This window comes from Desulfosporosinus sp. FKB, from assembly GCF_002196705.1.
In the GTDB taxonomy this organism is placed as follows: Bacteria; Bacillota; Desulfitobacteriia; order Desulfitobacteriales; family Desulfitobacteriaceae; genus Desulfosporosinus.
On record NZ_NADJ01000032.1, the window covers coordinates 1 to 115,343 of the forward strand.

The 115,343-nt window shown below is 43.0% G+C and carries 126 protein-coding genes and 3 riboswitches (1 of these 129 running past the window's edge); of the genes, 114 read left to right on the top strand and 12 right to left on the bottom strand.

The annotated features are described in order from the left end of the window. The first annotated feature begins 130 nt into the window (after positions 1–130). The 7 genes from B5Y67_RS10295 (at position 131) to B5Y67_RS10320 (ending at position 5,525) form a co-directional block, all read left to right on the top strand. On the top strand, positions 131–985 hold the full coding sequence (locus tag B5Y67_RS10295) for an ABC transporter ATP-binding protein (RefSeq protein WP_088226354.1): 855 nt from the start codon (positions 131–133) through the stop codon (positions 983–985). Positions 986–1,041: 56 nt separating this feature from the next. Then, positions 1,042–1,260: riboswitch (cobalamin riboswitch) on the top strand. Positions 1,261–1,307: 47 nt separating this feature from the next. Further along, the gene (locus B5Y67_RS10300; protein ID WP_088226355.1) at positions 1,308–1,838 is read left to right on the top strand and encodes a cob(I)yrinic acid a,c-diamide adenosyltransferase; all 531 of its coding nucleotides are present in this window, start codon (positions 1,308–1,310) and stop codon (positions 1,836–1,838) included. A 321-nt stretch (positions 1,839–2,159) separates the two neighbouring features. Further along, complete coding sequence (locus tag B5Y67_RS26205; RefSeq protein ID WP_282432771.1) at positions 2,160–2,288, top strand: hypothetical protein; 129 nt, start codon at positions 2,160–2,162, stop codon at positions 2,286–2,288. Positions 2,289–2,622: 334 nt separating this feature from the next. Further along, complete coding sequence (locus B5Y67_RS10305; RefSeq protein ID WP_088226356.1) at positions 2,623–2,886, top strand: FeoA family protein; 264 nt, start codon at positions 2,623–2,625, stop codon at positions 2,884–2,886. A gap of 29 nt (positions 2,887–2,915) precedes the next feature. Then, on the top strand, positions 2,916–3,137 hold the full coding sequence (locus B5Y67_RS10310) for a FeoA family protein (RefSeq protein ID WP_088226357.1): 222 nt from the start codon (positions 2,916–2,918) through the stop codon (positions 3,135–3,137). Between the two features lie 55 nt (positions 3,138–3,192). Then, positions 3,193–5,343: a ferrous iron transport protein B gene (gene feoB / locus B5Y67_RS10315; protein ID WP_088226358.1), complete on the top strand. Its 2,151-nt coding sequence runs from the start codon at positions 3,193–3,195 to the stop codon at positions 5,341–5,343. Positions 5,344–5,390: 47 nt separating this feature from the next. Then, positions 5,391–5,525, top strand: coding sequence for a FeoB-associated Cys-rich membrane protein (locus B5Y67_RS10320; protein WP_088226359.1), 135 nt, complete (start codon positions 5,391–5,393; stop codon positions 5,523–5,525). 93 nt (positions 5,526–5,618) lie between these two features. Here B5Y67_RS10320 and B5Y67_RS10325 read toward each other — a convergent pair whose 3' ends face one another. The 4 genes from B5Y67_RS10325 to B5Y67_RS10340 form a co-directional block, all read right to left on the bottom strand. Further along, positions 5,619–6,377 (bottom strand): ABC transporter permease subunit, encoded by a 759-nt coding sequence (locus B5Y67_RS10325; RefSeq protein ID WP_088226360.1) that lies wholly within the window; start codon positions 6,375–6,377, stop codon positions 5,619–5,621. Continuing rightward, positions 6,374–7,069 (bottom strand): ABC transporter ATP-binding protein, encoded by a 696-nt coding sequence (locus tag B5Y67_RS10330; protein ID WP_088226361.1) that lies wholly within the window; start codon positions 7,067–7,069, stop codon positions 6,374–6,376. The genes B5Y67_RS10325 and B5Y67_RS10330 overlap by 4 nt, the downstream gene beginning before the upstream one ends. After that, on the bottom strand, positions 7,062–7,451 hold the full coding sequence (locus tag B5Y67_RS10335; RefSeq protein WP_088226362.1) for a GntR family transcriptional regulator: 390 nt from the start codon (positions 7,449–7,451) through the stop codon (positions 7,062–7,064). The genes B5Y67_RS10330 and B5Y67_RS10335 overlap by 8 nt, the downstream gene beginning before the upstream one ends. 343 nt (positions 7,452–7,794) lie before the next feature. Then, positions 7,795–9,243: an MFS transporter gene (locus B5Y67_RS10340; RefSeq protein WP_088226363.1), complete on the bottom strand. Its 1,449-nt coding sequence runs from the start codon at positions 9,241–9,243 to the stop codon at positions 7,795–7,797. A 669-nt stretch (positions 9,244–9,912) separates the two neighbouring features. Between B5Y67_RS10340 and B5Y67_RS10345 the strand changes: the two genes are divergently transcribed. The 4 genes from B5Y67_RS10345 (at position 9,913) to B5Y67_RS10360 (ending at position 15,804) form a co-directional block, all read left to right on the top strand. Further along, positions 9,913–10,482, top strand: coding sequence for a TetR/AcrR family transcriptional regulator (locus B5Y67_RS10345; protein WP_088226364.1), 570 nt, complete (start codon positions 9,913–9,915; stop codon positions 10,480–10,482). Between the two features lie 191 nt (positions 10,483–10,673). Further along, a complete protein-coding gene (locus B5Y67_RS10350; RefSeq protein ID WP_088226365.1) occupies positions 10,674–13,766 on the top strand; it encodes an efflux RND transporter permease subunit in 3,093 nt (1,030 codons plus the stop codon). After that, entirely contained in the window at positions 13,756–14,985 is a 1,230-nt protein-coding gene (locus tag B5Y67_RS10355) for an efflux RND transporter periplasmic adaptor subunit (protein WP_170932657.1), read from the top strand. Before B5Y67_RS10350 ends, B5Y67_RS10355 begins: the two co-directional genes overlap by 11 nt. Positions 14,986–15,555: 570 nt before the next feature. Beyond that, the gene (locus B5Y67_RS10360) at positions 15,556–15,804 is read left to right on the top strand and encodes a hypothetical protein (protein WP_088226367.1); all 249 of its coding nucleotides are present in this window, start codon (positions 15,556–15,558) and stop codon (positions 15,802–15,804) included. 65 nt (positions 15,805–15,869) lie between these two features. Here B5Y67_RS10360 and B5Y67_RS10365 read toward each other — a convergent pair whose 3' ends face one another. Continuing rightward, positions 15,870–16,250, bottom strand: a complete 381-nt coding sequence (locus tag B5Y67_RS10365) for a response regulator (RefSeq protein WP_088226368.1) — start codon at positions 16,248–16,250, stop codon at positions 15,870–15,872. Positions 16,251–16,383: 133 nt separating this feature from the next. Further along, positions 16,384–16,471, bottom strand: a riboswitch (cyclic di-GMP riboswitch). Between the two features lie 902 nt (positions 16,472–17,373). On the opposite strand from B5Y67_RS10365, the gene B5Y67_RS10370 reads away from it, so the two are divergent. The 70 genes from B5Y67_RS10370 (at position 17,374) to B5Y67_RS10720 (ending at position 81,330) form a co-directional block, all read left to right on the top strand. Further along, positions 17,374–17,904 carry a YqeG family HAD IIIA-type phosphatase gene (locus tag B5Y67_RS10370; RefSeq protein ID WP_088226369.1) on the top strand — a complete coding sequence of 177 codons (531 nt, stop codon included), beginning with the start codon at positions 17,374–17,376 and terminating at the stop codon, positions 17,902–17,904. A 98-nt stretch (positions 17,905–18,002) separates the two neighbouring features. Beyond that, complete coding sequence (gene aroE / locus B5Y67_RS10375; protein ID WP_088226370.1) at positions 18,003–18,836, top strand: shikimate dehydrogenase; 834 nt, start codon at positions 18,003–18,005, stop codon at positions 18,834–18,836. A 21-nt stretch (positions 18,837–18,857) separates the two neighbouring features. Continuing rightward, the gene (locus tag B5Y67_RS10380) at positions 18,858–19,292 is read left to right on the top strand and encodes a prepilin-type N-terminal cleavage/methylation domain-containing protein (protein WP_088226371.1); all 435 of its coding nucleotides are present in this window, start codon (positions 18,858–18,860) and stop codon (positions 19,290–19,292) included. 94 nt (positions 19,293–19,386) lie between these two features. Continuing rightward, positions 19,387–20,535: a chorismate synthase gene (aroC, locus tag B5Y67_RS10385; protein WP_088226372.1), complete on the top strand. Its 1,149-nt coding sequence runs from the start codon at positions 19,387–19,389 to the stop codon at positions 20,533–20,535. 27 nt (positions 20,536–20,562) lie between these two features. Beyond that, the gene (locus B5Y67_RS10390; RefSeq protein ID WP_088226373.1) at positions 20,563–21,090 is read left to right on the top strand and encodes a shikimate kinase; all 528 of its coding nucleotides are present in this window, start codon (positions 20,563–20,565) and stop codon (positions 21,088–21,090) included. Next, positions 21,068–22,162 (top strand): 3-dehydroquinate synthase, encoded by a 1,095-nt coding sequence (aroB, locus tag B5Y67_RS10395; RefSeq protein WP_088226374.1) that lies wholly within the window; start codon positions 21,068–21,070, stop codon positions 22,160–22,162. The genes B5Y67_RS10390 and aroB overlap by 23 nt, the downstream gene beginning before the upstream one ends. 255 nt (positions 22,163–22,417) lie before the next feature. After that, positions 22,418–22,786 (top strand): type II secretion system protein GspG, encoded by a 369-nt coding sequence (locus B5Y67_RS10400; protein ID WP_242975928.1) that lies wholly within the window; start codon positions 22,418–22,420, stop codon positions 22,784–22,786. Between the two features lie 204 nt (positions 22,787–22,990). After that, a complete protein-coding gene (locus tag B5Y67_RS10405) occupies positions 22,991–23,341 on the top strand; it encodes a hypothetical protein (RefSeq protein WP_088226375.1) in 351 nt (116 codons plus the stop codon). A gap of 1 nt (position 23,342) precedes the next feature. Beyond that, positions 23,343–23,864, top strand: a complete 522-nt coding sequence (locus B5Y67_RS10410) for a type II secretion system protein (RefSeq protein ID WP_242975929.1) — start codon at positions 23,343–23,345, stop codon at positions 23,862–23,864. A 44-nt stretch (positions 23,865–23,908) separates the two neighbouring features. Next, positions 23,909–24,220 (top strand): hypothetical protein, encoded by a 312-nt coding sequence (locus tag B5Y67_RS10415; RefSeq protein WP_170932658.1) that lies wholly within the window; start codon positions 23,909–23,911, stop codon positions 24,218–24,220. A gap of 2 nt (positions 24,221–24,222) precedes the next feature. Further along, positions 24,223–25,890 (top strand): GspE/PulE family protein, encoded by a 1,668-nt coding sequence (locus B5Y67_RS10420; protein ID WP_242975930.1) that lies wholly within the window; start codon positions 24,223–24,225, stop codon positions 25,888–25,890. Between the two features lie 14 nt (positions 25,891–25,904). After that, positions 25,905–26,951: a type IV pilus twitching motility protein PilT gene (locus B5Y67_RS10425; protein ID WP_088226377.1), complete on the top strand. Its 1,047-nt coding sequence runs from the start codon at positions 25,905–25,907 to the stop codon at positions 26,949–26,951. Then, positions 26,948–28,147, top strand: a complete 1,200-nt coding sequence (locus tag B5Y67_RS10430) for a type II secretion system F family protein (protein ID WP_088226378.1) — start codon at positions 26,948–26,950, stop codon at positions 28,145–28,147. The genes B5Y67_RS10425 and B5Y67_RS10430 overlap by 4 nt, the downstream gene beginning before the upstream one ends. An 82-nt stretch (positions 28,148–28,229) precedes the next feature. Beyond that, positions 28,230–28,742, top strand: coding sequence for a prepilin-type N-terminal cleavage/methylation domain-containing protein (locus B5Y67_RS10435; protein WP_088226490.1), 513 nt, complete (start codon positions 28,230–28,232; stop codon positions 28,740–28,742). Between the two features lie 54 nt (positions 28,743–28,796). Further along, positions 28,797–29,561, top strand: a complete 765-nt coding sequence (locus tag B5Y67_RS10440; protein WP_088226491.1) for an A24 family peptidase — start codon at positions 28,797–28,799, stop codon at positions 29,559–29,561. Between the two features lie 15 nt (positions 29,562–29,576). Beyond that, positions 29,577–31,025 (top strand): competence protein ComA, encoded by a 1,449-nt coding sequence (locus tag B5Y67_RS10445; RefSeq protein WP_088226379.1) that lies wholly within the window; start codon positions 29,577–29,579, stop codon positions 31,023–31,025. Between the two features lie 32 nt (positions 31,026–31,057). Further along, positions 31,058–31,540, top strand: a complete 483-nt coding sequence (locus B5Y67_RS10450) for a hypothetical protein (RefSeq protein WP_088226380.1) — start codon at positions 31,058–31,060, stop codon at positions 31,538–31,540. Positions 31,541–31,618: 78 nt separating this feature from the next. Next, positions 31,619–32,146, top strand: a complete 528-nt coding sequence (locus B5Y67_RS10455) for a LysM domain-containing protein (protein WP_088226381.1) — start codon at positions 31,619–31,621, stop codon at positions 32,144–32,146. Between the two features lie 189 nt (positions 32,147–32,335). Continuing rightward, positions 32,336–32,782: a type II 3-dehydroquinate dehydratase gene (gene aroQ, locus B5Y67_RS10460; protein WP_088226382.1), complete on the top strand. Its 447-nt coding sequence runs from the start codon at positions 32,336–32,338 to the stop codon at positions 32,780–32,782. A 14-nt stretch (positions 32,783–32,796) separates the two neighbouring features. Next, entirely contained in the window at positions 32,797–33,858 is a 1,062-nt protein-coding gene (locus B5Y67_RS10465; RefSeq protein WP_170932659.1) for a Xaa-Pro peptidase family protein, read from the top strand. A gap of 118 nt (positions 33,859–33,976) precedes the next feature. Continuing rightward, the gene (efp, locus tag B5Y67_RS10470; RefSeq protein ID WP_047809565.1) at positions 33,977–34,534 is read left to right on the top strand and encodes an elongation factor P; all 558 of its coding nucleotides are present in this window, start codon (positions 33,977–33,979) and stop codon (positions 34,532–34,534) included. 79 nt (positions 34,535–34,613) lie between these two features. Beyond that, positions 34,614–36,287, top strand: a complete 1,674-nt coding sequence (locus tag B5Y67_RS10475) for a ribonuclease J (protein ID WP_088226383.1) — start codon at positions 34,614–34,616, stop codon at positions 36,285–36,287. 170 nt (positions 36,288–36,457) lie between these two features. Beyond that, positions 36,458–37,480: a stage III sporulation protein AA gene (gene spoIIIAA, locus B5Y67_RS10480; protein WP_088226384.1), complete on the top strand. Its 1,023-nt coding sequence runs from the start codon at positions 36,458–36,460 to the stop codon at positions 37,478–37,480. After that, positions 37,480–37,989, top strand: coding sequence for a stage III sporulation protein AB (locus B5Y67_RS10485; protein ID WP_088226385.1), 510 nt, complete (start codon positions 37,480–37,482; stop codon positions 37,987–37,989). The genes spoIIIAA and B5Y67_RS10485 overlap by 1 nt, the downstream gene beginning before the upstream one ends. A 20-nt stretch (positions 37,990–38,009) precedes the next feature. Further along, complete coding sequence (gene spoIIIAC, locus B5Y67_RS10490; protein WP_047809561.1) at positions 38,010–38,207, top strand: stage III sporulation protein AC; 198 nt, start codon at positions 38,010–38,012, stop codon at positions 38,205–38,207. Between the two features lie 11 nt (positions 38,208–38,218). After that, on the top strand, positions 38,219–38,605 hold the full coding sequence (gene spoIIIAD / locus B5Y67_RS10495; protein WP_088226386.1) for a stage III sporulation protein AD: 387 nt from the start codon (positions 38,219–38,221) through the stop codon (positions 38,603–38,605). A 4-nt stretch (positions 38,606–38,609) separates the two neighbouring features. After that, positions 38,610–39,788 (top strand): stage III sporulation protein AE, encoded by a 1,179-nt coding sequence (spoIIIAE, locus tag B5Y67_RS10500; protein WP_088226387.1) that lies wholly within the window; start codon positions 38,610–38,612, stop codon positions 39,786–39,788. A 9-nt stretch (positions 39,789–39,797) separates the two neighbouring features. Beyond that, positions 39,798–40,376 (top strand): stage III sporulation protein AF, encoded by a 579-nt coding sequence (locus tag B5Y67_RS10505; RefSeq protein ID WP_242975931.1) that lies wholly within the window; start codon positions 39,798–39,800, stop codon positions 40,374–40,376. 29 nt (positions 40,377–40,405) lie between these two features. Continuing rightward, entirely contained in the window at positions 40,406–40,969 is a 564-nt protein-coding gene (locus B5Y67_RS10510) for a stage III sporulation protein AH (protein ID WP_088226389.1), read from the top strand. A gap of 1 nt (position 40,970) precedes the next feature. Then, positions 40,971–41,540, top strand: a complete 570-nt coding sequence (locus B5Y67_RS10515) for a SpoIIIAH-like family protein (protein ID WP_088226390.1) — start codon at positions 40,971–40,973, stop codon at positions 41,538–41,540. A 125-nt stretch (positions 41,541–41,665) separates the two neighbouring features. Continuing rightward, a complete protein-coding gene (locus tag B5Y67_RS10520) occupies positions 41,666–42,025 on the top strand; it encodes a response regulator (RefSeq protein ID WP_088226391.1) in 360 nt (119 codons plus the stop codon). 273 nt (positions 42,026–42,298) lie between these two features. Next, the gene (accB, locus tag B5Y67_RS10525; RefSeq protein ID WP_088226392.1) at positions 42,299–44,215 is read left to right on the top strand and encodes an acetyl-CoA carboxylase biotin carboxyl carrier protein; all 1,917 of its coding nucleotides are present in this window, start codon (positions 42,299–42,301) and stop codon (positions 44,213–44,215) included. 11 nt (positions 44,216–44,226) lie between these two features. Beyond that, the gene (gene accC / locus B5Y67_RS10530; protein WP_088226393.1) at positions 44,227–45,573 is read left to right on the top strand and encodes an acetyl-CoA carboxylase biotin carboxylase subunit; all 1,347 of its coding nucleotides are present in this window, start codon (positions 44,227–44,229) and stop codon (positions 45,571–45,573) included. 230 nt (positions 45,574–45,803) lie between these two features. Next, the gene (locus B5Y67_RS10535; protein WP_088226394.1) at positions 45,804–46,199 is read left to right on the top strand and encodes an Asp23/Gls24 family envelope stress response protein; all 396 of its coding nucleotides are present in this window, start codon (positions 45,804–45,806) and stop codon (positions 46,197–46,199) included. 50 nt (positions 46,200–46,249) lie between these two features. After that, positions 46,250–46,765: an alkaline shock response membrane anchor protein AmaP gene (gene amaP / locus B5Y67_RS10540; RefSeq protein ID WP_088226395.1), complete on the top strand. Its 516-nt coding sequence runs from the start codon at positions 46,250–46,252 to the stop codon at positions 46,763–46,765. Next, a complete protein-coding gene (locus B5Y67_RS10545; RefSeq protein WP_088226396.1) occupies positions 46,762–47,007 on the top strand; it encodes a DUF2273 domain-containing protein in 246 nt (81 codons plus the stop codon). The genes amaP and B5Y67_RS10545 overlap by 4 nt, the downstream gene beginning before the upstream one ends. A gap of 15 nt (positions 47,008–47,022) precedes the next feature. Then, positions 47,023–47,469, top strand: coding sequence for a transcription antitermination factor NusB (gene nusB / locus B5Y67_RS10550; RefSeq protein ID WP_088226397.1), 447 nt, complete (start codon positions 47,023–47,025; stop codon positions 47,467–47,469). Between the two features lie 158 nt (positions 47,470–47,627). Further along, complete coding sequence (locus B5Y67_RS10555; RefSeq protein ID WP_088226398.1) at positions 47,628–48,470, top strand: sulfide/dihydroorotate dehydrogenase-like FAD/NAD-binding protein; 843 nt, start codon at positions 47,628–47,630, stop codon at positions 48,468–48,470. Then, the gene (gltA, locus tag B5Y67_RS10560; protein ID WP_088226399.1) at positions 48,470–49,861 is read left to right on the top strand and encodes an NADPH-dependent glutamate synthase; all 1,392 of its coding nucleotides are present in this window, start codon (positions 48,470–48,472) and stop codon (positions 49,859–49,861) included. The genes B5Y67_RS10555 and gltA overlap by 1 nt, the downstream gene beginning before the upstream one ends. A 155-nt stretch (positions 49,862–50,016) precedes the next feature. Continuing rightward, positions 50,017–50,868, top strand: a complete 852-nt coding sequence (locus B5Y67_RS10565) for a tetrahydrofolate dehydrogenase/cyclohydrolase catalytic domain-containing protein (protein WP_088226400.1) — start codon at positions 50,017–50,019, stop codon at positions 50,866–50,868. Beyond that, positions 50,868–51,503: a cyclodeaminase/cyclohydrolase family protein gene (locus B5Y67_RS10570; RefSeq protein ID WP_088226401.1), complete on the top strand. Its 636-nt coding sequence runs from the start codon at positions 50,868–50,870 to the stop codon at positions 51,501–51,503. Before B5Y67_RS10565 ends, B5Y67_RS10570 begins: the two co-directional genes overlap by 1 nt. Before the next feature lie 333 nt (positions 51,504–51,836). Further along, complete coding sequence (xseA, locus tag B5Y67_RS10575; protein WP_088226402.1) at positions 51,837–53,042, top strand: exodeoxyribonuclease VII large subunit; 1,206 nt, start codon at positions 51,837–51,839, stop codon at positions 53,040–53,042. A gap of 1 nt (position 53,043) precedes the next feature. Beyond that, positions 53,044–53,349, top strand: coding sequence for an exodeoxyribonuclease VII small subunit (xseB, locus tag B5Y67_RS10580; RefSeq protein WP_088226403.1), 306 nt, complete (start codon positions 53,044–53,046; stop codon positions 53,347–53,349). Between the two features lie 7 nt (positions 53,350–53,356). After that, complete coding sequence (locus tag B5Y67_RS10585) at positions 53,357–54,223, top strand: polyprenyl synthetase family protein (protein ID WP_170932661.1); 867 nt, start codon at positions 53,357–53,359, stop codon at positions 54,221–54,223. 14 nt (positions 54,224–54,237) lie between these two features. Then, on the top strand, positions 54,238–54,678 hold the full coding sequence (locus B5Y67_RS10590) for a divergent PAP2 family protein (RefSeq protein WP_088226404.1): 441 nt from the start codon (positions 54,238–54,240) through the stop codon (positions 54,676–54,678). Positions 54,679–54,709: 31 nt separating this feature from the next. After that, positions 54,710–55,324, top strand: a complete 615-nt coding sequence (locus B5Y67_RS10595; RefSeq protein ID WP_088226405.1) for a hypothetical protein — start codon at positions 54,710–54,712, stop codon at positions 55,322–55,324. Then, positions 55,299–57,209 (top strand): 1-deoxy-D-xylulose-5-phosphate synthase, encoded by a 1,911-nt coding sequence (gene dxs / locus B5Y67_RS10600; RefSeq protein ID WP_088226406.1) that lies wholly within the window; start codon positions 55,299–55,301, stop codon positions 57,207–57,209. The genes B5Y67_RS10595 and dxs overlap by 26 nt, the downstream gene beginning before the upstream one ends. 18 nt (positions 57,210–57,227) lie before the next feature. Next, positions 57,228–58,037 (top strand): TlyA family RNA methyltransferase, encoded by an 810-nt coding sequence (locus B5Y67_RS10605; RefSeq protein WP_088226407.1) that lies wholly within the window; start codon positions 57,228–57,230, stop codon positions 58,035–58,037. Between the two features lie 4 nt (positions 58,038–58,041). Continuing rightward, on the top strand, positions 58,042–58,866 hold the full coding sequence (locus B5Y67_RS10610) for an NAD(+)/NADH kinase (protein WP_088226408.1): 825 nt from the start codon (positions 58,042–58,044) through the stop codon (positions 58,864–58,866). Positions 58,867–58,934: 68 nt separating this feature from the next. Continuing rightward, a complete protein-coding gene (gene argR, locus B5Y67_RS10615) occupies positions 58,935–59,387 on the top strand; it encodes an arginine repressor (protein ID WP_088226409.1) in 453 nt (150 codons plus the stop codon). A gap of 10 nt (positions 59,388–59,397) precedes the next feature. Beyond that, positions 59,398–61,068, top strand: coding sequence for a DNA repair protein RecN (gene recN, locus B5Y67_RS10620; protein ID WP_088226410.1), 1,671 nt, complete (start codon positions 59,398–59,400; stop codon positions 61,066–61,068). Between the two features lie 235 nt (positions 61,069–61,303). Next, the gene (gene spoIVB, locus B5Y67_RS10625; protein WP_170932662.1) at positions 61,304–62,587 is read left to right on the top strand and encodes a SpoIVB peptidase; all 1,284 of its coding nucleotides are present in this window, start codon (positions 61,304–61,306) and stop codon (positions 62,585–62,587) included. A gap of 136 nt (positions 62,588–62,723) precedes the next feature. Then, positions 62,724–63,548, top strand: a complete 825-nt coding sequence (spo0A, locus tag B5Y67_RS10630; protein ID WP_088226411.1) for a sporulation transcription factor Spo0A — start codon at positions 62,724–62,726, stop codon at positions 63,546–63,548. A gap of 428 nt (positions 63,549–63,976) precedes the next feature. Further along, on the top strand, positions 63,977–65,356 hold the full coding sequence (locus tag B5Y67_RS10635) for an ATP-binding protein (RefSeq protein ID WP_088226412.1): 1,380 nt from the start codon (positions 63,977–63,979) through the stop codon (positions 65,354–65,356). 253 nt (positions 65,357–65,609) lie between these two features. After that, the gene (locus tag B5Y67_RS10640) at positions 65,610–67,340 is read left to right on the top strand and encodes a sigma-54-dependent Fis family transcriptional regulator (RefSeq protein WP_088226495.1); all 1,731 of its coding nucleotides are present in this window, start codon (positions 65,610–65,612) and stop codon (positions 67,338–67,340) included. 271 nt (positions 67,341–67,611) lie between these two features. Next, positions 67,612–68,682: a Glu/Leu/Phe/Val dehydrogenase gene (locus tag B5Y67_RS10645; RefSeq protein WP_088226413.1), complete on the top strand. Its 1,071-nt coding sequence runs from the start codon at positions 67,612–67,614 to the stop codon at positions 68,680–68,682. Between the two features lie 106 nt (positions 68,683–68,788). Then, positions 68,789–69,010 carry a ferredoxin family protein gene (locus B5Y67_RS10650; protein WP_088226414.1) on the top strand — a complete coding sequence of 74 codons (222 nt, stop codon included), beginning with the start codon at positions 68,789–68,791 and terminating at the stop codon, positions 69,008–69,010. Further along, complete coding sequence (locus B5Y67_RS10655) at positions 69,003–70,076, top strand: 3-methyl-2-oxobutanoate dehydrogenase subunit VorB (RefSeq protein WP_088226415.1); 1,074 nt, start codon at positions 69,003–69,005, stop codon at positions 70,074–70,076. The genes B5Y67_RS10650 and B5Y67_RS10655 overlap by 8 nt, the downstream gene beginning before the upstream one ends. Further along, the gene (locus B5Y67_RS10660; protein WP_088226416.1) at positions 70,073–70,822 is read left to right on the top strand and encodes a thiamine pyrophosphate-dependent enzyme; all 750 of its coding nucleotides are present in this window, start codon (positions 70,073–70,075) and stop codon (positions 70,820–70,822) included. The genes B5Y67_RS10655 and B5Y67_RS10660 overlap by 4 nt, the downstream gene beginning before the upstream one ends. After that, entirely contained in the window at positions 70,822–71,370 is a 549-nt protein-coding gene (locus tag B5Y67_RS10665) for a 2-oxoacid:acceptor oxidoreductase family protein (RefSeq protein WP_088226417.1), read from the top strand. The genes B5Y67_RS10660 and B5Y67_RS10665 overlap by 1 nt, the downstream gene beginning before the upstream one ends. A gap of 134 nt (positions 71,371–71,504) precedes the next feature. After that, complete coding sequence (locus B5Y67_RS10670; RefSeq protein ID WP_088226418.1) at positions 71,505–72,041, top strand: NUDIX hydrolase; 537 nt, start codon at positions 71,505–71,507, stop codon at positions 72,039–72,041. Next, the gene (locus B5Y67_RS10675) at positions 72,041–73,204 is read left to right on the top strand and encodes an endonuclease Q family protein (protein WP_088226419.1); all 1,164 of its coding nucleotides are present in this window, start codon (positions 72,041–72,043) and stop codon (positions 73,202–73,204) included. The genes B5Y67_RS10670 and B5Y67_RS10675 overlap by 1 nt, the downstream gene beginning before the upstream one ends. A 40-nt stretch (positions 73,205–73,244) precedes the next feature. After that, positions 73,245–73,844 carry a stage II sporulation protein M gene (locus B5Y67_RS10680; protein ID WP_088226420.1) on the top strand — a complete coding sequence of 200 codons (600 nt, stop codon included), beginning with the start codon at positions 73,245–73,247 and terminating at the stop codon, positions 73,842–73,844. 348 nt (positions 73,845–74,192) lie between these two features. Then, positions 74,193–75,308, top strand: coding sequence for an alanine dehydrogenase (ald, locus tag B5Y67_RS10690; RefSeq protein ID WP_088226422.1), 1,116 nt, complete (start codon positions 74,193–74,195; stop codon positions 75,306–75,308). A gap of 174 nt (positions 75,309–75,482) precedes the next feature. Further along, on the top strand, positions 75,483–75,707 hold the full coding sequence (locus B5Y67_RS10695; protein ID WP_088226423.1) for a hypothetical protein: 225 nt from the start codon (positions 75,483–75,485) through the stop codon (positions 75,705–75,707). 103 nt (positions 75,708–75,810) lie between these two features. Then, positions 75,811–76,719, top strand: a complete 909-nt coding sequence (gene xerD, locus B5Y67_RS10700) for a site-specific tyrosine recombinase XerD (protein WP_088226424.1) — start codon at positions 75,811–75,813, stop codon at positions 76,717–76,719. A gap of 37 nt (positions 76,720–76,756) precedes the next feature. Next, positions 76,757–77,929 carry a phosphopentomutase gene (locus B5Y67_RS10705; protein ID WP_088226425.1) on the top strand — a complete coding sequence of 391 codons (1,173 nt, stop codon included), beginning with the start codon at positions 76,757–76,759 and terminating at the stop codon, positions 77,927–77,929. A gap of 27 nt (positions 77,930–77,956) precedes the next feature. After that, positions 77,957–79,258, top strand: coding sequence for a pyrimidine-nucleoside phosphorylase (locus tag B5Y67_RS10710; protein ID WP_088226426.1), 1,302 nt, complete (start codon positions 77,957–77,959; stop codon positions 79,256–79,258). A gap of 254 nt (positions 79,259–79,512) precedes the next feature. Then, positions 79,513–79,998 (top strand): CoA-binding protein, encoded by a 486-nt coding sequence (locus B5Y67_RS10715; protein ID WP_088226427.1) that lies wholly within the window; start codon positions 79,513–79,515, stop codon positions 79,996–79,998. Positions 79,999–80,181: 183 nt separating this feature from the next. Then, positions 80,182–81,330 carry a D-alanyl-D-alanine carboxypeptidase family protein gene (locus B5Y67_RS10720; protein WP_088226428.1) on the top strand — a complete coding sequence of 383 codons (1,149 nt, stop codon included), beginning with the start codon at positions 80,182–80,184 and terminating at the stop codon, positions 81,328–81,330. On the opposite strand, the gene sigF is transcribed toward B5Y67_RS10720, so the two are convergent. The 3 genes from sigF to spoIIAA are packed head-to-tail and all read right to left on the bottom strand — an operon-like array spanning position 81,327 to position 82,972. Next, positions 81,327–82,178: an RNA polymerase sporulation sigma factor SigF gene (gene sigF / locus B5Y67_RS10725; RefSeq protein WP_088226429.1), complete on the bottom strand. Its 852-nt coding sequence runs from the start codon at positions 82,176–82,178 to the stop codon at positions 81,327–81,329. The two genes, B5Y67_RS10720 and sigF, sit on opposite strands and share 4 nt — an antisense overlap. A gap of 11 nt (positions 82,179–82,189) precedes the next feature. Further along, positions 82,190–82,627: an anti-sigma F factor gene (gene spoIIAB, locus B5Y67_RS10730; protein ID WP_088226430.1), complete on the bottom strand. Its 438-nt coding sequence runs from the start codon at positions 82,625–82,627 to the stop codon at positions 82,190–82,192. Further along, positions 82,628–82,972 carry an anti-sigma F factor antagonist gene (gene spoIIAA, locus B5Y67_RS10735; protein WP_047809516.1) on the bottom strand — a complete coding sequence of 115 codons (345 nt, stop codon included), beginning with the start codon at positions 82,970–82,972 and terminating at the stop codon, positions 82,628–82,630. Positions 82,973–83,167: 195 nt separating this feature from the next. Between spoIIAA and spoVAC the strand changes: the two genes are divergently transcribed. The 8 genes from spoVAC (at position 83,168) to lysA (ending at position 91,561) form a co-directional block, all read left to right on the top strand. Further along, complete coding sequence (gene spoVAC, locus B5Y67_RS10740) at positions 83,168–83,635, top strand: stage V sporulation protein AC (RefSeq protein ID WP_088226431.1); 468 nt, start codon at positions 83,168–83,170, stop codon at positions 83,633–83,635. 65 nt (positions 83,636–83,700) lie between these two features. Then, entirely contained in the window at positions 83,701–84,708 is a 1,008-nt protein-coding gene (gene spoVAD / locus B5Y67_RS10745) for a stage V sporulation protein AD (protein WP_088226432.1), read from the top strand. A 13-nt stretch (positions 84,709–84,721) separates the two neighbouring features. Next, on the top strand, positions 84,722–85,084 hold the full coding sequence (gene spoVAE / locus B5Y67_RS10750; RefSeq protein ID WP_088226433.1) for a stage V sporulation protein AE: 363 nt from the start codon (positions 84,722–84,724) through the stop codon (positions 85,082–85,084). Between the two features lie 47 nt (positions 85,085–85,131). Continuing rightward, complete coding sequence (locus B5Y67_RS10755) at positions 85,132–86,628, top strand: spore germination protein (RefSeq protein WP_088226434.1); 1,497 nt, start codon at positions 85,132–85,134, stop codon at positions 86,626–86,628. A gap of 22 nt (positions 86,629–86,650) precedes the next feature. Further along, the gene (locus B5Y67_RS10760; RefSeq protein ID WP_088226435.1) at positions 86,651–87,712 is read left to right on the top strand and encodes an acyl-CoA dehydratase activase-related protein; all 1,062 of its coding nucleotides are present in this window, start codon (positions 86,651–86,653) and stop codon (positions 87,710–87,712) included. Further along, a complete protein-coding gene (locus tag B5Y67_RS10765; RefSeq protein ID WP_088226436.1) occupies positions 87,654–88,805 on the top strand; it encodes an acyl-CoA dehydratase activase-related protein in 1,152 nt (383 codons plus the stop codon). The genes B5Y67_RS10760 and B5Y67_RS10765 overlap by 59 nt, the downstream gene beginning before the upstream one ends. Next, complete coding sequence (locus B5Y67_RS10770; protein ID WP_088226437.1) at positions 88,792–89,814, top strand: acyl-CoA dehydratase activase; 1,023 nt, start codon at positions 88,792–88,794, stop codon at positions 89,812–89,814. The genes B5Y67_RS10765 and B5Y67_RS10770 overlap by 14 nt, the downstream gene beginning before the upstream one ends. Before the next feature lie 111 nt (positions 89,815–89,925). After that, positions 89,926–90,116, top strand: a riboswitch (Lysine riboswitch). A 110-nt stretch (positions 90,117–90,226) separates the two neighbouring features. Then, positions 90,227–91,561 carry a diaminopimelate decarboxylase gene (lysA, locus tag B5Y67_RS10775; protein ID WP_088226496.1) on the top strand — a complete coding sequence of 445 codons (1,335 nt, stop codon included), beginning with the start codon at positions 90,227–90,229 and terminating at the stop codon, positions 91,559–91,561. Positions 91,562–91,610: 49 nt separating this feature from the next. Here lysA and B5Y67_RS10780 read toward each other — a convergent pair whose 3' ends face one another. Then, the gene (locus B5Y67_RS10780; protein WP_242975932.1) at positions 91,611–91,976 is read right to left on the bottom strand and encodes a hypothetical protein; all 366 of its coding nucleotides are present in this window, start codon (positions 91,974–91,976) and stop codon (positions 91,611–91,613) included. 92 nt (positions 91,977–92,068) lie between these two features. Continuing rightward, positions 92,069–92,368, bottom strand: a complete 300-nt coding sequence (locus B5Y67_RS10785; RefSeq protein WP_140419086.1) for a hypothetical protein — start codon at positions 92,366–92,368, stop codon at positions 92,069–92,071. Between the two features lie 171 nt (positions 92,369–92,539). Here B5Y67_RS10785 and B5Y67_RS10790 point away from each other — a divergent pair, with 171 nt between their 5' ends. From B5Y67_RS10790 to B5Y67_RS10865, 16 genes are all read left to right on the top strand, one after another. Further along, positions 92,540–93,622, top strand: coding sequence for an LCP family protein (locus tag B5Y67_RS10790; protein ID WP_088226439.1), 1,083 nt, complete (start codon positions 92,540–92,542; stop codon positions 93,620–93,622). Positions 93,623–93,809: 187 nt separating this feature from the next. After that, a complete protein-coding gene (locus B5Y67_RS10795; protein ID WP_088226440.1) occupies positions 93,810–94,151 on the top strand; it encodes a hypothetical protein in 342 nt (113 codons plus the stop codon). Positions 94,152–94,332: 181 nt separating this feature from the next. After that, a complete protein-coding gene (locus B5Y67_RS10800; RefSeq protein ID WP_088226441.1) occupies positions 94,333–96,882 on the top strand; it encodes a CBS domain-containing protein in 2,550 nt (849 codons plus the stop codon). 61 nt (positions 96,883–96,943) lie between these two features. Further along, entirely contained in the window at positions 96,944–97,561 is a 618-nt protein-coding gene (locus B5Y67_RS10805) for a site-2 protease family protein (protein WP_088226498.1), read from the top strand. Between the two features lie 42 nt (positions 97,562–97,603). Further along, the gene (gene trpS / locus B5Y67_RS10810) at positions 97,604–98,578 is read left to right on the top strand and encodes a tryptophan--tRNA ligase (protein WP_088226442.1); all 975 of its coding nucleotides are present in this window, start codon (positions 97,604–97,606) and stop codon (positions 98,576–98,578) included. Next, entirely contained in the window at positions 98,579–99,346 is a 768-nt protein-coding gene (locus B5Y67_RS10815) for a segregation/condensation protein A (protein ID WP_088226443.1), read from the top strand. A 5-nt stretch (positions 99,347–99,351) separates the two neighbouring features. Next, a complete protein-coding gene (gene scpB, locus B5Y67_RS10820) occupies positions 99,352–99,915 on the top strand; it encodes an SMC-Scp complex subunit ScpB (RefSeq protein ID WP_088226444.1) in 564 nt (187 codons plus the stop codon). A 49-nt stretch (positions 99,916–99,964) separates the two neighbouring features. Beyond that, positions 99,965–100,507, top strand: coding sequence for an RNA 2',3'-cyclic phosphodiesterase (gene thpR / locus B5Y67_RS10825; protein ID WP_088226445.1), 543 nt, complete (start codon positions 99,965–99,967; stop codon positions 100,505–100,507). A gap of 29 nt (positions 100,508–100,536) precedes the next feature. Beyond that, a complete protein-coding gene (locus tag B5Y67_RS10830) occupies positions 100,537–102,378 on the top strand; it encodes an ABC-F family ATP-binding cassette domain-containing protein (RefSeq protein WP_088226446.1) in 1,842 nt (613 codons plus the stop codon). A gap of 63 nt (positions 102,379–102,441) precedes the next feature. Then, positions 102,442–103,101, top strand: coding sequence for a sporulation membrane protein YtaF (gene ytaF / locus B5Y67_RS10835; RefSeq protein ID WP_088226447.1), 660 nt, complete (start codon positions 102,442–102,444; stop codon positions 103,099–103,101). Between the two features lie 11 nt (positions 103,102–103,112). Further along, positions 103,113–103,724: a dephospho-CoA kinase gene (coaE, locus tag B5Y67_RS10840; RefSeq protein WP_088226448.1), complete on the top strand. Its 612-nt coding sequence runs from the start codon at positions 103,113–103,115 to the stop codon at positions 103,722–103,724. A gap of 42 nt (positions 103,725–103,766) precedes the next feature. Then, positions 103,767–104,345 (top strand): lytic transglycosylase domain-containing protein, encoded by a 579-nt coding sequence (locus tag B5Y67_RS10845; protein WP_088226449.1) that lies wholly within the window; start codon positions 103,767–103,769, stop codon positions 104,343–104,345. Positions 104,346–104,400: 55 nt separating this feature from the next. Then, positions 104,401–104,679, top strand: coding sequence for a metal-sensitive transcriptional regulator (locus B5Y67_RS10850; protein WP_088226450.1), 279 nt, complete (start codon positions 104,401–104,403; stop codon positions 104,677–104,679). A 139-nt stretch (positions 104,680–104,818) separates the two neighbouring features. Then, the gene (locus tag B5Y67_RS10855; RefSeq protein ID WP_088226451.1) at positions 104,819–105,301 is read left to right on the top strand and encodes a DUF134 domain-containing protein; all 483 of its coding nucleotides are present in this window, start codon (positions 104,819–104,821) and stop codon (positions 105,299–105,301) included. A gap of 29 nt (positions 105,302–105,330) precedes the next feature. Further along, entirely contained in the window at positions 105,331–105,705 is a 375-nt protein-coding gene (locus B5Y67_RS10860) for a NifB/NifX family molybdenum-iron cluster-binding protein (RefSeq protein WP_088226452.1), read from the top strand. 113 nt (positions 105,706–105,818) lie between these two features. Continuing rightward, positions 105,819–106,673, top strand: coding sequence for an Mrp/NBP35 family ATP-binding protein (locus tag B5Y67_RS10865; protein WP_088226453.1), 855 nt, complete (start codon positions 105,819–105,821; stop codon positions 106,671–106,673). A 312-nt stretch (positions 106,674–106,985) separates the two neighbouring features. Here the strand turns inward: B5Y67_RS10865 and B5Y67_RS10870 are convergent, their stop codons facing one another. Next, positions 106,986–107,456 (bottom strand): HAD family hydrolase, encoded by a 471-nt coding sequence (locus B5Y67_RS10870; protein ID WP_088226454.1) that lies wholly within the window; start codon positions 107,454–107,456, stop codon positions 106,986–106,988. A 144-nt stretch (positions 107,457–107,600) separates the two neighbouring features. Between B5Y67_RS10870 and B5Y67_RS10875 the strand changes: the two genes are divergently transcribed. Together B5Y67_RS10875 and B5Y67_RS10880 are read left to right on the top strand one after the other, a co-directional pair. Then, entirely contained in the window at positions 107,601–108,002 is a 402-nt protein-coding gene (locus tag B5Y67_RS10875; RefSeq protein WP_170932663.1) for an iron-sulfur cluster assembly scaffold protein, read from the top strand. Positions 108,003–108,058: 56 nt separating this feature from the next. Then, a complete protein-coding gene (locus tag B5Y67_RS10880) occupies positions 108,059–108,487 on the top strand; it encodes a MerR family transcriptional regulator (protein WP_088226456.1) in 429 nt (142 codons plus the stop codon). A 221-nt stretch (positions 108,488–108,708) separates the two neighbouring features. Here B5Y67_RS10880 and B5Y67_RS10885 read toward each other — a convergent pair whose 3' ends face one another. After that, a complete protein-coding gene (locus tag B5Y67_RS10885) occupies positions 108,709–108,924 on the bottom strand; it encodes a hypothetical protein (RefSeq protein ID WP_088226457.1) in 216 nt (71 codons plus the stop codon). Positions 108,925–109,260: 336 nt separating this feature from the next. On the opposite strand from B5Y67_RS10885, the gene B5Y67_RS10890 reads away from it, so the two are divergent. The 7 genes in view from B5Y67_RS10890 to B5Y67_RS10920 are tightly spaced (at most 48 nt apart) and all read left to right on the top strand, a layout consistent with a single transcriptional unit that may run on beyond the window. Continuing rightward, positions 109,261–110,169 carry a cytochrome c3 family protein gene (locus B5Y67_RS10890; protein ID WP_088226458.1) on the top strand — a complete coding sequence of 303 codons (909 nt, stop codon included), beginning with the start codon at positions 109,261–109,263 and terminating at the stop codon, positions 110,167–110,169. After that, positions 110,170–110,700, top strand: coding sequence for a YeeE/YedE thiosulfate transporter family protein (locus B5Y67_RS10895; protein ID WP_088226459.1), 531 nt, complete (start codon positions 110,170–110,172; stop codon positions 110,698–110,700). 1 nt (position 110,701) lies between these two features. Then, positions 110,702–111,280, top strand: coding sequence for a YeeE/YedE thiosulfate transporter family protein (locus B5Y67_RS10900; RefSeq protein ID WP_170932664.1), 579 nt, complete (start codon positions 110,702–110,704; stop codon positions 111,278–111,280). Positions 111,281–111,313: 33 nt separating this feature from the next. After that, positions 111,314–113,530, top strand: coding sequence for a molybdopterin-dependent oxidoreductase (locus B5Y67_RS10905; protein WP_088226460.1), 2,217 nt, complete (start codon positions 111,314–111,316; stop codon positions 113,528–113,530). Positions 113,531–113,541: 11 nt separating this feature from the next. Next, a complete protein-coding gene (locus B5Y67_RS10910) occupies positions 113,542–114,117 on the top strand; it encodes a 4Fe-4S dicluster domain-containing protein (RefSeq protein ID WP_088226461.1) in 576 nt (191 codons plus the stop codon). Between the two features lie 20 nt (positions 114,118–114,137). After that, positions 114,138–115,034: an NrfD/PsrC family molybdoenzyme membrane anchor subunit gene (gene nrfD / locus B5Y67_RS10915; RefSeq protein WP_088226462.1), complete on the top strand. Its 897-nt coding sequence runs from the start codon at positions 114,138–114,140 to the stop codon at positions 115,032–115,034. Positions 115,035–115,082: 48 nt separating this feature from the next. Further along, positions 115,083–115,343: the 5' portion of a ubiquinol-cytochrome c reductase iron-sulfur subunit gene (locus tag B5Y67_RS10920; RefSeq protein ID WP_088226463.1), read on the top strand. It continues 192 nt past the right edge of the window; 261 of the gene's 453 nt are visible here — the first part of the coding sequence; the start codon lies at positions 115,083–115,085; its stop codon lies off the right edge, out of view.

Genomic DNA, 115,343 nt, shown 5'->3' on the forward strand with positions numbered 1-115,343 from the left:
GCCATACTCAATTTCTCTGAATTAAGCATTCAATGCAAGTTCTATCCTTGATAAGTTCTTTTGGTGAATTAGCAATTCTATGAAAACAAGAGGAAAACCAAGAAAAATCAAATTTATATAGGGAGAGTATATGAAAGAACCAATTTTAAGCATCCAAGATTTATATTATGTCTATGGAAACGGACAAGCAGCATTAGACGGGGTCAGTATTGATATTAATGAAGGCGAGAAGATCGCAGTTATCGGTTCGAATGGAGCTGGAAAATCCACATTTTTCCTGAATGTTAATGGCGTTCTAACGCCGAAAAATGGAGAAATTCGTTATAGGGGCACTATTATTAATAAAAGGAATCTAAAAGAACTGAGGAAAAATATTGGAATTGTTTTTCAGGATGCAGATAATCAGATTATTGCTTCTACGGTCAGAGCGGAAGTAGGTTTCGGACCAATGAATTTAAAACTTCCGCAAGAGGAAGTCATAAGAAGGGTCGATGAAGCCCTAACTTATATGAATATTATGGATTTTAAAGATCGTCCGCCTCACTATTTAAGTGGTGGGGAAAAGAAAAAGGTCACTATTGCTGACATTATTGCCATGAAGTCAGAAATCATTATTTTTGATGAACCAACGGCTGCGTTAGACCCGTTAAATGCGAAGATGTTGGAAGAGATTTTATCCAAATTGAGTATGGAAGGGAAAACAATTTTGATTTCTACACATGACGTGGATTTTGCTTACCGATGGGCGCAAAGAGTTCTTGTTTTTTATCAAGGAAAGATTATTGCGGACGGAACGCCGCTGGAAATATTCCAAGAAGAAGCAGTTTTAAAGAAAGCGAATTTAAAGGAGCCGATGATGTTAGGTGTGTATGAATCGCTGGTGGAGGAGCATCTTCTTGCCGATGAAAAGATATTTCCAAAAAGTATCCAGGAGTTTCGAGAAATGCTCCAGAATATGCGGAGGAGTAAGCTTTTAAGTGGTTAAGTAAATTCATGGAAGAATCTAGTGAGTAATGGTCTTGTCGATAGGGCATAAATGTTAAATAGCATAACAAATCAGGTGACGTTTATATTCTAACACGAACGGTTAAAAGGGAAGTTGGGTGAAAATCCCACATGGTTCCGCTACTGTATAAAGAAGAATCCTCATAGAAAATCACTGGGAGACTGGGAAGGTTCAGAGGGTGATAGGGGGTGTGTGCAGTGTTCTTTGAACATGGTTTGCGTTGTTTGGGAACCTCTTGATTACCTGGCGAGAGGTTTTCTGCGCTTGTCGCAAAACGACTAAAGACTAGGAGGACTAAAAAATGAAACAGGGGTTAGTCCACATTTATACCGGCCCAGGAAAAGGAAAAACAACAGCTGCGCTCGGATTGGGGAGCAGGGCAAGCGGTCACGGACTTAAGGTTCTAATGATTCAGTTTCTCAAGGGACAGTCTACTGGTGAAATGGAGACTATCGCCAAGCTGGGTCCGAATTTTAAACTATTTAGGCATAATAAGAATGACAAATTCACTTGGGAAATGACTGCTAACGAATTGGGAGGAATTAAAGGGGAAACGCGGAATGCTTTGAATTATGCTATTGAGGCCGTGATTAGCGGAGAATGGGATTTGATTATTATGGACGAGGTTATGGCTGCTGTGAATCTGGGCTTACTTCCTCTGAAGGAAGTAGTCGAGCTTGTTAAGGAGAAACCTCCTACAGTGGAACTCGTCCTGACAGGGAGGGATGCACCATCAGAATTAATTGAGTTGGCGGATTATGTTTCGGAAATAATCGCTCGAAAACATCCTATGAAAAGGGGAATAATGGCGCGGCAGGGGATCGAATATTAGGGCATTCCTTGTAAACAAGTATGTTGGGGTGCCCTTGCACTCCTCTATAACAAAATGTACTCCTCTTTGCAATAGAGTGGGTGAATCGCTTAGTTGTCATCAATTGTTAAGGCGATCACAATGCTACCTTATATCTCACTTGTGAGTAAATTAGATACATTGAATTGTGTATAATGAAATCATTCTGGAAAAAGAGAAGTATTCAGCGGCCCTCTTATATCTTGGGCTATCAGTTAAATTTGATTGCAGAAGTCGAGTTTAATGTTTAACTTATAAATATTCAGATAACAATATTGGTAATATTCTGAAAGGAGTAATAATATGTCTGACCCTAATTATCAAGTCGCGAACCTATCGGATTATGAACTAAACCAAATCCGAGACCTTGAGCAAAAACTGAATAACGGTCAAAATAGTGGAACTGTCGTAATAGCATATTCTCAGCGATAACGATAGTTCCGGTTAAGGGAGACTTCGGATGAACACCAAGGTCTCTTTTTACGTTATAAGCACATCAATGCAGTCCTATGCGACATGATGCCAGTACAATTGCCGTAATAATTAGCGGTTTGCGTTTATTAAGACAAAGTTGAGTGAATTGACGTTCTATATAGCCTTTTTTCTGCAAGGATTTAATAAAAATATCATTTAACTTGAATATCAAAATATATGATTACAAAAGTTATTGACCGAATAGTACTAAGTATGATATATTTTATTACGTAATTGAGAATGAATTTCAATACCAATTACGTAACTAACTAATTTATAGGAGGGGTTTCAAATGGAAAAAGAAAATACGGCGACCCCAAGGTTATCGTCATCAGGGCATGTACTACCGCTGAGCATGGTACACGCCGGGGAATGTGTCAAGGTTAAGTCGATTTCCGGTAAGGATGATATAAGGCGTTTTCTCAGCAACATAGGTTTTGTGGAAGACACTGAGGTAACCGTTGTTTCAGAGATGAACGGGAATGTCATTGTAAACGTGAAGGGAACAAGAGTGGGGATCAGCAAGTCGATGGCCAACCGTGTGCTGATCGTTTAACAACCAGACTAATACTTGGAGGGGAAATTATGAAAACGCTTAAAGAAATCAAACCGGGAGAAACCGTAATCGTCACTGCTTTCACAGTATTCGGCGCACTGCGTCGTCGTCTCATGGACATGGGTATTACAAAAGGAACACAGATCTACGTGCGGAAGGTAGCACCTCTTGGCGACCCGATTGAAATCACCGTTCGCGGCTACGAGCTTTCCCTACGCAAGGATGAGGCACAAAATATCCAGGTGGTCTAAAAAGGGCACAATTATTTAAGAGTAAAGTAATTAACTCTGTAAAGGAGAAGACACGATGGCAATTAAAATCGCACTAGCCGGAAACCCAAACTGCGGCAAGACAACCATGTTCAACAATCTGACGGGCAGTAACCAATATGTGGGCAATTGGCCGGGTGTAACTGTAGAAAAAAAGGAAGGAAGGCTTAGAGGACATAAAGATGTAATCGTCACAGACCTTCCTGGGATCTATTCTCTTTCTCCATACACACTGGAAGAGGTCGTCAGCCGTAATTATCTGGTGAATGATCGTCCCGACGCTATTATCAACCTAGTGGACGGCACTAACCTTGAGCGGAACCTGTACTTGTCGACGCAGATAGTGGAATTGGGCATTCCAGTTGTGATTTCGTTGAACATGATGGATATCGTCAGAAAGACCGGTGACAGGATTGATTCTCAGAAACTTGGAGCGGCCTTAGGCTGCGAAGTTGTGGAAACCGCCGCAATCAAAGGTGAAGGTTCCATGGAAGCAGCGGAAAAGGCTATCCAACTCGCTAAAGTAAAACAGGACTCCGTTCCTCAGCACAAGTACAGTAAACGGCTTGAGCAAGCTCTTTCCGCTATTGCGGAGACCTTCAAGGATGTTTTGGATCCGCAGCGTGCACGCTGGTATGCTGTCAAGCTTTTTGAACGGGATGGGAAGGTTTTGAAAGCCCTCCAATTGTCTTCGGTACAAAGGAACAAGCTGGAAGGGCTCATTGCTCCCGTCGAAGAGGAATACGGTGATGACAGTGAAACCATCGTCACCAACGAAAGGTATGAATACATTGCCGAACTGATGAAGAGCAGTGTTATGAAAAAGCAGAAGACTATGACAGCGTCGGATAAAATCGATCGTATTGTCACTAATCGCTGGCTTGCTCTGCCGATCTTCATCGCAATTATGTTTTCCGTATACTATGTTTCAGTTACTTCACTTGGGACTATAGTAACCGATTTTACCAACGACACTCTTTTTGGTTCATGGATTCAGCCGGCAGTGGATACCTGGCTCACCAATATCGGTACGGCAGATTGGCTTGTGCGTCTCATCATCGATGGAATAATCGGCGGACTGGGGGCAATGATCGGCTTTGCGCCGCAAATGGCAATTCTATTTGTATTTCTTTCCATTCTGGAAGAGTGCGGCTACATGGTGCGCATTGCTTTTATCATGGATCGTATTTTTCGTAGATTCGGCCTGTCCGGCAAAAGTTTTATCCCACTGTTGATTTCCTCGGGCTGTGGTGTGCCGGGCATCATGGCAACCAAGACAATTGAAAATGAAAAAGACCGCCGCATGACCATCATGACCACTACGTCCATTCCTTGCGGCGCAAAGCTGCCGGTTATTGCGCTGATTTCGGGAGCAATCATGGGCGGCTCTTGGTGGATGGCTCCTTCAATGTATTTTATCGGAATTCTTGCCGTCATTGTATCCGGCGTCATGCTAAAAAAGACAAAGCTATTTGCCGGCGATCCATCTCCGTTTGTAATGGAACTTCCTCAATACCATATTCCGGCGGTAAAAAATGTATTGTTTCATGTTTGGGAGCGTGTCGGGAGTTTCTTGAAAAAGGCAGGCACTGTATTATTTCTTGCCGTCGTCGTGATGTGGTTCCTTGCAAGCTATGGTATAAAAGATGGCCGTTTCGGTATGGTTGACCAGGGGCATAGCCTGATAGCGATTATTGGTGGCTTTTTAGCTCCGATCTTTACTCCGCTTGGTTTTGGCAATTGGAGGGCGGTAGCTGCATCATTTTCCGGCTTTATCGCCAAAGAAGGAATTGTCAGCACGATGGGCGTTCTTGTTGGTATGGCTAATTCAGGTGACAACGATGCAGGACTTTGGTCAGCTGTTATGACAATGTTCCCCAGTGCAGTGGCCGCATTCTCGTTCCTTCTTTTCAATCTGCTCGATTCACCGTGCATCGCGGCAATGAGTACTATAGCCAAAGAGATGAACAGCAGGAAGTGGACTGCCATTGCTCTCGTTTATCAGAATTTGTTTTCTTACTGCATTGCCCTGATGGTCTATCAGTTTGGGAGACTGTTTACCGGCGCTCCTTTGGGCGGAGGCACGATTGCTGCATTTACGATACTTCTCTTTATGCTGTATCTGTTGTTCCGGCCGACACCTAAACAAAAAGCAGTTCTGAGCCGGGCAGTAGGTGCAGACGCGTAGATTTCATTTTTCAATACAATCCCTATTTGCTTAAGGAGGTTTTTTTTATGAATTTGCCTACAATACTTATCAGCCTTGTCCTGGTTGCGCTTTTTGCGCTGGCCGTCCGCCGCGTTATAAAAAAAGGAACCTGCGGTGGATGTGGCCAAAAAGGCTCCTGCAGTCATTGCAGCCACAGTTAAGACGATGTGAAGGATTCCTATAACCATGAGAGGTTGATGCTAATCTTTCATAAGTGTTAAATAGAGAAGGGGCAGATGTGGTAGATAAGGCGGCTATACCTCGACATGCCGATTGAGAATGTATACCGAAAAAGCGAACAAAAGTGCCGAAATGGAGAGAGAGAGGAGTAAGGTTGTTAAGAAATTACTCCCATTCACACTGATGAAGTGCATTTGTCCATGGTGGACAGAGGGTGAACTCGACGGTAAAAGTCCAAAGGCTTTTACCACATATAAATTGACAATGACCCCAAACCCAAGACTGCCCCAGACTATGGGGAATTCGGGCAGCCAATGGGACCTTGCAAAAGTAACTATCAGGGTACCCAGGAGAATCGAGAAAGGACTTATAAGCAACAACCAGGTAAGGTCTTTAGCACAAACCTGAAATGCGTCCAAGAGTTGAGTATGAGGTAGAAAAGGGGGCAGAGTTGAGTTGATTAAAAACAGCTGTATCAATACTATAGCTAAAATGGATACGTAACTCTCTAAGACCAGCAAGAAACTTGCAACGAATTTGGCACTAAGCAGTAAGCTTTTAGAATAAGGAAGGGCCAGCCACCATCCAATAGTTCCTTCATGCCATTCTTTATTTAGAATTGAGAATGAGATCACAAAAGGGATCGAAATTAGAACGCACCAGATGACAAAGCCACCGGTGATAAATCCCAGGGATGTGGCCCAGATTAATCCTCCCATCATTAAGGCGTTTGCTAATCCTTGATAAATGCTCGTTACAGGAGACCTCTCAGGGTAATAAACTTTATCGAAGATCTTTGAATCATTTCTCACCAAAGTCCAAAGTACTTTCATCGAAATAACCCCCTGTATATGGATTCTATGCATCCTTTTTCCTGGCGCAGGGCTTCTACATTTCCCTCTAAAACGAGCTGCCCCCTGTTCAGAAATACAACATGATCAAACAAGCTCTCTGTTTCGTGAATTTCATGGGTACTGATTATGATGGTTTGTGGTTGATCAAGCATAGAATCGATAAGGGATTGAATTATGCGTTCACGAGACAAAAGATCAATCCCAGTAAAAGGTTCATCGAGTAGTACGAGTTTAACTTTCCGTGCCAGACATAGAATTACATACAAACTGGCTTGCTGACCTTTGGACAAGGCGGATACCCGTGAATCTAAGTCAAGATCCATAGTCTTGATCATTTCGAGAGCGCGAGGTAGGTCAAAGCCCGGCAGAATGGTCAGAGCATAGTTTATAGCTCGTTCAATGGTATGGACTTTGTACCACTTGGCGCGGTCTGGGAGGTATGCAATCTCAGCGTTAAACTTCCAGTGAGGTGGTTGGCCAAAAACCAGAATGTTCCCTGCCTGCGGTTTAACGAGCCCGACGATAACCTTGAGAAGCGTTGATTTTCCGGCACCGTTGGGACCTAAAAGTCCTGTGATTTGGCCTTCTGGAAAGGAAACGTATAAGTCGTCGAGGGCGATCTTAGGACCGTAGGATTTGCTTAAGTATTTAATTTCAAGGGCATTACTCATGCCAAGCAACCTCCTTTAGTAGAGACTCTGCGGTTGGCCGGTCAATTCCTAGTTTTTTCATAGACGAGACAAAGACAAGGACAGCCTCACTTGCCAGCGCCATTTTTACTTGCTTGACAGTATCGAGATCAGAGGTGATAAAAGTCCCCTGTCCCCGGCGGGTTTCTGTCAGGTGGTCACGATCCAGTTCTTGATAGGCGCGCATCACGGTGTTGGGGTTGATCTTTAACTGTTGCGCAAGCTCCCTGACGGAGGGCAGCTTTGTTCCCAGTGGGACATCGCTTCGCGCAATGGCATGGCGAATTTGCTGCAAAACTTGTTCATATAGTGGTTTGGATAAATCCATTTGGAAATTAAAATCACCAACTTGAATGTTTTCCAATAACGCGTCTCCTTTATATAAATAACTGATCCTAAGTGTATTATATGAACTAATACACTTAGGATCAAGAAGACAAATGAGTTTTTTGTTAGAAGAATAAATTTGATTCAAGGCTCTATGAATTCGATGAACTTGAAGGCGCATGATGACTAGCCGTTGTCTGAGCATGTCTGCCGTATAGAATGTAAGAAAGATCCCCCCGATTTTCAGTATTGAAAATCGGGGGGATCTTTTTGGGACGCTATTTATGCAGTTTTTAAGACCCCACTTCAATAAGTGGGGGTGGGTCCTTCGTTAACTTCAGGTGGGGTAGAGTCCTCCTTCGCCGCTTAACTCAAAGCAGTTAATGAAGAGATATATATTTATTTAACTCAACACTTGTGTTGTCGGAATGTTTAGCAGCAAATACACAAATTACGGAAGCAATAATCCCCAGGACAGTTATTCCTGCGAAGCCAACATGAAATGAAAGTATCTGGGCTTTAGCAAGAGTATGGTGTATAAGAGAGTAATCGCTGAAAGCACCGTCATAGAGAGTGCCTGCAATAGCTACTCCCATACTCATACCTAAGGATCTGGACATATTCAAAATGCCTCCGGCAACACCTGCGTGCTCAGGAGGGATGCTTCCCATAACTGAACTATTATTTGGAGGCGTAAATATTCCAATTCCTGCGCCTACTAAAACCAATCCCAAGAGATAGACATAAGCAGCAGTATTGTTTGATAATAGGATTAATACAATTGCGCCCAGCGAAGAAATAATCATACCGCTGCTCGTCAATAGTTTAGTTCCCATGTGGTCAGCAAGTGCTCCGGAAAAGGGTGACATAATAAACATCGCCAGAGAGACTACCGTCATTATAAGACCGACCAGGAATGGAGACAGTTGTAATACCCATTCCAGATAAAACGGCATCAAAAATAGTACACCAAACATTAGCGAATAAGAAAGTAATCCAGTAATATTTCCGCTTGTAAACGTTCTGTTTTTGAATAAGTTAAAATCAATCATAGGATTTTTACATTTTTTCTCACGAAGGATAAAAAGAGACAAAAATATAATACATACAAGAGACTCCGCTAAAATTTCGGGGGATAACCAACCGACTTTATAACCGTCTTTGAAAATCAGAACCAATAAGATCAAAAATGGTGTGAAAAGCAGGGCGCCTAAATAGTCGAACCGGGAGGAATGAAGATTAGGCTGATCCTTTGGTAAGATAAAACTTGCTGTGATTGTACCGATTATCGCAACAGGAATATTGATATAAAAGATTAAACGCCAACCAAAACTTCCAATTATTAAGCCTCCAACAGTAGGCCCTATAGATAGACCTATAGCTTGAGCTGCCCCTTGAATACCAATAGCTTTACCTCGGCTTGTTGAGGGAACAACTGAAGTAATAATTGCAATTGAGTTCGCCTGTAACATGGCTGCGCCCAGAGCTTGCAACACTCTGGATCCTATTAGCAAAGGCATGGTTGAAACGAGTCCGCATAATCCTGAGCCTAAACCAAAAATTGCAAAGCCAATGGTGTAAAACTTTTTTCTTCCTAACCTATCTGATAAACTGCCTAATAAGGTAAGCAGTGATGTTAACGTTAAAAGATAAGCAATTGAAACCCATTCAACGCTGTCCATACTTACCGCAAAACTTTTACTTAAAGTAGGCATAGCAACATTGATGATACTTGCGTCCAAGGCAGCCATAAATGCACCAATACACACTGTACCCACTACGACCCAATAATAGCCTTGTTTATGATGTAATGATGCATTCGTCCTCATAATTGTCACTCCTTATAGTTCAAATATCTGCATTGTTTAAAATAATATTGATTTAGGGGTTATTCCCAAATGGATTCCTTTGTAAATCAATGAAATAGTCGTATAGAGCGTTATTACGCTCCTCTCGATAACATATTTTAATAGCGTTAACCTTGAAATTTATTTGGTTAACTGTTTAATACCAGTGAATAATATAAGTATAAATTTAAACAATACGAAAATCAAGGGAGTTAAGGCCTAAAAATGTAGAAAATTATAGAATAGGATCGCATTTATTACATAATATGTTAATTGTTGAAAATACGTGTATGTGGACTTAGAGACATTAGGGATACAATTAGCCTAAATAAGGGGAAACGACCATTAAATATTACAATAGCATTTTGCTGCAGTGTCCAATTGATCGAAGGTTATATCGTTGGCGATGGCGCAAGTGCCATTCAACTTGGCGCAGGGGCATCTTTTTTTAAATTCAGCCATTGGACACACGCCTTAATCCTTGCCAAAACACTACCAGTGATTAATGGCTGTTAAAAATGACCTTGCTTTCCCAAAGACGTTAGATTAAACATTATTACGAAATAGAATAGACAAATCATAGGAATATAGCTTTTACTATTTGTGAATTTTGTGTTATACTTTAGCGGAATAGTGAAAAGAGGTTCATTTATGCAATACCTTAAAGATGAAGTTCGAAACAGGATAATCATGGAGGCAATGAAAGAATTTCAAGATAGGGGGTTTTTACATGCGTCAATGAGAACTATAGCTAATAACGCTGGGGTAGCTATAGGCAATGTCTACAGATACTTTAAAAACAAGGAAGACCTGTTCAATGAAATAGTAGAGCCGGTATATCAATGTTTTTTAGGGATGGAAGTACATAAGCAAGAGATATATTCGTTTGAAGAAATCGTTAATTACATTATGGAAGTTATGAAAGAGTATAAAATCCAGTTATTAATTATGGTCGATAGAAGCAAAGGGACAAAGTATGCGAGTTTCAAGGAAGAGATAACTAGGCTCGCAGGAAAAAGTATAAGAGAAAGTTTATGGCCTGAATTGCGAAAAAAAGGAATTGAAGTTAAAGATCCTTTTATTTTTTGTGTTATTGCTTCAACGTTTATTGATGGTTTATTTCTAATATTGAGAAAATCCGAGGAGGATGTAGCAACAAGATACTTGATTCATCAGCTGATGATTTTGTTTTTTAATAACCTGGATAAACGTTTCGAGTAGGTTTTATAAGTTCTTAAATAGGGGCATTTTCAGGGGATAAATGAAATTTGGCACATTCTTTATGACAAATAAGTAGGGCGAGGCAATTAGTTGAGTACTTAACCTAGTAGTCAGATTATTTAATTTGCCTATTTTGGAAGAGAGCGTAAACTTGTCAGTTACTAAATTTGAAATGAATAAGGAAGAAAAAGATGAATTTAACAGAGATATCGGTTAAAAAACCAGCGGCGATGTGGATGGTCGTCGTATTATTAGTGGCGTTAGGAATAATTGGTTATACCAATATGGGCGCCAATTTACTGCCTTCGATGAATATTCCGGTTATATCAGTCACAACAACCTACAGCGGTGCAAATGCTGAGGACATCAGAAAAGATATTATCAAGCCGATTGAAGATGCTGTCTCAGGCATAAGCGGGGTAGACACAATAAATTCCACGGCTAAAGAGGGATATGGAACTGTCACAGTTACTTTTAAAATGTCTGCGGACATGAATACTGCTTATTTGGATGTCCAAAAAGCTATTGATGGTATTTCCAATACTCTCCCGGCAAATGCCGATAAACCTGTTTTATTTAAGATGGACACCAACGCAATTCCAATCTTGCTGCTTTCTGTCAAAGGAGATAAGGTCGGCAGTGACGAGCTTTATAATGAATCAGATATTATCAAACAAAAAATAGAGAAAATCCCGGGAGTAGGTAATGTTACGATCAGCGGCGGAGAAAAGAAAGAGTTAATGATTAAACTCGATAAATCTGCTGTGGAGTATTATGGCATAACCGTTAACACATTAATCAACAAATTAAATTCTGTAAATATAAACATTCCTGGCGGAGAGCTAAAGCAGGATAATGTTGATCAATCCGTTAGAGTTATCGGACAATTCCAGAATATCGAGGATGCCCAAAATTTGATGGTTCCTACGGCAAATGGAGGAACCGTACGTCTGGGCAATATTGCCCAAATTAGTCTTGAAGAACCGGAAGCAACTTCATTGGCACGGTTCAATGGCCAGAAAACAATGACAATAATTGTAGGCAAACAAAGTGATGCCAATGTCGTTGAAGTAGCTAATAGCGTAAAAAACGAATTAGAGACCATCAAAAAGACCATTCCCGCGGGAATACAGATGGATACCGCCTTTGACACGACTACATTTATTACAGACTCCTTAACGGAGGTAAAACACAACCTTATTGAAGGAATTATCGTTACGGCTTTGGTGTTGTTTGCGTTTTTCCGCAGTTTCAGATCGTCCTTGGTAGTTTTGGTTGCCATACCGACCTCCCTGATTGCTACCTTTTTCATGATGTATAAGCTTAATTTTACGTTGAATATGATGTCTTTAATGGGATTATCTCTAGTTGTCGGTACTCTGGTTGATGATTCTATCGTTGTAATCGAAAGTATTCAAAGACATCTGACGATGGGTAAAGGGCTGGTTCGAGCGGCAATTGATGGCCGAATGGAAGTTGGAATGGCTGCCATAGCTATCAGTCTCTGTGATATTGTTATCTTTGCTCCTATATCCATGATGTCAGGGATGATTGGCCAGTATTTCAAAGAATTTGGCTTGACGATAGTTGTAGCTACGTTATTCTCTCTTTTGGTATCCTTTACGATTACGCCAATGCTTTCGTCAAGGTTATTAAAAACAGAGAAAAAGCAAGTGACTCCCGAATATAAAAAGGACAGCCTTTTTGGTAAAGTCACCCAAAAATATCGAGAAACACTCGTCTGGGCGCTTGAACACAGAAAAAGAGTACTGATTTTAGGAATTGCAGGGGTAATCTTAAGTATTGCTCTTGTTCCTATGGGAATATTGAAAACGGAATTTGTACCGACTACCGATCAAAGCAGTTTTACCGTTAATATGGAGCTCGCTCCGGGGTCGACTTTGGAGCAGACCAGCAGCAAGGTCGCTCAGCTGGAAAACTATTTGCACAATACAAAAGAGGTAAAAAGTTATTTTTCAATGATCGGTCAAAGTGGGCAATCGAACACGGACAAATCAGTCGCCCAGATATATGTTAATTTAGTCCCTAAAAACTCTCGCCAAAAAACTCAAAGTCAAGTTGCCGGTGAGGTTCGCACTTTTGGAAAAAGCATGACCGGAGTGGATTTTAATGTTGAAGAATCCCAAAGCGGAGGCGGAGCATCGAAGCCTATTTCAATCAGCATTAAAGGGGATGATCAGGCTACCCTTGCGACTCTGTCCAAACAAGTTGAAACTATCGTCAAATCGGTTCCCGGTGTTATAGATGTTGGTAATAGTGCCGATGTCAAAAGCAGCGAATTAAGAGTAACGATGGACAGTTTAGCTGCCGCACAGGCGGGAATTTCCACCTCGGATGTAGGCAGCACGATCAGGATGGCCTTGCAGGGTACAAAAGTGGGAGTCTACAGGTCCAATAACTCGGAGAATGATATAACACTTAAATTTATGGATGGACAAATAAAAAATGTCGATGACATCAAATCCATAAAGATTACCAATCAGGCAGGAGTACAAATTCCTTTAAGCCAAGTCGCAGCAGTTGTGAGAGGAGAGAGTGAACCATCTCTGTCCAGAGAGGATAAGCAAGACGTTGTTACCGTTGATGCTAACCTTCAAGGAAGAGTTCTTGGTGAGGTCACCAGGGATATTCAAGCAAAACTTAGTTCTGTAACCTTGCCCTCAGGATATACCATAAGCTATGGCGCAAGTCAGAAGAATATGGCCGATTCCTTCAGCTCTCTTGGCTTAGCCTTAGGTGCTTCCTTGGCGCTGGTATATATGATCTTAGTAGTTCTCTATGAATCGTTTTTGACCCCGGCAATCAGAATGGTTTCTCTTCCCTGTGCTATTATCGGAGCGCTTCCTTTGCTGGCCTTAACCGGGCAAACATTAAATATGATGTCTTTTATCGGTTTGATTATGCTGGAGGGGCTGTCATCCAAAAACGGAACATTGTTAATAGACTATACTAACACCTTAATGCACAAAGGTATGAGCTTAAAAGAAGCCCTGATTGAATCGGGCACAACAAGACTAAGACCAATTATTATGACGAGTGCAACCATGATTGTTTCCATGCTGCCTGTTGCTCTTTCCATAGGTGAAGGAAGCGAGATGAAAAAGAGTATGGCTATTGTAATCATCGGAGGCATGGTCATGTCTACGCTCCTTTCGCCCATTATTTTGCCGGTAGTTTATACTTTAATGGACGATCTAAAGCATCGTATTTCAAAGAAAAGAAAAACAATAAATGCCGGGGAGGTTCCACAAATTGAAATTTAATCTAAGTAGGATCAGGCAGATTAAGAAACGAACTATAATTATCGGTCTTCTGATAATAGCCGCTGCTTTGGGGGGGAATTATGCTTTAAAGCATAGAAAAGTTGAAGCCCCAGCAGTTACTGTAAAAAATGTTAAAACTCAAAAGGTCGCCGTTGGTTCTTTGTCGACTATGGTTGATTACGCCAGTAAATTTGATCCTGCCCAGGAAGTACAGGTTTTTCCCAAGACTGGTGGAAGAGTTTCAAGTTTAAATGTTGATATTGGTTCTAAGGTAACCAGCGGACAGGTTCTCTTTACGATTGATGCGTCGGATCTTCAAGCTCAGCTGCAAATACAACAGCAGGCCTTAGCCGTGGCAGAGGAAAACTTAGCAAAAACACGCTTGACTTCACAACAAACCTTAGAGAAATCCCAAATCAGTTATAACGATGCCCAAAATGATTATAATAATGCCAAAGCTTTATATGATGGGGGAGCGGTTTCTAAACAGGATTTAGACAGCGCCAAAACAAAATATGATAATGCTGCTATTGAGTTAAAGGCTGCTCAAGATGATTTAGCAGTGTCAGCAGCAGAAGCACAAGTAGAACAAGCGAAAGCAAGTGTCAATGCAGCTCAGATCCAGCTTGATAATCTAACCGTAGTATCCCCTATCTCGGGAGTAGTTTCTGCTAAAGACGTTAAAGTCGGAGGAATGGTCAGCAGCCAATCAGGTTCGGTTACGGTTATTGATTCCAACAGTATGGTGGCCGAAATTAGTGTTCCGGATATTGTTATAGGTAAAATAAAGGTAGACCAAACTGTACCTGTGAGCATAAATGCCATGAAGGACAAAAAGGTCTCGGGAGTCATTGCTACGATCAGCCCTAACTCGGATGCGAAGGACAATTCGTATTTAGTGAAAGTAAAAATTGATAATTCACAGAGCGGTTTAACTGCAGGTATGTTTATTAAAATATCGCTGCCGGCTGAAACAGAAAGTAATATATTGCTCGTTCCTAATGAAGCCCTCAACATAGAGAATAATGTAAATTATCTTTATGCAGTTGTTAATGGAAAAGTTAAGAAAATAGCTGTAACGGTTGGTATTTCTGATAATAAAAATACGGAAGTCAAAGGAAATATCACAAAGGGTATGGAGGTAGTTACAGAAGGACAGAGCTTTTTAAATGAGGGAGAAAAGGTGAATATTGTCGAAGGAAGTAGTAAGCCGGAGTGAACTCGCTTACGCTAAAGCTGAACATCGGGGCTTCAGATACAATAATGTCCAGTGGACATTATTGCCGAGCCGCCTTTCCCAATAGGAATACTTAGCGGCGAAGGAGGACTCTACCCTACCTGAAGTTAACGAAGGACCCACCCCCATCTATAGAAGTGGGGGTCTTAAAAACTGGATAAAGTCACTAGATGTTAAGAAGTAGGTTATAAGCGAGATAATAATAAGAACCCCCTGGACATTAGATGTTTGTCTAGGGGGTTCTTAATGCTGACAGTAATTATTTTTACCTACTTGCTGGCAAACGGGAGTCTAAGATGAAGCAGAACCTGGTTGAAACTTCTTGATGGTTGGGCTGGATGATCCTTTCGAGGTAAATTAAGCGGGGAATACTTGAGGTTCGGCAAAATAATAGTGACTTCAAGACAAATATATGGTATAGTATCTTTAGTGATAGTATTCACAATCACAAATAATAATTATAATTGTGAATTATGTGACAAAGTGTTTTCTTTTGGTACTTATAAGCAACCTAAACGCTTATTAAGTTATATTTCAAAGGGGGAATTTAAAATGTGTCCATATATTAATGAAGGGATGAATGTTAACGGTTCGTATTATTATTGTGATGCTGCGGCTCTGGGTATAAAGCTAAGCGCAAAGGAATTAGCAGATATAGGCTGTACAGGGACGCAAAGGAAAACATGCAAGAGTTTAATGGAAATGACTCTTGGGTACGCTTTGCTTCCAGATCCCGTCGAGAAAAATACAAATGTAATTATTGATTTCAACAGAGACAGCAAAAAACTTTGTGCGAAATAAATTTATAAGCGCAGAGCGTGCATAGCTAAAGCCCTCACAGATGAGGGCTTTAGCTATGGTCAACCTTACTGACGATGTTCGTTCAATAATAAGTTATCAACTGCAATGCTGAGCTCTTCCAAATCAAATGGCTTAGTCATGACATAATCGATACCGCCATTATGAAGTATTTCATTGATCTCTTGTTGATCCGTATAAGCAGACATTAAAATGACTCGAATGTTCGGATTGTAACGATGTAATTGTTCGCGAAGCTCTAAGCCATTCAGACCAGGCATCTTGATGTCGGATATTATTAGGTCGGGCAACTGCTCTTTCGCCAATGACAATGCTTCGATTCCTGAAGTAGCAGTCGATACGGTGTACCCTTTCGAAGAAAAAAGAGCATTCAGGAGACTTCGAATTCCAAGATTGTCATCAACGATTAGTAAAGAACCTTGACTCAAGCAAATCCATCTCTCTTTCCATAGTTTTCCTAACATATGTATTGGAATTATGATACTTATATGACCCAATAAGCCAAAATAACGGCTTCTGAAATTAAAAATGTAAGCAACAAAAGGCTGCTTACACTTCTTAGTTTGCAGCTAGGCTGTCATATTCCCGATGGAAGTTAGACCCTTTAGCTTTGCGTCTCGCTCTTTCGAACAATTTGCCCTAAATACACAATATGTTGATTTCGAGAAAATCAGAACATTTCTTATATTATAAGACAAATTTTAACAAATTACAACATAATTTGAAACCTTTAGCCAAAATACGTTAATCCATAACTAGTATGTAAAAATTGCAAAGGTTGTTACTGTTGCACAATCTGCAATGGTATTTGCTTAAGCGTTTTTAAGTATAAGGTAAAAAAAGCCTAAAAGGCGTAATGATGTGTCAAAACGCGTCCTCTCAGGCTAATTTTCCGTGTGCATATTTCTTTCGCTAGCTGTTTTGCAGCAGCTCCTTGTTTAACGATGCCGCCTTCGTACGAACTACAATGGATCAGCTTATGCTCGGAAGCCTGTTCCATGAAAGCCTCTATGACGATGGCTCTGAAATGTCCTATCATTAAATTGATCACTGTTTCTGTGATTTTCTTCCTGCAAATTCGTGGAAAACCAGTCCAGTATCAAAAGGATTTAATAAAAGTAAGTAAATAATGATCATAGTAAAATCAAGAGCTATTTTTAATGATGGTTTACAATTCAATTAACTCACTTCCTTAAAAGATTTTAAACAATCAATGTTATGTGCCTTAGTAATAACTATAAAGGGTCTTCCTGAAATTAATCTGAATAAAACCAAGATTATAATCTGAAGAATTTTAGTACTTTGATTCACTCAGGAATAGCTCATTTCCTCATTCGTTTGGTGCCAAAACGTGCAAAGGAAATCCATTTTCTACAAAAGTATTGTACCTAACTGGTATGTTCTTATTCATAATTGGCACGATCTGAGTGGATTAGAACGGATTTGCGAAAAGTTATACACTAATACAACCTCAAATTAATACCCTCTTGACTTGCTTGAAGCGTGTTACCTAAGGTATAATTATGAAAAGTTCTATACTTGGAGGGTTCAATGTTTGACTATTTTCGACCAACACTTCAAGCTCCTTCCATAGATCTCATTGTTGTTGAGCAACTTGTTCGAGATGGAATTAAGGGGCTCATTATCGATTTAGACAATACTATGACACCTTGGAATGATGTCGAAGTGGGTCCAAAGGTTAGAGAGTGGTTTATCAAAGTCAAGGCGGCCGGCATTTCTGCCTGCGTCGTATCGAATAATAAGAAGCGACAACGCGTGGCAGTTGTTGCGGAACGGTTAGGGATTCCTTTTGTTTTTGGAGCGACAAAGCCGCGCAGAAGGGCTTTCCGTGCGGGATTGGAATTGTTAGGTACAGGGCAGAATGACACAGCTGTTATAGGCGATCAGTTATTCACAGATATTCTAGGCGGAAATCGGCTCGGCCTCTATACGATTCTCGTGACCCCCATTAACGATCGCGAATTTATTGGAACGCGGATTATGCGGCGGATGGAAAAGGTCCTTGTTTGGCTGATGAAACATTTTGCCCCTGCCAAACCGTATAGTCCCAAAATACATTAAGAACTATAACAACAAGGGAATGGGTCAGCCATTCCTTTTTCTCTATTGTGGTGACTCATTGTCAACAATAATTTAATCGTTGATAAGGGATGGATGTTATGGAAAAACATTTTGCTGTGATTGGGAACCCCATTGGGCATTCTTATTCGCCGGCAATGCATAATGCGGGCTATAAATATCTGGGTATTGATGCGCAATACCATCGTTTTCAAGTGCCCCCTGATCGTTTGGCTGAAGCTGTCAAAGGTTTGTGTGCCTTAGGTTTTAGCGGCTGGAATGTTACACTTCCTCATAAGGAGACTATTATTCCGTATCTCGATACCCTTACGCCCCAGGCAAAGCGAGCCGGTGCCGTGAACACCGTAAAGATTCTTGATGGGGAAAAGATAGGTCATAATACGGATGGGGACGGATTTATCTGTTCCATCGAGAGTGAGCTTGGGGAATTTACGGACAAAAGGGCAGTTGTTCTAGGTGCCGGAGGCGCTTCGAAAGGGATCGCTTTAGCTCTCGCAGCCAAAGGTATGCACGTACATATTCTTAATCGAACACCTGAAAAAGCGGCAGAGCTAGTTAGAATTCTGGATTCTAAAGGTGGTAGGGGAAGTTTTGGCGAATTTAAGCCGGGAGATTGGCTGGAGGACGTTGACCTATTAGTTCAGACAACCTCCTTGGGCTTACGTGGGGAACCATTTTCCTTTTCACTGGAAGGTATTTGCCCAAAGGCATTGGCCGTTGATATTATCGTAACCGTTCAGGGAACTTCATTTCTGCAAGAAGCTAAAAAGTTGGGATGTCGTGTCTTAGATGGAACCGGCATGCTTCTCCATCAAGGAGCTTTGGCTTGGGAATTTTGGCTGGGCGGACAGGCGCCAATTGAGGTTATGCGTAAAGGCCTGCAAGATCAGATGCAGCAGCGGGAGTGGTTATAAAAAAACAAAAGGAAGAGAGCCATGTCACAGACAGGGGACAAAGAGTACGGATTTACCCTTCTGGAAATGTTGTTGGTATTGACACTCTTGGCGGGAGCGGGCTATGCACTGCTCGTCAAGCTTCCCAATCGATGGGAGCAGGATCGACTATCCCTTGTGACAACTCAATTATTAGAAGAGATTCGGGATGCCCGACAGGCTGCTTTGGCTGAAAATGATTGGTATCAAGTTAAGTTTTACACTCAAGGAGAACATCATTATCAGATTTTCAAAGAGGGGACTAGAATCAAAGATATTTCTTTGCTGAAGGGCATCCGATTTCTCGGACAGCCGGACAATCTTTTATTTAATGCTTCTGGCAGAAGCGCAGGAACAACTATTATTTTAACTAACTCTTTTGGAGAGTGCCGAAGTGTTGTCGTTGCCCCTGTAGGGATGAGAATTCGAGAAAAGTGAACTCGTTCAACTAAAATTTTTTATTTTGAGTGACATTCTCTATATTAATATATATTTAGCAAATTTTTTACTTTAGCAGAGGGAAGGGATTAGAGTGCGTTTTTTAACCGCAGGGGAATCTCATGGTCAAAAGTTGATAGGGATAATTGAAGGACTTCCCTCAGGTATGAAGATTTCCAAAGAAATAGTCGATCGGGCTTTGAAAGAACGGCAGCAAGGTCCGGGACGCGGGGGACGGATGGCTATTGAACAGGATCAAGTCCATTTTATTTCTGGAGTACGGGGCGGATTGAGCACCGGCGCTCCTCTGGCTATGGAAATTTTGAACCGGGATTGGGAAAACTGGGAGAAAATCATGACCTGGGAGGAAAAGGCAGATTTAGAAAGCCGAAGAGTGATGACTCCTCGTCCAGGTCATGCAGATTTGACAGGGGCTTTAAAATATCGTACAGAAGTAAGGAACATCCTGGAAAGGGCGAGCGCTCGCGAAACGGCAATGAGAGTGGCAATCGGGAGTATTGTAAGGCAAGGCTTGTCCCAATTAGGAGTGGAAATTAGGGGGCGGGTGACCGCTGTTAGTGGTGTTCATGCTGAATTATCAGAGGATGCTGAGTATTGGCAGCGTGTTCAGCAATCAGAGTGGTCGGTGGGAGACCCTGTGGCCGAACGCCGAATGGGGGAACGTCTTCGGGCAGCTCGTGAGGAAGGAGAATCCTTAGGAGGCTTGTTAGAAGTCCAAGTTCTTCATCTTCCGGCAGGACTAGGTTCTCATGTACAATGGGATCGTAAACTCGATGGAAGATTAGCTCAAGCTGTTCTTTCTGTACAAGCTATTAAAGGAGTCTCTTTTGGTATAGGTTTTGATGCCGGAGAAAAAATGGGTTCCTTGGTACATGATCCAATAGGATATCGGCCGGGTCAAGGGTTCTACAGGGAGTCAAATCATGCCGGAGGAATTGAGGGAGGGATGAGCAACGGAGAGGCGATTGTTCTCCACGCTGTCATGAAACCAATTCCTACTCTTTATAAACCGCTGAATTCTGTTCATCTTGAAACAAAGGAAATCGTCAAAGCAAGTGTGGAGCGCTCTGATGTTTGTGCAGTTCCGGCCGCTTTGGTGGTTTTGGAACATGTTGTTGCTTGGGTCATAGCAGAAGCAATTTTGGAAAAATTTCCCGCAGACAGTTTTCCAGAGTTAGAAGCCTCTTGGCAGACTTATCAAGAATATCTAAAGAATATTTAAAATTACAGGGAGAGAGGAAGAAGCTCCATGAGGAACATCGTTCTCATTGGATTTATGGGAACCGGCAAAAGTACAGTTGGCCGGCGCTTAGCCCAGGCACTGGCATGGAATTTTGTCGATACGGATGCTGAAATCGGAGAAGTAACAGAATTAAGTGTGAGTGAAATCTTTCGGCGTTATGGAGAGACCCGCTTTCGATCTGAAGAAAGGATCGTCGTCGCACGACTGGCTCAGGAGGATGAACTTGTTATAGCTACCGGCGGGGGGACAGTATTGAATTCGTCAAATTGGGGTGTTTTGGCGGAAAACGGAGTTATCGTCAGTTTGTACGCCTCGCTGGACGTGATTCTCGATCGAATCGGCCATAAAAATGACCGCCCGCTTCTCAGAAGTACTCATGACGAAATTGAAAGATTATTTCTGGAACGGCAGCCATTTTACGAAAAGGCCGATTTTACCGTTGATACAACATTTAGAACTATTGAGGAAGTGGTGGGCGAAATCCTGGCTCACCTGGGAAGGATGGCTGTCCATGAGTTTACCAGAAAAAATTGAGGTTGCAGCGAAACAAAGATATCCGGTTTATTTAGGAGCTGCGTTGGAAGAGTTGGGAGATAATTTGCATTCTCTGTCCGATAAAATCCAACATATTCTTGTCATCTCACACAAGAAGGTCTCAGATCTTTATCTGGAGCGGCTTCTGAAGGGGCTGGAGGATTACCGCGTTGATTTGTTAACCGTACCGGAAGGGGAAGAGGAAAAGTCTCTGGAACGTCTGAGCCGGCTGACAACAGCTGCTCTGGACTGCGGCGCAGATCGGAAAACGTTAGTTATTGCCTTAGGCGGCGGGGTTATCGGAGATTTAGCCGGTTTCTTTGCCAGCGCATTCATGCGAGGTGTTCGTTTCCTTCAAGTTCCTACAACGTTATTAGCTCAGGTAGACAGCAGCATTGGCGGTAAAGTTGCCGTCAATCATCCGGCGGGAAAAAATATTCTGGGGGCTTTTTATCCGCCGCTTGCTGTCTGGACAGATTTTTCGACGTTAAATAGTTTGCCTTGGAATGAAGTTGAAAATGGCTTGGCGGAAAGTATTAAACATGCTTTGATAGATGATGAGGATCTTTTTGTTTTTTATGAGACTCAGGTCGATAGTATCAGGCAGCGAGATCCTGCAATTTGGCGTGAGATGGTAACACGGTCCGCTTCAATTAAAGTCAGAATTGTATCTCAAGATGAACGGGAACAAGGCATTCGCCGTTTGTTGAATTTAGGCCATACTTTTGGACATGCTCTGGAAACGGAAATGAATTATCGCGGCGTGACTCATGGCCAGGGAGTCAGCATAGGTATCGTTGCCGCGGCTTATCTAGCCAGTGCTAAGGGATTTCTCACTCTGACAGAGGTTGAAAGAATTAAACAGCTGCTTCAACGTTATGACCTGCCGACGTCGATTGAAAAGCAAGACCCTCAATCTTTGTTGCGGCGAATGCAAACAGACAAGAAAAATCAGGGTGGCCGCAAAATTCTTGTTCTTCCCCAAGGAATCGGGAAGTCAGTGGTTTCTGAGGATTGTACGGATGACGAGATTCTGGCGGCTTGGCATAAAATTATTGTGGAAAACAATTAGACCACACACGTGAATAAAACTTAATTAGCTTCGCGGCTTTGAAGATTCGGCTCGGATATTAATTTCCAGTCGGATCTTTTTGTTTTTTCTTGCTAAAATGTGGAGCTAAACTGAAGATGTCGTTGGAAAATGAAAAAGAACCGTTAATAAACATATAATGAATAAAGATGTGTCGACGTCAAAAGGAGTTTTAAAATAGATAGAGAAGTTTAAAGGAAAATCGAGGTAATCCTCGATCTGAGGAGACGAATAACTTTGAATAGAATTATGACACTAAAAAGAGTGAAGAATGTACAAATGGGTTTTACCCTTTGGGAACTTATGATTGTTCTTTGTTTAATGGGAGTTCTTTTAGGTACAGCTGTTCCTCACTTCTATTCGTCTTCTAACTCTGTAAGATTAGAGGCCGATCTGGCTAATCGCGAAGAAATCGAAGGTGCCGCTCAGTTATATCGAATTGATATCGGAACCTTTCCCGTCAGTGTTTCTGATTTAGTCAATTTGCCTGATGATATAAAGGGATGGAGAGGACCGTATTTGCCTGAAATCCCCGTAAACCCTTTTGACCCTAAGGTGGGCTATCAAATTGACAACTTGGGGCAGGTCATAACTATCAATAATTGATGATCAATAATAAGTGAATGAAACACGTAAGGTTTTAAAAGATAACGATTAATTAGCAGTCGAGTACAAAAAAAGAGAGTTTCCAGACTATCGGGAGAAGGAAGGTTGATAATGAAGTAACAAGAAAAGCTAAAGAAGGGAAAACATAAATACCGGGAAGGTGGTAAGACGAGAGATTATCGATATTTTCAGGGTTATATTTTGTTGGATGTTTTATTGGCAGTCTTCCTTTTTTCTTTAGGGTTTGCCGCTCTGTATGGATTATACGAAAGAGCCTTAGTCGAAGCGCATCAGTCCTTATCCCTAATGGAAGCCGCAAATCTAGCTCAAAAGAAGATGGAGCAGTTAGCGGCTCAAAGCTGGAGAGACAATATCGATGCACAGCGTTGCCTGCCAGGAGGAATAGTAGAGGGAAATGAAGGAAACTTTCAGTGGCGGATCGATTCCAACTGGGATGATATCCCCCAATTATTGAGAGTTAAGGTGAATGTACACTGGATTGAAAGAGGAACTTCAGAATACTACCAAATAGAGAGTTTATTTGAGGTTGAATGACGTGAAAAACAAAAACGGGTTCACTCTTTTGGAGGTATTGAGCGGATTACTGATTGCCGGAATAGTTTTAATTAGTGCCTTAAACCTTTTGGAAGGTATGTGGAAAGGAGCACGCACTCTAAAAGGTCAGTTGGAGGCCCAATATGCTCTTTTGACTGCCGGTAAAACAGTGAGTGATGAGATTCGGCGGGCAAAATCTGTCCAATGGGTCAAAGAAACTTGTGAATTGAAGCTCATCTCGTCAATTATTGAGGATGAGAATCCCTTACAAATTGTCGATTCCTATTTTGTAGCTGATTTGGATTCCGATGGAATAAGGGATCTGTATTGGAAGCATATGGGTGTATCTCAGCCAATTGCAAGCTTCTTGACCGGTTGGGAAAGCGTGGAGGTGGAGCCGGGATTGTGGGAAATAGTTCTAAAGGTGACTGTCGACAAGCAGAGTGTCACGTGGAAACAAGTTGTCCGCCAGCGTGTTTATCCCAGCACATCTTCACAAAGTGTTGCTCCAGAGGCTTCGTAAGTCCTCTTATCCTTTTGCTTTTAGCTTCCTTTTCGGGATTGGGAATGGAAGTGTATTTGAAGGCGAATTTAGGAAAGAGAATGGTCAGGAGAGAGACCCAGAGCCGACAGGCGCTTTATATGGCTGAAGGAGGAATCGAATGGGCGAAGGCTCATTTGCTGTCTGATTTTGGACTGCGCCGTGGAGAGGTAGTATTTGACATGGGGCAGGCAGCTATCTTCATCGAGAGCAGCGGAGATGACTATAAAGTCATCTCCGAAGGGCGTTCAGGTTTAGCTGTCCGTAGAATTGAGGAAATCCTGCAAGAGGAAACTGGGAAATGGATTGTTAAAAGTTATCAGGAGTTACATCAGTAATTATGAAACACGCAATGGAATTTGTTCGATATCTCAGGGGCCCAAGGAAATTTGATTCTTTTTCAGCAAACAAAGCTATCGATAACAGCAACAGTGAAGAGCTTCTTAAGAAAAACGTCCTATCCCGGGAAACTTTAAATGACGATTTGCGCCGATACTTGGGTATACCAGAGATTTCTATGACTCAAGTCGTAGTTGACCCTGAGGCTGTTAATTTAATTCCTGAAGAAATAGCACGACGTTATACCCTTATTCCTTATCAGCTTCAAGGGAAAAGCTTAATGGTCGCAATGGCAGACCCGACGGATGAAGGGGCTCTCCGTACTGTTCGTATCATTACCGGCATGGACGTTGCTCCGGTTTATGTTCGAGAGAAAGAAATTAAAGCCGCCATTCGCCAGTATCTTACTGTTGAACAATCTGTGGCTCAAATGACGTATTTAATGGGACAGACGGATAATGAAACGATTACGGAAAAAGCAGCAGGAGAATTCAACAATTGGGAAGAAGACGCCCCAACGCTAAGATTTGTTTATTCAGTGCTTCAGGAGGCGGTGATCGAAGAGGTTAGCGATATTCATTGGGAACCACGTCAGAAGGATTTTGTTGTCCGTTATCGTATTGACGGTAAACTACTTAAAAAACATATCCTTTCTGCGTCAACAGCGCGCACGATTATATCCTCACTAAAAGTAATGGCCAATATGGATGTTGCAGAACGGCGGATTCCCCAAGACGGACGAATGACCTTTAGCGTTGGCACGCGGCAGGTAGATCTGCGCATGTCTTCCCTACCGACGGTCTACGGAGAGAAAATTGTCGTTCGCGTCTTAAATCCTGAAATGGCCCAACGTTCTCTGGAAGAGTTGGGCATGCGTCCGGAGGTCAAAGCAGGGGTTCAAGGGCTATTAAAGCATACCAATGGTTTAATTTTAGTCGTTGGACCGACGGGGAGCGGCAAAACGACGACCCTTTATGCACTTCTTCGCGAGTTAAATGCCGAGGAGCAAAACATTATTTCGATTGAAGAGCCCGTAGAATATCAGCTTCCGGGAATTAATCAGGTTCAGGTAAACTTGCCGGCAGGACTGACTTTCGCCGTCGGTTTGAGGCATATCCTGCGTCAGGATCCCGACGTGATTATGATTGGCGAAATTCGCGATGAAGAAACCGCCCGTATAGCGATCACGGCTTCCCTCACGGGTCACTTAGTGTTGTCAACACTGCATACGAATACGGCGGCCGAGGCTTTAGAACGCCTTTTAGACATGGGAATTGAGCCTTATCTTTTAGCGTCTGCTGTAAGGGGAATCTTATCTCAACGCTTGGTGCGGCGCTTATGTAACTCTTGCAAAAAAGGTTATAACATTTCTGAGGTGGAGAAAAGAGCTCTCCGTTTACCAACGCCAATAAATCAATTGTATCGCTCTCGGGGCTGTAATAAATGCTTTGGTACAGGCTTTAAAGGAAGGATCGGGGTTCATGAGTTTTTGCTCTATAATCAGGAAATTAAGGAATTAGTACTTACGCGGCATAATTCCAGGGATATTGAACGACAAGCAGTACTTTCAGGGATGTTAACGATTTATGAAGATGGTCTTTTGAAAGTCACCCAAGGTTTAACCACCATTGAAGAGATGCTTTTTACAACGTCTGAGATAGAACGCTAAGAGGAGAGAACAATATGCTTTCGATGGAAGAATTATTTCTTAATGCAGCAGAAAGAAAAGCCTCTGACATCCATTTAACGGTAGAGAGTCCTCCTGTCCTCAGGGTGGATGGTTCATTAGTACCTTTGCCCATGGACAAGCTGTCTCAGGTCGATTTAGAAACCTTTGCCCTTTCCCTGATGAATGAAATCCAGCGAAAACGATTTGCTGAATTGGGAGAATTGGATTTATCCTACAGTTTACCGCAGGTTGGGCGTTATCGGGTCAACGTCTTTCGCCAAAGAGGATCTATTGGGGTCGTTATTCGCTTAATTCCCTACGATATTCCCACTCCGGAAAGCCTTGGCCTCCCAGATGTGAGCCTTGATTTAGCTAGGCTGCCCAAAGGTTTGGTGCTTGTGACAGGTCCTACCGGGAGCGGTAAATCTACAACCCTTGCCTCACTGATTGATTTTATTAACCGGACGAGAGCTTGTCACATTATGACTATTGAAGACCCGATTGAGTATCTGCATAAGCACCAATTAAGTTTAGTGAACCAACGTGAGATTGGCTGCGATACAAATTCTTTTGCTAATGCTCTGCGGTCAGTTTTGCGGCAAGATCCCGATGTGATTTTAGTGGGTGAAATGAGAGATCTTGAAACAATCGCCACGGCTGTGACAGCAGCTGAAACAGGACATTTAGTTTTTAGCACATTGCATACCAATGATGCTACACAATCGGTAGATCGGATGATTGATGTCTTCCCGCCCCACCAACAGCAACAGATCCGAGTGCAGCTAGCGGCTGTATTACAGGGAATTCTGTCTCAACAGTTATTTCCCAGAGCAGATCATCGGGGAAGAGTTGCAGCAATTGAGGTTATGCTCGCAACTCCTGCCGTTCGAAGTCTAATTCGGGAGGGAAAAACTCATCAACTTCCTACTGTAATTCAAACAAATAGCAAATTGGGTATGCAAACAATGGATAAAGCCATTCTTGACCTCGTTCAAAAAGGATTGGTAACCTATGAAGTCGCTCAGGAAAAACTGCAAACCCCTGACAGTCTCCACAGATGAGTAAACGCTGGTTTAAATGGAAAGCGGTGGATGCTCAAGGAATTTTGCAAAGCGGACGCTGCTTGGGAAACGACTCTTTCGAGGTTCAAACACTGTTGAAAAAGGAAGGATATTTACCGGTCAAGATTAAGAAACATAAGAATTGGTTAGCAGAGTTCATCGTTCGTTCAAACGCTCAATGGGGTCATTTTGCAAACCGCTTGAGTTCATTATTAGAGGCCGGAATTCCTCTGCTCCAAGCTTTGGAGATTATGACCCAGTCTCAAGGGAATTTAACCTTTGAGCAAAGTCAGTGGTCAAGTGTCAAAAATTCTATAGCGGCCGGATGTGATTTATGGGAAGCGCTTCTCCAGCTCAAATCGCCTCCGAACGCTTATGTCTTGTCGATGATCAAAGCGGGAGAGTATTCAGGAAATTTAGCAAACGTTTTGAGTGAAGTGGCTGCAGAATTAGAGCAAGAAGATAACTTCCGGCAGAGAATAAAGGCTGCCCTAGCTTATCCCATCTTTTTACTGCTGGCTGTTTTTGTTGTACTCTGCAGTCTATCCATGGGTGTTCTTCCCATGTATGAGAGGCTCTTTGCAAGCATGAACGTTGAGTTGCCTGAATTGACTCAAGTCATTTTTGCTGTCGGACGAAAATTCCCTCTGACGTTACAAGTAATGGGGGGACTGGCAGTAATGATGCTGCTGATCTGCGTAATTTGGAAACCAAAGGATTGGCAGAACTACCTTAACAACAAGATCAGACATTTTCCTTATCTTGGCAGGATATTTCGACTCAGGGATTTAATTCAATTTAACAGTATCTTGGGTCACCTCTTAATGACGGGTATTCCCTTGTTAGAAGGGCTGCGGCTAACGGCTGGAACGCTGCAAACTATGGAAATGTTGGCCTTGACAGAGCGGCTTATGCTCAGCGTTAAACAAGGGAATCCCATGGCGGATTTGTTGTTTGAAAGCGGAATTTTTCCTAAAGAAGGGGCAGAGATGATCGCAGTCGCCGAAGAAAGCGGGAACTTAGATAAAATGTTCTTGCAAATTGCGCTTTCGTTGCGCAAGGACCTGGAATTTAGGCTCGATCAATTTACGCGTATACTTGGACCGGCCTTGATTCTTGTTATGGCCGGGCTGGTTGGTTTAGTTGCCGGGGGAGTAATGATTCCTATTTTTGATCTTAGTTCTCAGCTGAAGTAAGCTTTCACATGGGAACTAAGGAAGGGAAGTTTTTTAGATGAGGAAGGAAATATCCGAGTAGGAGGATGAAACAATGAAACCTATGAAACCGATGAATGATTTTCAGCGGGAGAATGGATTTACACTCATCGAAGTTATGGCAGTCATCATAATAATGGGTATTATAGCTGCTGTGATCATTCCCAAAATGACGTCAAGTACGGCTTTGGCACGAAAAAAGGCCGATGTGGCGACTGCGCATCAGGTTAAAGCGGCTCTCGATCGTCTTCAAGTTGAAAACGGAGTGTATCCGAAATATGGAGAACTGACGGCGGATGAGGGTGAAGTGGTTTGCAGCGAGCTGATTCCGAAATATATCGGAAAACTGGATAAAACAACAACCCAACAAACAGTGGCAGATGGCAACAAAGGGTTTGGTGTTGCCCAATTGACAGCGGTTGATTCCGATAAAAGCCAGTATTCGATTCCAGAACCGGCAGATAGTAGTAATGATATTAAAACGATCATGATCTATTTGTCTTCTGACGGTCTGGCGGCAGAAGTTCGAGCATATGATGACGATTTAAAGACTGTTCTTTGGACATCGGCAAATTAATTATCTAAATTATTAACTCAAGTCGGTAAACTCAGAAAAGAGGTAACTTTTTTGATAGGTATTAATTTGATGATCGGCGTATTAGGCATTATCATCGGCAGCTTTTTAAATGTTGTCATATATCGTGTACCGAAAGGGGAATCCATCGTTTCACCGGGTTCGCATTGTCCGAAATGCGGGCATGCTCTTCGAGCTTGGGAACTTATTCCCATTATTAGCTATTTAATTCAACGGGGCCGATGCCGAAGTTGTCAGGCTAAGGTTCCTTGGCGCTATCCCATGGTAGAACTTCTTACGGGTTGTTTTTTCTACTTAACGGGTACATCGGGTTTCTTAACGGGACTTCACCCGGCTCGAATTTTATTAAATCTGGTTTTTATATCAGTTTTGATTGCTTTAGCGTTTATCGATTTAGACACATACCGTTTACCCGACGTTTTGACGATTCCCCTATGGGGTCTGGGTTTGGTGGGGGCTTTTTTAATACCGGGGAGTCCGTCAGGATGGGAGAGTATTTTCAGTTCCCTGGGGGCTGGAGGTTTTTTTTGGCTGATAGCCAAATTTTATCCTCAGGGTATGGGCCTGGGAGATGCTAAATTGGTTGCTGCCTTAGGGGCTTTTTTGGGTTTTCCGGGGATCTTTTTGGCCGTCTTTTCCGCGAGCCTTCTGGGAGCAATTGTTGGCCTAGTGTTTCTTGGCATAGGTCAAAAGGGCTTTCGTCAACAAATTCCTTTTGGCCCCTACCTTTCTTTAGGTGCTGTACTGGCTTTATTGTGGGGGCCGAGGATCTTTGATTTGTATTGGGCATGGGTTAAATAGCCCAGGAGGTGACTGATGCGCAAGAAGCTTGTCGTATTTGAAATAACCGACAGTGAACTTCGGGTCTTTAAAGCTTCTCTTCCCCTGATTGCAAAACTTAACCAAAGTCATAGCTCTGCAGCGGTCAAGTTTGACCGAATTCAAATTACGGGCGTAATAGAACAGGGGATTGTCCGTGATAAAGCCGCCCTGCTTGGTTGTTTAATGGATTATCAAAGGGAAAACCCATGTGACGGATACTTGGCCTTTTTAGCAATACCCATGCAAACAGGATTTATTCGTTCCTATAAACTCCCCTGGCTTGCGAAATCTTATAGAGATTCCGCCATAGCCCTTTTGGTGGCTGAAGAAGTACCGAGCAGTGCAGATCTTCTTTATGATTACGTGATCCTCGGGGAAGAAAAGCATAAGAGCCTCACCATTTTGCTGGGAGCTTCCCGCCGTGAAGTTCTTGAACAGTATGTCGCTATTTTTAAACAGGCTGGAATAAGGGTAGGCGGGGTTAATTTCTCATGGGCCGTATTAGGGCAGGGGTTAGAACTAAATCCTGATGAGGATACTCTCTACGTTCGTGAAGAGGCCAATGGATTTCAATTCGCACTCTTTCGAGGGCAGATACCTGAAAGAGTGCGAAATCTGTTTGCCAAAAAAACAAACGTTGCTCTTGGTGACGCCGAGATTTGCAGTCAAGATATTCAGGGATATTCAAAGGAATGGGAAAATGAAATTCGGAGCTTTCTCTTGTATCTTAAGGCGCAAAATCCAGATATGACGTTGAAATGTCTTCTTTGGAGCGGCGGTTTACGTCTTGAATCCCTGGTCAAGAGTGTAACACTTCCTGATCACATCACGGCAGCCCAGGCTAAATTTAAGTCAGTTCCTGAGACCTGGTTATGGGCTCTTGGAGAATATCAAGGTTTTGCAGAAGCTGTTATTGCCTATGGGATTATCCTTCTGCAAAAGTCTGCGTCCCTAAATCTTTGGAGACAACCCAGCAAGGCAGGGAAGATGCTAAAAAGGTATCAAATAATAGGCGCTGCTTTAATTTCTCTCTTGCTGCTTGGAAACAGCGGTTGGGTGTTCCTGCGGCAAGAGATGTCAGCTCAGCAGAATAGGGTTCAGCAACTTTCACATCAAGGTGCTGAACTTGAAACCCAATTAAGACGCCAAATGGACTTGACGAGATCTTGGAAAATGACAAAAGCCCATTCTGAAAAAGTGGCCGACATTTTAGTGCAAGTGCAAAACTTACTGGACTCGCAGCTAACGATCAAGAAATTGGTTTATAGGCAAGGTACTCTTTCTCTAACCGGCAGTGCAGGAGACGTTAGATCTATTCAATCCTTGATCCAAGGACTTCGCAGATTAGGTTGGCACCAGCCTGTCTTGACAGGCTATTCCTCAACGTCATCCGAGCAAACTGAATTTTCCATAAGCGCGAAACGAAAAGATGTCAACAATTGACCGGGTTCAATTTTGAAATGGAGGGATGAGCTTTGGCATTTTTTAAGAACAATATCAGAGCTTGTCTGGTCGCTTTTGCTCTCTTAAATCTTTTGGAATTTTGCATATTCTGGAATCCGGCCTATCGAAACCTAGAGGATCTCCGGAAGGAAATAATATATTGGGAAACAATGTCGAGGACAAGCTTAGACATAGCTGTTCCCAAGGTTCCCACAAGAGATCAATTTCTGGGTATCGTGGAAGGATGCCGAGCTAATTTTCTTCAGGCTGGAGTTAAGGTAACTGATTTGAAAGTCGAAGGATTTGGAACGCCGGAGAACCGGGTGATTTCCCAGGGAGCAGCCATTGATTATGCTCTGCTGCGTTTGCATTTGCAGGGGAATTGGGAAACTATTATTTCACAGCTTGAAGCTCTTGAAGATTCTCATGAAGAGATTTTTATTCGAGAAATTATGTTAGATCCCGAAGGTGGAGAGGGCTTGCTGCAGATTTATTATTATTCGCCTAATGAGTAACATATCTGCTGACGTCCTGGAATAATGTGGAACGAAACATCCCTTCTCCGGCATATGTTAGCGCAAGGAGGGATTTCTGTGCTTAAAGAATATATCCTTCAGCCTGGAGACAATTTTCATCGTCTGGCCCAGCGCCTGGGATGTGCCTGCGACGATTTTATGCGAGTAAATCCAAATATGGATCCTTGGAAACTTCAAATTGGACAAAAAATTGTTCTTCCTGAGTTGAAAAGTAATCTTCAAGGAAAAGAACAATATGCTGATATAGGGACTGATCATGGTCAAGAATTTGCCGGGGACTATCTTGATGATGTAGAAATGGAAGTTGAAGGAGTCAAATTCCGTCTCAAACGAATTGGAGAGCCTAAAATTCCCCATGAAATTCACTTTATTCTTCCCCGGACTGAGATTCATAAAGTTCAGCCCGCTGGCGAAGGCGGGCCCACTGAAGTGCAGATCATGATCAGCAACTTGGATATTGTTCTTTCCCCGCGTCTCGTAAGCGGCGACAGCGCCGAACAGATTAAAGCCACGCCTCAAACCACGGTTCAGATGAAAGAACAGCAAAGCGTTCAACCATTTCAATCATCTCAATCATCTCTTTAGATGTGGGAGCGGCCTGGAATGACTATTAAATATCGGAAATTTTGCCTCCGTATAGCGGGGGTTTTTGTTTGGAATAGTAGCTTATAGCGTTCCCATACCTTCAGTTTTCGCTGAACGAGTTCACTTAAATACTTTGCTACGGTGCTAAATTATGATAATATTTTTAGTAAGGAATAAGGAAGTGATGAATTGGCAAGTATTTATGTGTTTCATGGTCCTAATTTAAACTTATTAGGGACACGTGAGCCTCAGCATTACGGCGTGCGTACTTTAGCAGAGATAAATCAAGAGGTGCAAGGGCTTGCTGAACAAGCAGGACTTAATGCCGAATGTCGGCAGACGAATCATGAGGGAGATTTGCTTGATTGGATACAAGCGTTAACGCCTGAGGATTTTCTGATCCTCAATCCTGGGGCATGGACTCATACGAGTTACGCCATTCGCGATGCTATAAGCGGTGTTAAGGTACCCACTGTAGAGGTTCATCTTTCCAATATTCATGCTCGGGAATCCTTTCGAGAAACGTCTCTGATCGCACCGGTTTGTCTTGGGCAAATATCAGGATTGGAATCTGACGGTTACAATTTGGCAATGCGCTTTGCCATTGATTATCAAATTGGACGAACAAAAGAATAAAGGGGGTTGAATCATTGACTCGATTAGAACGGATGCGCCAGCGAATGCAGGAAGAAAACATTGATACGTATGTGGTTCTTCGTCCTGAGAACGGAAGGTATTTAAGCGGCTTTACCGGGGGCGAGGCAACATTGGTCATTACCCTGGAAAGGTCTTTTTTGTTGACAGATTTCCGATACATAGAACAGGCGAAAGAACAATCACCTGATTTCGAAATTGTTAAAACGGGACATGATCACTTTTTTGCCATGGGTGATATGGGTCTTCAATCTAAACGAGTGGGTTTTGAGGGAGACTTTATTACTTATACGGATTACGAAAAGCTGAGACAGTCTTTTGCCCAAAGTGAGCTTCTGTCCCTGCCGAGTCTTGTCAATAATCTTCGTTCAGTTAAAGATGAACAGGAGATACCTTTAATCCGGCAAGCTGTTCAAATTGCCGATGAGGCTTTTGCTGAAGTCTTAAAAGCCATTGAAGTTGGGCAGACAGAAGAGGAAATTGGACTGAATTTGGAGTTTTCCATGCGCCGTCGGGGAGCCAGCGGAGGTTCTTTTGAGTTTATCGTGGCTTCAGGCCTTCGAAGTGCTATGCCGCATGGCACAGCAAGTCCAAAGAAGGTACAAATGGGAGAGTTTCTCACCATGGACTTCGGCGCAATTTATCAAGGATACTGTTCTGATATAACGAGAACAGTTTTTTTAGGCGAACCCACTGAGAAACATCGAGAACTATACGCAATTGTGTTGGCCGCTCAACGGGCCGGTATCGCTGCCGTGGCCCCTGGACGAACCGGCAGAGAGGTTGATTCTGCAGCTCGTAATATTATTGAAGATGCCGGCTTTGGGGAATACTTTGGACATGGTTTGGGACATTCTGTAGGCTTGGCGATTCATGAGGGACCAAACTTTAATCAGCGGGAAGAACGTGTTATCGAACCGGGAATGGTTCTTACGGTGGAACCGGGTATTTATATTCCTGATTGGGGCGGTATCCGCATTGAAGATATGGTTCTGGTGACAGCAGATGGCTGTGAAGTCTTGACCCAGGCTCCCAAAGAATTAATTCTCTTAACATAGATCCGAGCCGATTTTTTTGCTTCCTGACCTTTAAGTTACAAGAACTAGTTGCACTCGGGCTATCCGGAAGGTATACTTTCGTTGGTACAAAAGAATATATAGGGGGAACGATTAATTTATGATTTCTTCGAACGACTTTAAGACAGGTCTCACCATTGAAATTGATGGAGACGTTTTTTCGGTGGTTGAGTTCCAACATGTTAAGCCGGGTAAAGGGGCTGCCTTTGTTCGCACGAAACTAAAAAACGTTAAAACAGGCGGGGTTGTTGAACGTAAGTTTAATGCCGGCGAAAAAGTTAATACGGCTCATGTTGAGCGGCACGAAATGCAGTATCTTTACAAAGATGGAGATCATTACGTGGTTATGGATAACGAAACTTATGAGCAAGTTTCTTTAACAGAAGGACAAATTGGTGACGGCGTGAAATGGCTCAAAGAAAATATGAACTTAGGGGTTCTTTTCTTTGATACGGAGGTTATCGGTGTTGATGTGCCGAACTCAGTGCAACTCCTTGTGACAGCTACGGAACCGGGAGTGAAAGGTGATACGGCTACCGGGGGAACGAAACCTGCGACCTTGGAAACGGGTGCCATTGTGCAAGTTCCTTTCTTTGTCAATGAAGGAGACGTGCTTATTATTGATACCAGGACAGGAAACTATGTTCAAAGGGCGTAATTAAGCGAAATTAAACATGTAATCACCTTCTATGGGACAAACTAAGAGTAATTAGTTGTTTTATAGGAGGTGTTTTTGTTTGTCTTCCAGGACTTCAAAACTTAGTGTAATTCCCCTTGGAGGAACCGGAGAAATCGGGAAAAACTTAATTGTTCTTGAATATGAAGATTCAATTATTGTCATTGACGGAGGCGTGAAGTTCCCTGATGAGGAGTTGTTAGGGATTGATCTTGTCATCCCTGATATCTCCTATTTAGAAAAAAACCGTGAACGGATAAAAGGACTCTTTATCACCCATGGCCATGAAGATCATATTGGGGGTCTGCCCTTTATTTTGCCACAATTAAATATACCGATTTACGGAACAAAGTTAACAATTGGCTTGGTGATGGCGAAGTTTCAAGAGCGCACCCCTTATCCGGAATCGTTGGTTCATACCATTGAACCTGGTGAACTTATCCAGGCTGGGGCATTTCAGGTGGAAGCCTTTCGAGTGACCCACAGTATTCCGGATGCTGTGGGGTATTCCTTGCTCACTCCTATCGGCAGAGTAGTCTACACCGGCGATTTTAAAGTCGACTATACACCCATCGATGGGCAGAATATGGAACTGGGGAAACTTGCCGCTTGGGGAGAAGAAGGAATTCTGGCTCTGCTCTGTGATTCGACGAATGCCGAGCGGCCAGGGGTTACTATGTCGGAAAGGGTTGTAGGAAAAACCTTGCGGGAATGGTTTGAACGGGCAGAAGGAAAAATTATTCTGGCCTCCTTTGCCTCCAACGTGCACCGAATTCAGCAAGCCATCGATGCTGCTGCTGATATTGGCCGTAAAGTTTGTGTTGTGGGCAGGAGCATGGAAAGTGTTGTTCGAACAGCCATTGAGATGGGATATCTAAAGCTGCCTGCTCAGGAGATCTTAATAGAAAGTTCAGAAGTAGATAAAATTCCTCGCACAGGCTTACTGGTGCTCACTACCGGGAGCCAGGGAGAACCTCTGGCGGCTTTGACCAGAATGGCGACGGGAAGCCATCGTCAGATTAAAGTTGAGGCCGGCGATATGGTGATTATTGCTGCAACTCCGATCCCTGGAAATGAGAAACTCGTTGGCAAAACTATTAATCATCTCTATCAAATAGGGGCCGAAGTTGTTACCAAAGAGATGGGACAGGTCCACGTATCTGGGCATGCCAATCAGGAAGAGCTCAAGTTAGTTATTCGTCTTGCCCGTCCTCGGTTTTTGATACCTCATCATGGAGAAATCCGGCACCAAGTAGCTCTGCGCAGAATAGGGCATATGATGGGCTATGAGGATAAGGATATTGCCCTAACCCAACTTGGCTCAAGAGTTGAGCTTTCGGCAGAGCGAATGGAATTTGGAGCAAGTGTACAAGCCGGAAGCGTATATATCGATGGCTTGGGCGTGGGAGATGTGGGCCAGATTGTGCTTCGTGATCGTCAGCAACTCGCTCAGGATGGTGTCGTTATTGTCGTGGCAGCTATTTCCAAAGCAAAACCCTATACGCGCATATCCGGACCGGACATTATTTCCCGAGGGTTTACTTTTATGAAAGACGCTGGAGAATTGATTGACGGAGCTCAAAAAGTAGGGAATAGTGCGTTAACGGTTCAGCTGGAAAAGGATCAAATAGAGTGGGTGACGTTAAAAAGCGCCCTTCGGGATAGTCTTGGAAATTACTTTTGGGAGAAGACTCACCGTCGCCCAATGATTTTGCCAGTACTGGTTTCAATATAAGTATCGCTTAGAGTTTTATTTGGAGCATGAAAAACGGGGGTGTTGCCAAACGAACTACTCAAGTTCGTTTTACAACACCCTTCGTTTTTTAGAGAGAAATACTTTTTCCCTCTTAAAACATGTCTAAAATTGCCAGAGAGGACATACCTTCAATTAAGGGGGGCAAAGGTGTGTCGCTGCATTATCAGTTATCTGCCATCCAAGCAAAAAACGTGTCGCCTTCACGGTCTAAGCAGGAGTCAACGGGTTGGGGAGATATGGCGAGATGGTTTGGTGAAACAGTTTGCTCGATTTTCCATAAGATTCAGGGTTTTGAGTTTCGGGAAGCTGAAGAAATACGATTACGAGTTGGTCAACCCTTAATGCTCAGGACCTCAGATAAAGACCTGTTTCTTAACCGCGAAGGACAAACTACATCACCGGACAAAGCCTATTGTATTACCATGGCCGATTTGACAGCTGCTTTGGAGAAGATGACTCAAAGTTCTGTTTATGCTGTAGAAGAAGATTTGAGGCAAGGTTTTTTAACCCTGCCGGGAGGAAATCGGGTTGGAGTCACGGGAGAGGCGATCTTGCAAAAAGGTAAACTACTTAAGCTAAAGCATATTTCCTCTTTGAATATTCGCCTTGCACGTGATATTCAAGGACGAGGGCTGAGGATTTTACCCAAACTATGCCGTAAGGACGGCTTCATCTATCATACCTTGGTAATTTCTCCGCCACGGGCCGGAAAAACAACTCTTCTGCGTGACCTTATCCGGTTAATAAGCAATGGGGTCCCCCAGCTGGGACTTGAGGGAAAGAACGTGGGAGTTATCGATGAACGGGGGGAGCTCGCCGGAATGAATCAGGGGGCAGCCTCATACAATCTTGGTTATCGTACGGATGTGCTCGATGGCTGCCCTAAGGCATATGGCTTATCGATGCTGATTCGATCTATGGCTCCTCAAGTTATCGTTATGGATGAGTTGGGGCATCTCGATGAGGTTGAAGCCTTAAAAGATGCCTTACGTACAGGAGTGCGAATTTTATGTACGGCTCATGCGAGTTCTCTGGAAGAAGCTAAAACAAGACCAACCTTAGCTCAATTACTTGAGGAAGGAGTGTTTGAACGATTGGTTGTGCTGAATAGACAAACCGGACCGGGTACCATCGAAGGAGTATATGACCTTAAGACGGGGAGGAACCTTTAATGATAGTGTTCGGATGTATTGCCCTTATTGCCGGTTGTGGATCTATGGGATTATGGCTTGCTCAGCGAGTTCGACGCAGGCCGGAGGAACTTAGAGGGTTTTTAATCGCTCTTACTCTTTTAGAGACAGAAATTGTTTGGGGGGCAACCCCTTTACCTGAAGCATTTTGTGTCTTAAAGGAACGAACGAGTCCGCCATGGCAAGATTTTTTCTCTGCCCTTCAGCTGCGCTTAGAGCGGGGAGATTCGGCAGGGAAAGCCTGGAATGAAGAAACTTCTCTGCAAAGATCCCGGTTTTGCCTAAAAGAAGAAGATTGGCGGGTGATTCGCGATATTGGCAAAGGATTAGGACGTTCAGACAGTCAGGAACAGCAGAAGCAATTGCAGCTTGTCTTGCGCCAGCTTTCAATGCTGAAAGATCAAGTAGGGCTATGGTCAGAAAAGCAAGCCAAAATGTGGTCCTATTTAGGGTTCCTCTGCGGAGTTGCAGGAGTGCTCATTTTAATATAACCAAGAGAGGAGTCGAAAGAATGAGCTTCAATTTAATTATTACAGTTGCCGGAATTGGGATTTTGGTTGGGGTTCTGGCTTCCGTTTTAAATCAATCCGGAAGAGGGGAAATGGCTCAAGGTGTAACGATTATCGGCGTCATAGTGGTTCTCTATATAGTGGTACAATCTATCGCAGAATTATTTACCTTAGTAAAAAGCGTTTTCAACCTATATTAGGGGGACAAGATGTGGAAATATGGCAAATCGTGGGACTAGCCCTTATAGTTACCATCATAAGTGTTGTCTTAAAACAGTTCCGTCCTGAAATAGCGTTACAACTTTCTATTCTCGCCGGTGCCACTATATTTATCCTGATTTTAAGCAAAGTCAGAGTCATTATTGACCTGCTTCAAACGTTGGCGGATCAAGCCAATATAAGTTCTTATTATTTAACGATTGTCTTAAAAATTGTCGGGGTGGCCTATTTGGCAGAGTTTGGAGCCCAAATTTGTCGAGATGCAGGAGAAGGGGCCTTGGCGACAAAAATTGAGATTGCAGCCAAAGTTGGGGTTATTGTTTTAGCGTTACCGATTATTGTTGCCATAACAGAATCCTTAGTCAGACTTGTTCCGTGAGGTGATGCATTTGAGGGTATCTATAATTAAAGTGATTCTTTTCCTTATTGTCATGGTGAGTGGGACAACTTCTCCCGTATTAGCGGATGAAATTCCCTCACAGCAGCCGCCTAAGTTGGAACTTTCCCAACAGATTGATTTGAGTCAACTACGAGGCTTCCTGGACCAACTGGATCGGGATGCCCAAAGTGAAACCGGTTTTTCCTTAAATCAAATGTTTGAGGATTTGAAGAGCGGGACATTAAATTTATCACCTGAGAAATTTGGTCAGTTACTTCTTGGAATTTTAGCTCGCCAAATATCGGCCAATGTTCCCTTGATCGGAAAACTGCTCGTGCTCGCAGCCTTGGGAGGAATTTTAAATCAGCTCCAAACTGCCTTTAGCGGAAATGTTGGCAAAACAGCTCAGGTTATGACGTACCTCGTTCTTCTGAGTATTGCGCTTACCTCTTTTCGTGAAGCCTTGACTATTGCATCAGGTGTCATTGATCAAATGGTAGGGTTAATGCAAACCTTGTTCCCGGTGATGATGACGTTATTAATTACTATGGGGAATCTTACCAGCGCAGCGCTCTTTAAACCCCTTATCTTGGGAAGTTTGACTGTCTTAGCAACAATTATTAAAACGGTTATTTTACCGCTCTTTTTTCTGGCGGCCGTATTAAAGCTTTTTAATCAAATCTCCAAGGAGTTCAAACTCAGTAAGCTGGCAGGACTCTTTGAATTTGTGGGAAAAGTTTCCTTGGGGGTGATCCTGACAATATTTATCGGCATCATGACTGTCCAGGGAGTCACGGGAGGAGTAGCCGACAGTGTCGCTTTCAGAACAGCCAAGTATTCGGCTGATCTTGTTCCGGTGGTAGGGAAGTTTTTTAAGGATGCTGTAGAATTAGTTATAACTTCAGGGCTGTTGTTAAAAAATGCAGTAGGAATTGTTGCCTTGCTGGCAATTATCGTAATTTGCCTGGGTCCTTTGCTGCGGCTTTTAACCATGATTCTTGTGTTTCGAATTTCTGCTGCTTTAATAGAACCGCTTGGGGAAAAGGCCTTGGCAGACAGTCTTCAGGATATGTCCAAAAGTTTAATCTTTATCTTGGTAACGGTTGCTTCGGTAGGAATTATGTTTTTCATGACAATTGCGGTGGTAATTGGGACAGGAACATTATCTGTAATGTTGCATTGAGGAGGAGATATGGTGCAGACGCTGCAAAATTTGGTGCGGAATTTAGCGTTGATCCTGCTTATGGCAACCTTTCTGGAAATGCTTTTGCCGAATAAATCCATGCGGGGATTTGTGCAAATGGTTATGGGGCTGTTTGTGATTTCAGCAGTACTTTCTCCTATAACAATCTTTTTACATACCCCGCTGGCAATGGGAGTACCTGCTTGGAGCCCTTCAGTACCCCAAGACCTGCCAACAATTGCCGAAGGACAGGATATGAACGTCGGACGGGATGCCGTGCAGGGACAATACCGGCAAATTCTCGAAAACCAGATAAAAGCATTGGCCCTTGGGACAAAAGGCGTTAAATCTGCAGTCGTGGCTATAACATTTGCAGAGGGGGGAGGGGGCATGACCGATCAGCCAAAGATTTCGAACATTAATGTAACGATATCGTTAGATAATGATGGAATACAACCCGTTCAACCCATAGAAATAGGATCACAGCCTGATGCCAAATCACAATCTTCTCAATGTGTAGAAGTACGAGATAAAATTTCGGTTTTAATGAGCTTGTCAAAAGACCTAATTCATGTTCAAGAAACCTAAAATGATGTTTTGGAAGGGGGCAGCAATTTGTGAATCTGACAAAATTTATTTCTTCGGAAAAAACTTTAGTGGGGTTAGTAGCACTCATCGCTATAGGCATGTCCTTTATCTATTTGGGCAAGGGTCCGGAAAATCCTCTGCCCAAAACGCAAGCCGTGCCTACAAGCTCGATGATAGCAGCCTCGGGTTCGAAAATCACTGCTTTGGAAAAGGAATTAGAGAACAAACTTCAAGCTAATTTATCATTAATGGATGGTGTGGGTAAAGTTCAGGTATCCGTGAGTTTAGCAACGGGACTAAAGACCGAATATGCCCGCAATCAAAATGTTACGAAGAACACGTCTAAAGAGACGGATAAAACAGGAGGAACTCGGGAAACAACACAGGTTACGGAGAACAATCAGGTAGTTATGCCCAATGGTTCCTCTCAGCCGGTTATGATGATGGAAGACCGTCCTGAGGTTGCCGGAGTACTGGTAATTGCCGAAGGGGCTCGTGATCCCAAGGTAAGGGAAGCGATTCATACGGCAGTTCAAACTCTCTTGAGTATTCCCAGTGCCAAAATTACTGTGGTTCCAATGGGGGGAGAATGATGTGAAGAGTAAGCTGCGCAAGCCTCTGATTATTATAAATAATTTTCTGCAATTATGGAGAGTATTGGGATTGGCTGCCTGTTTAGTCATAATTTTTGGGGCGTTATGGGTTTGGTCTAATAGCCCGCGGCATGTAGATACAGCGAAGCTAACAGCCCAGTCTTCTTCACCACTTGTTGATTCTTCAATTAAAATCCAATATGAGACTATTCAGCCGGACGGAACCGGAGAAAACTATTTTGTAAATTATCGTTTAAAGAGAGATCAGTTTCGGCAGGAAACGAAATCAATGATCTCAGAATTGCTGGATTCAACGGTGGAAAAAACTAAGATTCAAGCCCAGGAACAATGGCTGACACTTAGTTCGAAAATCGAAAAAGAAGATGAAATTGAAAATCTTTTAAAGATCAAGGGATTTAAAGATCTTGTGACAGATGTCTGCCCAGATAATGTAACAGTGATTGTTTATGCTTCAGGTTTAACACCTAACGAAATCAGTATTATCCAAGAGGTTGTTGTGCGAGTTACAAATGTAAGATTGGATAAGATTATGATATCAACAAAACAGTGAGTGAATAAATCCCTCAATAAAAATTCAAAGTCGTGAGCAGGAAAATCGACATTGAGCACGAATCTACTATAGATTGGGCTGAAGTCCTTAGGGCTAAAGTCCTGGTTAAAGGAGAGAAACTCCGAATGAAAAGAATCTTAATCGCGGATGATGCTAGTTTTATGCGCTTAATGATCGGCGAAATTCTAGCACGTAAAGGTCTACCCGAAACTTTAGAAGCTGAAAACGGTTTACAAGCTGTTGAGCTCTTTAGAACTTATAGACCTATTTTAACGATTTTGGATATTACCATGCCAGAGCTTGACGGTCTGGCTGCACTTGAGGAAATATTAAAGATTGATCCCTCAGCCCGAGTAATCATTTGTAGTGCTGTAGCCAGTGAAGCTACGGTATCTGATGCCTTACAGCGGGGAGCGGCAGATTTTATTTCAAAACCTTTCCGTCCGGATGAACTGCTGCGAATTGTGAAGAAGTACCTTGAATAAAAAAGTTTAATGATTAAAAGCTGGCACTGGTGTGACAGCTTTTTAATGCTGGATCCTTCCGACATAATTCAACTCAATTTTCAACGCAGAAAAGTAAAATACAATATACTTTGCCTCCCTGCGTTGAAAATAGCAACATTGCCCCATATAATAAGACATATGTTTTACTTAGGTAAAGTATCGTCTTAAACAAGATAACAAACAATTTATCCAGCCATAAATATTTTCTATTATTATAATTCGACTGGGATAAAAGAGAGAGGGGCAACGGCAGTGAAACCGATTAAAATTACAGATACGACACTAAGGGATGCTCATCAAAGCCTTTGGGCTACTCGTATGCGTACAGAGGATATGCTGCCGATTTTAGAAGAACTGGACGAGGCAGGGTATTTTTCTTTGGAAGTATGGGGAGGAGCAACCTTTGACGTTTGTCTGCGATTTCTAGGTGAAGATCCTTGGGAACGCCTGCGGGAGATTAAACGTCGCGTTCGTAAGACTCCCTTACAAATGCTGCTTAGGGGGCAGTCCCTGGTAGGTTATCAACACTATCCTGATGATGTGGTACGAGAGTTTGTCTCTCTCAGCGTTAAAAACGGCATTGATATTGTTCGGATTTTTGATGCACTTAACGACGTAAGAAATATGGTTGTTCCCATGGAAGCGGCTAAAAAGGCAGGAGCTCATGTACAAGCATCTGTTGTTTATACCATGAGTCCTGTACACACCATTGATCATTATCTGGAAACTGCCACAGCCCTTGCGGAACTGGGTGCGGATTCCATCTGTATAAAGGATATGGCTGGACTTTTGACGCCCTTTAAAGCTTACGAGTTAGTTTCCCTCCTGAAAAAGAAGCTAGGAATTATGGTTCATCTACACAGCCATTATATTGGCGGGATGGCTGTCGGAGCTTATTTAAAGGCTGCAGAAGCCGGCGTTGATGTCATCGATACGGCGAGTGTCCCATTAGCTTTTGGAGCAAGCCAGCCACCTGTGGAAACAGTAGTTCGGGCTTTTCAAGATTCCGACTACGACAGCGGTTTAAATCTTAGACATTTGTTCCATATTTCGAAGTACTTCGAAGCTTTGCGTAAAAGCCGTGGTTTTGAACGTGGGATCACACGAATTACAGATATGCGGGTTTTTGAACATCAAGTTCCTGGCGGAATGATCTCGAATTTGGTCTCTCAATTGGAAGAGCAAAGGGCCCTTGACCGTATTCATGACGTGTTGGAGGAAATTCCTAAGGTTCGGGCAGAGTTAGGCTTTCCGCCTCTGGTTACCCCTACAAGTCAAATTGTTGGAACTCAGGCTGTATTAAATGTTCTGAGCGGGGCAAGATATAAATTAGTGCCTGGTGAAGTAAAGGCTTATGTTCGTGGCCAATATGGCCGTCCGCCGGCTCCAATGAATCTTGACATACAGAAAAAAATCATTGGTGACGAGGAGCCTATGACTGTACGTCCGGCAGATAGTCTAGAACCGGGGATGGAGAAAGCCAAACGGGATAGTATAGGGTTAGCCAATTCCCCGGAGGATGTTATGAGTTTTGCTATGTTTCCTCAAATCGCCAAGAAGTTTTTTGAAGATAGAAAAAAGGGCATTCTTCCTAACAGGGAAATTCAAACTGGCACCAATGTGTCTAAAGAAACAAAGGCTGCGAGTGAACTATGGAAGACGGGATTATCTAAGGAGGATTTAAAAATGAACTTGAAAGAAATTAAAGAATTAATTAAGATAATCGACGAGACGGAGATAAGTGAGTTAAATCTGGAAAGTGATGGTGTAAAAATAGCTATTCGCAAGGGAGTAAACCCGCAATCTTGTGTCCCGGTTGCTGCACCTGTCCGGCAGGAGGTTAAAACAAGTGCTGCGGTGAGTCCCAATGTCCAGGCTGAGGTAAGCAGCGAAGTACCTCTTGTTTCTTCGGATATAGCAAAGCAGGAAAATATTGAAACCATAACCGCTCCCATGGTGGGAACGTTTTATCATGCTTCAGCACCTGATGCAGCCCCTTTTGTTGAAGTAGGACAGCAAATCAGCATCGGTCAGCCTGTTTGTATTATTGAAGCTATGAAACTGATGAATGAAATCGAATCGGAAGTGGAAGGAAAGTTACTTGAAATTCTTGTCGAGAACGGGCAACCGGTTGAATATGGTCAGCCACTGTTTATCATTGAAAAATAAGGAGTAGAGGCATGTTTAAAAAAATCCTGGTTGCAAATCGAGGAGAAATTGCCCTTCGTGTCATTAGGGCCTGTCATGAACTGGATATTGAAACTGTCGCCGTGTTTTCTGAAGGAGATCGAGAAGCTTTACACGTGAAGGCCGCAGATGAGGCGGTGTGCGTGGGACCGGTTGCAAGCTCGAAAAGCTATTTGAATATTCCTAATATCATCAGTGCGGCTGAATTAACAGGTGTTGATGCGATTCATCCCGGTTATGGTTTTTTGTCTGAAAACGCTCGTTTTGCCGAGATTTGTGAGTCTTGCGGAATAACCTTTATTGGACCATCCTCGCAAGCCATAGAGATGATGGGCGATAAGGCCATAGCCCGAAAAACTATGATTGATTCAGGAGTACCGGTTGTTCCGGGGTCAAAAGACATTATTAAAGATCTGCGAATGGCCGAAACTGTTGCCGAAAGTATCGGATATCCGGTTTTAATAAAAGCCTCAGCAGGAGGCGGGGGTAAAGGAATGCGAGTTGCTCAGAACGTTAAGGAGCTGAGTAAAGCAATTCAAGCTGCCCAAACGGAGGCTCAGGCGGCTTTTGGCAACTCTGATGTTTATCTGGAAAAATATGTTGAAGAACCCAGGCATATTGAAATTCAAATCCTGGGGGATAAATATGGTGAAGTTGTACATCTGGGAGAAAGAGATTGCTCTCTGCAGCGCCGTCACCAGAAGCTCTTGGAAGAATCACCGTCCAGCGCCATAACTCCTGAATTACGGGCTAAAATGGGTGCGGTTGCTGTGAAAGCTGCCAAATCGGCAAATTACTCCAATGCCGGGACCATTGAATTTTTGCTGGATCGCCATGGTAATTTTTATTTTATCGAAATGAACACCAGGATCCAGGTTGAGCACCCGGTCACAGAACTTGTAACAGGCCTTGATTTGGTGAAAGAACAAATCCGCTTAGCAACAGGAGAACCATTAGGCTATACTCAGGCGGATATTGAAATTCGCGGCTGGGCCATTGAGTGCCGAATTAATGCTGAGAATCCAGACAAAAATTTCATGCCTTCACCGGGTACTCTGAAACTGTATCATGCTCCCGGAGGGCCGGGAGTCCGGGTGGACAGCGCTGCTTATCAAGGTTATGCAGTCTCCCCTTACTACGATTCTATGGTTGGAAAACTGATCGTTTGGGGGGCTACCAGACAGGAAGCTATCCAGAGGATGAAACGTGCCCTTGAGGAATTTGTAATTGAAGGAATTCATACTACCATACCATTTCATTTAAAAGTTTTAGAGAACGCCTTTTATCGGCGCGGCGAAGTTTATACGAATTTTATTCAGCGCCGTATTCTTGGAGAATAGGTTAATAGATTTTACAAGTACAGATGCAAATTTTATGATTGATTTTCAATTGAGGGCATTTTCAAAGATTCAAACATAATCTTTGCCAGAATGCCCTTGATTTGTTATAATAGCAACGATTAGAGGATACTTGGGTTTTATGTTTTAGCAGATTTTATCGCGGTCTTGGGTTAACTCTAACTCGGATTTAAACTTATATGAATATTGATCTATAGCGGGAGGTGTAAATAGTGGAAAGTCTTGAAACGGAGAACTCCCTGGGGTCCATCCGTATCGCTGATGAAGTTGTGGAGGTCATTGCTGGCTTAGCAGCTTCTGAGGTTGAGGGTGTCGTTGGTATGAGCGGAGGTTTTGTAGGGGACCTTGCGCAAATGTTAGGACGAAATAAAAATTTATCCAAAGGGGTTAAAGTCGAGGTTGGCGAACACGAGGTTGCCGTAGATCTCTTTATTGTTGTGGAGTATGGAGTATCGATTCCGGAAGTCGCTTATAAGGTTCAAGAGGCCGTTAAGGATGCCATTGAAAGTATGACAGGACTTAGGGTTGTGGAAGCAAATGTACATGTTCAAGGGGTTAACTTTAAACCGGTATCGGAAAGTAAAGAAGAAGACTTCCGTCTGAAGTAAAAAGGCCCCCCCTGGAATTCCAGGGGGGGTTTCTGAAAGGAGGACGACACTTGTTAGGCTTTATTTTGGGAGTTCTCATGGTTCTGGGGGCATTTTGGATAGTTGCCATGGCCACTGGGTGGGGACTCCCTTATATGTTATTGCTTCAGGGACTCCATTGGCTTAAATGGAATCCCTGGGAGAGCTTAGCGGCAGCCGCTTTCTTACTTTTAGGGGGATTGCTCCTGCTTCTTAGGCCGCAAGATAACTCTAATCGTACCTTCCGAACTCCTTCAAGCGGAGGAGAAGTTCGAATTTCTCAGGAAGCACTTGAAGAGATTATTGCCCGCAGTGCGAAAGCGCTTACTGGTATTATGGAGGTTCAATCAAAGTTCAGAGAACGTGAAGCAGGTCTTCAAATTACGGTAGCATGCCAATATGAGCAAGGAGTTTTAATACCTCAGCTGTCTAAAGAGCTGAAAGAAAAAGTAAAAGAGGATGTCGAACTATATACCGGAATCAGTGTAACAGAGGTGAAAGTGCTGGTGCGGAGCTTAGAAAAAGCGCGCACGGCACGTGTTCGATGAGTAATTTTTGGCAAGGCATAGGAGAGAAAATCTCTGGGTTTGTCATGTGGGCCTTAGAACATCATCCCGGTAAATTTATTGGAACTGTTAGTGGCTTTGCGTTGGGACTATTGATGGTAACTCTTGGTTTTTGGCGCACAATGGTACTCATATTTTTTGTTATTCTGGGATTTATAATAGGCAAACGCCAAGATGATCATCAGGATATTATGACTTGGCTGGAAAAAACAATAAACAAGTAGTAGGAGGAATAATCCTTGAGCCGTAGATTAGCTCGTGAAACGGCATTACAGGTGCTGTTTCAAAAAGACCTGACAAAAGAAACTCTGAAAACTACAGCAGAAGTTGAGCGTTGGGCGGAAGAATTCAAAGTACCGGAGATTAGTAAAACGTTTGCCCAAGAACTTGTCGATGATACAATTGCTCATTTAGAGGAGATTGATAAAACCATTGCTTCCTTTGCTCAAGGCTGGGCAATTGGGAGGATGGCCAATGTTGACCGCAATGTCATACGTCTAGCTACCTGTGAGATCCTTTTTCGATCCGATATACCAGGCAGGGTGAGTCTTAATGAAGCTATAGAATTAGCCAAACGCTTTGGAGGGGAAGAGTCCGCGAAATTTGTCAACGGAATCCTTGATCGAATCGTAGACAGCGTGGCGAAAGGAAATACTAGAGCGACTGATGCTGGATTGTCAAACTAGTTGTATTAATTTTTTTATGAGTTTAAATACTTTAATAAATGATTTTTTTATATACGTTTAATCCAGCTATTTTTGAAGGATATTGACTCAAGGATATCGAATAAACAATTAAATATAAAAATATGGGTTAATTACTCTGGACATTGAGGAGGAGTCAAATGTACCGTATTGTTAAAAAAAGACTTTTGGCTCAAGGTATAGCCTTGCTGGAAGTTGAAGCTGCGGCTGTAGCTGCTAAGGTTGAGCCCGGGCAATTTGTAATTGTCCGGGTTGATGAGGTTGGCGAGCGAATTCCGCTGACTGTTATGGATTTTAATCGCGAAAAAGGAACAATTACTATTGTCGTTCAAGATGTAGGATACTCCTCGGCGATCATTACAACAATGAATGAAGGCGATGCGTTCCAGGATTTTGTCGGCCCCTTGGGAGTTGCTTCCGAAATTGAAAACTTCGGTACTGTTGTATGTATCGGCGGAGGCCTAGGGATCGCTCCGATTCATCCCATTGCTCGGGGATTAAAGGATGCCGGCAATCATGTGATTTCGGTCTTGGGTTCCAGGAGTGCAGATCTCTTGATTTTGGAAGAAGAAATGCGCGCCGTAAGCAATGAGGTAGTCATTGCCACCAATGATGGCAGTGCCGGCGTAAAAGGGTTTGTGACCGATGGTTTAGCAAAAGTGTTAAGCGAAGGGCACAAAGTCGCTGCTATTTGGGCGATTGGTCCAATGGTAATGATGAAGGCGGTTGTAGAGTATACACGGCCTTTAGGTATAAAAACTATTGTCAGCATGAATCCAATTATGGTTGATGGAACTGGTATGTGCGGTGCTTGCCGTATCAGTGTTGGCAATGAGACAAAATTCGCTTGTGTCGACGGTCCTGAGTTTGATGGCCATTTGGTTGATTTTGATTTGGCCATGAAACGTCTCGCCTTTTACAAGGACGAGGAAAATCGAGCTAAGGCTCGTTTGGAATGTCATCACGAAGGAGGGCATCATTAATGGCTGCGAACAAGATACCCCGTCACGAAATGCCCTGCCAGGATTCAAAGGTCAGAGCGCATAACTTTGAAGAGGTTGCTCTGGGCTATACTAAAGAAATGGCTGTCGAGGAAGCCCAGCGCTGCCTGCAATGTAAAAAGCCGTTATGCCGCACTGGCTGCCCGGTGGAAGTTCTTATTCCGGATTTTATTAAACAAATTGCTGAGGAAAACTTTGAAGAAGCCTCTAAAGTTTTGAAAATTAAGAATTCCTTACCTGCTGTCTGCGGCCGGGTTTGTCCACAAGAATCCCAGTGCGAGAGTAAATGTATTCTGGGCATAAAAGGGGACCCTGTGGCTATCGGACGTCTTGAGCGTTTTGCAGCAGACTTTGGTATGAAAACAAAGAAAGCTGAGATGGAAAAAGCTGAACCGAGCGGAAAACGAGTTGCCATTATTGGTGCTGGACCGTCAGGTTTAGCCTGCGCCGGCGATTTAGCGAAAGCCGGACATGCTGTTACGATTTTTGAAGCGCTGCACGTTGCCGGAGGCGTTCTGATGTATGGGATTCCTCAGTTCCGTCTTCCTAAAGACATTGTGCAAACAGAAATTGATACCTTGAAACAAATGGGAGTTGAAATTCTCACCAATCAAGTTGTGGGAAAAGTAACTTCTGTAGATGAACTTATGGCAAACGGCTATGATGCCGTATTCATCGGCACAGGTGCCGGGCTTCCCTATTTTATGAATATCCCCGGAGAAAATCTTAATGGGGTATATTCTGCCAATGAATTTCTGACCAGAACGAATTTAATGAAGGGATATAAATTCCCGGACTATGCAACCCCTGTTAAGGTTGGGAAAAATGTGGCAGTGCTCGGCGCTGGAAACGTGGCCATGGATTCAGCGCGTACCGCGCTGCGTTTAGGTGCTGAAAATGTTTATATCATTTACCGCCGTTCACGTGACGAAATGCCGGCTCGGAAAGAAGAACTTGAACATGCTGAGGAAGAAGGAATTCAATTCCGTCTTTTGACCAATCCTGTTTCCATCGAAGGGGATGAACGGAGCTGGGTAAAAAGTTTAACTTGCTTACGTTATGAACTGGGAGAACCGGATGCATCCGGACGGCGGGCTCCGGTACCTATTTCCGGTTCAGAATTCGAAATCGAAATGGATACTGTCGTCGTAGCGATTGGACAAGGTCCTAATCCGTTAGTAACGACATCGACGCCTGGATTAGAATTAAATAAACGCGGTAATATTGTCGCAGATCCAGAAACCCTAATGACTTCGAAACCTGGCGTTTTCGCCGGCGGAGACATTGTTACAGGAGCAGCGACAGTTATCCTGGCCATGGGTGCCGGTAAAAAGGCCGCTGCCGGTATTGATGCTTATCTAAAAACGAAATAATACTAAATTTAGGCTGAATTTTGTTTGTCAAACGAATTCAGCCTAAATTCGCCAGAAAAATTTCAGTTTTTTTATAATATTACAACTAATAAGCTCGAATTAACTTGTGATGTGCGGAGCAAGGTCTAGCCCAAATTATGAGAGGAGTGTGTCAATTGGCTCAACTACTAGATGGAAAAGCAGTAGCAAAAGTTCTGAAGGAAGAAATTCGTGAGGAGATCGTTCAGTGGAAAGAGAAAGGTATCCAACCAAAGCTCGCTGTAATCTTAGTTGGAGATGATCCGGCATCCGTAGTTTATGCTCGGTCAAAGCAAAAAGTCAGTGAAAGTTTGGGCATGGCCTTCGAATTGTTCGTTATGCCTGGCAGTACGCCTGAAGCCGAAGTTCTGGCTCAAATCGAAAAACTTAACCAAGATCAGAATGTTCATGGGATAATGATTGAGCTTCCTCTTCCCAAAGGTATTGCCAAAGAAAAAGTCATGGCAGCAGTTCGCCCGGATAAAGATGTTGATGGGGTTCACCCGATTAATCGAGGTTACATTTTAAGCGGTGAGGAAGGACTGTTCCCAGCTACTCCTCAGAGTTGTATTGAACTGCTTGTCCGTTCAGGTGTACAAATTGCAGGCAAGCATGTGGTCATCGTCGGCCGCGGAGAAACGGTTGGAAAGCCTTTAGTATTCTTAATTCTAAAGCATAACGCTACGGTAACTATTTGCCATTCTAAAACTCCTGATCTTGGGGCCTTCACCCGTCAGGCTGATATCGTCATCGCTGCTGTCGGACGTGCCAAATTAATTAAAAAAGATATGATTAAACAAGGTGCCATTGTTGTTGACGCAGGAATTAACGAAACTCCGGAGGGAATTTGCGGAGACGTGGATTTTGAGGCTGTCAAAGAGGTAGCTGACCTGATTTCTCCTGTTCCCGGCGGAGTTGGCTCTTTAACAACGGCTTTGATCATGCGCAATGTTCTGAAAGGAATTGTCTTACAAGGAGGTAAGCGATAGTGGACTCAAATCAAATCTGGCAATGGACAACAGAGGATTTTTTAACGGTATCTGCTAGTTCTTCTCCAACGCCGGGCGGAGGGAGCGTTTCTGCCTATGTTGGAGCCCTTGCTGCTTCTATGACATGTATGGTAGCTAATCTGACCATTGGCAAGGAGAAATATAAAGAGGTTGAGCCAAAGGTAAAAGAGATTTTGGCACAGGCGGAAATGGTTTTGGACCTCTTAAAAAAAGGACTCAGTCAAGATATAGCCGAGTTCTCAAATTTTATGGCGGTATTAAAATTACCAAAGGGTACTGAAGAAGAAAAAGCGATGAGGGCTAATAAGCTGCAGGAAGTTTTGGTTTCAGCTACCGATACACCATTGGGAATTGCCCAAAATTGTTTTAAAGTTTTGCAATTAGCTCAAGAATTAGCGCCAATCGGGAATAAAGGAGCCATTAGTGATGTAGGGGTCGCTGCTTATTTGGCGGAAAACGCCCTTAAATCGGCGATGCTTAGTGTCGATATTAATCTGCCTCAGATAAAAGATCAGGGATACCAAGAACGGGTCAAGGCCGAACGGACTCGGTTATTTGAACAGGCTGCCGCAATTTGTGCAGAAACTGTTGCCGTAGTACAAAGCAGACTTTAGTAGCGAAGATAAGTCAAAGGCACTATAGGTATTGATTTATCCACGACATCTGATGCTTATGCTGGCCGATAAAGATTTGCAATGAATTTTATGGGTGGGTAAGGAAATTAAACAAAACCATGCATTGAAGTGGATGATTTAAACCACTATTTATGCATGGTTTTGTTTTAAGAAGGGCGCTTATGGATTTTGCAACGGCCACTTTGTTGATGGTAAGAACCCAATAAATACGAATACCTTCAGTTTTGAACTAAACTGCTGTTTCCGGGCGCGGTCCGGAAAGCTTGACTCGATCCACTTTTCTAATGGTATAATGATTTTGAGGTGAAGGTTGTGCCCAAAATATGGTCGGTATCCGAACTTGTGGGTCAAATCAGTCAAGTTCTTCAGGAACAAAAAGATTTTCAAAATTGTTGGATCAGCGGAGAGCTTTCGAACTTTAAGAATCATCGTGCCTCCGGGCATTGGTATTTCACCTTGAAGGACGAGTTTTCCAGTCTAAAAGCAGTTATGTTTAAAAGCCGTTCTGAAAGAGTCCGTTTTGCCCCGTCAGATGGATTGAAAGTTCTGGTACGCGGCAATTTGCGCATTTATGATCGTGAGGGAACGGTACAATTTTATGTTGAGGAAATGGAACCAAGTGGTCTTGGACAACTCTACTTGGCCTTTGAGCAGCTTAAAAAAAAGCTGGCCGCAGAGGGATTATTTGACCCGGTGCGAAAAAAAAAGATTCCTGCTTATCCTCGCAGTATTGGGATTGTAACAAGCCCAACAGGAGCAGTTATTCGAGATATACTCAATGTTATGGGGCGTCGTCATCCAAACCTTTCATGGATTTTGGCACCTGCTGCTGTGCAAGGTGAATTGGCGCCGCAAGAAATTGCCCAAGCAATTGCTCGGCTAAACCGTTCAGAAGCAGTCGACGTTATTATTATCGGGCGAGGCGGCGGGTCTCTCGAGGAATTGTGGGCCTTCAACACGGAAATTGTTGCAAGGTCAATAGCGGCCTCCCGAATACCCATTATCTCGGCAGTTGGGCATGAGACTGATGTAACTATATCTGATTACGTGGCAGATCTAAGAGCTCCAACTCCCTCGGCGGCGGCTGAACTCGCTGTTCCCATACTGGTTGATTTACAGCTGCAAGTCGAGCAATTGCGGATTCGCTTGAAGAATGGCTTAGAAGCGCAAATTGAACGCAAACGCCAACAGCTTGCGGGGATCGCTAATAAGGGTCCGCTTAAGGATCCGTTCTGGAGAATCGATCAGAATCGCCAGCGTTTGGATAGCCTTCACATGCGTCTTCAGGAAGGCATGACTAGATTTGTCAATGATAAAAATGGTATACTAAATTTATTGGCAGCAAAATTGGATTTGCTAAGTCCGTTAGCGATCTTAGGCCGAGGATATTCTCTGGCCTATAATGAAGAAGGAAAACTTCTTCGTTCGGCTGCGAATGTCGAGGTACTGGAACAGATTCGCGTTCAGCTAAGTGAAGGACGGCTGGTCTGCAAGGTAACAGAGAAGGAGATTGAATAATATGAAAGAAGAAGAACTAGAGGGCTTTTCTCAATCTTCCCTTGAGCTTCTCAATTTTGATATATCGGAAGAAAAAGACGCTATTTCTTTGGAAACTGGATTTGAACGATTAGAATCCATTGTTAAGGCCCTTGAACAGAAAGACCTTCCTTTAGAAAACGCTTTGAACTATTTTAAAGTTGGTGTTGCTCTCGTCCAACATTGTTCCAGGGTGCTAAATCAGGCGGAGAAACAAATGCAGGTTTTACTTGAAGACCCTGATGGACAACTACAGTTTCAGACCATCAGTTTTGATGTGAAAGGATGAGAGAGTAGTGTTCCAGGAAACTTTTCAACTGTATATAACCATGATTGAGAAATATCTTGCGCAAATGCCCTGGGGCAAGGATAAACTAAGTGAAAGCATGTCCTATTCTCTGGTTGGAGGAGGTAAACGTATCCGACCAGTTTTAGCTTTAGCTTCGGCGAAGGCAGTGGGAGGAGATCCGGAAAAGATTTTACCCGCCGCTTTAGCTCTGGAGTTAATTCATACGTATTCTCTCATTCATGATGATTTACCGGCAATGGATAATGATGACTATAGAAGGGGAAGATTATCTAATCATAAGGTTTTTGGTGAGGCTAATGCAATTTTAGCAGGGGATGGATTGTTAACCTATGCCTTTGAATTTCTCGCCGATCCGGTTCTCTGTCAACCCGAAAGGCAGCTTCGAGTTATCCGTGAAGTGGCTGTTGCAGCGGGAAAAAACGGTATGGTGGGAGGACAAGTTTTAGATATTGCAGGCGAAGGAAAAAAACTTTCTTTGGCGGAACTCGAAGAAATACATAAAGCGAAGACGGGTGCGTTATTGACGGTCTCCGCACGTCTTGGCGGTATATTAGCGGGAGGCACTGAGGAGCAGATTGAGGCCTTAACCAATTATGCTCAAGCTTTAGGGCTGGCCTTTCAAATAAAAGATGATATTTTAGATGTAACCGGAGACAGTGAGACCCTTGGTAAACCCGCAGGCAGTGACCAACGTCAAGAGAAGGCAACTTACGTCTCGATATTGGGCCTTGAGGAAGCGAAACGCCAGCTGCATGCTCAAATTCAAAGAGCTCAATCTGCCTTAAAACTATTGGCTAACGGAGCAGAGTTTCTTGGCGATCTTGCTGTTTATATCGAACAACGCCAGCATTGAAAGAGGGTGCTACCATGCCCATTTTTCCAGGGATTTTTTATAACGCGATACTTGTTTCTGCAGTAACGGCTTGGCTTATTGCCCAACTTTTGAAAGTTGTTATAAACTTAATTGTGGCCGGTAAATTCAACCTTCAACTTATATTGAGTTCTGGAGGATTTCCAAGTTCTCATTCTGCAACGGTCAGTGCCTTAGCTTTGGGAATCGGGAAATATTATGGCTGGAATTCTCCTATTTTTGCGGTCTCTGCTGTTTATGGTATGGTTGTATTATATGATGCTGCGGGAGTCAGGCGAGCAGCCGGCAAGCAAGCAGAAGTTCTTAATCAGCTGGTCGAACGATTGTCCCAAGGGTCAGATCTGTCCCAAGACCGTTTAAAAGAATTAATCGGACATACGCCATTAGAGGTCTTCGGTGGTGTTCTCGTAGGGATTATTGTGGGGCTTTTAATCTGATCAGACGTATATTGAGGAGGTTTACGGAACGTTGGCAGTTCGCAAACGTAAAAGCTTGAAGCATTTAAGCCTTGTTTTCATTGGGAGCTTTCTTATTGCAGCCGCTGTTGGGATCAGTTCAGAGTTATTAATGCGCAAAACCTCATCCTTATGGGTTGCAGCCTTCTTGCTTTTAACCGTAATTGGAGTGCATATTGTTTTTGATATTATAGGAATTGCTGCCACCGCTGCTCAGGAAGCTCCTCATCATGCCAGAGCTGCCAACCGTGTCCAGGGTGCACGCCAAGCGGTGTTTCTTGTACGGCATGCAGACTTGGTAGCCAATATGGCTAATGATGTCGTGGGGGATGTTACAGGAACCTTAAGCGGAGTGATGGCAGCAGCAATTGTTATAGATATTGTCCGGTTATATCCGAATTTTGGAACGAAAGAAATTTGGTTAACGACGATTATCTTGGCTTTGGTGGCGTCAATCACGGTCACCGGTAAAGCAATAGGTAAGACTCTGGCTATCCAAGAAGCGAATACAATTATTGCCTGGGTCGGGAGTGTTATTGCTGCTTTCGAACAAATTACGGGTTGGAATCTGACCGGAGCGAATAAACGAGGGGGCAAAAAGGATGGGACTACTCGAAAAAATCCATGAGCCAAATGATTTGGGCTCGTTGGATTTGGCCGAGCTTAACACTCTGGCTCAAGAGATTCGGAAACATATGATTGATGTGATCTCTAAAAATGGCGGGCATTTAGCACCTAACCTTGGAGTCGTTGAATTGACAATAGCATTGCATAGGGTATTTGATAGTCCTAAGGACAAGATTGTCTGGGATGTCGGCCATCAAACCTATGTTCATAAATTATTAACGGGTCGTTATGATCGATTTTCTACGATACGTCAATATCAAGGTATCTCTGGTTTTCCCAAACGCTCCGAAAGCGTACATGATTGCTTTGAAACAGGTCATTCCAGTACCTCTATCTCGGCAGCGGTTGGTTTTGCAAAGGCCCGCGACATTCTGGGGGAACATCATCATGTGGTCGCAGTAATCGGAGATGGGGCTATGACAGGCGGGATGGCTTACGAGGCCTTAAATCATGCTGGCCATAATGAAACAAATATTATTGTCGTTCTCAATGACAATGAGATGTCCATTTCACCTAATGTCGGAGCAATGTCTTCCTATCTCAACCGTCTAAGAACAGATCCTCTTTATGACAAGCGCAAGGAAGAAATTGAGGAGTTATTGAAACGTATTCCCAAAATCGGGTCGAAAGTTGCCAAAATGGTTGCCAAAGCAAAAGACAGCCTGAAATATTTGCTGGTTCCCGGCTTGCTTTTTGAGGAATTAGGGTTTACCTATTTGGGCCCAATCGATGGTCATGATCAGGCTTTATTAGAAGAAGTTCTCGATCAGGCCAAGCATAAAAATGGCCCTGTCCTTGTTCATGTTGTAACCTGCAAAGGAAAAGGATTTGAACCTGCTGAAGAGAACCCTGATGTATTTCATGGTGTGGCTCCCTTTGATCCGGAAACAGGTAAGATTATAAAAAAATCTGCACCGCCAACCTATACAGCAATTTTTGGGGATACTCTCTGTCGATTAGCGAAGGATGACCCTGAAATTGTGGCTATAAGTGCAGCCATGCCGAGTGGGACGGGTCTAAAGACTTTTGCGGAAATGTTTCCTGAACGTTTTTTTGACGTAGGAATTGCAGAACAACATGCTGTAACGTTTGCCGCTGGCTTAGCTTTTGGAGGACTTAAACCAGTCGTTGCCATTTATTCGACATTCTATCAGCGAGCCTATGATCAGGTTCTCCATGATGTTTGTCTGCAAAATGCTCCCGTTGTCTTAGCTATTGATCGGGCAGGAGTCGTAGGTGATGATGGGCCAACACATCACGGCGTTTTTGATATTTCCTTTTTGAGGATTATTCCTAACCTCATTCTCATGGCTCCTAAGGATGAGGATGAATTGCGCCATATGCTTTTAACGGCCTTGAAGTATGATGGCCCGGTTGCTTTGCGTTACCCAAGATCGGCGGGACAAGGTGTTTCTCTAACGGAACCATTGCATGAGATTCCCATTGGCAAGGGAGAAGTGTTGCGAGACGGCAAGGATGTGACGTTGATTGGAATTGGCCCTATGGTAAATATTTGTCTTTCTGCTGCGCAAGAATTGCGTCATAGAGGCATTGAGGCTGCGGTAATCAACTTGCGCTTTATTAATCCTCTTGATCGCGAATTGATCTTATCCTATGCCCGAAAAACCGAAAATTTTGTTACAATTGAAGACCATGTCCTAAAAGGTGGTATGGGCAGCGCTATTCTTGAACTTTTAGAAGAAGAAGGAATCCAAGGGGTTAACGTTGAACGTCTTGGATATACTGGTTTTGTGGAACAGGGATCAATTCCTCAGCTGCATATGGCTCAAGGATTATCTGTTAAAGGAATTATCCAAGCAATAGATCGTTTGAAAATAGTCGGATCCATCACCCAATCTCCGGATAGAGTGTCTACCGGCAAATGAAGGGGCGAAAAGAAAGTATTGTCTAAAGGAAAAGAACGTATTGATATTTTAATGGTGAAAAATAATTTGGCAGCTAGTCGGGAGAAGGCTAAAGCCATGATTATGGCCGGAATCGTGTTTGCAGGCGGGCAGCGTGTCGATAAACCCGGGGCAGAATTAGCGAATAATTCTCGAATTGAGGTGAAAGGGGAAATCTTACCCTTTGTTTCAAGAGGAGGATTAAAGTTAGCCAAAGCTGTTGAAACCTTTTCACTTCAATTTAATGACCAGATAGTTGTCGATATCGGAGCCTCCACTGGCGGGTTCACAGATTGTGTCCTGCAAAATGGAGCAAAACGCGTTTATGCTGTAGACGTTGGCTATGGACAGTTAGATTGGAAACTACGTACTGATCCCCGAGTAATCTCCATGGAACGTGTGAATGCTCGGTATTTAACCAAGGATTCTTTGCCGGAACAAGTGGATTGGGTTGTTTCCGACGTGGCTTTTATTTCTATAACTAAGATTTTTACAGCAATGAAAGAAATCTTAAAGGAACATGGACAAGTACTCACTCTTATTAAGCCTCAATTTGAAGCCGGAAGAGAATTTGTGGGCAAAAAAGGTGTTGTCAAAGATCTTATGGTCCATAGACAAGTTCTCATGGATGTCCTCAGTCAAGCAGAAGTTTCAGGCTTCCGCATCCTGGGCCTTGAATACTCGCCGATCCGTGGACCGGAAGGAAATATTGAATATCTTGCTTGGTTAAAACTAGGGGCTTCGCAAGGAATCGATTGGAAGAACGAGCTGGAATTTGTTGTTGAACATGCTCAGAAAGAGACGGAATAACAAAATGGAAAGAGTCGTGGGTTTATGGCTCAATAAGAGTAAACCGGAAGCAACCGTATTGGCTCAGGAGATAAAAGACTGGTTTCGGAAACGTGGCTGGGTCGTTTTATCACAATGGGAAGATATAATTAAACATAAAACGGACTTTTTGATCTCTTTAGGTGGGGATGGTACTCTGCTGGAGGCAGCTCGGGAAGGTGCACCTCATGGAATTCCGGTTATGGGAGTCAATTTCGGCCGCCTTGGCTTTTTGTGTGAAATCGAGAAAATCGATGTATTTCAGGCTTTAGAAAAGATACTTAACCAGGACTATCAAATTCAGGAACGACTTATGTTAAGGGCTGTGGTTAAACGAAACGACGTTGAAGTATATTCACAGCTTGCCTTGAACGATGTGGTTTTTTCCCGTGAGAGTCCTGAAGGAATTATTACACTTCAAGCTAATTTATCAGGTGAACCCTCGGTTAGTTACCCCGCAGATGGTCTGATTGTGTCAACACCAACAGGCTCTACTGCCTATTCCTTGTCGGCAGGCGGCCCAATTCTCAGTCCTAACGTTCAAGCCGTTCTTCTTACACCTTTGGCAGCTCATACCTTGTCCGCCCGACCGATGCTTGTCTCAGATCAGGAGGAAATCCAAATTTCTTTGTCCAATGGGGAACAATGCCTTGTTAGTTTTGATGGAAGAACTAGTATTAAACTTCATTCGAGTGAATCTGTCATTATCCAAAAGGCTCCTATTCGGGCAAAACTTATTCGCTTAGGGAATCGAAGTTTTCCCCAAGTAGTTCGAGAGAAGTTAAGGGACCGTTGGCACGAGAAGACCTGAGGCGGGAGGTAGGCAAAATAACTTGGCTCAATATTCTTGAATTGTGCAATGAAACAGGAGGCAAATCAATGAAAGCTCGTCGCCAGATGAAAATTCAAGAAATTATTACTAAGGAGATTATTCGAACGCAGGAAGACCTTGCAGAAAAATTACATCAAGCAGGTTTTGAAGTAACTCAGGCAACCGTCTCTCGAGATATAAAGGAAATGGGTTTGACCAAAATTCCTACTGCCGATGATGATTATCGTTATGCGATTCCTACCGAGGTTCATCCGACGAATCTCCAAGACCGTCTCAAACGTTTATTGCGTGAAACGGTGATCTCTATTAATGATACAGAGAGCCTGATTGTGATTCGAACGATACCAGGAAATGCACATGCCCTTGCCGCAGTTATGGATAATATGAATTGGGAAGAGGTTATAGGAACTGTTGCGGGTGATGATACAATACTTCTCGTGATCAAACCCAAAGAAGTTGTACCAGTAGTTTTGAAACGACTGACGGACTTGCTCGGTTAGGAGGGGGATTATGCTCGAAGAACTGCATGTCGAAAATTTTGGTTTGATGGAAGACGTCCGTTTATCCTTCGAACAAGGTTTAACGGTATTTACCGGAGAAACTGGAGCCGGAAAATCTATGTTGATTGATGCTTTAGGAGTACTCTTGGGCGGACGTGCGAGTTCGGATCTTTTGAGACATGGTGAGAAACAGGCAAAAATTGAAGGGGTGTTCCGCGACTTAGCCAAGGATTGTCTTTTAAGACTGGAGGATGCCGGTTATCCGGCGGAAGATGGTCAACTGTTTCTGTACCGCGAAATCAATTCTTCGGGAAAGAATAGTTGTCGTATTCAAGGCCGGACGATCCCCCTTACGCTTTACCGCTCCCTTTGTGAAGGACTTGTAGATATCCATGGGCAAATCGAAAATTTATCCCTCTTTAACTCCGATAATCATCGTAAACTTTTAGATGCCTTAGGCGGCCTTCAGGATAACGTTCGTCTTGTGAAAAATGCTGCAAAATCGTATCTGGCTATCCTGCGTGAAGAAAGAGAATTGTCTGTTTCTGAAGCAGATCGGGCCAACAGGGAAGAAATTCTGCGGTATCAAATCGAAGAAATTAATACCATTAATCCCCAGCCTGGTGAGGAAGAAGAACTGGTTCAAGAGAAGAAACGTTTGAATAATGCCGAACGTATTACGAGTCTGATCTCTGAAGTATATTCCTCGTTGTACGAAGGTTCTGCGGGAAAACCGGCTGCGATTGATTTATTGGCAAGCTCTTTGAAAGCCCTTCAGGAATTAAAGCGTTGGGATGAGGAACTAAATCTTTCAGAAGTGATGGAGACCATCTATTATGCGGCGGAAGATTTGGCCCATCAAGTCCGCAGCTATAAAGACAACTTGGAATTTGAACCCGACAGGCTCGATCAGATTGAGGAGCGGCTTATTCAACTATCCAAACTAAGAAAGTATGGTGCAACCATTGATGAAATAGTAGCCAAACGAGAAGAGTTGCTTGACGAACTAGAGAAGATAACTCACTCTCATGAAAAGCTGGCACTAATTCAGGAGGAAAAGGGAAAAGCACGTCAGGCTTATGAAACCTTCGCCGGGAAGCTCAGTGCCAGAAGACGGGACATGGCAGAACAGATTGAAAAGGGTTTGACCTTAGAACTTTCCGATTTGGGTTTGGAAAGAAGTGTCTTCGAGGTACGTTTTACACCAATTGAAGACCCCACCTTAGAGGGAGCGGAAATTCTCGAATTCTATTTTTCTGCTAATCCGGGAGAACCTCCTAAACCACTGAGCAAAGTTGCTTCAGGGGGAGAAATGTCTCGCTTGATGCTGGCTCTGAAAAGTATGCTAGCCAAAGTAGAATCAGTAGGTACCTTTATCTTTGATGAAGTGGACAGCGGAGTTGGGGGAAGAACGATTCATAAAGTTGGTGAAAAGCTGGCTAAAATAGCTCAGGATAAACAAGTCTTTTGTATAACGCATGCAGCGCAGGTTGCTGCTTTCGCTGAAGTTCATTATGGTATTGTGAAAGAGGTAGACGGCGAAAGAACTCGTACGAGAGTTAACGTTTTATCAGAAACAGAACGACTTAAAGAATTGGCCCGCATGCTTGGAGGGGACGAGGAAGATATTACACGCCAACATGCACAGGAATTGTTCGAACGTTGCCAGAAACAGCCTTAATTTGCAAGTCATTTCAAGTAAAACTAAGACAAATGGTTTAATAAAAAATTTTAAGAACAGGCTACATAAAGTAGTCTGTTTTTTATTTGTTGTCTAAGTTACCAATGTTTAAAAATATGGCACGAAATTTACAGGATGAAACGTGAGCAATTTGGATAATTTAAGATTAGAATTCACTTCAAATCATTAAAACACTCTAAAATGAGGAAAAAGGAAGAAAATTGGGGAGACTAGAGTGGAGGGTGATAAGAGAGTGAGAATAGCAAGGATTTTTGTTTTATTCGGTCTCATGTTCTGCACCTTCCTATATCTGAATCCTGAGTTTCAACAGTTGGTGGAGTTTCCTGAGCAAAATCTTACTCTAAATTTGCAAACAGAGCCTCAGTTCCAAGGATTTTGGTCCAAAATCGTCAAAGAAGAAAAAGAGGTTGTTTCAAATCCAACGGTTTCAGTTTCTTCGGGTGGGTTAGATTCTAAGATATCGAAAAAAATCGAAGTCGTTTATAAACTCTTTGGGATTTTTCCGATACGATCCGGAGAAATAGAAGTTATGCCTCCTATGAAATTGATCCCAGGCGGTCAATCAATTGGCGTTTCCTTACAGACAAAAGGAGTTTTGGTAGTAGGACAAGCAGCCATTGAAGACAAAGGCGGCCAAAAAATGTACCCTGCGAAAGAGGCGGGAATTGAAGTTGGAGATACTCTTTTAAAGATTAACAATCAAGAGGTTCGTACCGATCAGGATGTATCTGATGCCGTTAATTTAGCAGGACAACAAAACGGTGTCGCCCAAGTCATGTTTAAACACCAAGGCCAAATTCTAGAAAAACTTATAAAACCCATTTTTTGTATGGAAACTGGGCGCTATAGAGTAGGATTATTTGTTCGGGACGAAGCAGCAGGCGTTGGAACACTTTCTTTTATTGATCCAGCAACAAACCAGTATGGAGCATTAGGACATGTAATTACGGATGCTGATACTAATCAAAAAATTGAAGTTTATAATGGTAAAATCATGGCTTCAACGATTTATTCAATTCAAAAAGGTAAACGCGGTCATCCTGGCGAAAAGATTGGTTCCTTTGTCACGAATTCTCCTTTTTTCGGTACAATTGAAAAAAATTCGTTGACTGGAATATTTGGCAAATTGCGAGGTCAAATCACGAATCCGTATTATAAAGAGCCAGTTCCTGTTGGTTGGGAATCTGAAGTAAAAGTAGGGCCGGCTAAAATTTATACTGTAATCCAGGGGGAAAAAGTTGAGGAATTCAGCATCAATATAGATCGTGTTATGCATAATCGTACCGATAGTAAAAATATGATTGTTCGAGTAACAGACCCACGACTTCTGGAAGCAACAGGTGGCATTATTCAAGGCATGAGCGGCAGCCCAATAATTCAAAATGGCAAAATCATCGGAGCTGTTACTCATGTTTTTGTTAATGATGCCCAGCGTGGTTACGGAGTGTTTATTCAGAACATGATCAATGAGGGTATCGACAATAAAGCAGCTGCATAATTCACAACGCTTGTAAAGAAGTGACCTGGGAGAGTCACTTCTTTTTTTCTGGATTTATATAAATAAAGAAGGAGTCTGGAAAACAATTGTCGAAATTATAGTTACATAATTTATCGAGAATGAGGAGGATCCTGGGATGCAAAGGCCTATACGAGTCTTACTAGCAGATGACAACCGGGAATTTGTTGAAATTGTTAAAGAATTCATTGAACGGCAAGAAGATATGACTCTTGTTGGAGTAGCTTATCATGGAAATGAGGCCCTCGAATTAATTGCCCGTGAAGAACCCCATGTCGTACTTTTAGATATTATAATGCCTCATTTAGATGGTTTAGGAGTTTTAGAAAAACTTCAAGTTTTAACTCCCAGACCAAAAATCATTATTCTAACTGCCTTTGGCCAGGAATCAATGACTCAAAGAGCAGTTAATTTAGGAGCTAATTATTACATACTGAAGCCTTTTGATTTAGAAACCTTAGGAAAGCGCATTCGTCAACTACAAGATGATTTTCCGGATACGCTTAGTTCTGCCCAACTTGTAAATCCGACTATAAATAATAAAGTTGTTAGTTCTCCCCAAATTTCTTCAAGTATCCTTCCGCCAACCTCCAAGAATCTTGAAGTGGAAGTAACCCGCATGATACATCAAATGGGAGTGCCAGCTCATGTTAAGGGTTATCAATATCTGAGAGATGCAATTGTAAGCGTGGTGCAAGAAGTTTCTTTACTTGGAGCTGTTACTAAAGAACTTTATCCGATGATTGCCGAAAAGTACCAAACGACTCCCAGCCGTGTGGAAAGGGCAATCCGTCATGCCATTGAATTAGCTTGGGATCGGGGAAATGTGGATTTCATGAATCGCTTTTTTGGCTATACCATCAACATTGACCGCGGCAAGCCAACGAATTCCGAGTTCGTGGCAATGGTTGCCGATAAGCTCCGTATGTCGATGATGTATTAGAATCCCCTTGTGGCAAGGTTACAGGGTTTGCTATTGCAACAAACTATTTTAAATAGTTATAGAAATGGTTTGTAAACCTACAAACTAGTATAGTTCATTGCAATAAAATTATTTGTCCGCAAACATCTCTAGTTAATTACTTGGAGGTGTTTTTTGCTTTGGAATTATCTAAATTGGACTTATCGGAGGATAGCGTAAATTCATGTACAATTAATAAATGGAGTTAGATACAACTCGTAGCACTATAAAATGATTTAGGTTTCTGAATTATTTAGTTATAAAAACATAATCTCTAAACCTTGATTTTAATTTTCTTATAAGTTTAGAAACCATGGATATTGTTGATTTGGGAGGAATATTAAGGGGATGCGTTGAATATTTAGCATATAGGTAGAGAATAGGAGCTGCATCGTAATGAGGTTTTTTAATTGCAAAATATAAACGAACATTACAAGTATTCAATAGAAAGGGAAGTAACTTATAATAATTATAATCGTACAGGAAAGTTAGCGTTAATCTTGTTTTTGGGAAGCTTTGTTCTTGTACTTATAGACCAAATCAATAGGTTCAAGGGTCTCTGGGTAATTACAAATGGTTATAGGTATCTTTTTTATTCTCATGTTGTTTTAGGTTTAACATCACTCATTTATCTTTTGTTTTTCTACAAAATTAAAGCCCGTTCCCCCAATGAGGTAACATATTTACATGAATTTTATGGAGTATCGTTTGCCTTTTTTATGCTAAGTCTTACCGCCGTGATATCAGGCTTTATCGACCAACAAATTCATAGAGAAATTACAGTTTATATACTAGGATGTTTCACAATAGCTGTAATGTTTTATTATAGCTTAAAGGTGTCCTCAATTTTGTATGGATTATCCTGGGTAATATTAATGGCCTTCCTGACTATTAGTCAGAAGGACCTAACTATTCGCCAAGGAAACTACATAAATGCGTCGTTTTTAGTTATAATCTCATACTTTTTATCAACAGTTCTTTATAAATTTAAACGTTGTGAGTTAATGCATAATTACTATTTAGAGAACTTGGTCGCTGAGCGAACTAAAGAATTGCAAACGGCAAATGAATTACTTTCACAAGAAATTGTCGAACGTAAACGGGCTGAGATAGAGATGGTCCGGATGGATAGGTTAAACTTAATTGGTCAAATGGCAGCCAGTATTAGTCATGAAGTTCGAAACCCGATGACGACAGTAAAAGGATTTTTGCAATTGCTTAAATCTAAACAAGAGCTAAAAAATCAGGAATACTTTGATCTCATGATAGAAGAGTTGGACCGCGCAAATTCTATCCTTTCAGAATTCCTATCTATCAGTAAAACTAAGACGACGACGTTGGAAAGGTGTAATATTAATGATATTGTTAATTATACCTTGCCGCTAATTCAAGCTGATGCTCAATATAACGATACATTATTAACTTTAGAGCTGAATAATGTGCCGTATTTACAACTTAACGCTCAGGAAATACGGCAACTTCTATTAAACCTAGTACGTAATGGATTTGAAGCAATGGAATGTGAGGGGGGATTGAAAATAACTACTTATTCAACCAACGGTGAAGTAGTACTGGCTGTATCGGATGAAGGTAAAGGAATCGAGCAGTCTTTAATTGAAAAGTTGGGCACACCATTTTTTACGACGAAAGAACAAGGTACTGGTTTGGGATTAGCGGTGTGTTACGGTATAGTATCACGGAATAACGGAAGGATAAGTGTTGAAACAAGTCCTAAAGGTACCACATTTTACGTGTGTTTTAAACCGAGTTATGAACATAATCCCATATAAAATCTTAAATAAAGCAAAGAACGCATATATTAATAAATCGAAATAAATAGCTTTGTAGCTGTTCGATTGATTGTTCAAACATCTCTATGTTAAAGACTTGGAGGTGTTTTTTATTTGCCATTTTTGCAATAACCTGCAAAGCAGGATTTTGCAGACCTTTGGCGAATATTTGGAATAGTTATTAAGATACTGTTTTTTCTGATAAATAGTACTGGAATTGCTCGCAGGATTAGAAGGAGGTCGGGTATTGGGTATGTTCAGACGTCGTGAGCTTGAGAAAATGGCTGTCGAAACGAAACAAGCAATTATAGGAATAAACCTATTAAATGAAATTGTTATCTGTAATTTCCAAGCAGCAAATTTTTTAGGTTACACCCCTGAAGAGATTATAGGTAAAGATTTATGGCAGATAATACCCGATGATCCTTTGCCTTCGATCAGAGATACTCAGAGGATGGAGTTTAATAGATTTAGCCGAATAGGAAGCAAAATGTTTATAGCTAGCCGGGCTCCTTTTAAAGACGAGCAGGGAAGAGTTACCGGCGCTGTTGCTTTTTTGCAAGACATGACCGAACATGAAATCCTCAAGGCCAAGGTTCATTCTTTGCAGGAACTTAAGATTCTTTTGACTGCAATTATTGATTCTACGCAGGATGCCATTTCAGTCGTTGATGAAAACGGCTTGGGATTTTTAATAAATCAAGCATATACTCGATTAACCGGATTTACCGCCGAAGAGATCGTTGGCAAACCTCCGACTGTTGATATTGCTGAGGGAGAAAGTATGCATCTTAAGGTCGCTAAAACTCGTCAGCCTGTCAAAGGAGTAATCATGAAAGTAGGTCCCAAGCGAAAAGAAGTAATTGTCAATGTTGCCCCCATTATGATATCGGGACAATTTCGTGGTACTGTGGGAGTCCTCCATGATATTTCCGAAATTCATAAACTCTCCGAAGAACTAGAAAGAGCAAAACGGATTATCCGGCACTTAGAAGCCAAGTATACCTTCAGCGATATTATCGGTGACAGCGAAGCTATTAGAGCGACGATTGCTCAGGCGGAACGTGCTGCCGCGACGCCGGCCACCGTGCTGCTGCGGGGAGAGAGCGGTACTGGAAAAGAATTGTTCGCTCATGCGATTCATCGTTCTAGTGACCGGCAAAAAGGTCAATTTATTCGTGTTAACTGCGCTGCTTTAGCGGACAACTTACTCGAGAGTGAGTTATTCGGTTACGTCGAAGGAGCCTTTACCGGTGCCAAACGAGGCGGGAAAATAGGGCTCTTTGAAGAAGCTAATGGAGGAACTATTTTTCTTGATGAAATTGGGGAAATTAGTCTTAATCTCCAAGCCAAGTTGCTGAGAGTTCTCCAGGAGCGTGAAATTGTCAGAGTTGGAGACAATCGGGCCTTTCATGTTGATGTCCGTGTTATTGCAGCGACTAATGCTAATCTTGAAGCTGAGCTTAGAACTGGGAGATTTCGCGAAGATTTATACTATCGTTTAAATGTTGTTCCTGTTATTATTCCTCCTTTACGACAGCGTAAGGATGACATTCCCTTATTAGTTCATCATTTGATTGCCAGCTTTAATCAGGAATACGGCCGATGTGTTGAGGGAATCGGTGATGATGCCCTGCAAATTTTGTTAAATTATCATTGGCCGGGTAATATTCGCGAATTGGAAAATATTTTAGGCCGTGCAATTATTAATATGAGGATCAATGAGACTGTTATTGAATTGCAGCATTTGCCGGTTTTGCCGCTTCCAAATAGTAATATCATGGAAACTAAGCTGCTTGAGGTTCAGGATATTACAGTCGGGGAAGAAGATATAGGATTCGAGGCTTTGCAGAGACAATGGGAACGGAATATACTTCTGGCGACGTTGCAAAGAACTGGGGGAAATAAAACAAAAGCCGCTAAACTGCTGCAAATGTCAATTCGAAACTTCTATTATAAGCTAGAAAGGAATGCTTTGATTTAGGATACTGCAAAATATTGCAAAATATAGTTGAAAATTCATGCTTGCATTTAGTTGCAAGCATGAATTTTTTTGCAGTAATTGGTTCTTGTCTTGGGAAATTAATGTTCCTTAATCGCAAGCATTTGGGCCGTGTACTCCGCATCAATACTGGGTTTCTAAGGGGCGTAATATTTATTTAAAAATTAACAATATTGAAACGGTTTTGGCATCTTTATTGCAAATCATTTAGTCGAGTGTTTCAATGCGAAATGACATAAAGGGGGAAGGAACATTGGATATTTTTAAATATTTAGAAACGTATGATTATGAACAATTAATCGTCTGTCAGGATCGAACTTCGGGACTTAAAGCAATTATTTGTATTCATGATACAACCATAGGCCCCGCACTTGGGGGAACAAGAATGTGGAACTATGCCAGCGAAGAGGAGGCAATCCTTGATGCTCTGAGACTCGCCCGAGGGATGACATACAAAAATGCTGCCGCCGGACTAAATCTTGGCGGCGGTAAAACCGTTATTATTGGCGATTCTCGCACTCAAAAAAGTGAGGAGCTCTTTCGCGCTTTTGGACGATATGTACAATCTTTAAACGGCAGATATATCACGGCAGAAGATGTGGGTACAACAGTTCGAGATATGGATTGGGTGCATCTTGAAACGAATTTCGTAACAGGGGTGTCCGCTTCGGGAGCATCGGGTGACCCGTCCCCGATGACGGCACGGGGAGTATGGAGAGGGATGAAAGCTGCGGCGAAAGAGAAGTTTGGTAAGGATTCACTCCAAGGAAAAAAAGTAGCTATCCAAGGGCTGGGGCATGTTGGGTATTATTTGGCCAAGCATTTACAGGAAGAAGGGGCTAAACTCATAGTGACGGATATTCACGAGGATGCAATTAAACGAGTACTCAATGAAATGGAAGCGACCGTCGTAGGGCCTGACGAAATTTTTGGTGTCGAGGCTGATATATTTGCCCCTTGCGCTATGGGCGCTGTTGTTAATGATGAAACAATACCTCGTTTTAAATTCGCAATTATTGCCGGGGCCGCAAACAACGTGCTTTTAGAAGAACGCCATGGCGATAAGCTTCACGACTTAGGGATTCTCTATGCGCCGGATTATGTCATTAATTCTGGCGGAGTTATAAATGTAGCGGATGAGTTAGAAGGATATAATCGTGCAAGGGCTTTGCAAAAGGTGGACATGGTTTACGACAATGTAGAAAAGGTTTTAAAAATAGCCAAGGAAATGAATATTCCAACCTACAAAGCCGCTGATCGCTTGGCTGAAGAAAGGATACGGCGTTTAGGACAAATTCGTTCCACCTATTTAAGAAATAGATAAAGGTTTAGTTTGGGCAATTTCTTTTATGAGAGGAGAAAATACACTTCGATAGATCGTTGTATTATGGATTACCAACCTCCCATGAGGTTCATAAAGGAGGGAAACTATGCTTAAAGTTGAGTTCGATGAGGATCGTTGTAAGGGGTGCGAACTTTGTTTGGAGGCCTGTCCGAAACATATTGTGAGTATGGCGGGGCATCTGAACGCTATGGGTTTTCATCCTGCCACTGTACGTGATCAGGAGAAATGTATTTCCTGTGGGTTCTGCGCCAGAATGTGTCCGGATGTTGTAATCACGGTACGAAAGGAGGAAAAGGGAAATGGGTAAAGTTCTTATGAAGGGGAATGAAGCTTTGGGCGAAGCAGCGGTTCGTGCCGGATGTCGGTACTTTTTTGGCTATCCCATTACTCCGCAGAATGAAATTCCTCATTATTTAGCTAAGCGACTTCCTGAGGTAGGCGGGGTTTTTGTGCAAGCTGAATCTGAAATTGCGGCCATTAATATGGTTTATGGTGCCGCCGGGAGCGGGGCACGGGTTATGACATCTTCTTCAGGACCGGGGATAAGTCTTAAACAAGAAGGAATATCCTACATTGCCGGAGCTGAACTTCCTTGCGTTATCGTAAATATGCAGCGGGGTGGGCCAGGGCTAGGCGGTATTCAACCGGCTCAATCGGACTATTTTCAAGCAGTCAAAGGCGGCGGACATGGAGATTATCGCTTGCTTGTCTTAGCTCCGGCGACAATTCAAGAAATGGTGGATTTGATGGGAAAGGCTTTTGACTTAGCGGATGAATATCGCAATCCGGTAATGATTTTAGGAGATGGGATTCTTGGTCAAATGATGGAAGCTGTTGAATTGCCGCCTGAAGATCTAAGCTTTAAAATCCCTTCCAAGCCTTGGGCAACAACTGGAGCAAAGGGGAGAACCCCCAATATTATTAATTCGCTTTATCTGGATCCGTTGGAATTAGAGAAACATAATCTGCATCTCCGCAACAAATATGAACAGATGCGTAAAGAATCTATGGGAGAAACTTATAAAACAGAGGATGCAGAACTAGTCCTCGTTGGTTATGGATCTGCTGCTCGCGTGGCAAAAGCAGTTGTGGATCAAGGCAGAGCGCGGGGGTTAAAAGTCGGATTGTTCCGACCGATTACGTTATTTCCATTTCCTAAAGATGATCTGCAAAAGGCCTGCTGCCAAGCCAGACATGTTATAACTGTCGAGATGAGTTTGGGTCAGCTTATTGAGGATGTTCGCTATAACTTGGAATTTAAAGTACCTGTTCATTATTGCGGACGTGTTGGAGGCATGATTCCGACAACCCGTGATATTTTAGCAAAAATTGAAGCCTTAACGAACCTTCAAGGGGAGGGTGAAGAGGTATGATTACCGTTTTTGAACGACCAAAGTCACTAACCTCTGCTAAGACTCATTATTGCCCAGGATGCACTCATGGGATTATTCATCGCCTTGTTGCCGAAGTTATTGACGAGCTTGGAGTACGTGAAAAAACCATTGGAGTTTCTCCTGTCGGATGCTCGGTTTTAGCGTACAACTACTTTAATCTGGATATGCAGCAAGCGGCACATGGCAGGGCTCCTGCTGTTGCTACAGGAATTAAACGGGTCAATCGTGATAAGATAGTTTTTACCTATCAGGGCGATGGCGATCTGGCTTCTATCGGTACGGCTGAAATAATTCATGCCGCTGCCCGAGGGGAAAACTTCACGACAATTTTTGTTAATAATGCGATTTACGGGATGACCGGGGGACAGATGGCCCCGACGACGTTGTTAGAACAGGTGAGCCAGACCTCTCCCCAAGGGAGAGATCCTTCGCTTCAGGGATATCCTATACGTATGTCGGAAATGCTTGCGACCATTGAGGGTGCTGCCTTCATTGCCCGGGTTTCCGTGCATAACCCGCAAGAGGTCAGTAAAGCCAAAAAAACTATAAAGAAGGCCTTCGAACTTCAGCAGGCAGGGCGAGGTTTTACCTTGGTGGAAGTTTTGTCAACCTGTCCCACCAACTGGGGTTTGACTCCAAGAGAGGCGTTAAAATGGTTAGCCGACAAAATGATTCCTGTTTATCCTCTCGGTGTCAAAAAAACACTTGAGGGGGGAGAAATCTAATGTTGCAAGAAATTATCCTGGCGGGTTTCGGTGGGCAAGGAGTTATGTCGATGGGACAACTGCTGGCCTATGCCGGGCTTGAAGAAAACAAATATGTCAGCTGGATTCCTTCCTATGGGCCGGAAATGAGAGGAGGAACTGCAAATTGCTCGGTTACAATATCTGATAAAGAAGTCAGCTCTCCGATTATTACGGAACCGAATACCCTCATTGTTCTCAATCGTCCATCACTAGAAAAGTTTGAGGGAGATATTCAGCCCGGAGGATGGTTGCTTCTCAATTCTTCGCTGATTGACTTGGAACCACGAAGACAAGACATTAATGTTTTCAAGATCCCTTCCGCCGACATCGCCAGCGAAAAACTTAACAACTCTCGGGTAGCGAATATGATAATACTTGGGGCATATATTCAGTTAATAGGTGCTGTGAGCTTGGAATCAGTCGTTAATGCCCTGAAAAAAGTTCTGCCGGAGTATCGGCATGATCTTCTTCCACTTAACCGACGTGCCTTAGAATTGGGAATCGAGCTGGCTCAGAAAGCTTTATAGAGAAAAGGAGATGCCGCTGCACAACGAACTATCAGTTCATTTTGCAACGGCATCAATCATGTTGGTGTGCTATTTTGTATTCGTCGCTCAGATGGCATAAAATAGTGTCAGATGTGCTGAAAGAAGGGTTAATTATGAACGATAAGCAAAAATTATCTGAAACACGTATCGCGGGAGAAGTGATCTTTGAGGGACGTATGCTTCGCCTAGAACGAGATAAAGTCGCATTGCCCAATGGAAGTGAGACGTATCGAGAGGTTGTTAGGCACCCCGGAGCTGTTGCCGTTATCGCTTTACAGGATCAGGAAATCCTTATGGTTCGTCAATATCGATATCCTATTGCTCGTGAAACGTTAGAAATACCCGCCGGAAAAATTGATCCCCAAGAATCTCCATTGAACTGCGCGATTCGCGAACTGCGTGAAGAAACCGGCTATAGGGGAACTATGGAATTAATGGGTACTTTTTATACAACGCCGGGTTTTACGGATGAGGTTATGCACATTTTTTTAGCTCGAGATTTGGTTTGGGATCCTTTGGCAACAGATGATGATGAGTTTTTAACGGTGGAGAAAATTCCCTGGAGTGAAGCATTAAGACGTGCTTGCCAAAATGAGTTTATTGATGCCAAAACAATACTTGGAATTTTGCTTGTCCAGGAGCATATATAATGATTTATGCGGATTTACATATTCATATTGGACAAAGTCTTGATAATAAGCTGGTTAAAGTCACAGCCTCAAAATCTTTAACCCTTCCCAATATTCTGGAGGTTGCCCGGGATATAAAAGGTCTGAATATGATTGGAATTGTAGATGCCCATTCGGAGGGTGTTCGTAACGATTTCAGAACCTTGCTCACTTTGGGGGAGATCCATGCTCTGGCTGAAGGTGGATATGCTGCCAAGGGCTTAACAATTATTCCCGGACATGAAATCGAATTGCAAATTGGGGAGGGGAACGCACATTTTCTGGCCTATTTTCCTTCTCTCGGCCACATAGAAGACTATGCCCGGGAAATAAGGGCTGCTACAAAGAATTGGCAGTTGAGTACCCAGAAAGGTCATCTTCAAATTGAGCAGTGGCTGGAGGCTGTCGGAAAAGCTGAGGGAATATGGTTTCCGGCTCATGCTTTTACTCCCCATAAAGGAATCTATGGAAACTGCTGTCGCCGCTTGGCTGACGTTTTGCCCATTCTCCCTCGAGGACTGGAAATTGGTTTAAGTGCGGACAGAGCTATGGCTAAAAGTATCAGTGAACTGGAGAATGTGGTTTTGTTCAGCAATTCAGATGCTCACTCTTTAACCAACATCGCTCGAGAATATAATCTGCTGGAGAACGTTGAATCTTCTTTTCAAGGATTAAGTGATTTATTGTTAATAAATCCAAAAGGAAGTGTGCGGAATTTTGGCCTGCCGCCGAAAGTGGGCAAGTATCATCGGACATACTGTTTGCATTGCGAACAGGTTGTTTTAACGTCTCCGCCACAATTGTCATGTCCTGTCTGCGGAAGTCATCACGTAGTGGCAGGGGTTTTGGATCGTGTAGTAAGTATTGCTGACAATACCTTAACTGATAATGATCCTTCAAGTTATGTATATCAGGTGCCCCTGCAAAGGCTCCCGGGAATTGGACCTAAAATGTATCAGCGGCTGCTAAATCATTTCAAAACTGAAATGGCAGTTTTGCATGAAGTTTCTGAAGAAGAATTAATCCCGGTGGCCGGTGAAAAAATAACAGCCTGGATTTTAAAAGCTCGGCGCAATGACTTGGAATTTATCTCTGGCGGAGGGGGCGTATTTGGTAAGGTTTTGGACATACTTTCCCTTGAATAGGAATAAAATTCCATATAGAAAAGGGAAAGGGGGATTTTCTATGTGGAAAAAGCTAGGCGATCATATTTGTAAATACTGGGTTATCTATCTCACACTTTCGAGCGTTTATTTGGCTGGTGTCGTGTTTGGCGCTTTGGGAGTCAAAGCTTTAGGAGCTTCGGCTGCCTCTCAATTGGGGGATTTTCTCAATACGCTTTTAAAAAATCAACCAGTTGATTTAAACCCGGTATTTCTCGGGCAATTGGCGAGAGATGTTTTTATTATCATGGTAGGAATATGGATCCTAGGACTTACCATCATTGGGGCCCCGTTAATTTATCTCATTGTTTTTACGCGAGGTTTTATTCTGGGTTTTACGGTTAGTTTTATTATTAGCTTTAAAGGAATGTTGGGCCTTGGCTTAATCCTTGTAACTGTCTTAGTGCCTGCGCTTTTGGGAATCCCCTTATTGTTATTAGGAGCAGGCTTGGCAACTATCTTTTCCTTTTTATTATTAAGGGGTAAAGCCAGAGGAGAATCACTGCGCCGAGAGTTTTTGTATTATACCGTGGCTGCGGCGTTTGTATCTCTTGGCGCAGTATTTGTAGGAGTTGCTCAAGGGTATTTTTCAGTATTGGGTACTCGAGTTTTGGGGTTGTAAGTTTAAAAACAAGGAAAATAGCCTGCATTATTTTGCATTGCAACAATAAGCATGCAAAATAATGCAGGCTATTTAAAACGTTTAATTGTCATAAATCTCTTAAAATTCAGATATTGTTGCCAGTAAACTCGTTCAGCTAAAGCTGAACATGGGGTCTTCGGCGGGACTTTACCCCCACCGAAGAGCGCTCCCGCCTGTAAAGGCGGGAGTCTTACGATTGGATAAAGACACAAAAAAGTCATTGAGAGAGTTAAATCTTGTGCTGTTTGGATCTTGCTTGCTTCTGGCATAATAATTGCATTATAATTAGCAAAGTTAGGAATATTGATTAAAATGGAGGTTTGCATTATGCTGATTGGAGTACCAAAAGAGATTAAAAACAATGAGAACCGTGTTGCCATTACTCCTGCGGGTGTCCATGCTTTTACTCTGACCGGACATCAGGTCGTTGTGGAAAAATCTGCTGGAGAAGGTAGTGGAATTACCGACGAAGAGTATGTCAAGGCTGGTGCCCAAATCTTAGATTCTGCAGCCGACGTTTGGAATGCTGACATGATTATCAAGGTCAAGGAACCGATAGCACCCGAATACGACTTTTTTAAACCAGGACAAATTTTATTCACTTATTTGCATCTTGCTAACGAACCGGAATTGACCAGGGTACTTATGGAAAAACAAGTTGTTGGGATAGCCTATGAAACGATTCAGCTCGACAATGGCTCTCTGCCTTTGCTGGTTCCTATGAGCGAAGTGGCTGGGCGAATGTCAATTCAAATCGGTGCCCAATTTTTAGAAAAACATTGCGGCGGAAAAGGAATGTTATTAGGTGGGGTTCCTGGAGTGTCGCCGGCTAAAGTTACGATTATCGGCGGGGGAATTGTAGGTACAAATGCGGCTAAAATGGCTGTTGGAATGGGTGCCAATGTCATCCTGATTGAAAAAAGCGCTCAACGGCTTCGCGAAATCGATGATCTGTTTAACGGACGAGTTAAAACTCTTATGTCAAACCCTTATAATATTGCTGCCAGTGTCGCTCGGGCGGATCTGCTTGTCGGAGCTGTGCTTATTCCTGGTGCCCGTGCTCCCCACTTAGTAACAGAGGAAATGGTAAAAACCATGACCCCCGGAAGTGTTATCGTTGACGTGGCTGTTGACCAAGGGGGCAGCATAGAAACCATCGATCGAGTTACTACCCATAGTGATCCAGTCTATATTAAACACGGTGTGGTACACTATTCGGTTGCTAATATGCCGGGAGCAGTCGCTAGAACCTCGACCTTTGCCCTGACCAATGTTACCTTAGGTTATGCTTTGGATATTGCTAATAAAGGATATTTTAAGGCACTCCAGGAAAATCGCTCGCTGCGCAAAGGAATAAACGTTATTAACGGAAAGTTAACTTACAAAGCTGTTGCTGAATCATTAAATATTATGTATACGCCTTTAGAAGAAGCTTTGCTCTAAGACCTGGTGTCATGACCGGTATTGTTAAAGCAGACTATTCTGAAGAGTGACTTCGAGTGAAATCGTGATATGGTTTCACTCTTTTTTCAGGGCCGAGTAAAACTCGGTCCTGAATTTTTTGGGGGATAAGGACAATCGTGAGTTGCATAAGCTTTAGGGATAGGAGGTAGAGTCATGCCAAAAAAACATTGGAGAGACTTTTTCTTATATTTGGGACGGGTATTTCTCCTCCTGATTTTACTTGCTGTGTTGCTCCCGAAACTTGCTGTCGTCTGTAATATTTGGGTTTCATCGTTGCTTCATAATGATGATAAACCTATGGGAAATCCGATGAAAGTCGAAGCACCTGGTTGGACAAAATCCGTTTTGCAATTATTCCCTATCTCTCAGAAAGAGTGATAATTTCCCTCAAAATTCCGAGTAAACAAGGAAAAGTGCTTATCTGCGTAGAATTTAAAAGTGTGATTTTGAATTTATTTTGAATTTAAATAGGGGGGATTTTATGACCTCCACAGAACAGCTTTTGCAGCAATATATTATGTTTCTGCATGTTGAACGAGGGCTTTCCTTGAATACTCGCCAGGCTTATGAACTTGATTTACGCCAGCTTGTTGTGTTCCTCGAGCAGAGGGAAACGGATGTTTTCAAATGTGAGCATAATGATCTCTTCTTATTTCTGCTTCACTGGAAAGAACAGGGTAAATCGCCCCGAAGTATTGCCAGGTGCAATGCTACGCTGCGAGGGTTTTTTGCCTTTATAATGGAGGAAGGGAAACGAAGTGACAATCCCAGTACATATCTTGTCACTCCGAAGCTAAATCAATCTCTTCCCAAAGTGTTGTCTGAAGGAACAATGGACAAACTATTAGAAACAAATGATACAACGGATGCTGCTTCACGAGATTTGGCAATCTTGGAAATTCTCTATGGAGGCGGTTTACGGGTCTCGGAGTTAATTAATCTCCGCGTAGGGGATGTATCATTGGATGTTGGGTATGTACGCTGTCTGGGAAAGGGAAATAAGGAACGGATCGTACCATTGGGAGAACCAGCGATACGGGCCGTTAAACGTTACATAACGGGTGCAAGAAAGCGTATGTGCGGAAAGTCCGCGAGTAATTTCTTATTCGTAAATGCGCATGGACATGCGCTAACTCGTCAAGGAGTAACATTTATTTTAAAAAAGTGGGGAATGTCTCATAATCTTGAGAAAAGGATTTCGCCTCATATGTTCAGGCATAGTTTTGCAACTCACTTGTTGGATCATGGGGCAGATTTGCGTTCCGTGCAGGAGTTACTAGGCCACGCAGATATTTCTACGACTCAGATATACACGCATTTAACAAGAAAACGCTTGTTAGATGTATTTAATAAGTCTCATCCGCGTGCTGATGGGAAAATTGACGAATAACACTAGTTTGAAATTATTTATAGATGGAGGCCAAATTATGAAGCGCAGTATTATTATTGTCTTAGACAGTGTCGGTATCGGAGAAATGCCTGATTCTAGTAAATATGGAGACGCAGGAAGCAATACGTTGCATAATATTGCCGAAGCTGTGGGGGGGCTGGAGCTTCCAAATCTGGAAACGCTGGGGCTGGGGAACATTTACCAGATCAAAGGTGTGCATGCCCAGTCAAATCCTAAAGGAAGTTATGGCAAAATGGCAGAGGCTTCTCGAGGCAAGGATACTACCAGCGGGCATTGGGAAATAGCGGGAGTTATTTTAGAGAGCGCGCTCCCAACCTTTCCTCAGGGGTTCCCACGGGAGTTCATTGATCGTTACGAGAAGGCAATCGGACGAGGTGTACTTGGCAACGAAGTCGCTTCAGGAACAGAAATCATTCAGCGCTTGGGTGAAGAACATATGAGAACGGGAAAACCTATTGTCTATACTTCTGCGGATTCGGTATTTCAGGTTGCGGCTCATGAAGAGGTTGTTCCTTTGCCGGAACTAATGCATTTTTGTCAGCTTGCCCGTGAAATGTTAACTGGTAATTTGGAAGTAGGAAGGGTTATTGCTCGTCCTTTTCTTGGACAAGCCGGTGAGTTTTATCGAACTTCGAATCGGCACGATTTTGCCTTGGTACCTCCTCGCAAAACGTTATTAGAATATATTTCTGAACAAGGCCTCGCAGTCAATGCTGTTGGAAAAATTCACGACATTTATGCAGGGAAGGGGATTACTGACTTTTGCTCAACAAAGAACAACATGGATGGTGTTGATAAAACTTTGGCGTATATGACTAAAACGAACGCCGGTTTGATCATGACAAATCTCGTAGACTTTGATATGGTGTATGGCCACAGGAATAATGTGGAAGGTTATGCTCAAGCTTTGAAGGATTTCGACCAACGTTTGCCGGAATTAATGGCGCTTTTGCGCCCGGAGGACTTGCTGGTCATAACAGCTGATCATGGCTGCGATCCCACATTCCCGGGAACCGATCATACACGAGAATATGTTCCGCTGCTGCTTTATGGGCAAAGCGTAAAACATGGAGTGAATCTGGGAGTAAGATCAACGTTTGCTGATCTGGGGGCAACTGTTGCAGCCTATTTAGGCCTTGATCCTCTTCCAGTAGGAAAAAGTTTCTTAGCCGAGATTAGAAATGATTGAGAATAGGCAGGACATGGGGTGATTTATATGAGAACGGTTGATTTGATTCAAAAGAAAAAACGCGGCGAAACTTTAAATACCGATGAAATTAACTATTTAGTTCAGGGATACGTTAACGGCGAAATTCCTGATTATCAAATGTCAGCATTTCTCATGGCTGTTTACTTTAAAGGAATGAATAAAAGAGAGATCGCCGACCTGACGTTATCATTTGTGGATTCTGGAGATAGAAACGACTTATCAGCAATACATGGGATTAAGGTTGATAAACATTCATCGGGTGGCGTAGGCGATAAGCTTAGTCTGGTTATTATTCCGCTTGTTGCATCTGCGGGAGTACCCGTTGCTAAAATGTCTGGAAGAGGATTAGGACATACAGGCGGTACCATAGATAAATTAGAATCTATACAAGGCTTTAAGACAGAGCTGGATAGAGAAACGTTTATTCATAATGTAAATAACTTTAAAATGGCCATTGTCGGTCAGAGTTCCAATTTGACACCCGCGGATAAGAAGATCTATGCCCTTCGAGATGTGACGGCAACCGTTGACAGCATACCATTGATTGCCAGCAGTATTATGAGCAAAAAAATAGCCTCTGGTGCTGATTGCATAGTGCTGGATGTTAAAGTTGGTTCTGGAGCCTTTATGAAATCCATCCCCGAGGCTATTGAATTAGCTAAGACGATGGTGGGAATCGGGAAATCGCTGAATAGAAAAACAATTGCCGTTGTTACAGATATGAGTCAGCCTCTTGGACATGAAGTGGGAAATGCTAATGAGGTAAAAGAAGCCATTGAAATCTTGAAGGGACAAGGAGCGGACGATGAAACGACTATTGCTTTGACTCTGGCGTCTTATATGACTGTCTTAGGAGGGGCCTTCAAGGATTTTGATATTGCTTATTCGGAACTTAGTCATGTTATTAATTCCGGCAGAGCGGTCGAAACGTTAAAAGAGTTGATAGAAATTCAAGGCGGAAATTCAAAGGTTGTTGACGTACCTGCGTTACTTCCCCAAAGCGGCCGCCATATTGAAGTAAAAGCCGCAGGTGAGGGATATGTTGCAGCCATTGATGCTGAAAAGATAGGCATAACTGCTATGCTGCTCGGCGCAGGAAGAAAGAAGAAAGAAGATGCCATAGATTTTTCGGCGGGAGTTACAATGTTGAAGAAAGTTGGAGATAAGGTTCGTTTGGGGGAAGCGATTTGCATTTTGCATACAAATCTGAAGGATTATAAAGAAGCTCTGGAAACGGCGAATCAGGCATATTCCTTCAGTAGTATAAAATCGAAGCCCGGAAAGTATATTTATGAAGTAATTCAATAAGAAATAAGCTTGTTATTCCATAAGAGAAGAAATGGGTCTGTTGCAAATGCATAAGCCCCCCCATTAAACGAAACCTTGCATAAATAGTGGCTTAATTATCCACTGATATGCAGGGTTTTATTTATAAAAACGTATAAATACTTATTATGCAACGGCCCAGTCAATTAGTGTTGATTGAATCGCTTAAGGCACAATAATCATAAATTTCTCTTCCCAACGTATATGATAGAGAGGGTATTGGGAGGGGGGATATTATGACTCGAGAGAAAACGATTTTTTCATTTCTTGAAGGTCTGACCACGAAGGATACATTTGCGGTTCTGGGGAATGCCCGGAAATTTAAAACTCACAAACATGCCTGGAAGGCTTGGCGGGCGTTAAAAGAATTTGGCTGTTTAGCTTATCCCGTTGCTGAAGATTTACAGCGAATTGATGGGAGCAAAGTATATTCAGGTGTCCAGGAACTAAAGGATAAGATAACTGTCATCGTACCTTGTCTGTTACCGGAGGAAATGCCGTCACTTGTCACAGAGGCTTCGTTTGCCGGAGTAAAAAAGATTTGGTTTCAAGAGCAGACATGGAGTCAAGATGTCCAAGAGGAATGCGAGAAAATGGGAATTCAAGTCTTCCGTGGATGTGTCCTTCGACATAAAAAATATCCTGCACTGAGTCTTTGTTACTTAAATCCTTGTTACTGGCATGGGTTAAAGGATTCGAAAGTTCCATCGAAACGTTACTAAAAGTTACTAAAATAACAAGAGAACATCAGTAAAACAAGAGAAAACAAAGTTTTTAAAGCCTTTGGGATATTTCCTAAAGGCTTTGCTATATTATACATATTTTAATGCTGCTTTTAATTCTCATTACTATATAATTTCTCTTTTCGGGAATAATAACATCAAATTTAATGAGGAGGAGTCAAGATGAGAAAAGGATTAGCAGTTGTTCTTGCTTTCATGCTTGTACTAGGCAATATTGCCTTTGCTAATGTTCCTTCTGTAATGGGAGCGGAGATTGTAACGGATGCCGCGAGTGCTGTATTGATGGATGCTGCATCGGGACGAGTTCTCTATGAAAAGGATATGAATAAGGAATTGCCTCCGGCAAGCGTGACTAAACTAATGACCTTGTTAGTGGCTGCAGAGGCTGTCGAATCTGGAAAGGTTAAACTAACGGATAAAGTTACGGCGAGTGAGAATGCCTGTAAGCTAGGCGGGTCACAAATTTATCTTGAACCTGGAGAGACCTTTACTTTGGAGCAAATGTTAATTGCCATTGCTGTTGGTTCAGCAAATGATGGTTGTGTCGCTGTGGCAGAACATATTGACGGAACTCATGAAGCCTTCGTCGAGGAAATGAATCGCAAAGCTCAGGCATTAGGCCTGAAAAACACTCATTTTGCAAATGCCTACGGATTACCTGCTGAAGGACATTATACCAGTGCCTATGATTTGGCAGTAATTGCAAGAGAAACTCTTAAATATCCTTTGATTCGAAAATTAACAAGTATCAAAGAATATGATTTGCGCGATGGAAAATTTAAATTATGGAATACGAATAAACTTCTCTGGTGGTATCCGGGAACGGATGGCTTTAAAACCGGTTGGACCAATGAAGCCAAATATTGTCTTGCCTCCACGGTTGAGAGAGATGGACTGCGCTTAATTTGTGTCGTGATGGGAGTGCCTCAGGTTAGGGGGCATTTTGCGGAATCAATGAAAATCTATAATTATGGTTTCGCCAAATATCAATTTAAAACCTTTGCTCCAACGGGTCAAAAAGAGGGAGTCGTTAAAGTTGCCAAAGGGAAGGAAAACACAGTAAATGCAGTCACAGAGAAAGCCTTTGGCGCTACCATTGAAAAAGGAAATGATAAAAATTTCTGGGTCGAAACTAAGCTCAACCCAGAAGTAAGTGCTCCTATTAAAAAAGGACAAAAACTTGGCGAAATTCACCTCTATCGTAATGACATTTTACAAAGCAGTGTAAATCTGATTGCTGATCATTCTGTGGAAAAAGCTGGCTTAACGGAACAGATAACACGCACTCTTAAAGGTGTTATCGGATATTAGCCGGGGTCTCTTCTGTGCACCTTTTTCGAGGTTGTTTCTGAGTCTGAATCAGGGGCAGAGGTTCGGTCAGAGTGTTCCTCAATTTTGGATAATTCGCGGATTCGCATGAGGGCCGCTCTCTCAATTCTGGAGATTTGAACTTGTGAGAGGTTAAGGATCGCTGCGATTTGACTTTGAGTTTTATCTTCAAAAAATCGCATTAAAAGAACATTTTTTTCACGTTCAGGCAGTTTATCCAAAACCTCATTCAGGGCGATTTTATCAAACCAACCAGGGTCTGCCCCTTTTTCTGTTGAAAGTTGATCAAGCACATAGATGGGATCGGAGTCATCTTGATAGAGCGTATCGTAGATGGATGTGGGGCTTTGTATAGCCTCCAAAGCCGCAACAATCTCCTCTCGATCAACTCCGATATTGGCGGCAATTTCGCCGATTGTCGCCTCTCGGCCTAATCTGGAAGAAAGTTCATCACGCGCACGGTTTACTTTATAGACTAATTCTTTATAAGACCGAGGAACTTTTAAAGGATGATCATCACGAAGGAAACGTCTGATTTCTCCAATAATCATGGGCACGGCGTAGGTAGAGAATTTGACTCCATAGGAGAAGTCGAATTTATCAATTGCTTTAATTAGACCAATAGTTCCAATTTGAAAAAGGTCTTCAAGTTCGTAGCCTCTATGGGTAAAACGCTGAACAAGGTTAAATATAAGTTTCAAGTTGCAATTGATTAAACGCTCCCTTGCTTCCGTGTCGCCTTCCTTAGCAGCATGGAGATTCTTCATCATCTCTTCATCAGAGAGAAGGGGAAAATGAGGAAGATTCATATCCGTTAGTCGTTGAATCATGTCCGGCCCCCCTAATGAGAAGCATTGGAGGATTGTTTCAGCTGCTTCTTCATAGTTACAGTTGTTCCGATATCAATGGTTGAGTCAACCTGCAGGTCATCCATAAATGACTGCATAAAGACGAATCCCAGACCCATGCGTTCCGGATCAGTACTAAAGGCAGGCTGCATAGCTTGCTCAACATTCGAAATTCCATATCCTTCATCTTTAACAACAATCTTAAGGGCATCATCCATTACCTCTAATTCGAGATAGACAACATGATTAGCGTCGTTGCGGTAACCATGGATGATGGCATTGGAAACCGCTTCAGAAACCGCAACTTTAAGTTCTTCAATGTCATTAAGAGACAGATCTAATTGGGCTCCGACGGAAGCTATTAGCAACCTCGCAATTCCTACATTTTCAGCGATACTCGAAAAAGTAAGGGCTAATTGATTTGATTTCATCTATGCTCTCCTTCCTTCCTCATAGGCATGGGTCTCATCATCATAAAAGTTAATGATTTTCGGTAAGCCTGACAGTTCCATGATTTTGTAAACATTCGGAGGTACATTGGTAATTTTTAGTTTTCCGCCTAAGGAGAGTAACTTTTTATATCTGCCTAAAATAACACCTAATCCGGAACTATCAATAAATTGAACGTTTTGAAGATTGAGAATTACTGTTCGAATCCCCCTTTTCTCAATTTCTATGTCTATAGCTTGCCTTACAAGATCCGATGTGTGCATATCCAGTTCTCCGTCTAAACGTAAGAACAGGGTAAGGCGCTCTATCTTTTTTTCAAGGTTCAAGTCCATCCCCCCTAAAATGTGTTTGAAAATAAAGGTAAAGAATGTTTTCGCTCAATAGCCATAATTTTCCTGCGTGCTTTTTATAGTATTCTTGGCAAGCTCTGTCGAAATATCTGCATAAAAATGGAAATAGTAAGTATAATTTACTCTGTTTTCATTAATAATACAAATTAGTCTATAAAGGGAGGGAGCTGAATGCCTAATCAAACGCTGCGCAAACCCGCCATTTCAATCTCACCTGAAGAATACAAAGCACTAGCGCAAAAATACACTCCTAAACCAACGTTTACTAAAAATATTTTGAGGGCTTTTTTTGTTGGCGGTCTGATTTGTGCTTTGGGACAAGTGATTATAAATATTTTTTCCGGTATTGGGTTAACTCCGAAAGAGGCCTCAAATGCTGGCACTGCCGCGATGATTTTCTTAGGCTCCCTGCTCACGGGGCTTGGAGTTTATGATGAGATTGGAAAATTTGGGGGAGCCGGCTCTATTATTCCTGTCACAGGTTTTGCCAATTCTATTGTTTCACCGGCGATGGAATTCAAACGCGAAGGATATGTTCAGGGAGTAGGGGCGAAGTTGTTTACCGTTGCAGGTCCTGTCCTCGTATATGGTATTGCGGCCTCCATCATTATTGGCGTCTTAGCTTATTTTTTGCATTAAGACAAGAGAGTAATTGCTTTATGAAGCTTTGGAATCTTGGACATGAATGGGGATGAACACATGACATGGGTTTAAAAAGAGCGGGTAATCAGACGGTCCTGTTTGACAATCCGCCGGTTATTTTATCATCTTATGCTGTCGTTGGGCCTAAAGAAGGAAAAGGCCCCCTTGGCAAAACCTTTAACTCTATTTGGCAGGATCAGCTGAACGGTGAAAAAACTTGGGAATTGGCAGAGAGCAAGATGCTTCAAGAAGCCTTGCAAGGGAGCGTCAAACAAGCAGGGATCGGAAAAGAACAAATTGACTTTATGTTAGCTGGTGACTTACTGAATCAGATTGTTTCTTCGAATTTTGCAGCTCGGCTAATGGCCTTACCCTTCATTGGAGTATATGGAGCATGTTCTACCATGGCCTTAAGTTTGGCCTTAGGCAGTATGCTGATTGATGGCGGATTTGCTGAACATGTGCTGGTGGGAGTTTCAAGTCATCATGACACGGCAGAGCGCCAATTTCGTGCCCCAACGGAACAGGGGACACAAAGGGCTATGAGTGCTCAATGGACTGTTACTGGAGCAGGAAGTGTTCTCCTGGGCAAAAAGGGAGGCGGACCAAGAATTACTTCAGCAACGATTGGAAGAGTTATTGATTATGGAGAGACCGATGCTAGCAATATGGGTTCCGCAATGGCTCCGGCAGTCGCCGATACGATTCTTAATCATTTTCATGATTTACAGTGTACAGGGCAGGACTATGATCACATAGCTTCTGGGGATTTAGGAACTGTTGGTTTAGCTCTGGCCTGTGAGGTTCTTAAACAAAGCGGTGTTGATACGGGGACGGAATTTACAGATTGTGGCGTTAGGATTTTCGATTCAACTCAGGATGTTCATGCCGGCGGCAGCGGATGTGCTTGTTCTGCCGTTGTTTTCGCCGGGGATTTGATGCAGAAGTTAAAGGCTAGAGCCTTAAAACGAGTTTTGCTTATAGGCAGCGGGGCCTTACACAGTCCAACTTCTGCGCTGCAGGGCGAATCGATCCCTGGGATAGGTCATGCCGTTGCTATTGAAGCATGAAAGGAGTCTTCAGATGTTTCATTTGATATTCCCAGCCTTTATCGTTGGTGGACTGATCTGTGTTATCGGGCAGTTAATGATGGATTTAACGAAACCATCCTTTACACCTGCTCATGTCTTGGTATCGTTTGTCACAGGGGGAGCTGTCTTGGGAGCTTTAGGTGTATATGAACCTCTGGTTAAGTTTGCCGGAGCCGGAGCGACGATCCCTTTATCTGGATTTGGTTATAGTTTAGCTAAAGGCTCTATTGAGGCTGTTGAAAAACGGGGTCTAATAGGCGCCTTGTCAGGCGGCGTCGAGGCAACGGCGGTCGGAATTGCCGCTGCTGTATTTTTTGGCTATTTGATGTCTGTAACCTTTAACCCTAAGGGATAGGTCCTTTTCCTTCGACTATAAAAATTTCAAGATAAAGGGAGGTCAGTATGAGCAATAATTCAAGTGAAAAAAACGTTCCTGTAAGTAAAAATTACCAAGAAAATGTTAATTACTTAAATCAGGAATTAGGAGTCCCGGATAGTTTTGACATTGTAGTTCGGGAGATGTCGATCGGCGGTAAAAAAGTAGCAATTTATTCCGTCAATGGCATGGTTGACACTCATGTTGCCAGTTATATTCTTGATGCCTTGATTGACTTAGAACGCTCTGATCTTATCGTCAATGCCCTGGACAAATTGGTGAAAGGCCGAATTGTCAATTTACAAGTTACAGAAGTTGAAACAATGGACAAGGTATTCTATTTTGTTTTGTCGGGTCCCATGGCAATTTTTGTTGAAGGGCAAGAAAAGGCAATTATCGTAGATTTAAGAACTTATCCTGCCCGTCAGCCCCAAGAACCGGATATCGAACGTGTTACCCGAGGATCACGTGATGGATTTGTTGAGACACTGGTGATGAACACTGCCTTAATTCGCAGGCGTTTGCGTGACCCAAAACTGCGCATGAAATTGGTGCAGGTTGGAGGAAGATCGAAAACCGATGTCTGTATTGCCTATATCGAGGATATAACTAATCCGGAGATGGTTCGAAAAATCCAAGAAGATTTGCAAGCGATTAAAATTGATGGGATTCCTATGGCTGAAAAAAGCGTTGAAGAATTTATTCTCGGGAGCAAATTTTGGAATCCTTATCCCCGGGTCAGGTATACAGAACGTCCGGATGTGGCAGCTATTCATTTACTGGAAGGGCACGTTGTTATTCTTGTCGATACGTCTCCATCGGTTATTACGGCGCCAGCAACCTTTTGGAGTCATCTCCAGCATGCAGAAGAATATCGGCAGGAACCCATTGTTGGCGCTTATCTGCGCTGGATACGGTTCGCCGGGGTATTCGCCGCCTTATTTCTCCTTCCGCTTTGGCTGGGAGCAGCTCTAAACCCTCAATTACTACCGAAAGGACTTCAGTTTATCGGAGTTTCCAAGCCAGCAAAAATTGGTCTTTTTCCCCAAGTGGTATTTGCCGAATTTGGCGTAGATCTTTTACGAATGGCCGCCGTTCACACTCCGGCCCCCTTAGCGACAGCCTTAGGCTTGATTGCTGCCTTTATGCTCGGAGATATCGCTGTTAAAGTGGGGATGTTTTCTCCGGAGGTAATTCTCTACGTTGCCGTAGCGACAGTGGCCACTTTTGCAACTCCGAGTTTCGAGCTGGGTTTAGCCAATCGGTTGGCGCGTTTATTCATTATCGTTCTGACAGGCCTCTTTAATTTTTGGGGATTTTTGGCCGGAACGTTACTCGTAATCTTTCTACTCTGGAGAACCAGATCCTTCGGTGTTCCATATCTCTGGCCCCTGCTGCCCTTAAATTTCAAAGCCATGGGCACCGTTTTGGTTCGGTCGCCGGTTCCCATTAAGAACACACGCCCAAGTATTTTAAAACCTCAGGATCCAATCAGGCAGCCAGAGGGTAAAACAAAAAAATGATTAAAGAAAGGATGCCAAGAGAGTGAAAATAGGGTTTCCGCGTGCTCTTTTTTATTATGATTATTTCCCTTTTTGGGCTGGCTTCTTTTATCATCTTGGCATAGAGGTGGAAACATCCCCTCCGACGCAGCGTCAGATTATGGAGGACGGCCTTAAGAAAACCAGCGATGAAACGTGTTTGCCGCTAAAGCTACTAGCTGGGCATATTCAGGCCCTAAAGGATGTTGACGCCATTTTTCTGCCTCGAATGGTAAGTATGGAAGAAAATACTTATAACTGTCCCAAGTTTCTTGGAATTCCTGAAAGTCTTCTTTCTGCAGTTCCCCCCGAGATTCCTGTTCTAAGTGCAGTGATCAATTGGCGAAAGGGTCAGCGTCAAGTTCTTAAAGATCTGCGGATTTTGGGAATGCAGCTTGGCAAAAGCGGGGCAGAGATTCATAGAGCGTTTCTGGAGGGGCACGAATGGCAGCAGCATTACCAGGACTCTCGAGGGGGAGAATGGGATTTTGAAGAAAAAATGAGGGAAATAGAGTATGTTACGAGACAGACAACAAAAACAAGACCCCAAAATTTCTCGGTGCAGCTCAGCGAGAACCATCAGAATTGCCAAAAGGACTTAAAAATCACCTTAATTGGCCATTCCTATCTTGTCCAGGAATGCTATGCCAATCTAAATCTTCTCCAACGCCTGAGAGAACATGCGGAGGTGAATCTCATCCAACATGTTGAACGGGAAGACGTTGAAGCGCATCTTTCGGGATTACGCAAGAAACTTTTTTGGAGCCATGCTAAACAAATTTATGGTGCCGGGAATAAATTCGTCGAAGATCCAACAGTTGACGGGATCATTTATTTAACTTGCTTCGGCTGTGGTACCGATTCAATGGTGCAAGAATTATTGGCTCAAAGAGTTAGGAAGCACCATAAGCCTTATATGGTGATAACCCTCGACGAACATACCGGCGAAGCGGGATTAGTAACTCGCCTGGAAGCCTTTCTGGATATGGTTGAAAGGAGGAAGGTTCGTGAAGGTTACGTTTCCGCATATGGGGAATGCTTGGATAGTCATTCAAACACTCTTTGAATCTTTAAATATTGAGGTCGTTGTACCTCCTATGAACAGCAAACAAACATTAACCTTAGGCGCAAAGTTAGCCCCCGAAGCTGCCTGTTTGCCTTTGAAATTAAATCTAGGCAATTATATTGAAGCAGTTCGAGATGGTGCTGATACAATTGTTATTACCGGGGGAATTGGCCCCTGCCGCTTTGGCTATTATGGAGAGATTGAACGGCAAATCCTCAGAGAAGCAGGGTATCATTTTGATGTCGTGACCTTAGAGCCGCCGGATGGCAGTCTAAGGGGACTGGCGCAGCGAATTCGGTATTTAGCCGGGGAGAAAAATTCTTGGGCTTCAATTCTCAAAGCTCTGCGCTTTGCTTACCTTAAATGTGTTGCTCTGGATCAAGTTGAAGATATGATCCATGCCGCTAGACCAAGGCTGGCCGATTCTCAAGAAACGGAAAGGCTTTATGCTGAAGGTAAAAAACGCTTGGCTCAGGCTATGACCGTCAAAGGGATCCAAGATTCGGTTCGCTCGATACGCCAAAGCTTGCACGATCACCAAATGGCTGGTGATAAGAATGCCGATAAGTTTCAGAAGCCTTTGCGTATTGGAATTATCGGTGAAATATACACGATTTTAGATCCCTTTACTTCCGTGGGGATAGAGGAAGAATTAGGACGTCTGGGAGTAGAAGTAGATCGGTCAATTTATCTTTCGGGGTGGGTAGGAAATCATATTTTTCAAGGACTTGCTCCTGGTTACCGTTCAATTCGTTCCTATCCAAGTCATGCCAAACCTTTTTTGTCTCATTTTGTTGGAGGGCATGGTCAAGAGACTGTTGGAGCTGCAGTTAAATTCGCGAGGGAAGGTTTTGACGGGATTATTCAGCTTTTCCCCCTTTCTTGTATGCCTGAGATAGTGGCAGCCAGCGTATTGCCAAGAGTCCAAGAAACCTATCAAGTTCCCATTATGACGCTTATCGTTGACGAGCATACTGGGCACGCTGGAATACAAACACGTTTGGAGGCCTTTGTGGATTTATTGGAAAGACCCAGCCTCAAAGACATTTCAGAAACTTCTAGAGAGGGTGTGTCGGTAGTTGGGGAACGATAACTATTATTTAGGCGCTGATGTCGGATCTGTCAGCACAAATTTAGTGTTGCTCAGTGAAAAAAATGAAGTGGCTTTAACTCTCTATCTGCGAACTCAAGGACGGCCTATGCAAACGATCCAGGAAGGAATTAAGGTTTTGAGGTCAAAGATTGGAAAATCTGCCAAAATAATCGGGGTAGGAACAACAGGCAGCGCTCGTCAGCTAGCGGCAACGTTATTAGGTGCGGATGTCATTAAAAATGAAATTACTGCTCACGCTGTAGCCGCCTCCAGAGTTAATCCTTCAGTTCAGACCATTCTGGAAATCGGAGGTCAGGATTCTAAAATTATTATCCTTCGTGATGGGGTTGTTTCTGATTTTGCCATGAATACCGTTTGTGCCGCAGGAACCGGCTCATTTCTTGATCAGCAAGCGGCCAGACTTGGTATACCCATTGAGGAGTTTGGTCAGCTAGCCCTTGAAGCTGCAAGTCCCATTAAAATTGCCGGGAGGTGCTCAGTCTTTGCCGAATCAGATATGATTCACAAACAGCAGCTGGGGCATGCACTGCCGGATATTTTGGCCGGACTCTGCCAAGCGATGGTTCGCAATTATTTAAATAATGTAGGCAAGAACAAGGATATACGAGGGCCAATTTTCTTCCAAGGGGGTGTGGCTGCCAATCCTGGTATTCGCAAAGCCTTTGAAGAGGAGCTTGGCCAACCCATTATAGTCCCGGAACATTTTGGTGTGATGGGCGCTCTGGGAGCTGCTTATTTAGCACAGGAAAAGGTAGGAAGACAATCAGAATTACGGACAAGGTTCCGAGGGCTACAATTGGGTGAAATCCAGTTTAATGCTCGAAGTTTCGAATGTTCCGGTTGTGCCAATCGCTGCGAAGTTGTTGAGATTCTGCAGGAAGGATCAATTTTGGCGCGCTGGGGAGATCGCTGTGGAAAATGGGCCAACGCTGTTGGCAAGGGTACATATAAGGGCAAATCCCAAGAAGGCGAGCAACAAGGAGCATAAAAGAATAGTAAGAGCCCAAAATATTTCCAAGAGAATTTCTGTAAAAATATTTTGACCTTCCATTAGAAGTTTGGTATACTGAAAAAAATTTCATATGCCTCATCTCTTTGGAGGTGTGGTAGAGGCGCGAATGACATAAGTACTATGGAAAAGGTTGCGGCAACTGATGAGACCATAGAAAAGGGGATTTCGCCGAAGCGCAAAAAGCAGCGTGATTTTTGTTGCTGGTTCTACAGTCAACAACTGTGGGACTGTCATATGATAGTTTTATGAAGACTATCGTATGGAGAACTACTCCCAACAGGAGAAGAGGGTCAATGTTAACGTGCAGTTGTACGGCAGCAGAGGACCTCCTTCTGTTGCCGTTTGTATTTTATTAACTAGAGAAGGAAAAGTAATAGGAGGAGAGAATATGAGGCTGCACGGTACTCAACGAGTTAATGAACAGGGACATTTGGAAATAGGTGGGTGTGACACCATATCATTGGCGCAGGAATTTGGCACACCTCTTTATATTATGGATGAGGCCCATATTCGGGAAATATGCAGACGATATTATCTATCCTTTATTCAAGGAATGAAAAATGCCGAGGTAATTTATGCTTCTAAAGCGTTTTCCACCCTGGCTATGTGTCGAATCGTAAACCAAGAGGGATTAGGGCTGGATGTTGTCTCGGGCGGAGAACTGCATACTGCTCTGCAGGCAGAATTTCCTGCTGAGCGTATCTATTTTCATGGTAATAACAAATCTGCTGTAGAATTGGCAATGGCCATTAAGGCCGGCGTTGGACGTATTGTTGTTGATAATTTTTATGAAATGAGTCTTCTCAACGAATTGGCCGAAGAATTGCATGAATCGGTCAGCATACTTCTGCGCGTGACCCCTGGCATTGAAGCCCATACTCATGAATACATTCAGACAGGACAAATCGATTCCAAGTTTGGATTCACCCTTGCGAACGGAACCGCTGACCGGGCTTTGGATTTGGCATTATCCTCTTCCAACCTTGTTGTCAAAGGAATTCATGCCCATATCGGGTCGCAAATATTTGAATTGGAGTCCTTTAGTCACGAAGTCCAGATTATGATTCAGTACATGGCAGATATTCACAAACGGACCGGGTACCTTTTGGAGGAATTGAACTTAGGCGGAGGATTTGGAATTTACTACGCTTCAGGTGATGAACCTGCACAGATTGAGGACTATGCCAAAACTGTGCAAAATGCTCTTGAAAATGCCTGTCAAGATTATCAATTTCCAATTCCTAAAATTATCATTGAACCCGGACGTTCTATTGTCGGAACGGCGGGTACTACCCTCTATACGATTGGGTCAATTAAAGAAATTCCCGGGATACGTAAATATGTTGCTGTTGACGGGGGCATGGCGGATAACCCGCGTCCGGCTCTCTATCAAGCACGCTATGAAGCTGTCTTGGCAAATCGTGCCAGTGAAGAGACAGCTGAGGAGGTTTCAATTACAGGGAAGTGTTGCGAGTCCGGCGATATGTTAATTTGGGATATTAATCTGCCCAAAGTTGAATCAGGTGATCTGTTAGCGGTATCTTGTACCGGTGCTTATAATTACTCGATGTCTTCCAATTACAATCGTCTTGCCCGGCCTGCTGTTGTCTTGGTTGAAGGCGGCAAGGGTGATGTGATTGTGAAACGTGAAACATATCGTGATTTATTGAGAAATGATGTTCTCCCCGAACGTTTAACCCACTTGCCTATAGCAAGCCGCTAGGACTGAAGAAAGGATCCGTGTACGTTAATTCGTATCCGGGTCCTTATCACTAATATCCTTTTTGAGGTCGGACTAAGGTTAAATCAAGGGCAACTAAAATAAGAATGGCAATCAAAATTAGGGTCAGACCATTGGGAGAAACGGGCCTTGAGTAAGCGTTATCAGGAACTAGAACAGGGGGATAACCTAAAGGCAGCGGCGGTATGCTTCCTAAGACAGGAGGCCCGTAAGGATAAGATTGATAGTAAGAGGGTGAAGGTGTTGGAAGGGGGAAAGAGGGTTGGAAGTTATTAGAATAGGGTAAATAATTTTGTTGAGTCAAATAGTGATTAGGTTTTAAGATGAGATTGTTTTGATGAAAGAGTAAGGGGGCTCTCGTTACAGGTCCATAGATACGGGCGTTGCCAGGGTTCAATTCTGTTCCCCCTTTCCGATAAATTCACCCGTTGTAATTGTTTTTAATCAGGTATGCTGGGGTGTGACATGAAGTGTCACACCCCTCTTCTTTTACTCTTGAGATTGTGAAGGGTTTAGATTCTGGCCTTCAAAATGATGGCCGCCTTTGTGGAAAAGTCGAACCGATTCATGCTCTGGAGACCAGGCTTCATTTTCGTAGAGGAACTCCGGAGGCGCTGACTGAGCGTGTAACAATTTACTTCTAATACTACCTGATGCTTTAGGCTGATAATCATTGGCTTGTGGTTCTTCTTCAAATGTTGTATTTTCGCGTATCTCCAGTGAAGCATTCTCGTCCGAAGTTGAAGCAGAAGAAAGGGATCTTAAGAATAGTCGTTTTAGAATTACCATAACTATACACCTCTCAATGGCAGTATATGTATTACCTTGTTTGATGTACCAAGTGAACTGGATTAAAATATATAAATTGCTAAATATTACATTTTGCATAAAGAATATTTCCAAGGAGTTTGTTTGATCCTAGGAAGTAGAATACATAAAGTTTTTGTGAGGTGGACTCGGGTGCAGAGAAACAAATTCGGATTATTAATCCGAGTCTGCAAAGGATATTGCCTGCTTTTTTTGTTTGGAATAGTTCTCGGAGCAAGTTTTGTTTTAGGTCCGTTAATTTTTAGTCACATTTCTAATGAACAACGGCCTCTGCAGGCAGCAGAACCCAAAGAAAACAATTCCTCGTTAGAAAAAAACAATCAAGATTTCACTTCACAAGACGTTCAAGGTCAGCCGGATTCAGAGCCTAAGTCAGATTTAAGCCCTAATCTTACCCCTGAATTAAACTCTTCACCTCAGGTATCCTCCTCTCTAACCGATAATCGGATGACGATCCTTTTAGTGGGATTGGATCGCCGCCCTAATGAAAAATCGTTAAGTAATACGGATACTCTTATTGTTGCCAGCGTCGATATCCAGAGCGGGAAAGTTGCTCTCGTTTCGATACCTCGCGATACCCAAGTCGTTATCCCGGGGTACGGTATGAATAAGATCAACGCCGCAGCTCGAATCGGCAATGGACTTAAGACAACGTCAGAAATCATTGAGCAGTTAATTGGCCAAAGAATTGATGGTTATGTGCTGACGAATTTCGCGGGATTTAAGGAAATCATAAATACTTTGGGAGGCATCACGGTAAATGTTGAAAAGGATATGTATTATGTAACTGGAGACAAAACAGATGGACTTATTAATCTCAAGAAGGGGATTCAGCGTTTAAATGGGAACCAGGCTTTACAATATGCCAGGTTTCGTCAGGATGCTTTAGCCGATATTTCCAGGACCTCGCGTCAACAGGCTGTCTTGAAAGCGTTAGGGAAGGAATTCTTTCAAGTTCAGACGATTCCCAAGTTACCTCAGTTAATCCCTCAACTGATGAAATCAGTGGAGACCAATCTCTCCATCAGCAAAATATGGGCCTTATCCAATGTTCTACTCCGTACCGGAACCCCCAAAATATCTTCGCAGACATTACCGGGAGACTTCTTAACAGAAGATGGAATTAGCTATTGGAAAGTTGATCCCCAGAGATCCCAGGCTGTTGTCCGACGATTATTGACAGAAGGAAAGACATCCTCAGTATTTTTTAAATAAGAAGAGATGTTGCAAAGAAGTATTTGTAACATCTCCTTTAATGTTTTAGGGATTGATTATTGAAAGCTTAGGAAAAGGTGAATCATTAATGATGACTCTCCGCTGACTAAGGAAAATCTTGTGATTTTCGCTAAATGGAGATATACTATTTAAGTTATTAGAAGGCGAATAATTTGGAGGGTGGATATTGGAGAAGCTATTTGATAAGTTGAAAGAATATTTACACATGGATACAGAAATATCCTTTGAAGAATTTACGGAGTATTATCGAAATTTGATCGCCGAACTTAACCAAACCTTTAACGACATGGACAAGGATAATCGCCTTAAAGCACTTTATATTTGTTCTATAGTTCAGTCTAATTCAGATGCAAGGACTAAAACAAATAAATCAAATGCGAAAGCTTATAAAAAAATTAGTGCTAAATGTGCTTTCTGGGCTGATGCGATAAAATTCCATTTAGGTAAAGACGGTCTTTCTGCTGAAGAAATTGAGAAAGCCACTGAAGAAATTAATAACAGTATTTAAGGAAATTTATAATACCATGCATTAATAAAAACTCCGCATTCCTTATGGCTGCGGAGTTTTTATATTCTATTGCTGCCATTGCGGCTTAAGCTTATGAATTAAGCAACAAGTTGCTGTCCCTGGTCTATAGATGATATAATTTAACAATGAAACTCAAAAATAAAGAATTTAGGGTGTCGATATGGATATCATTTTGGCTCATCGTCAAATCGATTTTGATGCTTTAGCATCAATGGTAGCCGCTCAAAAGCTATATCCAAGCAGTGTTTTGGTTCTGGACGGAAAGCCAAACGTTTATGTTCAGGACTTTTTAGCGTTATCCAAGGATCAGCTGAGGTTTCTTAAATCATCGGAGGTCGACATAAACGACGTTTCTAAGGTTGTTCTGGTGGATACCCATGAATTAAAGAGAGCCGGTATGCTCGGTGAGAAAATATCTCAAACTCCAGGTATCGAAGTGGAAATTTATGATCATCATCCTTACAATGGCCCCATAAAGCCCGGGATGTTTATTGATCATGTCGGATCATGTGCAACATTGCTGGTTGAAAAACTGGCAGGATTTGGCTTACCATTAAGTGCCTTTGAAGCGACATTAATTGCTATTGGGATTTACGATGATACTGGGAGCTTATTATTTGATAGTACGACGGTACGTGACGTTCGTGCTGTAGCCTATTTGCTGGAACAAGGCGCAAATCTAGGGGTTATCGCCGAATATCTGCGTAAACCTCTTACTGAAGAACAAAAAGAGCTTCTTCAGCAATTGCTTGATCACGGACAGACAGAATTTTTTGAAGGCTTGCCTGTTTATCTTGCCTATGCTGAAACGGAAGAATATGTTGGAGGACTTGCCTTGTTGGCTCATCGGGTGGGAGAACTTGAAGGCGCAGATACTTGGTTTTTGTTGGTTAGAATGGATGAGAGGGTCTATATTGTTGGCCGTTCCAGAGGAAGAGGACTGCCGGTCAACCGTTTGGTAAAGGTATTTGGGGGAGCAGGACATGAAAGAGCTGCTTCTGCAACCATTAAGGACGGCGATCTTGAGTCAATTCTAAAAAAACTGCGCTTAGCCATAAAAAGCCGCGCAACTCGTCCTCATTTAGTACGAGACATGATGAGTTATCCGGTTAAAACGGTTTCTCAGGAGACTCGTTTAGGTGAGGTTGAAAAGATTCTTCTGCGTTATGGTCATACAGGAGTTCCTGTGACTGAGGATAAGAGCTTGGTGGGAATCATTTCGCGGCGTGACGTAGAAAAAGCTGTCAGGCATGGACTTCAACATGCGCCTGTTAAAGGATTTATGACGAGAAATGTTGTGACTGTGGATTCAAATGCAACTTTAGATGAAGTTCAAAGAGTGATGGTGCAGCACGATATTGGGCGGCTGCCGGTTGTTGAAGACGGTGAATTGGTCGGTATCGTTTCCAGATCCGATGTACTGCGTTTAGTGCATGGCGGGGCAGTTCCCTTTGAAACACAACTTGTTCGCGAACGCAGCATTGCTATGCGTCAGGACATCTTAGATTTGATAGGACGATTGCCCGTTAATGTGCAAGAAATCCTTGAAGCTGTGCGGGATACAGCTCAAGAAGAAGAATGTTCTGTTTATCTTGTGGGAGGGTTTGTCAGAGATTTACAGTTATCGGTTCCTACTCAGGATTTAGACTTTGTCGTTGAGGGCAACGGAGGTCAATTTGCTCAAGCTTTAATAAAACGTTTGCCGGAAGGAAAACTAACTCAGCACGTGCAATTTGGTACAGCTCAAATTTCCTTTCCTAACGGGAGTCATTTAGATGTGGCAAGTACGCGAGTAGAGTACTACTCTTTTCCTGGTGCCCTTCCTCAAGTGGAAGAGTCCTGCTTGCGTGATGATTTATTTCGGCGTGATTTTACAATCAACTCCATGGCGATCTGCTTAAATTCTGAACGTTTTGGAGAACTCGTTGACTATTATGGCGGTAAGCGGGACTTACAACAAGGAAAAATTCGTTTTTTACACAATTTGAGTTTTATTGAGGATCCTACTCGAATGCTGCGAGCCATTCGTTTTGCCCGACGATATAACTTTAAATTAGCCAAAGAAACTTTGGAAGCTTTATTTACGGCCATTGAGACGGGAGTTCTTTTAAAGCTCAGCGTAGAGCGGTTTACGGAAGAACTGTTTATTATCTTTCGCGAAGATAACTATCTGTCAATGTGTCAGACGCTCATACGAAGCGGTTTGTTTCAAGCATGGTTTGGAGAAGACTATAGTTGGAATTTTAATAATGATGATGTGCAGGAGAGTCTTAACTGGTCCATAACCATAAGATGGTTAAGCGGCATTTCTAAAATGAGGCCTGAGGATATTGAGAAAATAATATGTCGCTTGAGCCTGAGCAAAACGCTGCGTGAAGAATCACAGATTCTTGTTCATTTGCAAAGGAAACTGCAGGAGACACTATCCTTAAGGGAATTAGATCAAGTATTGAGCAAAGTTCCTAACGGGGTTATTACTGTTTTAGAACGTGATGAGCGCTTTCATCGATCGCTTAAGGACTATCAGGAAGCAGAACATCGGATTCGCATGACCCTTGACGGAAAGGCTCTCTTACAGATGGGGTTCAAAGAAGGACCGGAAATTGGGAAAATTTTAGAACGGGTGCGAACAGCTTGGCTGGAAGGTCAAATTCATTCGCCTGAAGAAGAACAGGAAATCGTTCAACGGTGGATTGAATCCCAACGCTAGAGGAGGTAATTCTTTGTTTGGATTTGATATAACAACAATCATAGCCAATATTCCGGCCTTAATGATTGGGTTTGCTTTTCATGAGTATGCTCATGCCTGGGTGGCAGACCGTCTTGGCGATCCCACACCTCAGAGCCAAGGGCGGTTAACTATGAATCCGCTGGTACATCTTGATCTGTTCGGAACCTTGATGGCCCTTTTATACCAATTTGGCTGGGCTAAACCGGTTATGATCAATCCTCATTATTTTAAAGGCAATAAACGCCGGGGAAGAATGTTAGTTGCCTTAGCGGGGCCGGCTGCGAATTTGATTATTGCCTTTCTTACCTTGTTGGCCTGGTATATTTGCATGCACTGGCTTCATGGCTCAGAATGGAGCTATGTTATTCAAATGGTGTTTAAATCCATTGTCTTTATGAACTTGGGCCTGGGCATCTTCAATCTCTTGCCAATACCTCCGCTTGACGGATTTTCAATTCTTACCGGTATCTTACCGGAACGGCTGGCTCGATACCTCTATTTACTTGAACAATATGGCTTGATTATTTTGGTAATACTTTTATTTACAGATGCATTGAATATTGCTTTATACCCGGCAATGAATGGAATTGTTTTAATATACCAAACGATTATCACCATGATCTTAACCCCTATTTTTGGCCAGTTATGGTTGGTTTAATCGATTCATAAGCTAACGGAGATTACTAAAGGAGTGTAATGTATGAAAGGAAGAATATTGAGTGGAATGCGTCCGACAGGGGCGTTGCATATTGGGCACTTAAGTGTCATCCAAAACTGGGTTTCCCTGCAGGAAGATTATGATTGTTATTTTTCTGTTGTTGATCTGCATGCTTTGACTTCGGGGTATGAAGATAAATTAGACTTCACTCGCCTTCGCCGCGACATTGCTCTGGATTGGCTCAGCGTAGGTATTAATCCTGAGAAAAGTGCCGTTTTTATTCAGTCTGAGGTCAAAGAACACTCAGAGCTTCATTTGCTTTTATCGATGTTCACTCCTCTATCATGGTTGGAGCGTGTCCCTACCTACAAAGATCAAATTCAACAATTAAGTATGCAAGGAAAAGATTTGGGGACCTATGGATTCTTAGGCTACCCTCTTTTAATGGCAGCAGACATCTTAGTTTACAAAGCAAGTGTTGTGCCCGTTGGGGAAGATCAGCTCCCTCATGTTGAGCTTTGCCGGGAGATCGCTCGCCGGTTTAATTACCTTTATGGTTCAGTATTTCCGGAGCCGAAAGCTCTTGTGGGCAAAGTTCCCTTATTGCCAGGTGTGGACGGCCGTAAGATGAGTAAGAGCTACCATAATGCTATTTCCCTCACAGCTTCTCCTGAAGAGATTAAGACGCGAGTTCAGCAAATGATTACAGACCCGGCACGCCTTCGCAAAGATGACCCTGGTCACCCGGATGTATGTATCGTGGATAAATTTCATCAGATTTACACGCCGGAAGTGGCGGAGGTTGAAGAAAATTGCCGGGCAGGAAAAATTGGATGTGTAGCTTGCAAACGTCTTTTAGCTGAGAATTTGGAGAAGTTACTAAGCCCCTTTAGAGAGCGTCGTGTCTATTGGGAGGAACCGGGCCGGGTGGAAAAGGTCTTGGAAGAAGGCGCATTGCGTGCTCATGAAGCGGCTGCGGTGACGATGAAAGAAGTTCGAAGTGCCATGGGGCTGTAAATGGAAAGTGGTAAGAACGGTCCTCAAATAGAATTGCCCGTTTATCACGGTCCCTTGGATCTGCTCCTGACCTTAATTCAGCAGGAAAAAGTAGATATCTATGATATACCTATTGCTCGCATTGCCGATCAGTTTGTCGAAGCAGTCCGAGAAATGGAGTCTTTAGATATGGAAGTAACAACTGAGTTCCTTGTTCTGGCAGCTCAGTTGCTCTTTATGAAGTCAAGGGAACTTTTGCCAAAACCTGCAAAGAATGGACAAGATCAAGCTGAAGAGGAAGACCTGCGCCAAGAATTGGCTGAAAGGCTTGTGGCATACAGAACGTATAAGCAGGCAGCCCAGATGCTGGAAAAAATCGAAATCGCTTCAGGACGTTCCTTTGATCGAGAAATTGATGTGGAGGAATTATTAGTAGACGTCCAGCCGGAGGATCCGCTCAAAGGGATTTGCTTCGAGGATCTTTGGCGGGCCTTTTGTAAAGTTATTGAGCGAGCTGAAAAAGGGGAAGAAATTCGGGAAGTTGAGCCGGATGAAATTGCTATCGGTGTTATGCTTGCTGATGTAATGCGGCGAGTGCTTCTCCACCCCAAGGGCCTGCGTTTCACTCACTTATTGCGCAGCGGATCGCGCATGGAAATTGTTGTTTCTTTTCTTGCATTACTGGAACTGTTGAAAGCGGGTAAAGTTCGTGCTGAACAATCCGCGGTCCTCAGCGATATTATGTTATTCCCGACAGAAAAGGCATGGGAATTCATAGAAGAGGAGTAGATAAAATGCTGTTTCGGGAACCGGAAACGGCTGCCTTAGAGGCCTTATTATTTGTTGCTAAAAATCCGCTGACCTTTGATCTGCTGGAAGAAATTCTTGAGTTAGATCATTCAAAGATTGAGGAACTGCTGAATGAACTGCGAAACCGTTATTCTGCTGAGGCGTGCGGTTTAATGCTCTTAGAAATTGATGGAGGATTTAAATTGGCAACGAAACCGGAAGTTGCCCGCTATATAGAAACCCTATATAAACAACCGGCTCAAACCTTATCGAATGCGGCCTTGGAAGTTCTCTCGATTATTGCCTACAAACAACCCGTTACTCGCGGAGAAGTCGATTTCATTCGAGGGGTTCAGTCCGATCGAGCCTTGAATACGTTAGTTGAGAAAGGCCTAGTCAAAGAAGTTGGACGTAAAGATGGTCCGGGACGTCCTATTCTTTATGGAACCACGGAACAGTTCCTCCTGCATTTTGGTTTGCATTCAATCGATGATTTGCCCAATCTTGAAGTTTTTACTCTGAGTGAACGTGAAGCTGCAAGTACCCTTGAAATAGACGCTGAAACTTAAAATCACGCAGGTTTTTTACTGACCGGGCATGACGATTAGGAGAACTGTAATGAGATTATTTATTGGTATTGATATCCCGGCTGAACTAAAACACTTCCTGCTCTCGTTTCAATCAGAACTACGAGGACTGGGAGTCAATGGTTCCTGGAAATCGGCAGATAATTTTCACATTACCTTGGAATTTTTAGGGGAACTTGATCCTGAAGTAGTACCGATCATTATCGAAAGTATGTCTTTAGCCGCTGAGAACCGTAAGCCATTTAAAATAGATATTGGAGGTTTGGGCGTCTTTCCCTCATATAAACGGCCACACACTCTGTGGACCGGTGTGGGCGGAAACTTGACGGAATTGAACCAATTGCGGGAGGGGATACATGCTTTACTCGTAAACAAAAGCTTTACGTTGGAAAGTAAAAAATTCAAACCGCATATCACCTTAGCATCTCGCCCAAACCTTAAGCAAATCGACTTAAGCAGCTTGATGATCAAAAAACTGGTTGAATTTACAGTTGAAGAGGTTACTCTTTTTGAAAGCATAGTCCTACAAGGAAAGAGGACTTACAAAAGTTTGAATCATGCAAGGCTGCAGTGAGTGAGTGAATAAAGGGGCCAATATAAGAAATGAGTATTTTGTTTTGCCGGGATTGCGGTGTTGATGTTTCTGGAGATCCGTTGTTTAGACAGGTGAGTTTTGCGCTGGAAAATGGAGAAAAGGCGGCTTTAGTAGGCCCTAATGGTGCAGGAAAAACGACGTTGATTAGAGCGTGTTTAGGAGAAGTTCGTCTCGAAAGCGGCGAGACTCAAATTTTTGGCACATATGGCTACCTTCCGCAAATACCCATTATCGAGGAAGAAGGGAACGTATTTCAGTGTATGCTCCAAGAAAGAGCTGATTTGCTGGAAATGCAGAAACAACTCCGGGATTTAGAACAGAAAATGGCGCATACCCCTAGTGATAAAATCATGGAACAATACGCCATGTTGACGGAACGTTTTGAACGTCAGGGCGGATATGCTTTAGAAGCTTTAATTCGGAGGATTTTGGCCGGACTGGGTCTTGAAGGTGAAGCTAATACCCTCGTTCAGTCCTTGAGCGGAGGTCAGAAAACGAGATTAGCTTTGTCTAAACTCTTACTTCGCTCTCCGGAACTCTTGATCTTAGATGAACCTACAAATCATCTGGATGTTGCGGCTTTAGAATGGTTGGAAGGGTACTTGCGGGATTATCCAGGGGCCCTTCTTATCGTTTCCCATGATCGGTATTTTTTGGATCGTACTGTCTCAAGGGTCTTTTGCCTGGAAAATGGTAAATTAAAAAGTTACACTGGGAATTATTCCGAATTTGAACTGCAGCGTGCCATAGAAAGCAAAACGATCGGTCGCGAAGCAGAACGGTTGGAAAAAAAGATTGCCAAACTTGAAGAATATGTCCGCAGAAATAAAGCAGGAGTTAATTCAAAGCAAGCCCGCGGACGGGAAAGTCAGCTGAATAAGCTAAAGCCTATCGCTGTAGAGCACTCTGACCATAAGCTTTCAATTTCCCTAGGAAATGCAGGCCGCAGCGGGGATCGAGTATTGCTTTTGGAAGATGTTACGATTAACTTTGAGAATAGAACTTTGTTTCAGCATGTTCAATTGGACCTCCGGCGCGGGGACAAAGTCGCTTTATTGGGTAAAAATGGGGTGGGAAAAACTACACTTTTAAAAGGAATTCTGCGCCAAATTCCCTGCCAAGGAACTATTCGGTTAGGGGCTAATGTTAAAGTAGCCTACTATTCTCAAGAACATGAGAACTTAGGCAACGCTGGGACTGTAATGGACGAAATCCGTACTGTCTCAAATTTAAAGGACCCGGAAATTAGAAATCTTCTGGCTCGGTATGGCTTTAGAAACGACGATGTTTTTAAGCTTGCAGCTGTACTAAGCGGAGGTGAAAAAAGCCGCTTGGCCTTATGTAAATTATTCCTGGAACAGGGAAATTTGTTGTTGCTGGACGAACCAACAAATCACTTGGATATGGACACTCGAGGTTTGTTGGAAGAAGCGTTGCAGGAATACGAAGGTACGGTCCTTGTCGTCTCCCATGATCGTTACTTTTTAGATAAGGTGGTTCAAAAGATTGCGGAATTAACCCCTCAGGGTCTGACAATATTCGAGGGTGATTATACAAACTATCGGGAATCAAAACAAGAAGAAGACTCCTTCGTTGTTACGAAGGAAAAAAATGTTAGGTCCGGCTCTCAAGAGCAGCAAGAAAACCGTAATCTAGCGCGTGAGAAAAAGCGGCTTAAACAATTAGAGAAAGATATAGAAGAGTTAGAAGAAACACTTGGGAGGCTAGAAGGTGAACTTGCTTCTGCCGGGAACAATTATGAATTGGCAATGAGCCTTCATGAGGACTATGAAAGGGTGAAAAAACATAGGGATAGTGTACTGGAGGAATGGATCGCGGGGAGCGATTGATTTCACCAATTAACCCATCTGCCCATATATTATCCTGAAGTCGCAAGGTGGAGGGATACATATATGGGAGTAGCTTTACTTATGGCTGTAGCATTAAGCTTAGATGGCTTTGGGGTCGGTTTGGCATATGGACTGCGCCGTATTCGCATACCGTTTGGTTCATTAATCGTTATAGCCATGTGTACTGTTTTGGCTATGGGTATATCGATGCTCTTTGGAAGTATCGTTAAACTTTGGCTCACCTTTTTTCCGGCAAGGATGTTGGGGGCTCTGATTTTATTGGCTCTGGGAGTTTTTCAGCTGGGCAGAGCAATAATCAATCGTAATCATGAGCAATTGCCTGAGGCAGTTCCAGCGATAGCTGTTATTGAGGAAAAACCTGCCGCAGAACCGGAGTTTCGCTTTCAATTGGAATTTTTAGGATTTGTGATCCAAGTACTTAAGACTCCGCAAATTGCTGATGTGGACGGGTCAGGCGGAATCAGTCTCAAAGAGAGTTTTTTGTTGGGAAGTGCCTTGGCTATGGATGCTTTTGCCAGTGGTATTGGAGCCGCAATGGCAGGAATGACAGTGTCTGTTATTGGCGTTGTTGCTTTGACCCAGATTTTTATGTTATGTTTAGGCCAGCAAATGGCCGGCAAAGTCCCTGAGAATTGGATCAGCAAAGCAGAATTTTTGCCGGGGACTGTTTTAATCCTAGTCGGATTGGGCAAATTGATTTGAGGTGAGCTTTTTTGTTAACAATCGGCTTGACTGGTGGTATTGGCAGCGGAAAGTCAACAGTTTCTCAGTGGTTTGAAACCCAGGGGGTTTCGATAGTTGACGCGGATAAAACCGTACACCGTTTGTTAGAATCGGATGTTAACTTAATTTCGAAGCTAGTAGAAACGTTTGGCCCTGAAATCACGGGGAACCAAGGGGAAATTGAGCGCAGGAAACTGGGAAAATTGGTATTTGATGACAAACAAGCCCGAAACGCTCTTGAAGAACTTATTCATCCTCGAGTACTTGCAACTATGAAGAATGAACGAGAAAATCTGGAAAATTCGGGCGCAAAGGTTTGTGTGTGGGACGTTCCTTTGCTTTTTGAAACAGGATTTGAACAATATGTTGATCAAATTTGGGTTGTCTGGGTACCTCGAGATATACAGCTTCAACGTGTGCTTAAGCGAGACAATTTAAGCCTTGGTGAAGCAGAAGCCCGAATTTCTGCCCAGGGATCGTTAGATGAAAAACGCCGGCGAGCCCATGTTGTCATTGATAATTCTGGAACTATCCAGGCAACGATAGAACAACTAAGAGAAGCTTGGAAAGAAATAAAAGAAACATATTTAAGAGGAAACTAGGATATATTCATGTAACAGTCCTAATCGAGATGAGGAGATGCGATGCTTAAAATGAAGGAAAGGATCAGAGCAAGCAAAAGGCTTCTTCTGGTCTTAATAGTCGTAATCCTTATAGGCTTTGGCCTATTGAACATACCGTCGTTTGAAAGAATTCTTTATCCCTACCCTAATCAAAAAATTGTGGAAAAATATGCAGCCGAATATGGTGTTGATCCTTTGCTCGTAGTTGCTATTATTAGGGAGGAAAGTAAGTTTCTTCCTCAATCCCAATCTCATAAAGGTGCTGTAGGCTTAATGCAGCTAATGCCTAGCACTGCCCAATCAATTGCTGAAAGCCTGGGAGATAAAAGTTATTCCAATGAAGATCTTATTAAGCCGGAGAAAAATATTCAGTATGGAACTTGGTATCTAGCCAGCTTGGAGAAGGTTTTTGACAATAATCTTGTTCTTGTGATTGCCGCCTATAATGGGGGCAGAGGACATGTTCAGGAATGGATGGAATCCGGGCAGATCGATCCTAATAATGTCCGGCAAGAAGACATTCCCTTTAAAGAGACCAGGGATTACGTGGGACGTGTCTTGAAAAGTTATCAAAAATATATTAAACTTTACCGTACATAATTTTCTGCAGCTGATAGGAGATTTCATGACGAGAAGGAAATGAGGAGAAACTACCGTGAAAGATGTGGACCAAACGGATACCAAAAAAATTATTACTCGACTTAAAACGGTGCGGGGTCATATTTCAGGGGTTGAGCGGATGATTGAAGAAGATAAACCCTGTGAGGATATACTATTGCAGCTCGTTGCTATCCGTTCGGCCGTCCAGAAAGTATCAGTGATTGTTGCTCAGCATTATGCTAATTCCTGCCTGGTTGATGCCCTCGATAAAGGAGAAAATCGTCAAGAGGTTTTAAGTAAAGCCATTGAAACCCTAATGAAATTGAATCAGTAATTACACCAGCAAATCATGCAGCCACCGGAAACTTGAGACTTCCGGTGGCTTATTTTTTGGGGATAAACTCTTATACTTGATTATTCCAACGATTGTGGCTATACTGTAATTGAGCATATGCCCAAAAGGAGCTGATACAATGTCAAGACGGCGTTGTTGCGGCCGAATTGATGAGACAATAGCTTGCCAAACGTTTATTCCTCAAGGATATTCACGTTGGCCGGAAGTATCAATCCAGCTTGAAGAACTTGAAGCCGTTCGTCTCAAAGACAAATTAGGCCTGGATCAAATTGAATGTGCAGCATCTATGGGAGTTTCCAGAGCTACGTTTCAGCGAATCCTTGGAGCAGCTAGAGAGAAAATTGCCACTGCCTTGTTAGAAGGCAGGCCCATCATTATTCAAGGGGGTAATTATACTGTAAAAAATAGGGTTTTCGAGTGTCTTCATTGTCAACATATCTGGGAGGAAAAACCTTGTTCTGCGGGTGGTAAGCATGGCTATGAAATAGTCTGCCCGAAGTGTGGCAACCTGGAGAAAATGCGTTTAGACAATGGGATCAAACGTCCTTGCGGCAGTCACTTAAGAAAGAAAAGCAGCAGTGATTGTTGTGAAGAAACTTAAAAAGGGAATAATTAAAGGAGGTTATTTTTATGGCGAAAAAGATTGCGATTCCGACAGATGGTGAGGTTTTAGACGCCCACTTTGGACGGGCTGCAGGGTTTACGGTCTTTGAAATTGAGGGGCAAACCGCACGCCTGGTTGAAAAACTCAGCGCAACAGGTCTTCAGCACCAGCATGAGGGACTTGCCAATATGTTTAAGAACAAAGGAGTAGAAGTTCTCGTTTGTGGCGGGATCGGCGGGGGAATGATCAACGGCCTTAATGCTGTAGGATTAGAAGTCGTCTCAGGAGCTTCAGGGAGAGTTGTTGATGTTGCTCAAGCCTATGCGGAGGGTAAAATTGTAAGCACCGGATCCGTATGCCAACATGACCACGAACACGAACACAATCATACCTGCCACTAAGTTAAGGATCTGCCAATATTGGACAAACTTGACAAAGCAAGAATCAGGGGAGTAAGATGAACTCGGATTACCCATTTGCAGGGTAATTTATGATAGGAAAGGGAGGCTGTACCGTGAGTGAAGCGTGTAATAGCTGTTCTGCAGCAGGAACTTGTACGGGAGATAGTTGTTCCAATGAACCAAAATTGACAGAGGCTCAAAAAGCCAGCCATATTGACAAGATTATTGCTGTTATGAGCGGCAAAGGCGGCGTTGGTAAATCTTCTGTGACGAGCATGTTAGCTGTGAGCCTAATGCGTCAAGGCTACAAAGTCGGGATCTTAGATGCTGATATTACAGGACCAAGTGTCCCGAGAATTTTTGGGGTTACAGGCAGAGCAGGTGTAAGTAAGACAGGAATTCTTGCTCCTCAGAGCCGTGGTGGGATTAAACTCATGTCGCTGAATCTTATGATAGAAACAGAAGATGATCCTGTTATTTTAAGAGGACCACTCATCACTCAAATTGTTAATCAGTTTTATACTGAAGTTGTCTGGGGCGACTTGGATTACCTCTTGATTGATTTGCCTCCGGGTACCGGAGATGTTCCTATTACAGTCTTCCAATCATTACCTGTCGATGGGGTTGTTATGGTAACAAGTCCTCAATCATTAGCAAATATGGTAGTTCGCAAAGCCATTAAAATGGTGCGAAACTATAAACCTCCCATTTACGGCTTGATCGAAAATATGGCCTATGTACAATGTTCAGATTGTAATCATCGCATGGAGGTTTTTGGGAAGCCTCAAGGTAAGGATGAAGCTGAACGAACGAATATTCCATTTTTAGGTGAGCTTCCTCTGGATCCCACTTTAGCACAATTATCGGATGCCGGTAAGGTTGAAGATTATCAATCACCTGTGTTTGACCAAATAGCGAAACGCTTAGCTGAAGAAATCAAAAACCATAGTGGTGAAAAGTTAGCCTAATATGAGTGAACTCGCTTACGCTAAAGCTGAACATCGGGGCTTCAGATACAATAATGTCCAGTGGACATTATTTGCCGAGCCGCCTTTCCCAATAGGAATACTTAGCGGCGAAGGAGGACTCTACCCCACCTGAAGTTTACGAAGGACCCCACACCCCCACTTATAGAAGTGGGGGTCTTAAAAACTGGATAAAAAGGCCAAGGCTTACCCTCAGGACAAGCCTTGGCCTTTGTTTTATTTCACCAGAGGTCAATACGTGAGAAGACTGTCTCTTCGTGCGTCAGTTCAGTGTTCTTTATAAGCTGAAAAAAATTATTGTCTGAGAGTAGCTTTCAGGCGTTGAGGTTTTAAGAGCAACCCAAAGGCGTCTTCAATATCCTTGACAATAATGTCGGAGGCCAATAAAGCAGATGTACAAGCCCCTTCAAAGCCAATTACGCCAATCCCCAAATAGGCTCTTTCAAGCATTAACTGATCATTTGCACCGTTTCCGACGGCAACAACATGATCTGGATTGAAATTCAATAAGTAGTCTGCCTTTTCTCTGGTATGGTTCGAGCTTGTTAAGACATTTACTTGGACGGGTAAGTCCTGGCACTGACGTTTCACGGTTCCGAAGGTATCAGACGTTAGAATATGAATGTCCATTAAGTGAGCTAGATGCCGCAGATGTTCTCTGGCCGATTCTAACATGTTGCCATCTAAGGCCAAAGTACCGTTATAATCTAAGACCAATACTTCTAAGACGACGATCCCTTTGCCAGGGATTTCTAATTCAATCATTTGTTTCACACTCTTTTACGAAGTTTCTGTAAAGTATCTTTGAGGAATATAATAACTGAACGTATATTAAATTTCAATAAATTTATTGAAAAGAATTCAATGATGCCATATAATGTGATCATATTCATAAATGGTGGTGAGACGATGTATTCACAGAAGGTTACCGAACTAATAAGGAATCCTATTAATCAAGGAAAAATGACGAATTCGGATGGTGAAGGAACAGTAAAAGATCCACAAAGCGGGGATGTTTGTACAATTTATATTAAGGTTGAATTTGGTATTATAAAAAGTATCAGTTTTTGGGTCGAGGGAGATGAAGAGACTCTAGCCTGTTGTAGTATGGCCACCGTTTTGGCCAAAGAAAAACATTTGGCAGAGGCGTTAAGGTTAAGTAAACAAGATCTTATGGAAGCCTTAGAATGGTCCGATGAGGTGAAACATTCTTGTTTAGACCTTGTCATAAATACTCTGAGAAAAACAATTCAAGACTATCTTCTTAAACGGGGAATTTACTATATTCAATATGAAAAACTGGATACCTAAGATCTGGATACTAAGATTATATAGCGAAGTTTTTATGCAATTTGGAAGTGACAAAAATGCTTGATGAGGATCAAGGATTGTATACGATTGGCACGGTTGCGGAGTTAATTGAAGAACATCCGGAGACTCTAAGAGTTTGGGAACGAAATAACCTTATCCATCCGGAAAGAAAAGGAAGACAACGAAGATATTCAAACAATGACATTAAGAGACTGCAATTTATTAAATATTTAACAGATCAAAAAGGGCTGAACATCGCTGGCGTCAGACACATAATTTCTATGTATTCATGCTGGTATAATCGCAATTGTAAAGGGGGCGCTTATCAGAGCAGTCCCGTTCCGGTTAATGAATCAAAAGCTTGTTGGAAAATAAAAAACACGTATTGCCTCGTTGCAAGTGACAAAGCCGAAATGTGTAATTCTTGTGCTCTTCTGAAGAGTTGTCGAGCCGGTGAGGAGTGTAATATAAAGGATAATGGCTGAAAAAACGACTGTAATGTCGTTTTTTTAACTTTATAATGCATGGCAGCTGAACATCGGGGCTTCGGTGACGAAAGTGCCTAGGCCATAACAAATTCTATCGCGCTAAAGGATGGAATCTTCCCCCGAAGCAAGGTATGGGAACCACTCGCACTTGTAGAAGTGGGAGTCTTACGATTGGATAAAACTATATTACTCATAGCCCGGCATTCGCCGAGCTATTTTTATTCGCGTCGAGCTAATTCCTTCTGAATAAGGACAAGAGAATTTTTTAGGATTGATAATTCGGCTTCGTATTTTTTGACAGTATGGCCGGGAAGATGAAGCCCAGTTTGTTTTAAAACATAGTCTCTCTCTTCTTCCAATTCTTCAAGTTCTTTGGACAAAGTTTCTAAACGTCGGATTAAAATCTTTTTTTCTAATAAGGTTAAATCCTCCATGGAGCACCTCTCCTCTTTAGGCAGAATATTACAGTATACGACATAGGGGTATTGTTTTTCTATATTGACCCTGCGAGATTTTCATTGTATGCTATAAGTAATCACACACCCCCTCCCCAGGGGGTAGGACAAAGGAAGCTTGTGATTATATTACCATAGCCAGCAATTAATCGCTAGACGATTTATCTAAAATAGTATTACATATTTCAATTCGATGATCAAAAGAGTTAATTGTGTTGGCAAACTAAAATGAATCTGTAACCTTGGAGGTGATCAAAAAGAGGATATGCGGATAGCTAAACTATTTGATAATTTGAAATGGGGTGAGGAGTAAACGTGAAACGGTTAAAAATGTCTATTATTGCCTTAATCTTCGGGATTGTTGGAATAGTTTTCGTTGGCTATTCAGGACTGTCTACTCCCAAAGACGCTCAAGCAGCCTGTGGGGCATCAACGTCTTCCTGTAAAACGTGTCACGAGGTTCAAGGAGCCGATCCTGTTTCCAAAAAGGGAGATTGGCATACACAGCACTCCTTTGGAGATTTCTGTCAGGCTTGTCACTTGGGTGTGGCAACGGAAACTGATAAGACAAAAGCTCATGCGGGGATCATTGCTAAACCTCTAGCTCAGCCGGATCAAACTTGTGTCTCGTGTCATCCAACGGATACTGCGGCACGAGTTGCCAAATACGGAGGATCAGCAACAACGTCCAATGCTTCAGGAAATAACTCAAAAGGAAGCTCCTCTGCTGCAGGGACAGCTCCTTCCGCAGAGACGGGATCAGTCGCTCCTTCGCCGGCAGCAACTCAAGTTCCGCCGAGTTCTAACCCGAACTTTGATGTTCTTGACTTTAGTAATAATGGCAAACTATCCTGGCTTACTTGGTCTATCATCGCTGCCGATATTCTGATTCTTTTAGTTTTGGCGATTTTGCTTTGGAAATGGAAAAAAGGTCTCTGGCCATGGGCTTACCTTAAAGGAAGGCAGAGAAATGTTCCCTTTAATACCCTGCCGTCGGAAGTTCAAGACGTATTTAGGCAATTGCTTGCCGGGGATATGGAGACAGTTTTGCTGCTGAAAACCATTTTAGAACGTCCCAATGGGCGGCAAACCTTGCTATTCTTATCTCAAGTGCCAGAGAATATCCTGACTCAGCTGCAAAGGATGGATGAAAAAGATCTGAAACAATTGATTTCCTTAATCGAGGCTGAGAAAGAGAAGGATAGGGGAAAGGGGGAAGTATAGATGTCTTTTACTGAAAAAATGAAAGAAAAAACATGGTCTCCATGGGCCGCGGGCTTTCTTTTGGGAGTAACTGCCATAGCCTCCTATGTTCTGGTTGACAAGACGATCGGTTCTTCCGGAGGCCTCGAAAGCATCGACAGTATGCTTTTAAAGACGTTTCATTCTAACTTAGCAAACTCGATGTATTTTAAATTTCAGATGCCTCCCGTACTAAGTTTTCAAATTATCCTGTTTATTGGCATGCTACTTGGCGCTCTTGTCTCAAGTTTATGGTCTCATGATTTTAAAGTACGCATGATGCCTGATCAGTTGTGGACCCAAAATTACGGGCCCAGCAAGTTGAAACGGTGGGCATTAATTTTTATCGGCGGTATGATTATTGAATATGCTGCCGGGATTGCCGGCGGATGTACGAGCGGTTTGGCCATATCAGGGACAATGCAGCTTTCACCGGCAGGCTTATTATTTATAGTTGGCTTGTTCGTGTCTGGGATTATCACAACCAAACTTTTGTATGGGAGGGATTATTAACATGACCACTTATGTTATCCCTTTAATTATTGGTTTTTTCTTCGCCTTTGCGCTGCAAAAAGCCGGCTTAGGTCATTATCATCGGATTGTCAACCAATTTCGTTTTAAGGATAACACCATCATGAAATTTATGATGACAGGGATTTCAGTGGGGCTTGTTGGTCTTTATGCTTTGAAGGATCTGGGCTTTATTCAACTGGATCAAATGTCCTCGACATATATCGTCGGCAATCTCCTGGGCGGACTTCTCTTTGGAGTTGGTATGGCATTAGCCGGGACATGACCAGGTACTTTGATCACAGGTTGTGGTCAGGGAAATATGGACTATTTGATTCCTGGAGTTTTAGGTTTTCTTGCCGGCGGCGTTCTCTTTGGGGCTACCTACCAGTCAATCTTCTTAAAAATATCCACTATTGGCGTTTATGGGCAGCAATCCCTTGAGGAACTGCTCCATGTAAACCATTGGCTGTTTATCTCTCTCTTTGTTTTCTGTACTCTCGTGTTCTATGTGGGTTCGAAAATTGCCGAGAAAGCAAAAGATGTCTCCGAAAAAAAGGCCAAAGATCTGAGGATGAACTAAATCTTCTCGGTAATTAAGAAAGGAGGTCCGACTATGGCCAAAATTTTCACATGGAACCAGTTGTTCAGCCGACGGCAGTTTATTAAAGGTGCAGCAGGCACCGTGTTGGGTGCCTCTGCCGGTCTGGGACTGTTAGCACCGGGTAAAACCTTTGCAGGGTCTTCTTCTTCAATACCGGCAGATTCTGCGGAGAGTAGAGGAATTAAGAAGGTAACTACCATCTGCGAGCAGTGTGTCTGGCGCTGCGGCGTAATTGCCCGGGTTGAAAACGGTGTTGTAAAAAAATTGGAGGGAAATCCCGATCATCCCAATAATGTGGGAAAGCTTTGTCCGCGGGGAAATGCAGGGATCGAAACATTATACAGCCCCGACCGTATAAAATTTCCTCTTATCCGGGCGGGGGCGAGGGGAAGCGGATTGTGGCGCAGAGCTTCCTGGGATGAAGCTTTGACATATACGGCGGGTCAAATGAAAAAGATTAAGGATAAGTATGGGGCCAAAGCCATGATGTTCAACTCCACTGACAACCTGTCCCAGCCTTTGTTTGAGATCTTGCTCAAAGCTTACGGTACCCCAAACTATGGCACCCAGAGGAGTCTATGCTTCAATGCTATGACCACCGGTTTTTATTATACCTACGGTGTTCCTCAACCAGGAACGGATTATAAAAATTGCAAGTATATGATCTTTGCGGGCAGAAATCTGGCCGAAGGAATTTCCAACAATGAAACCCAGGAAATGATTGAGATGATTGCCAGGGGAACTAAGGTTGTGGTTCTTGATCCGCGTTTCAGCAAAACAGCGTCGAAAGCCACAGAGTGGCTGCCGGTGCGCCCGGGAACAGATTCCGCTTTCTTTTTAGCTATCCTGAATGTCATTATTCAAGAAAAATTGTACAATCAGGATTTTATCACTACCTATACTCAAGGTTTTGACGATTTAGTCCAGGAAGTCAAGGAATATACGCCGGAATGGGCGGAGAAAAAGTGCGAGATTCCTGGAGCGACAATAGAGAGGATTGCCCGGGAGTTTGCAGCAGCTGCTCCTGCCGCTATTGCCCATCCGAACTGGCGCACCTCAAATTTTAAAAATTCTTTCCAGACTGAGCGGGCAATTGCGGTCCTTAATGCCTTAATCGGCAATTGGGCTAAGCCGGGGGGACTTATTCCAGATCAGGAAATCAATACTGCCAAGCTTGGCGTTTTATCTCATCCACCCTTTCCTCCGGCTCAGGGAATGCGGCTTGACGGTGTACCCTGGCAGTATCCTCTGGTACCTCTATCCTATGGTGTAATTCAAACTATGCGGGATAATATCTTGACCGGCAAACCTTATGAGGCCAAAGGATGGCTGATTTCCCGCCAGAATCCAATTCTCTCCATTCCGGAACGGCAGAAAACCATCAATGCTTTTATGAAGTTGGATTTTGTTGCGGTTATTGATATCCAAGCCAGTGATACGGCCTATTATGCCGATGTGATTTTGCCCGAATCCAGTTATCTGGAACGTTATGACGGCTTAGTCCCTATCGGCGACAAAATCTTTATCAGGCAGCCAGTGATTGAGCCCTTATATGACACGAAAAGCAGCTTAATGATTTATAAGGAACTGGCCGACAAATTAGGCCTCGGTGATTTTCTTCCCTACAAGGATGAGCGAGATCTTTTGGCCAAACAACTTAAACCCTACCCGATCAGCTTAGATGAGTTAGAGAAGGCAGGCCATTATGTGGTACCGAATTTCCAAAAGGATTATTCCAAAGACTTTGAATTCCAAACCAGCAGCGGGAAAATCGAATTATCGTCGAGTATCATGGCGCAAATGGGCAAAAAAGCGGTGCCTACCTGGGATGAGCCGCCCCGCCCTTCGCAAGGTCACTATTATCTGTTGACGGGAAAAACTGCGCAGCATTCCCAGATGTTTACGCAGAACAATCGTTGGTTATTGGAAGTCTTTTCGGAAAACCGAGCCTGGCTGCATACTTCAGTGGCTGCTAAGCTTGGAGTTAAGACAGATGACAAGGTTATTCTGGAAAGCGACGTTGGCAAAGTGACGATTAAAGCCCAGGTTACCGAAGGAATCCGGCCGGACTGCATTTTCATGGTCGGAGGATTCGGTCATGTCAGCAAAGGGCTTAGATCAGCTTATAAACTTGGAGCAAGCGATTCAGCACTCCACAAGACCGTTACAGATCCACTCTCTGGAGGTTCGGCTTTGAGTGAGACGTTTGTAACTGTAAGTAAGGCGTAGGAGGGAAAACTATGACAGTTCGTATGGGATTTGTCATTATCACTTCGCGCTGTATCGACTGTGATGCCTGTATGGTCGCGTGCCGCGCAGAAAATGACGTACCCATTGGAAAAACACGCAATTGGGTCAAAAGCAGCGGTGTTCAAGGTGAATTTCCCAAGGTTAAAGAAGTTTTTCAACCCGGAAATTGCATGCATTGTGAGCACCCTCCCTGCGTTTCGGTATGTCCCACAGGAGCGTCCCAAAAACGCGCCGATGGTATTGTCATTGTTGAAAACAGTAAATGTATCGGGTGCAAATATTGTATTACTGCTTGTCCTTATGATGCTCGTTTTGCCAATCCGGAGACAGGCAAAGCAGATAAATGTACGTTTTGTTTGCAGCGCTTGGAGCAAGGCTTAAAACCGGCCTGCGTCCAAACTTGTTTGGGAAAATCACGGCACGCGGGTGATCTCAATGACCCGGAGAGTGTTGTAGCCAAATTAATTGCCAAATACCCAAGTCGTCAGTTGCTGACGTATGTGGGAACCGGCCCCAATATTTATTATATTGATGAGGTCGTTCCGGAAATACCTGAGGGCAAATAAGGGCGAAGGAGGGATTGCATGTGGAAATAACCTGGGGCTTATTAATTGTTATTTACCTCTTTACTGCAGGGGTGAGTGCAGGAGCTATGATTACCTCGAACCTGACCTTGCTTTTGGGCGGTAAAGATTTTGAAAGGGTTGGCCGTTGGGGGGCATTAATTTCACCCTTTCCAATTTCCTTTGGGCTGGGTGTCTTGCTACTCGATTTAGGGAGCCCTTTTAACTTCTATCGTTTATTTATGACGTTGCAGGTTCGCTCTCCCATGTCTTATGGTAGTTGGGCGATTCTTTTCTTCACCTTGCTGAGTGTTGTCTATCTATACCTTTGGCTGCCTCAGAAGTTGCAAATTGTCGGGGAAGCTAAAGCTTTGGAACAATGGAAAAGAAGATTGGCTAAAATAATTCCTTTCTTGTCGGTAGGTGTGGCCTCCTATACAGGCCTTCTTCTCAATGCTGCCGCACGTCCCTTGTGGGCAGCTCCCCTGCTGCCGGTGCTTTTTTTGGTATCTGCTTTGTCTACCGGGGTGGCTGCTGTAATTTTCGTCTCAGCAATTACTCCCTGGCAGAGGGCCAGACAGGGGGAACTGCACCTATTGACTAAAGTGGATGCTTTGCTCATCGCTTTAGAATGTTTTATACTATTAGCAATGATAGTGATGGGCAGGTTAAGTTCTCTCAGTGTTGCAGCGGCTTTCGGGAGTATGATCTACGGACAGTTTGCCTTTATTTTTTGGATTTTGATCGTAGGCTTGGGGCTGTTAGTTCCTTTTTCCCTGGAGTACATGGAATTGAAAGAGAAATTTTCAGTTCGCTGGACTCTGCCAGTTACTATCGGCAGCAGTTTCCTCGTTCTTTTTGGCGGTTTTTTTGTCCGCTATATCATAACTTATGCCGGGCAATTGACCCGTTGGTTTTAGGCGATTCCAGGATTTTGATCTGAGCGAAGAAGAAAGGGCTGAAAAAGGATGGCAGGGCAAATAGAGTGCTCGCGACGGACAGTATTGCGCTTTGCTTGGTCCGGAATGGTTGCGGTGGGCGCCTTAAGTGTCAAACCTCTTGTTGACTATCTGACAAGTAAAGAAGATCAGCCGCGCACGTCCTTGGTAGCCTATGAAAAGAGCCTTGTGGAAAAAACGGATTGGCAGCATGTGCCCAATTCACGTGTTTGGGTTATGCGGGATGATCAAGGCATTGCTGCTTTAGTTGCGACCTGTACTCACCTGGGC

Coding starts and splice junctions, on each gene's coding strand:
- B5Y67_RS10705 (WP_088226425.1), top strand. CDS start 76,757: ATGAAGCGCAGTATTATTATTGTCTTAGACAGTGTCGGTATCGGAGAA.
- spoVAE (WP_088226433.1), top strand. CDS start 84,722: ATGTTTCATTTGATATTCCCAGCCTTTATCGTTGGTGGACTGATCTGT.
- B5Y67_RS10860 (WP_088226452.1), top strand. CDS start 105,331: ATGGCGAAAAAGATTGCGATTCCGACAGATGGTGAGGTTTTAGACGCC.
- B5Y67_RS10310 (WP_088226357.1), top strand. CDS start 2,916: ATGAAAACGCTTAAAGAAATCAAACCGGGAGAAACCGTAATCGTCACT.
- B5Y67_RS10610 (WP_088226408.1), top strand. CDS start 58,042: ATGGAAAGAGTCGTGGGTTTATGGCTCAATAAGAGTAAACCGGAAGCA.
- aroE (WP_088226370.1), top strand. CDS start 18,003: ATGGAAAAACATTTTGCTGTGATTGGGAACCCCATTGGGCATTCTTAT.
- recN (WP_088226410.1), top strand. CDS start 59,398: ATGCTCGAAGAACTGCATGTCGAAAATTTTGGTTTGATGGAAGACGTC.
- B5Y67_RS10555 (WP_088226398.1), top strand. CDS start 47,628: ATGTACCGTATTGTTAAAAAAAGACTTTTGGCTCAAGGTATAGCCTTG.
- B5Y67_RS10815 (WP_088226443.1), top strand. CDS start 98,579: ATGGAAAGTGGTAAGAACGGTCCTCAAATAGAATTGCCCGTTTATCAC.
- B5Y67_RS10710 (WP_088226426.1), top strand. CDS start 77,957: ATGAGAACGGTTGATTTGATTCAAAAGAAAAAACGCGGCGAAACTTTA.
- spoVAD (WP_088226432.1), top strand. CDS start 83,701: ATGGGTTTAAAAAGAGCGGGTAATCAGACGGTCCTGTTTGACAATCCG.
- B5Y67_RS10360 (WP_088226367.1), top strand. CDS start 15,556: ATGTGTCCATATATTAATGAAGGGATGAATGTTAACGGTTCGTATTAT.
- B5Y67_RS10885 (WP_088226457.1), bottom strand. CDS start 108,924: ATGGAGGATTTAACCTTATTAGAAAAAAAGATTTTAATCCGACGTTTA.
- B5Y67_RS10340 (WP_088226363.1), bottom strand. CDS start 9,243: ATGAGGACGAATGCATCATTACATCATAAACAAGGCTATTATTGGGTC.
- B5Y67_RS10345 (WP_088226364.1), top strand. CDS start 9,913: ATGCAATACCTTAAAGATGAAGTTCGAAACAGGATAATCATGGAGGCA.
- B5Y67_RS10640 (WP_088226495.1), top strand. CDS start 65,610: ATGTTCAGACGTCGTGAGCTTGAGAAAATGGCTGTCGAAACGAAACAA.
- B5Y67_RS10445 (WP_088226379.1), top strand. CDS start 29,577: ATGCGCAAGAAGCTTGTCGTATTTGAAATAACCGACAGTGAACTTCGG.
- B5Y67_RS10805 (WP_088226498.1), top strand. CDS start 96,944: ATGATTGGGTTTGCTTTTCATGAGTATGCTCATGCCTGGGTGGCAGAC.
- B5Y67_RS10875 (WP_170932663.1), top strand. CDS start 107,601: ATGTATTCACAGAAGGTTACCGAACTAATAAGGAATCCTATTAATCAA.
- B5Y67_RS10320 (WP_088226359.1), top strand. CDS start 5,391: ATGAATTTGCCTACAATACTTATCAGCCTTGTCCTGGTTGCGCTTTTT.
- B5Y67_RS10880 (WP_088226456.1), top strand. CDS start 108,059: ATGCTTGATGAGGATCAAGGATTGTATACGATTGGCACGGTTGCGGAG.
- B5Y67_RS10650 (WP_088226414.1), top strand. CDS start 68,789: ATGCTTAAAGTTGAGTTCGATGAGGATCGTTGTAAGGGGTGCGAACTT.
- B5Y67_RS10435 (WP_088226490.1), top strand. CDS start 28,230: ATGAAACCGATGAATGATTTTCAGCGGGAGAATGGATTTACACTCATC.
- dxs (WP_088226406.1), top strand. CDS start 55,299: ATGGGACTACTCGAAAAAATCCATGAGCCAAATGATTTGGGCTCGTTG.
- B5Y67_RS10305 (WP_088226356.1), top strand. CDS start 2,623: ATGGAAAAAGAAAATACGGCGACCCCAAGGTTATCGTCATCAGGGCAT.
- B5Y67_RS10415 (WP_170932658.1), top strand. CDS start 23,909: ATGGAAGTGTATTTGAAGGCGAATTTAGGAAAGAGAATGGTCAGGAGA.
- B5Y67_RS10420 (WP_242975930.1), top strand. CDS start 24,223: ATGAAACACGCAATGGAATTTGTTCGATATCTCAGGGGCCCAAGGAAA.
- B5Y67_RS10660 (WP_088226416.1), top strand. CDS start 70,073: ATGATTACCGTTTTTGAACGACCAAAGTCACTAACCTCTGCTAAGACT.
- B5Y67_RS10325 (WP_088226360.1), bottom strand. CDS start 6,377: ATGAAAGTACTTTGGACTTTGGTGAGAAATGATTCAAAGATCTTCGAT.
- xseB (WP_088226403.1), top strand. CDS start 53,044: ATGAAAGAAGAAGAACTAGAGGGCTTTTCTCAATCTTCCCTTGAGCTT.
- efp (WP_047809565.1), top strand. CDS start 33,977: ATGATTTCTTCGAACGACTTTAAGACAGGTCTCACCATTGAAATTGAT.
- spo0A (WP_088226411.1), top strand. CDS start 62,724: ATGCAAAGGCCTATACGAGTCTTACTAGCAGATGACAACCGGGAATTT.
- B5Y67_RS10505 (WP_242975931.1), top strand. CDS start 39,798: ATGGTGCAGACGCTGCAAAATTTGGTGCGGAATTTAGCGTTGATCCTG.
- B5Y67_RS10520 (WP_088226391.1), top strand. CDS start 41,666: ATGAAAAGAATCTTAATCGCGGATGATGCTAGTTTTATGCGCTTAATG.
- xerD (WP_088226424.1), top strand. CDS start 75,811: ATGACCTCCACAGAACAGCTTTTGCAGCAATATATTATGTTTCTGCAT.
- B5Y67_RS10785 (WP_140419086.1), bottom strand. CDS start 92,368: ATGGTAATTCTAAAACGACTATTCTTAAGATCCCTTTCTTCTGCTTCA.
- B5Y67_RS10350 (WP_088226365.1), top strand. CDS start 10,674: ATGAATTTAACAGAGATATCGGTTAAAAAACCAGCGGCGATGTGGATG.
- ytaF (WP_088226447.1), top strand. CDS start 102,442: ATGGGAGTAGCTTTACTTATGGCTGTAGCATTAAGCTTAGATGGCTTT.
- B5Y67_RS10590 (WP_088226404.1), top strand. CDS start 54,238: ATGCCCATTTTTCCAGGGATTTTTTATAACGCGATACTTGTTTCTGCA.
- B5Y67_RS10370 (WP_088226369.1), top strand. CDS start 17,374: ATGTTTGACTATTTTCGACCAACACTTCAAGCTCCTTCCATAGATCTC.
- B5Y67_RS10905 (WP_088226460.1), top strand. CDS start 111,314: ATGGCCAAAATTTTCACATGGAACCAGTTGTTCAGCCGACGGCAGTTT.
- B5Y67_RS10675 (WP_088226419.1), top strand. CDS start 72,041: ATGATTTATGCGGATTTACATATTCATATTGGACAAAGTCTTGATAAT.
- lysA (WP_088226496.1), top strand. CDS start 90,227: ATGAGGCTGCACGGTACTCAACGAGTTAATGAACAGGGACATTTGGAA.
- B5Y67_RS10910 (WP_088226461.1), top strand. CDS start 113,542: ATGACAGTTCGTATGGGATTTGTCATTATCACTTCGCGCTGTATCGAC.
- B5Y67_RS10855 (WP_088226451.1), top strand. CDS start 104,819: ATGTCAAGACGGCGTTGTTGCGGCCGAATTGATGAGACAATAGCTTGC.
- B5Y67_RS10665 (WP_088226417.1), top strand. CDS start 70,822: ATGTTGCAAGAAATTATCCTGGCGGGTTTCGGTGGGCAAGGAGTTATG.
- scpB (WP_088226444.1), top strand. CDS start 99,352: ATGCTGTTTCGGGAACCGGAAACGGCTGCCTTAGAGGCCTTATTATTT.
- feoB (WP_088226358.1), top strand. CDS start 3,193: ATGGCAATTAAAATCGCACTAGCCGGAAACCCAAACTGCGGCAAGACA.
- B5Y67_RS10545 (WP_088226396.1), top strand. CDS start 46,762: ATGAGTAATTTTTGGCAAGGCATAGGAGAGAAAATCTCTGGGTTTGTC.
- ald (WP_088226422.1), top strand. CDS start 74,193: ATGCTGATTGGAGTACCAAAAGAGATTAAAAACAATGAGAACCGTGTT.
- B5Y67_RS10800 (WP_088226441.1), top strand. CDS start 94,333: ATGGATATCATTTTGGCTCATCGTCAAATCGATTTTGATGCTTTAGCA.
- aroB (WP_088226374.1), top strand. CDS start 21,068: ATGAGTTTACCAGAAAAAATTGAGGTTGCAGCGAAACAAAGATATCCG.
- argR (WP_088226409.1), top strand. CDS start 58,935: ATGAAAGCTCGTCGCCAGATGAAAATTCAAGAAATTATTACTAAGGAG.
- accC (WP_088226393.1), top strand. CDS start 44,227: ATGTTTAAAAAAATCCTGGTTGCAAATCGAGGAGAAATTGCCCTTCGT.
- B5Y67_RS10715 (WP_088226427.1), top strand. CDS start 79,513: ATGACTCGAGAGAAAACGATTTTTTCATTTCTTGAAGGTCTGACCACG.
- B5Y67_RS10755 (WP_088226434.1), top strand. CDS start 85,132: ATGAGCAATAATTCAAGTGAAAAAAACGTTCCTGTAAGTAAAAATTAC.
- B5Y67_RS10430 (WP_088226378.1), top strand. CDS start 26,948: ATGAGTAAACGCTGGTTTAAATGGAAAGCGGTGGATGCTCAAGGAATT.
- B5Y67_RS10870 (WP_088226454.1), bottom strand. CDS start 107,456: ATGATTGAATTAGAAATCCCTGGCAAAGGGATCGTCGTCTTAGAAGTA.
- B5Y67_RS26205 (WP_282432771.1), top strand. CDS start 2,160: ATGTCTGACCCTAATTATCAAGTCGCGAACCTATCGGATTATGAACTA.
- gltA (WP_088226399.1), top strand. CDS start 48,470: ATGGCTGCGAACAAGATACCCCGTCACGAAATGCCCTGCCAGGATTCA.
- B5Y67_RS10670 (WP_088226418.1), top strand. CDS start 71,505: ATGAACGATAAGCAAAAATTATCTGAAACACGTATCGCGGGAGAAGTG.
- B5Y67_RS10830 (WP_088226446.1), top strand. CDS start 100,537: ATGAGTATTTTGTTTTGCCGGGATTGCGGTGTTGATGTTTCTGGAGAT.
- B5Y67_RS10680 (WP_088226420.1), top strand. CDS start 73,245: ATGTGGAAAAAGCTAGGCGATCATATTTGTAAATACTGGGTTATCTAT.
- B5Y67_RS10695 (WP_088226423.1), top strand. CDS start 75,483: ATGCCAAAAAAACATTGGAGAGACTTTTTCTTATATTTGGGACGGGTA.
- spoVAC (WP_088226431.1), top strand. CDS start 83,168: ATGCCTAATCAAACGCTGCGCAAACCCGCCATTTCAATCTCACCTGAA.
- B5Y67_RS10425 (WP_088226377.1), top strand. CDS start 25,905: ATGCTTTCGATGGAAGAATTATTTCTTAATGCAGCAGAAAGAAAAGCC.
- thpR (WP_088226445.1), top strand. CDS start 99,965: ATGAGATTATTTATTGGTATTGATATCCCGGCTGAACTAAAACACTTC.
- B5Y67_RS10300 (WP_088226355.1), top strand. CDS start 1,308: ATGAAACAGGGGTTAGTCCACATTTATACCGGCCCAGGAAAAGGAAAA.
- B5Y67_RS10720 (WP_088226428.1), top strand. CDS start 80,182: ATGAGAAAAGGATTAGCAGTTGTTCTTGCTTTCATGCTTGTACTAGGC.
- spoIIIAE (WP_088226387.1), top strand. CDS start 38,610: ATGCATTTGAGGGTATCTATAATTAAAGTGATTCTTTTCCTTATTGTC.
- B5Y67_RS10330 (WP_088226361.1), bottom strand. CDS start 7,069: ATGAGTAATGCCCTTGAAATTAAATACTTAAGCAAATCCTACGGTCCT.
- trpS (WP_088226442.1), top strand. CDS start 97,604: ATGAAAGGAAGAATATTGAGTGGAATGCGTCCGACAGGGGCGTTGCAT.
- B5Y67_RS10845 (WP_088226449.1), top strand. CDS start 103,767: ATGCTTAAAATGAAGGAAAGGATCAGAGCAAGCAAAAGGCTTCTTCTG.
- sigF (WP_088226429.1), bottom strand. CDS start 82,178: ATGATTCAACGACTAACGGATATGAATCTTCCTCATTTTCCCCTTCTC.
- spoIIIAC (WP_047809561.1), top strand. CDS start 38,010: ATGAGCTTCAATTTAATTATTACAGTTGCCGGAATTGGGATTTTGGTT.
- B5Y67_RS10380 (WP_088226371.1), top strand. CDS start 18,858: ATGTCACAGACAGGGGACAAAGAGTACGGATTTACCCTTCTGGAAATG.
- B5Y67_RS10655 (WP_088226415.1), top strand. CDS start 69,003: ATGGGTAAAGTTCTTATGAAGGGGAATGAAGCTTTGGGCGAAGCAGCG.
- B5Y67_RS10390 (WP_088226373.1), top strand. CDS start 20,563: ATGAGGAACATCGTTCTCATTGGATTTATGGGAACCGGCAAAAGTACA.
- B5Y67_RS10295 (WP_088226354.1), top strand. CDS start 131: ATGAAAGAACCAATTTTAAGCATCCAAGATTTATATTATGTCTATGGA.
- B5Y67_RS10485 (WP_088226385.1), top strand. CDS start 37,480: ATGATAGTGTTCGGATGTATTGCCCTTATTGCCGGTTGTGGATCTATG.
- spoIIAB (WP_088226430.1), bottom strand. CDS start 82,627: ATGAAATCAAATCAATTAGCCCTTACTTTTTCGAGTATCGCTGAAAAT.
- B5Y67_RS10895 (WP_088226459.1), top strand. CDS start 110,170: ATGTCTTTTACTGAAAAAATGAAAGAAAAAACATGGTCTCCATGGGCC.